Annotated in this window: 112 protein-coding genes (1 of these 112 cut by a window edge); 45 read left to right on the forward strand and 67 right to left on the reverse strand. The window is 54.8% G+C overall.

The window, feature by feature from the left end; genetic code table 11:
• Positions 1-99: 99 nt before the first annotated feature.
• Positions 100-1,518 carry an MFS transporter gene (locus tag IMQ33_RS21040; RefSeq protein ID WP_196067767.1) on the reverse strand — a complete coding sequence of 473 codons (1,419 nt, stop codon included), beginning with the start codon at positions 1,516-1,518 and terminating at the stop codon, positions 100-102.
• Positions 1,519-1,616: 98 nt separating this feature from the next.
• Between IMQ33_RS21040 and IMQ33_RS21045 the strand changes: the two genes are divergently transcribed.
• The gene (locus tag IMQ33_RS21045) at positions 1,617-2,447 is read left to right on the forward strand and encodes a helix-turn-helix transcriptional regulator (RefSeq protein ID WP_065686834.1); all 831 of its coding nucleotides are present in this window, start codon (positions 1,617-1,619) and stop codon (positions 2,445-2,447) included.
• A gap of 3 nt (positions 2,448-2,450) precedes the next feature.
• On the opposite strand, the gene IMQ33_RS21050 is transcribed toward IMQ33_RS21045, so the two are convergent.
• Positions 2,451-3,080: a LysE family translocator gene (locus IMQ33_RS21050; RefSeq protein WP_024527492.1), complete on the reverse strand. Its 630-nt coding sequence runs from the start codon at positions 3,078-3,080 to the stop codon at positions 2,451-2,453.
• Positions 3,081-3,156: 76 nt separating this feature from the next.
• Positions 3,157-5,358, reverse strand: a complete 2,202-nt coding sequence (gene dinG / locus IMQ33_RS21055) for an ATP-dependent DNA helicase DinG (protein WP_196061964.1) — start codon at positions 5,356-5,358, stop codon at positions 3,157-3,159.
• A 491-nt stretch (positions 5,359-5,849) separates the two neighbouring features.
• On the opposite strand from dinG, the gene ompC reads away from it, so the two are divergent.
• Together ompC and IMQ33_RS21065 are read left to right on the forward strand one after the other, a co-directional pair.
• Positions 5,850-6,944: a porin OmpC gene (gene ompC / locus IMQ33_RS21060; RefSeq protein ID WP_196061965.1), complete on the forward strand. Its 1,095-nt coding sequence runs from the start codon at positions 5,850-5,852 to the stop codon at positions 6,942-6,944.
• 191 nt (positions 6,945-7,135) lie between these two features.
• Positions 7,136-7,972, forward strand: coding sequence for a GNAT family N-acetyltransferase (locus IMQ33_RS21065; protein ID WP_196061966.1), 837 nt, complete (start codon positions 7,136-7,138; stop codon positions 7,970-7,972).
• Between the two features lie 45 nt (positions 7,973-8,017).
• On the opposite strand, the gene IMQ33_RS21070 is transcribed toward IMQ33_RS21065, so the two are convergent.
• The 3 genes from IMQ33_RS21070 to IMQ33_RS21080 form a co-directional block, all read right to left on the reverse strand.
• Complete coding sequence (locus tag IMQ33_RS21070) at positions 8,018-8,329, reverse strand: AzlD domain-containing protein (protein ID WP_021805142.1); 312 nt, start codon at positions 8,327-8,329, stop codon at positions 8,018-8,020.
• Positions 8,326-9,033: an AzlC family ABC transporter permease gene (locus IMQ33_RS21075; RefSeq protein ID WP_074028029.1), complete on the reverse strand. Its 708-nt coding sequence runs from the start codon at positions 9,031-9,033 to the stop codon at positions 8,326-8,328. The genes IMQ33_RS21070 and IMQ33_RS21075 overlap by 4 nt, the downstream gene beginning before the upstream one ends.
• Positions 9,034-9,103: 70 nt before the next feature.
• Positions 9,104-9,949 carry an AraC family transcriptional regulator gene (locus IMQ33_RS21080; protein ID WP_065686829.1) on the reverse strand — a complete coding sequence of 282 codons (846 nt, stop codon included), beginning with the start codon at positions 9,947-9,949 and terminating at the stop codon, positions 9,104-9,106.
• 510 nt (positions 9,950-10,459) lie between these two features.
• Here IMQ33_RS21080 and IMQ33_RS21085 point away from each other — a divergent pair.
• The gene (locus IMQ33_RS21085; protein ID WP_196061967.1) at positions 10,460-10,828 is read left to right on the forward strand and encodes a hypothetical protein; all 369 of its coding nucleotides are present in this window, start codon (positions 10,460-10,462) and stop codon (positions 10,826-10,828) included.
• 560 nt (positions 10,829-11,388) lie between these two features.
• On the opposite strand, the gene IMQ33_RS21090 is transcribed toward IMQ33_RS21085, so the two are convergent.
• Positions 11,389-12,834 carry an MFS transporter gene (locus tag IMQ33_RS21090; protein WP_098928085.1) on the reverse strand — a complete coding sequence of 482 codons (1,446 nt, stop codon included), beginning with the start codon at positions 12,832-12,834 and terminating at the stop codon, positions 11,389-11,391.
• A 103-nt stretch (positions 12,835-12,937) separates the two neighbouring features.
• On the opposite strand from IMQ33_RS21090, the gene IMQ33_RS21095 reads away from it, so the two are divergent.
• Positions 12,938-13,591 (forward strand): metalloregulator ArsR/SmtB family transcription factor, encoded by a 654-nt coding sequence (locus IMQ33_RS21095; RefSeq protein WP_196061968.1) that lies wholly within the window; start codon positions 12,938-12,940, stop codon positions 13,589-13,591.
• Positions 13,592-13,731: 140 nt separating this feature from the next.
• Entirely contained in the window at positions 13,732-14,646 is a 915-nt protein-coding gene (yedA, locus tag IMQ33_RS21100; RefSeq protein ID WP_024527478.1) for a drug/metabolite exporter YedA, read from the forward strand.
• 99 nt (positions 14,647-14,745) lie between these two features.
• Here yedA and IMQ33_RS21105 read toward each other — a convergent pair whose 3' ends face one another.
• Positions 14,746-15,669, reverse strand: coding sequence for an Rpn family recombination-promoting nuclease/putative transposase (locus tag IMQ33_RS21105; protein WP_370572117.1), 924 nt, complete (start codon positions 15,667-15,669; stop codon positions 14,746-14,748).
• A 232-nt stretch (positions 15,670-15,901) separates the two neighbouring features.
• Between IMQ33_RS21105 and IMQ33_RS21110 the strand changes: the two genes are divergently transcribed.
• Positions 15,902-16,078: a hypothetical protein gene (locus tag IMQ33_RS21110; RefSeq protein WP_173409588.1), complete on the forward strand. Its 177-nt coding sequence runs from the start codon at positions 15,902-15,904 to the stop codon at positions 16,076-16,078.
• 6 nt (positions 16,079-16,084) lie between these two features.
• Here IMQ33_RS21110 and IMQ33_RS21115 read toward each other — a convergent pair whose 3' ends face one another.
• The 7 genes from IMQ33_RS21115 to IMQ33_RS21145 form a co-directional block, all read right to left on the reverse strand.
• Positions 16,085-16,867, reverse strand: a complete 783-nt coding sequence (locus tag IMQ33_RS21115) for a phosphate/phosphite/phosphonate ABC transporter substrate-binding protein (RefSeq protein WP_161711821.1) — start codon at positions 16,865-16,867, stop codon at positions 16,085-16,087.
• 5 nt (positions 16,868-16,872) lie between these two features.
• The gene (locus IMQ33_RS21120; RefSeq protein WP_065686823.1) at positions 16,873-17,643 is read right to left on the reverse strand and encodes an ABC transporter permease; all 771 of its coding nucleotides are present in this window, start codon (positions 17,641-17,643) and stop codon (positions 16,873-16,875) included.
• Entirely contained in the window at positions 17,640-18,575 is a 936-nt protein-coding gene (locus tag IMQ33_RS21125) for an ABC transporter ATP-binding protein (RefSeq protein ID WP_098928089.1), read from the reverse strand. Before IMQ33_RS21125 ends, IMQ33_RS21120 begins: the two co-directional genes overlap by 4 nt.
• Positions 18,572-19,726, reverse strand: a complete 1,155-nt coding sequence (locus IMQ33_RS21130; RefSeq protein WP_186531807.1) for an ABC transporter permease — start codon at positions 19,724-19,726, stop codon at positions 18,572-18,574. The genes IMQ33_RS21125 and IMQ33_RS21130 overlap by 4 nt, the downstream gene beginning before the upstream one ends.
• A gap of 350 nt (positions 19,727-20,076) precedes the next feature.
• On the reverse strand, positions 20,077-21,006 hold the full coding sequence (locus IMQ33_RS21135; protein ID WP_196061969.1) for an ABC transporter substrate-binding protein: 930 nt from the start codon (positions 21,004-21,006) through the stop codon (positions 20,077-20,079).
• Positions 21,007-21,035: 29 nt separating this feature from the next.
• Complete coding sequence (locus IMQ33_RS21140) at positions 21,036-22,067, reverse strand: fatty acid desaturase (protein ID WP_161711824.1); 1,032 nt, start codon at positions 22,065-22,067, stop codon at positions 21,036-21,038.
• Positions 22,068-22,241: 174 nt separating this feature from the next.
• The gene (locus IMQ33_RS21145; protein WP_196061970.1) at positions 22,242-23,135 is read right to left on the reverse strand and encodes a LysR substrate-binding domain-containing protein; all 894 of its coding nucleotides are present in this window, start codon (positions 23,133-23,135) and stop codon (positions 22,242-22,244) included.
• Positions 23,136-23,274: 139 nt separating this feature from the next.
• Here IMQ33_RS21145 and IMQ33_RS21150 point away from each other — a divergent pair, with 139 nt between their 5' ends.
• The 3 genes from IMQ33_RS21150 to IMQ33_RS21160 all read left to right on the forward strand — a co-directional run bounded on the left by IMQ33_RS21150 (position 23,275) and on the right by IMQ33_RS21160 (position 26,423).
• Positions 23,275-23,919: a hydrolase gene (locus IMQ33_RS21150; protein WP_065686818.1), complete on the forward strand. Its 645-nt coding sequence runs from the start codon at positions 23,275-23,277 to the stop codon at positions 23,917-23,919.
• A gap of 75 nt (positions 23,920-23,994) precedes the next feature.
• A complete protein-coding gene (locus IMQ33_RS21155) occupies positions 23,995-24,540 on the forward strand; it encodes an antibiotic biosynthesis monooxygenase (protein ID WP_065686817.1) in 546 nt (181 codons plus the stop codon).
• An 11-nt stretch (positions 24,541-24,551) separates the two neighbouring features.
• Positions 24,552-26,423, forward strand: a complete 1,872-nt coding sequence (locus tag IMQ33_RS21160) for an amidohydrolase (protein ID WP_196061971.1) — start codon at positions 24,552-24,554, stop codon at positions 26,421-26,423.
• Positions 26,424-26,513: 90 nt separating this feature from the next.
• Here the strand turns inward: IMQ33_RS21160 and IMQ33_RS21165 are convergent, their stop codons facing one another.
• Entirely contained in the window at positions 26,514-27,644 is a 1,131-nt protein-coding gene (locus tag IMQ33_RS21165) for a Gfo/Idh/MocA family protein (protein WP_196061972.1), read from the reverse strand.
• Between the two features lie 256 nt (positions 27,645-27,900).
• On the opposite strand from IMQ33_RS21165, the gene IMQ33_RS21170 reads away from it, so the two are divergent.
• Positions 27,901-28,413 carry a DUF523 domain-containing protein gene (locus IMQ33_RS21170; RefSeq protein ID WP_161711828.1) on the forward strand — a complete coding sequence of 171 codons (513 nt, stop codon included), beginning with the start codon at positions 27,901-27,903 and terminating at the stop codon, positions 28,411-28,413.
• Here IMQ33_RS21170 and IMQ33_RS21175 read toward each other — a convergent pair.
• Positions 28,384-28,806, reverse strand: coding sequence for an NUDIX hydrolase (locus IMQ33_RS21175; protein WP_196061973.1), 423 nt, complete (start codon positions 28,804-28,806; stop codon positions 28,384-28,386). The genes IMQ33_RS21170 and IMQ33_RS21175 overlap by 30 nt on opposite strands.
• A 94-nt stretch (positions 28,807-28,900) precedes the next feature.
• On the opposite strand from IMQ33_RS21175, the gene sseA reads away from it, so the two are divergent.
• Positions 28,901-29,761, forward strand: a complete 861-nt coding sequence (sseA, locus tag IMQ33_RS21180) for a 3-mercaptopyruvate sulfurtransferase (protein ID WP_196061974.1) — start codon at positions 28,901-28,903, stop codon at positions 29,759-29,761.
• Positions 29,762-29,774: 13 nt separating this feature from the next.
• A complete protein-coding gene (locus IMQ33_RS21185) occupies positions 29,775-30,287 on the forward strand; it encodes a GNAT family N-acetyltransferase (protein ID WP_161711830.1) in 513 nt (170 codons plus the stop codon).
• Here the strand turns inward: IMQ33_RS21185 and IMQ33_RS21190 are convergent.
• The 8 genes from IMQ33_RS21190 to IMQ33_RS21225 all read right to left on the reverse strand — a co-directional run bounded on the left by IMQ33_RS21190 (position 30,282) and on the right by IMQ33_RS21225 (position 38,542).
• Positions 30,282-31,220 carry a cation diffusion facilitator family transporter gene (locus tag IMQ33_RS21190; protein ID WP_161711831.1) on the reverse strand — a complete coding sequence of 313 codons (939 nt, stop codon included), beginning with the start codon at positions 31,218-31,220 and terminating at the stop codon, positions 30,282-30,284. The two genes, IMQ33_RS21185 and IMQ33_RS21190, sit on opposite strands and share 6 nt — an antisense overlap.
• A 136-nt stretch (positions 31,221-31,356) precedes the next feature.
• Positions 31,357-31,821 carry a DUF1456 family protein gene (locus IMQ33_RS21195; protein ID WP_021180467.1) on the reverse strand — a complete coding sequence of 155 codons (465 nt, stop codon included), beginning with the start codon at positions 31,819-31,821 and terminating at the stop codon, positions 31,357-31,359.
• A 130-nt stretch (positions 31,822-31,951) separates the two neighbouring features.
• Positions 31,952-32,839 (reverse strand): phosphonate ABC transporter, permease protein PhnE, encoded by an 888-nt coding sequence (phnE, locus tag IMQ33_RS21200; RefSeq protein WP_196061975.1) that lies wholly within the window; start codon positions 32,837-32,839, stop codon positions 31,952-31,954.
• Complete coding sequence (phnE, locus tag IMQ33_RS21205; protein ID WP_024486430.1) at positions 32,839-33,702, reverse strand: phosphonate ABC transporter, permease protein PhnE; 864 nt, start codon at positions 33,700-33,702, stop codon at positions 32,839-32,841. The genes phnE (IMQ33_RS21200) and phnE (IMQ33_RS21205) overlap by 1 nt, the downstream gene beginning before the upstream one ends.
• Before the next feature lie 330 nt (positions 33,703-34,032).
• Positions 34,033-34,965 (reverse strand): phosphonate ABC transporter substrate-binding protein, encoded by a 933-nt coding sequence (gene phnD / locus IMQ33_RS21210; RefSeq protein ID WP_065686808.1) that lies wholly within the window; start codon positions 34,963-34,965, stop codon positions 34,033-34,035.
• Between the two features lie 43 nt (positions 34,966-35,008).
• A complete protein-coding gene (gene phnC, locus IMQ33_RS21215; RefSeq protein WP_186580476.1) occupies positions 35,009-35,842 on the reverse strand; it encodes a phosphonate ABC transporter ATP-binding protein in 834 nt (277 codons plus the stop codon).
• Positions 35,843-35,988: 146 nt separating this feature from the next.
• Complete coding sequence (locus IMQ33_RS21220) at positions 35,989-37,446, reverse strand: tagaturonate reductase (protein ID WP_196061976.1); 1,458 nt, start codon at positions 37,444-37,446, stop codon at positions 35,989-35,991.
• Positions 37,447-37,516: 70 nt separating this feature from the next.
• Positions 37,517-38,542: a zinc-binding alcohol dehydrogenase family protein gene (locus tag IMQ33_RS21225; RefSeq protein WP_065686806.1), complete on the reverse strand. Its 1,026-nt coding sequence runs from the start codon at positions 38,540-38,542 to the stop codon at positions 37,517-37,519.
• Positions 38,543-38,691: 149 nt separating this feature from the next.
• Between IMQ33_RS21225 and IMQ33_RS21230 the strand changes: the two genes are divergently transcribed.
• On the forward strand, positions 38,692-39,597 hold the full coding sequence (locus tag IMQ33_RS21230) for a GntR family transcriptional regulator (RefSeq protein ID WP_021805171.1): 906 nt from the start codon (positions 38,692-38,694) through the stop codon (positions 39,595-39,597).
• Between the two features lie 210 nt (positions 39,598-39,807).
• Complete coding sequence (locus tag IMQ33_RS21235) at positions 39,808-41,166, forward strand: MFS transporter (RefSeq protein WP_024527456.1); 1,359 nt, start codon at positions 39,808-39,810, stop codon at positions 41,164-41,166.
• A gap of 36 nt (positions 41,167-41,202) precedes the next feature.
• On the opposite strand, the gene trpS is transcribed toward IMQ33_RS21235, so the two are convergent.
• From trpS to IMQ33_RS21255, 4 genes are all read right to left on the reverse strand, one after another.
• Positions 41,203-42,210, reverse strand: a complete 1,008-nt coding sequence (gene trpS, locus IMQ33_RS21240; protein WP_046808111.1) for a tryptophan--tRNA ligase — start codon at positions 42,208-42,210, stop codon at positions 41,203-41,205.
• A gap of 204 nt (positions 42,211-42,414) precedes the next feature.
• The gene (locus tag IMQ33_RS21245; protein WP_196061977.1) at positions 42,415-42,942 is read right to left on the reverse strand and encodes a cysteine hydrolase family protein; all 528 of its coding nucleotides are present in this window, start codon (positions 42,940-42,942) and stop codon (positions 42,415-42,417) included.
• 46 nt (positions 42,943-42,988) lie between these two features.
• The gene (locus IMQ33_RS21250; protein WP_196061978.1) at positions 42,989-44,092 is read right to left on the reverse strand and encodes a suppressor of fused domain protein; all 1,104 of its coding nucleotides are present in this window, start codon (positions 44,090-44,092) and stop codon (positions 42,989-42,991) included.
• 126 nt (positions 44,093-44,218) lie between these two features.
• Positions 44,219-45,103 (reverse strand): oxygenase MpaB family protein, encoded by an 885-nt coding sequence (locus tag IMQ33_RS21255; RefSeq protein WP_161711840.1) that lies wholly within the window; start codon positions 45,101-45,103, stop codon positions 44,219-44,221.
• A 107-nt stretch (positions 45,104-45,210) separates the two neighbouring features.
• On the opposite strand from IMQ33_RS21255, the gene IMQ33_RS21260 reads away from it, so the two are divergent.
• On the forward strand, positions 45,211-45,654 hold the full coding sequence (locus tag IMQ33_RS21260; RefSeq protein ID WP_196061979.1) for an acetyltransferase: 444 nt from the start codon (positions 45,211-45,213) through the stop codon (positions 45,652-45,654).
• A 47-nt stretch (positions 45,655-45,701) separates the two neighbouring features.
• Here IMQ33_RS21260 and IMQ33_RS21265 read toward each other — a convergent pair whose 3' ends face one another.
• Complete coding sequence (locus IMQ33_RS21265) at positions 45,702-46,349, reverse strand: TetR/AcrR family transcriptional regulator (RefSeq protein ID WP_098928114.1); 648 nt, start codon at positions 46,347-46,349, stop codon at positions 45,702-45,704.
• Positions 46,350-46,779: 430 nt separating this feature from the next.
• Between IMQ33_RS21265 and IMQ33_RS21270 the strand changes: the two genes are divergently transcribed.
• Positions 46,780-47,037 (forward strand): YdgH/BhsA/McbA-like domain containing protein, encoded by a 258-nt coding sequence (locus tag IMQ33_RS21270; protein ID WP_024527443.1) that lies wholly within the window; start codon positions 46,780-46,782, stop codon positions 47,035-47,037.
• Between the two features lie 50 nt (positions 47,038-47,087).
• Here IMQ33_RS21270 and IMQ33_RS21275 read toward each other — a convergent pair whose 3' ends face one another.
• Positions 47,088-48,386 carry an SLC13 family permease gene (locus IMQ33_RS21275; protein ID WP_186528619.1) on the reverse strand — a complete coding sequence of 433 codons (1,299 nt, stop codon included), beginning with the start codon at positions 48,384-48,386 and terminating at the stop codon, positions 47,088-47,090.
• Positions 48,387-48,633: 247 nt separating this feature from the next.
• Between IMQ33_RS21275 and amyA the strand changes: the two genes are divergently transcribed.
• Entirely contained in the window at positions 48,634-50,124 is a 1,491-nt protein-coding gene (gene amyA, locus IMQ33_RS21280) for an alpha-amylase (RefSeq protein ID WP_173409609.1), read from the forward strand.
• 123 nt (positions 50,125-50,247) lie between these two features.
• Positions 50,248-51,099, forward strand: coding sequence for a PA4780 family RIO1-like protein kinase (locus tag IMQ33_RS21285; RefSeq protein WP_065686797.1), 852 nt, complete (start codon positions 50,248-50,250; stop codon positions 51,097-51,099).
• Between the two features lie 43 nt (positions 51,100-51,142).
• Here the strand turns inward: IMQ33_RS21285 and IMQ33_RS21290 are convergent, their stop codons facing one another.
• Positions 51,143-51,607 carry an isoprenylcysteine carboxylmethyltransferase family protein gene (locus IMQ33_RS21290; RefSeq protein ID WP_196061980.1) on the reverse strand — a complete coding sequence of 155 codons (465 nt, stop codon included), beginning with the start codon at positions 51,605-51,607 and terminating at the stop codon, positions 51,143-51,145.
• A 78-nt stretch (positions 51,608-51,685) separates the two neighbouring features.
• Here IMQ33_RS21290 and IMQ33_RS21295 point away from each other — a divergent pair, with 78 nt between their 5' ends.
• Complete coding sequence (locus IMQ33_RS21295; protein ID WP_196061981.1) at positions 51,686-52,501, forward strand: AraC family transcriptional regulator; 816 nt, start codon at positions 51,686-51,688, stop codon at positions 52,499-52,501.
• On the opposite strand, the gene IMQ33_RS21300 is transcribed toward IMQ33_RS21295, so the two are convergent.
• Both IMQ33_RS21300 and IMQ33_RS21305 read right to left on the reverse strand, forming a co-directional pair.
• Complete coding sequence (locus tag IMQ33_RS21300; RefSeq protein WP_065686795.1) at positions 52,477-53,070, reverse strand: LysE family translocator; 594 nt, start codon at positions 53,068-53,070, stop codon at positions 52,477-52,479. The two genes, IMQ33_RS21295 and IMQ33_RS21300, sit on opposite strands and share 25 nt — an antisense overlap.
• A 200-nt stretch (positions 53,071-53,270) precedes the next feature.
• Positions 53,271-54,548, reverse strand: a complete 1,278-nt coding sequence (locus IMQ33_RS21305; RefSeq protein ID WP_161711848.1) for a PTS ascorbate transporter subunit IIC — start codon at positions 54,546-54,548, stop codon at positions 53,271-53,273.
• 498 nt (positions 54,549-55,046) lie between these two features.
• Between IMQ33_RS21305 and yajD the strand changes: the two genes are divergently transcribed.
• The 3 genes from yajD (at position 55,047) to IMQ33_RS21320 (ending at position 56,662) form a co-directional block, all read left to right on the forward strand.
• Entirely contained in the window at positions 55,047-55,388 is a 342-nt protein-coding gene (yajD, locus tag IMQ33_RS21310) for an HNH nuclease YajD (protein ID WP_021180444.1), read from the forward strand.
• A gap of 336 nt (positions 55,389-55,724) precedes the next feature.
• Positions 55,725-56,360 (forward strand): division plane positioning ATPase MipZ, encoded by a 636-nt coding sequence (locus tag IMQ33_RS21315; RefSeq protein ID WP_024485357.1) that lies wholly within the window; start codon positions 55,725-55,727, stop codon positions 56,358-56,360.
• Entirely contained in the window at positions 56,357-56,662 is a 306-nt protein-coding gene (locus tag IMQ33_RS21320) for a hypothetical protein (RefSeq protein WP_065686793.1), read from the forward strand. Before IMQ33_RS21315 ends, IMQ33_RS21320 begins: the two co-directional genes overlap by 4 nt.
• A 121-nt stretch (positions 56,663-56,783) precedes the next feature.
• Here the strand turns inward: IMQ33_RS21320 and IMQ33_RS21325 are convergent, their stop codons facing one another.
• The 7 genes from IMQ33_RS21325 to IMQ33_RS21355 form a co-directional block, all read right to left on the reverse strand.
• Complete coding sequence (locus tag IMQ33_RS21325; RefSeq protein WP_196061982.1) at positions 56,784-57,515, reverse strand: substrate-binding domain-containing protein; 732 nt, start codon at positions 57,513-57,515, stop codon at positions 56,784-56,786.
• Positions 57,508-58,287: an ABC transporter ATP-binding protein gene (locus tag IMQ33_RS21330; protein ID WP_196061983.1), complete on the reverse strand. Its 780-nt coding sequence runs from the start codon at positions 58,285-58,287 to the stop codon at positions 57,508-57,510. The genes IMQ33_RS21325 and IMQ33_RS21330 overlap by 8 nt, the downstream gene beginning before the upstream one ends.
• Positions 58,280-59,278, reverse strand: coding sequence for an iron ABC transporter permease (locus IMQ33_RS21335; RefSeq protein WP_196061984.1), 999 nt, complete (start codon positions 59,276-59,278; stop codon positions 58,280-58,282). Before IMQ33_RS21335 ends, IMQ33_RS21330 begins: the two co-directional genes overlap by 8 nt.
• Complete coding sequence (locus tag IMQ33_RS21340; RefSeq protein ID WP_196061985.1) at positions 59,275-60,315, reverse strand: ABC transporter substrate-binding protein; 1,041 nt, start codon at positions 60,313-60,315, stop codon at positions 59,275-59,277. The genes IMQ33_RS21335 and IMQ33_RS21340 overlap by 4 nt, the downstream gene beginning before the upstream one ends.
• A gap of 183 nt (positions 60,316-60,498) precedes the next feature.
• Positions 60,499-61,422 (reverse strand): haloacid dehalogenase-like hydrolase, encoded by a 924-nt coding sequence (locus IMQ33_RS21345; RefSeq protein WP_196061986.1) that lies wholly within the window; start codon positions 61,420-61,422, stop codon positions 60,499-60,501.
• A 259-nt stretch (positions 61,423-61,681) separates the two neighbouring features.
• Positions 61,682-63,979, reverse strand: a complete 2,298-nt coding sequence (gene bglX, locus IMQ33_RS21350) for a beta-glucosidase BglX (RefSeq protein WP_065686787.1) — start codon at positions 63,977-63,979, stop codon at positions 61,682-61,684.
• A gap of 96 nt (positions 63,980-64,075) precedes the next feature.
• Positions 64,076-65,002, reverse strand: coding sequence for a LysR substrate-binding domain-containing protein (locus tag IMQ33_RS21355; protein ID WP_196061987.1), 927 nt, complete (start codon positions 65,000-65,002; stop codon positions 64,076-64,078).
• Positions 65,003-65,142: 140 nt separating this feature from the next.
• On the opposite strand from IMQ33_RS21355, the gene IMQ33_RS21360 reads away from it, so the two are divergent.
• The gene (locus tag IMQ33_RS21360) at positions 65,143-66,297 is read left to right on the forward strand and encodes a pyridoxal phosphate-dependent aminotransferase (protein WP_196061988.1); all 1,155 of its coding nucleotides are present in this window, start codon (positions 65,143-65,145) and stop codon (positions 66,295-66,297) included.
• A 33-nt stretch (positions 66,298-66,330) separates the two neighbouring features.
• Positions 66,331-67,113, forward strand: a complete 783-nt coding sequence (locus IMQ33_RS21365) for an ABC transporter substrate-binding protein (RefSeq protein WP_065686784.1) — start codon at positions 66,331-66,333, stop codon at positions 67,111-67,113.
• 51 nt (positions 67,114-67,164) lie between these two features.
• On the opposite strand, the gene ddlA is transcribed toward IMQ33_RS21365, so the two are convergent.
• Positions 67,165-68,271: a D-alanine--D-alanine ligase gene (gene ddlA, locus IMQ33_RS21370; protein WP_196061989.1), complete on the reverse strand. Its 1,107-nt coding sequence runs from the start codon at positions 68,269-68,271 to the stop codon at positions 67,165-67,167.
• Between the two features lie 171 nt (positions 68,272-68,442).
• Here ddlA and IMQ33_RS21375 point away from each other — a divergent pair, with 171 nt between their 5' ends.
• From IMQ33_RS21375 to IMQ33_RS21390, 4 genes are all read left to right on the forward strand, one after another.
• Positions 68,443-68,646, forward strand: a complete 204-nt coding sequence (locus tag IMQ33_RS21375) for a ParD-like family protein (RefSeq protein ID WP_024527427.1) — start codon at positions 68,443-68,445, stop codon at positions 68,644-68,646.
• Positions 68,643-69,437 (forward strand): type I methionyl aminopeptidase, encoded by a 795-nt coding sequence (map, locus tag IMQ33_RS21380; protein ID WP_196061990.1) that lies wholly within the window; start codon positions 68,643-68,645, stop codon positions 69,435-69,437. The genes IMQ33_RS21375 and map overlap by 4 nt, the downstream gene beginning before the upstream one ends.
• A gap of 43 nt (positions 69,438-69,480) precedes the next feature.
• Positions 69,481-71,178: a D-lactate dehydrogenase gene (gene dld / locus IMQ33_RS21385; RefSeq protein WP_370572137.1), complete on the forward strand. Its 1,698-nt coding sequence runs from the start codon at positions 69,481-69,483 to the stop codon at positions 71,176-71,178.
• Positions 71,179-71,411: 233 nt separating this feature from the next.
• Positions 71,412-72,785 (forward strand): NAD-dependent succinate-semialdehyde dehydrogenase, encoded by a 1,374-nt coding sequence (locus tag IMQ33_RS21390; protein WP_196061992.1) that lies wholly within the window; start codon positions 71,412-71,414, stop codon positions 72,783-72,785.
• Between the two features lie 55 nt (positions 72,786-72,840).
• Here IMQ33_RS21390 and IMQ33_RS21395 read toward each other — a convergent pair whose 3' ends face one another.
• The 4 genes from IMQ33_RS21395 to IMQ33_RS21410 all read right to left on the reverse strand — a co-directional run bounded on the left by IMQ33_RS21395 (position 72,841) and on the right by IMQ33_RS21410 (position 77,328).
• A complete protein-coding gene (locus IMQ33_RS21395; RefSeq protein WP_196061993.1) occupies positions 72,841-74,019 on the reverse strand; it encodes a MalY/PatB family protein in 1,179 nt (392 codons plus the stop codon).
• Complete coding sequence (nhaC, locus tag IMQ33_RS21400) at positions 74,006-75,454, reverse strand: Na+/H+ antiporter NhaC (RefSeq protein ID WP_024527422.1); 1,449 nt, start codon at positions 75,452-75,454, stop codon at positions 74,006-74,008. The genes IMQ33_RS21395 and nhaC overlap by 14 nt, the downstream gene beginning before the upstream one ends.
• Before the next feature lie 142 nt (positions 75,455-75,596).
• Positions 75,597-76,601 (reverse strand): LacI family DNA-binding transcriptional regulator, encoded by a 1,005-nt coding sequence (locus IMQ33_RS21405; RefSeq protein ID WP_161711856.1) that lies wholly within the window; start codon positions 76,599-76,601, stop codon positions 75,597-75,599.
• A 136-nt stretch (positions 76,602-76,737) separates the two neighbouring features.
• Complete coding sequence (locus IMQ33_RS21410; RefSeq protein WP_024527420.1) at positions 76,738-77,328, reverse strand: Yip1 family protein; 591 nt, start codon at positions 77,326-77,328, stop codon at positions 76,738-76,740.
• A gap of 207 nt (positions 77,329-77,535) precedes the next feature.
• Here IMQ33_RS21410 and IMQ33_RS21415 point away from each other — a divergent pair, with 207 nt between their 5' ends.
• The 6 genes from IMQ33_RS21415 to IMQ33_RS21440 all read left to right on the forward strand — a co-directional run bounded on the left by IMQ33_RS21415 (position 77,536) and on the right by IMQ33_RS21440 (position 82,502).
• Positions 77,536-78,003 carry an acyltransferase gene (locus tag IMQ33_RS21415; protein ID WP_024527419.1) on the forward strand — a complete coding sequence of 156 codons (468 nt, stop codon included), beginning with the start codon at positions 77,536-77,538 and terminating at the stop codon, positions 78,001-78,003.
• Entirely contained in the window at positions 78,004-78,546 is a 543-nt protein-coding gene (locus IMQ33_RS21420) for a GNAT family N-acetyltransferase (protein WP_065686770.1), read from the forward strand.
• 79 nt (positions 78,547-78,625) lie between these two features.
• Positions 78,626-79,459, forward strand: coding sequence for a DUF1460 domain-containing protein (locus IMQ33_RS21425; protein WP_196067768.1), 834 nt, complete (start codon positions 78,626-78,628; stop codon positions 79,457-79,459).
• A 118-nt stretch (positions 79,460-79,577) separates the two neighbouring features.
• A complete protein-coding gene (locus IMQ33_RS21430; protein ID WP_098928156.1) occupies positions 79,578-80,390 on the forward strand; it encodes a MetQ/NlpA family lipoprotein in 813 nt (270 codons plus the stop codon).
• 132 nt (positions 80,391-80,522) lie between these two features.
• The gene (locus IMQ33_RS21435; protein ID WP_196061995.1) at positions 80,523-81,548 is read left to right on the forward strand and encodes a MerR family transcriptional regulator; all 1,026 of its coding nucleotides are present in this window, start codon (positions 80,523-80,525) and stop codon (positions 81,546-81,548) included.
• A 405-nt stretch (positions 81,549-81,953) separates the two neighbouring features.
• A complete protein-coding gene (locus IMQ33_RS21440; RefSeq protein WP_161739981.1) occupies positions 81,954-82,502 on the forward strand; it encodes a GNAT family N-acetyltransferase in 549 nt (182 codons plus the stop codon).
• Positions 82,503-82,778: 276 nt separating this feature from the next.
• On the opposite strand, the gene IMQ33_RS21445 is transcribed toward IMQ33_RS21440, so the two are convergent.
• The 6 genes from IMQ33_RS21445 to IMQ33_RS21470 all read right to left on the reverse strand — a co-directional run bounded on the left by IMQ33_RS21445 (position 82,779) and on the right by IMQ33_RS21470 (position 88,977).
• Entirely contained in the window at positions 82,779-83,699 is a 921-nt protein-coding gene (locus IMQ33_RS21445; RefSeq protein ID WP_196061996.1) for a DUF808 domain-containing protein, read from the reverse strand.
• A gap of 176 nt (positions 83,700-83,875) precedes the next feature.
• The gene (pbpG, locus tag IMQ33_RS21450; RefSeq protein WP_098928164.1) at positions 83,876-84,805 is read right to left on the reverse strand and encodes a D-alanyl-D-alanine endopeptidase; all 930 of its coding nucleotides are present in this window, start codon (positions 84,803-84,805) and stop codon (positions 83,876-83,878) included.
• 156 nt (positions 84,806-84,961) lie between these two features.
• A complete protein-coding gene (locus IMQ33_RS21455; protein ID WP_024527411.1) occupies positions 84,962-86,065 on the reverse strand; it encodes an adenosylhomocysteinase in 1,104 nt (367 codons plus the stop codon).
• Between the two features lie 227 nt (positions 86,066-86,292).
• Positions 86,293-86,976, reverse strand: coding sequence for an outer membrane protein (locus tag IMQ33_RS21460; protein ID WP_024527409.1), 684 nt, complete (start codon positions 86,974-86,976; stop codon positions 86,293-86,295).
• Positions 86,977-87,085: 109 nt separating this feature from the next.
• Positions 87,086-87,709, reverse strand: a complete 624-nt coding sequence (locus tag IMQ33_RS21465) for a response regulator transcription factor (RefSeq protein ID WP_173409628.1) — start codon at positions 87,707-87,709, stop codon at positions 87,086-87,088.
• Positions 87,709-88,977, reverse strand: a complete 1,269-nt coding sequence (locus tag IMQ33_RS21470) for a sensor histidine kinase (protein ID WP_259526373.1) — start codon at positions 88,975-88,977, stop codon at positions 87,709-87,711. The genes IMQ33_RS21465 and IMQ33_RS21470 overlap by 1 nt, the downstream gene beginning before the upstream one ends.
• Positions 88,978-89,183: 206 nt before the next feature.
• On the opposite strand from IMQ33_RS21470, the gene IMQ33_RS21475 reads away from it, so the two are divergent.
• Complete coding sequence (locus IMQ33_RS21475; RefSeq protein WP_021805212.1) at positions 89,184-89,747, forward strand: DedA family protein; 564 nt, start codon at positions 89,184-89,186, stop codon at positions 89,745-89,747.
• 2 nt (positions 89,748-89,749) lie between these two features.
• On the opposite strand, the gene IMQ33_RS21480 is transcribed toward IMQ33_RS21475, so the two are convergent.
• Both IMQ33_RS21480 and IMQ33_RS21485 read right to left on the reverse strand, forming a co-directional pair.
• Entirely contained in the window at positions 89,750-90,376 is a 627-nt protein-coding gene (locus IMQ33_RS21480; RefSeq protein WP_029710842.1) for a LysE family translocator, read from the reverse strand.
• A gap of 144 nt (positions 90,377-90,520) precedes the next feature.
• Positions 90,521-91,408 carry a LysR family transcriptional regulator gene (locus IMQ33_RS21485; protein ID WP_196061997.1) on the reverse strand — a complete coding sequence of 296 codons (888 nt, stop codon included), beginning with the start codon at positions 91,406-91,408 and terminating at the stop codon, positions 90,521-90,523.
• A 119-nt stretch (positions 91,409-91,527) separates the two neighbouring features.
• On the opposite strand from IMQ33_RS21485, the gene IMQ33_RS21490 reads away from it, so the two are divergent.
• On the forward strand, positions 91,528-91,965 hold the full coding sequence (locus IMQ33_RS21490) for a PACE efflux transporter (protein ID WP_065686760.1): 438 nt from the start codon (positions 91,528-91,530) through the stop codon (positions 91,963-91,965).
• Between the two features lie 357 nt (positions 91,966-92,322).
• Positions 92,323-93,789, forward strand: coding sequence for an L-asparagine permease (ansP, locus tag IMQ33_RS21495; RefSeq protein ID WP_186581168.1), 1,467 nt, complete (start codon positions 92,323-92,325; stop codon positions 93,787-93,789).
• Between the two features lie 84 nt (positions 93,790-93,873).
• On the opposite strand, the gene IMQ33_RS21500 is transcribed toward ansP, so the two are convergent.
• From IMQ33_RS21500 to IMQ33_RS21510, 3 genes are all read right to left on the reverse strand, one after another.
• A complete protein-coding gene (locus tag IMQ33_RS21500) occupies positions 93,874-96,975 on the reverse strand; it encodes an efflux RND transporter permease subunit (protein WP_196061998.1) in 3,102 nt (1,033 codons plus the stop codon).
• Between the two features lie 10 nt (positions 96,976-96,985).
• The gene (locus IMQ33_RS21505; RefSeq protein ID WP_196061999.1) at positions 96,986-98,101 is read right to left on the reverse strand and encodes an efflux RND transporter periplasmic adaptor subunit; all 1,116 of its coding nucleotides are present in this window, start codon (positions 98,099-98,101) and stop codon (positions 96,986-96,988) included.
• A 148-nt stretch (positions 98,102-98,249) separates the two neighbouring features.
• Positions 98,250-99,002, reverse strand: a complete 753-nt coding sequence (locus IMQ33_RS21510; protein ID WP_196062000.1) for an SDR family NAD(P)-dependent oxidoreductase — start codon at positions 99,000-99,002, stop codon at positions 98,250-98,252.
• Positions 99,003-99,976: 974 nt separating this feature from the next.
• Here IMQ33_RS21510 and IMQ33_RS21515 point away from each other — a divergent pair.
• A complete protein-coding gene (locus IMQ33_RS21515; RefSeq protein WP_196062001.1) occupies positions 99,977-100,738 on the forward strand; it encodes an arylamine N-acetyltransferase in 762 nt (253 codons plus the stop codon).
• On the opposite strand, the gene dusC is transcribed toward IMQ33_RS21515, so the two are convergent.
• The 3 genes from dusC to rhlE all read right to left on the reverse strand — a co-directional run bounded on the left by dusC (position 100,735) and on the right by rhlE (position 104,143).
• Complete coding sequence (gene dusC, locus IMQ33_RS21520; RefSeq protein ID WP_024527396.1) at positions 100,735-101,664, reverse strand: tRNA dihydrouridine(16) synthase DusC; 930 nt, start codon at positions 101,662-101,664, stop codon at positions 100,735-100,737. The genes IMQ33_RS21515 and dusC overlap by 4 nt on opposite strands.
• Positions 101,665-101,738: 74 nt before the next feature.
• Positions 101,739-102,698, reverse strand: coding sequence for a D-2-hydroxyacid dehydrogenase family protein (locus IMQ33_RS21525; protein WP_186581165.1), 960 nt, complete (start codon positions 102,696-102,698; stop codon positions 101,739-101,741).
• A 71-nt stretch (positions 102,699-102,769) separates the two neighbouring features.
• Positions 102,770-104,143, reverse strand: a complete 1,374-nt coding sequence (gene rhlE, locus IMQ33_RS21530; RefSeq protein ID WP_024530562.1) for an ATP-dependent RNA helicase RhlE — start codon at positions 104,141-104,143, stop codon at positions 102,770-102,772.
• A 323-nt stretch (positions 104,144-104,466) separates the two neighbouring features.
• On the opposite strand from rhlE, the gene cecR reads away from it, so the two are divergent.
• From cecR to IMQ33_RS21560, 6 genes are all read left to right on the forward strand, one after another.
• Entirely contained in the window at positions 104,467-105,165 is a 699-nt protein-coding gene (cecR, locus tag IMQ33_RS21535; protein ID WP_065686755.1) for a transcriptional regulator CecR, read from the forward strand.
• Between the two features lie 27 nt (positions 105,166-105,192).
• Entirely contained in the window at positions 105,193-106,179 is a 987-nt protein-coding gene (gene hlyD, locus IMQ33_RS21540) for a secretion protein HlyD (protein ID WP_065686754.1), read from the forward strand.
• A gap of 9 nt (positions 106,180-106,188) precedes the next feature.
• Positions 106,189-107,925 carry an ATP-binding cassette domain-containing protein gene (locus IMQ33_RS21545; protein ID WP_098928177.1) on the forward strand — a complete coding sequence of 579 codons (1,737 nt, stop codon included), beginning with the start codon at positions 106,189-106,191 and terminating at the stop codon, positions 107,923-107,925.
• Positions 107,922-109,058, forward strand: a complete 1,137-nt coding sequence (locus tag IMQ33_RS21550; protein WP_021805222.1) for an ABC transporter permease — start codon at positions 107,922-107,924, stop codon at positions 109,056-109,058. The genes IMQ33_RS21545 and IMQ33_RS21550 overlap by 4 nt, the downstream gene beginning before the upstream one ends.
• 9 nt (positions 109,059-109,067) lie before the next feature.
• Positions 109,068-110,174: an ABC transporter permease gene (locus IMQ33_RS21555; RefSeq protein ID WP_024530557.1), complete on the forward strand. Its 1,107-nt coding sequence runs from the start codon at positions 109,068-109,070 to the stop codon at positions 110,172-110,174.
• Positions 110,175-110,383: 209 nt separating this feature from the next.
• Complete coding sequence (locus IMQ33_RS21560; RefSeq protein ID WP_065686751.1) at positions 110,384-110,710, forward strand: hypothetical protein; 327 nt, start codon at positions 110,384-110,386, stop codon at positions 110,708-110,710.
• 53 nt (positions 110,711-110,763) lie between these two features.
• Here the strand turns inward: IMQ33_RS21560 and IMQ33_RS21565 are convergent, their stop codons facing one another.
• From IMQ33_RS21565 to moaA, 7 genes are all read right to left on the reverse strand, one after another.
• Positions 110,764-111,195 (reverse strand): DUF2628 domain-containing protein, encoded by a 432-nt coding sequence (locus IMQ33_RS21565; RefSeq protein ID WP_196062002.1) that lies wholly within the window; start codon positions 111,193-111,195, stop codon positions 110,764-110,766.
• A 197-nt stretch (positions 111,196-111,392) separates the two neighbouring features.
• On the reverse strand, positions 111,393-112,100 hold the full coding sequence (locus IMQ33_RS21570; RefSeq protein ID WP_021180400.1) for a Bax inhibitor-1/YccA family protein: 708 nt from the start codon (positions 112,098-112,100) through the stop codon (positions 111,393-111,395).
• A gap of 125 nt (positions 112,101-112,225) precedes the next feature.
• On the reverse strand, positions 112,226-112,678 hold the full coding sequence (moaE, locus tag IMQ33_RS21575) for a molybdopterin synthase catalytic subunit MoaE (RefSeq protein WP_024530556.1): 453 nt from the start codon (positions 112,676-112,678) through the stop codon (positions 112,226-112,228).
• Positions 112,679-112,680: 2 nt separating this feature from the next.
• Positions 112,681-112,926 carry a molybdopterin synthase sulfur carrier subunit gene (gene moaD, locus IMQ33_RS21580; protein WP_024530555.1) on the reverse strand — a complete coding sequence of 82 codons (246 nt, stop codon included), beginning with the start codon at positions 112,924-112,926 and terminating at the stop codon, positions 112,681-112,683.
• The gene (gene moaC / locus IMQ33_RS21585) at positions 112,923-113,402 is read right to left on the reverse strand and encodes a cyclic pyranopterin monophosphate synthase MoaC (protein ID WP_024530554.1); all 480 of its coding nucleotides are present in this window, start codon (positions 113,400-113,402) and stop codon (positions 112,923-112,925) included. The genes moaD and moaC overlap by 4 nt, the downstream gene beginning before the upstream one ends.
• A 3-nt stretch (positions 113,403-113,405) precedes the next feature.
• Complete coding sequence (moaB, locus tag IMQ33_RS21590) at positions 113,406-113,918, reverse strand: molybdenum cofactor biosynthesis protein B (protein WP_065686748.1); 513 nt, start codon at positions 113,916-113,918, stop codon at positions 113,406-113,408.
• Positions 113,919-114,031: 113 nt separating this feature from the next.
• A protein-coding gene (gene moaA / locus IMQ33_RS21595; protein ID WP_196062003.1) for a GTP 3',8-cyclase MoaA crosses the window boundary here: on the reverse strand, positions 114,032-114,691 show its 3' portion. It continues 324 nt past the right edge of the window; the window shows 660 of its 984 coding nt (coding positions 325-984); the start codon falls outside the window, past its right edge; it ends in the stop codon at positions 114,032-114,034.

The raw sequence follows: 114,691 nt of genomic DNA on the forward strand, positions 1-114,691 counted from the left end.
TCGTCCGGTGGTGGCTCATCGGGTGGGGGTTCCGGCGGCGGCGGCGGTGGGGGTTGGTAATTAGCATTATTGCGCCGGACAAACCGACGCAATAATGCGTTAACCGCCCCTACCTAACTGCCGGTGGGTAAAGAGCAGCAGGACCAAAGCAACCAGCATCGCCAGCAGGTTGTAGCCCATAGCACCAGCAAAGGCTCTGGCATAGTGCTGTGGCTCTGCACCCCCGGCCAGCAGCGGAACAAAGAACATGCCGCTGGCCGCTATCCCCAGAGCACCGCCTACCTGCTGCACCGTAGACACCAAGCCTGCTGCCATACCCGCCTGATGCTCCTTCGCCAGCCCAAGCACCCAATTAAGCAATGGCGTCATGCTCAATGCCTGACCAAAGCCCAAAATCATCAGGCCGGGTAACAGTTGTAACGGATGGCTGAACGCGCGTCCCCATAGCACCTGCACCACCAGCAATACCATGCCACTGGCGTAGACCACCACCCCGCCAGCCAACACAATATTCCCCCAGCGTTGCACCCAGCCCGGAGCCAAAAAGGAGGCCAGCATAAAGGCGGCGCTGGCCGGAGCGAACAGGCAACCCGCCTGGAACGGCGTCAGCCCTATTCCGGCCTGTAACAGTAGGGCAAAACAGAGGAAGAATGAGGATGCGGTGGAGTAAATCGCCAGCACAATTACCGTGCCGCGGGCAAAGTGACCTTGGCGAAATAGCGTCAGATCGAGCACCGCATCACCGGAGTGACGGGCAAGTTGCCGTTCCCAACGCACAAACCAAGCTAACAGCCCCACTGCCAGCACCATCATCGGCGCAATCCACCAAGGCCAGTGACGCGATGGGCCTTCCAGTAACGGGAACAGTAACAGCAGCAAACCGCCAGCGGCCAGCAGCAGACCTTTAGCATCGAGCCGCTGGGCCTGCGCCAGTCTGGACTCAGGAATGCGTCGCGCCGCAAATGCCGCCAGCACGCCAATCGGCAGGTTGATCAGAAAGATCATGCGCCAACTGCTGCCCAGAATATTGGCCTCGATAATAAAACCGCCCAACACCTGGCCACAAATCGCCGCCAACCCTAGCGTCATCCCCAAACGAGCAAAGGCTCGCCGCCGCTGCTCTTCGCCATATAACACTCGCAATAAGGCATAAATTTGCGGAAACAGCAGCGCTGCCGCTGCACCTTGCAAAAAGCGGGCAACAATCAGGACCCACAGCGAACCCGCCAGACCGCAAAGCATCGAGGTCAACGCAAAAGCCAACATACCGTAGCTAAACATACGCCGCCGACCGAAACGATCCCCCAATCGCCCACCGGCAATCAGTAAAATACCAAAAGCCAGTTCATAACCGGCGATAATCAACCCAACCCCGGCAAAGCTGGCGTTGAACTGCTGCTGGATCACCGGCACCGCCACGTTAACCACAAACAAATCGAACATGGTGACGAACCCACCGAGTAGCAACACCGGTAGCCCAGGTAATCCGGCCTTTCTGTCAGACAAGGTATGCTCCATAACGCCTCCTGATAACATGATGGCGGCAGTATGGAACATGCTTTAAACTGTTACTATATAGCCAGTTATACTATTACTGAAAGTAACAGGACCCGCCGATGCCACCACGTACCCTAAATAGAACCCGCCAAGAGTTGGCAGACTTTCTGCGTATGAAGCGTGAAAAACTCTCTCCCCAGGCCGTTGGCCTGCCGAGCGGTACGCGGCGGCGTACGCCTGGGCTAAGACGCGAAGAGGTTGCTGCATTAGCTGGCGTGGGCCTGACCTGGTACACCTGGCTGGAACAGGGGCGGGAAATCAACGCTTCGGTGGAGTTTTTGGAGGATCTGGCACGGGTTCTGAAGCTGGATGCCACCGAACGCTATCATCTGTTTTTACTGGCGCATCAGCGGCCACCGGTGGTAGCAGGCCATCAATGGTGCCAAGTTACCCCCTTGGTACGCCGCTTGCTGGACGATCTCACCCTACGCCCGGCCTATGTAATGAACCTGAGTTGGGATATTATCGCCTGGAACCCGGCGGCGGACCGCCTGTTTACCCTCGCTGAGCGTCAGCCAGAACAGCGCAATATGCTGTGGATGCTGTTTGCCGATCCCGAACTCAATCAGCGGTTGATAGGATGGCTGGAGCAGGCCCCACAAATTCTGGCCAGCTTTCGCCGTGATTACGCCCGCGCCCCGCAAGATGCCACCATGTTGCAACGCGTTCAGGCTCTGAGCGATGTGTCCCCCCAATTTCGCCAGCTGTGGCAACAGCACGATATTCATGGCCGCTGCCAGGGGCAACGCACTTTCCTGGTTGCAGGGGTAGGCGAAGTGACGTTTGAACACGCCTCGTTTATTGTCGATGAAGACAACCACCTGCGGTTGGTCATGTACAGCGCACAGCCTGATTGCCCAGCCAGTGCTGCCTTTGAGGCAATGCTCTGAAGCTTATTTCCGACTGTCGAAAATAAGCTTGCAAGCCAACCCGGCAAATACTCCTGCCAACAAATAATTCGGCCAACGAGCGCTGAATTGGCGGCCAGTAAAGCGGCTTTTTAAACGGTTTACCACCAGGATCACGGCACCGTTAATCACCAGACCAATAGCATTCAAGATAGTGGCCAGAATCAGCATCTGAGCCACCACGGAACCACTCTGCGGATTGATAAACTGCGGGAATAGCGCCAGCACAAACAGCGCCATTTTCGGATTGAGAATATTGGTCAACAAGCCCTGCTGAAAAATTCGCCTCACTGAAACGGCCTGTAACCCGGCAGAGGCCTGCAAACTACTGCCTGAACGCAGCGTTTTCCATGCCAGATACAGTAAATAGGCCGCCCCTAACAAACGTACTGCATCATAGGCCAGCGGCAGCGCGACAAACAGCTGTGAAAGGCCCAGCGCCGCCGCCAAGGCGTGGCAATAGGTTCCCAGCTGTATCCCGGCCAACGAAGCGAAGCCAGCACTTTTCCCCTGGCTTAGGCTTCGGGAAGCTATCAACAACATGTCCGGGCCAGGAGTCACCGTCAGTGCCAGACAGGCACCAGCGAATAACAACAACGTAGATATTTCCACCATAATTCACCTGAGCAACGGGGTTGAAGAGCAAGCCTCAATAGTAGTTAGAAAGTTGTTTTTTGCCAGAATACATTTGTTAGCGGGTACGGCGGCGAGCAAACGGATTCTTGCGCTTTTTCTCTTTCTTGGCGGCCTCTGCCGCAGATTTTAACGCCGCTTTATGGGCTTTGTCCGCTTCCGGCACCTCACGCTGTTCGATCGGGAACACCGGCAGTGCTGCCAACAGGCGTGAACCGTAGCTCTTGGTCAACAGGCGGCGGTCATAAATCACGATCTCACCATGGCACTCGTTGCTGCGGATCAGACGACCCACCTGTTGGATCAGGTTAAACGACGCGCTTGGCAAACTCTGCACCTCAAACGGGTAACGATTGAGAGATTTAAGCCATTCACCCTCGGTGAGGATCACCGGGCTGTCGATCGGCGGGAAGGCAATCTTGTGGATATGCACCTGGGTCAGCAGTTCACCTTTCAGATCCAAACCTTCGGCAAATGACTGTAGCCCGACCAACACGCTGGCAGTGCCCTTCTCTACCCGCTTACGGTGTTCTTCCACCAGCCGGTAGCGTGGCTGATCGCCCTGCACCAGCAACATCAGACGCAGATCGGTGACATAGCTGAGGAAGGTCTGCATCGCACGGTGGCTGCTAAACAGGATCAGCATCCCTTTATGCTGACCGCTAGCCTGCTCGCCACGGAAAAAGCGCGCCATCTCTTCCAGATGCTCGGCCTCGTTGGCCATCGCCGGTTCAAAACGCATCTTGGGAATGACGATTTTACCCTGTTCGACGTGATTAAACGGCGAAGACAGCGTTTCGAAGCGATCGCCCGCCTTTTCGCTCAGCCCGCTCATCTCTTGCAGCCGTGAAAAGCTATTCAATGAACGTAACGTTGCCGAGGTGATCACCACATGCGGCACCTTGCGCCACAGCAGTTTTTCCAACTGATCGCTGACGCGGATGCCCACGCAATGCAGGTAAAGATGGGTAACGTTATCGCGTAGTTCACGCGCAATCCATTTGGAGATCGGCGCATTGGAGGATTTATCCATTGCCGCCAACCGCCACAGTTTGCTCATCGCCTCCAGATAGCCCAGCGTGCGGCTCATCTGGATGATGGAACGATGCAGTCGCACAATGTCGTGCTTGCCGGTCTGCTCTGTGAGGTCGTTAAGAATAAACTCAGCCAGGCCGCGCAGGCCGTCCGTCAGTTTGAACAGACGCGCGCAGATCTCGACCATCTCCGCAGGCAGTTCGCCCATTTCGAAGCGATATTCGGCGTTGCCGCTGTCTGGCGGCAGATAGGCGTTAGCCTGGTGCTCAATAATCTGGATCAGCTCACGCAATTCTTCGCAGTGGTTTTTTAGCCGTTCGCTATTGGCCAACCCCGGTGGGTTCTTTGGCCGGTATTGCGTCATGCACTGTTCTACCTGGCGCACGATCATATCGAGCTGGAGGTTGGTTGACAGCGCGGTGATCTCACCGTCAATCTCCAGCGCATCCCGTGCCACCTCCGGTAGATGATGGCCTTCGTCCAGCACCAGCAGCAGCTCTTTCGGGTTCGGCAATACCGACTCGGTTTCCAGCGCCGCCATCACCAACGCATGGTTGGCTACCACCACATCGGCGGTTTCAATTTCTTTGCGGGCGATATAGAACGGGCATTCACGAATATAGTGGCAGTTGCGCCCCAGGCAGTTGGCCTTGTCGGTACTCAGCTTGCCCCATAGGGGGTCATCAATCGATAACTGGTAGTGATCGCGCAGGCCATCCCATTCATGGCGCGCCAGGGCTTTCGCCAGCTTTTGGCACAGCGCCTGCTCTTCACCATTGGATGGCGCCAGTTCGTCTTCGTCCAGGTACAGCATCAGATCGCCCTGCTCGACCACGTCGGTGCTCATCGCCGCCAGATTGCGCGGGCAAACATAGCGCCCACGGCCAAACGCACCGGTGAATTTCAGATCGGGAATGATCTTTTTCAACAGCGGTAAATCTTTGCTGTAGATCTGATCCTGCAGCGCCACGTTGGCGGTACTGACCACCAGCGGTTTGCTTTCGGCACGGCCAACGGCAATACCCGGTATCAGGTACGAGAGCGTTTTACCCACGCCGGTGGGCGCTTCGATCGCCAGATGGCGCGGGTAATCCCCGGCCAGGGTCTTCGCTACTTCGGCAATCATCTGCCGCTGAGGGGCACGCGAAATAAAATCCGGTATTTGCTGCTGCAGGGCTTTGTACCATTGGCCGATCTGATCTTTAACTGCGGGGGAAAGCGCCATTCAACTCTTATCTAAACGAAATGATGGCGCTATTGTCCCACAGACCGCCCGCGGCGTCAGCCCGAGTTACGGTTGGTTTGCCAACATTGCGAAACACGCCTCAAGGAAGCCCCTTCTCCCACTGTGGGACATTGAATTTTTGCGCATAACTTCGCATGTTTGCACAACAGACTCCCGCCCATCTGCAACAAAAAACGCACCTCCTGGGTTATTTTTCACCATTCGATATCCATTCACCTGATCTGTCATAAATACATCACACAACTGCGGTAAAAAATCTGCGCTGCGCTAACTCTGGCAGCAAAGTAAAACAACGAGACAACTGATGATAAGCGTCTTTCAATCGTATCCCCGTCATCTTTCAAACTGCCGCGTTGTTCCCGGCACTATCTCACCCCGGTCACTTACTATAAGTAAGCTCCTGAGGATGAGAAAGTTTGGCGCCTAGCCGCAGTTTGAAATTTATAGGGTATATTAAATAAGGGAACACCATGAAACCTAATCTTCTTGCCGTTATTGCGGCACTTTTCATTGCCCAGACTACACAGGCAGCAGAGATCTACAATAAAGATGGCAATAAGCTTGATTTTTATGGTCGGGTAAAAGCACTGCACTATTTCTCTGACGACACCAGCAATGATGGTGATAAAACCTACGTGCGTATCGGCTTTAAAGGGGCAACCCAGATTAACGATATGCTCACCGGCTATGGCCAGTGGGAATATCAGATCGCCGCCAACCATAGCGAATCGGATGGCACTAAAGACACTAAAACTCGTCTTGGTTTTGCTGGCCTGAAAGTGAAAAACTTTGGTTCATTCGACTATGGCCGTAACTACGGTGTTATTTACGACGTTGCAGCCTGGACGGATATGCTGCCGGAATTCGGCGATGACACTTATATCAAAACCGACAACTTTATGACCGGCCGTGCCAACGGTGTGGCCACCTATCGTAACAACGACTTCTTCGGCCTGGTCGACGGCCTGAAGTTTGCGTTGCAGTACCAGGGCAAGAACGAAAACGATGCACGCGCCAACAGCAAAGCTAACGGCGACGGCTTCGGTCTGTCTTCCAGCTACGAAATCATCGATGGCGTCAGCGTTACGGCCGCCTATGCCTCTTCTAACCGGACTACCGGCCAGAAACAGAGCAGCTATGGCAAAGGTGATAAAGCCGACGTGTGGGCAACAGGCCTGAAATACGACGCCAACAGCGTGTATCTGGCGGCTACCTATGCCGAAACCCATAACCTGACGCCAATTTCCGGCACCGCGACCATTAATAATGCCCCTGCCTCCGTAAGCGGATTTGCCAATAAAACCCAGAACGTGGAAGTGGTTGCGCAATATCAGTTCGACTTTGGCCTACGCCCGTCACTGGCTTATGTCCAGTCTAAGGCTAAAGACATTGAAAATATCGGTGACACCGACCTGGTAAAATATATTGACGTGGGCACCTACTATTACTTCAACAAAAACATGTCCACCTATGTGGATTATAAAATCAACCAGCTTGATGACAACAATAAGCTGGGTCTGAAAACCGACAACGTGATTGCCGTGGCTCTGACCTACCAGTTCTGATTTACGCTTAACACATAACCACTACTGCAATTTATAGCTACGGCTATTTTTGAAGTGACTTTGCCGGGCGAATTCGCCCGGCTTTTTCATCACGATTGTTGCTTACAAATCCGGCACAAACAGCTTAATACTTGCCTGATTGGCCGATCGCAGCTAGATATAGTGGTCTCATCGCTGCCTTTGGAACCGCCATGCCTATCGATATCCAGTTCGAGTTTCACACCGCCTTGCCCTACAGCAGTATGCAGTTGGCGCAAATACTCAGCCACTGTTTTGAGAACTACATTGTTCCCTTTGTGATCGACGGCGAAACCTTTAGCAGCCGCTTTGCCGCCGAAGACCTCAGCCTGAATCACAGTATCATCGTCACCCACCAGCAGCACCCGGTGGCGCTGGCCCTGATCGCGCGCCGGGGCCAACATAGCCGTGTAGCGGCCTTATCTATCCGCCCGGAAATGCGTGGCAGAGGGTTAGGTAGGACGTTGATGCAACGGATTATCGCGGATGCCCATACGCGAGGCGATCGCCGGCTTTCGCTGGAGGTGATCGCCGGTAATCAAGCGGCACTGGCGCTGTATCAACAGGCTGGCTTGGCCATCACCCGCACGCTATTGGGATTTCACGCCCCGTTGGCAAGCCCGGAATCCCCAGCAGCCTTGCAACAGATCGACCCGTTGGCACTTGCCCAACGGATGACCGCCGACGGCCAATATGGCTTGCCGTGGTTGATCGCTCCAGAATCGCTGTACAAGCTGCCCGGCACCCCGCGCGCCTTCACGCTGGACCAGCAGGCTTTTGCTTTGGTGATACCGGGCGCACAGCAGTGTCATCTGCGCATGATTTATGTGCCGCCAGCGCTTCGCGGCCAGGGCCAGGCGCGCCGTCTGTTGCAAGCGCTGCAAGCACAGTTTGCCCCACTGGCGCTGTCGGCCAACGTGTTTGTTCCGGACGACGTCGCGCCCTTCTTCCAGCACCTTGGCTGGCGTGAAGATCCGTTGCGTCAGTTTGAAATGACAATGGCAATGTGATGCTCTCCCCCTGAATGATTCAGGGGGAATATTGTGGGGCGTGGGTTACAGCAGTGTACGTAGCAGAATAAACATCAGCATACTCAACACCACGACCGCCAGCGTATTGCGCAGGAAAACGGCCAGAACAATAGCGAACACGGCTCCCCATAGATAAGGGTTTTCTGGCAGTGCGCGCCACTCATCCCCGTTGAAAGCGATGATTGGCCCACAGATGGCAGTCAGTACCGCAGGTACAGAGAAGCTCAACAGGGTCCTCATCCGTTGCGATAAGCGCACCGGCAGTCCAGGTGCCAGGAAACAGTAGCGGTTGAAGAAGACGATCACGCCCATCAACACAATGGTCAGCCAGATCATTCTTTCCCCCTGCTGCACAGCAGCCCAACCAACATCGCCACCACGGTGGTAATAATCAAAGCGCCCGGCACCTGATAATGGTGCAAACCAATCGACAGCACCAATGATGTCAACACGCATGCCAGCACCGGCAGGTTGCGTACCAACGGCACAATGATGGCGATAAAGGTCGCGGCGATCGAGAAATCAAGCCCGTAGCTATCCAGATCAATGCTGCTGGCTGCTACTACGCCGAGCAAGGTGGCAAAGAACCAGCTCAAATAAAACGCCAGACCAGCCCCCAGAGCATACCAACGGTTAAAGCGCGCCGGGCCATGATCGCCGGTCAGAGCAAACAGCTCATCGGTCAGCAAAAACGCCAGTGCGACACGCCACCTCAGCGGTAGCGGAGCAATACATTCCCGCAGGCGCAGGCCGTAGAGGAAGTGCTGGGCGGTGACAAAAAAGGTGGAGATCAGGATCGCCAGCATACCGGCACCGGTCTTGATCATCCCCATCGCCACCAGTTGGGAGGCCCCGGCAAACACAATCGCCGACATCCCCAGCCCCTCTGCCGCCGTCAGGCCACTCTGGATCGCCATTGACCCAGCCAGGATCCCCCAGGGCAATACCGCCAGGCACAGCGGCAGGATCGCCACCGCACCCTGCAAGGCCGGGCGTAGGCGCAACGTTGGCGGCTCCGTGAGTGTTGATTGGTAAGTCATTCTTTTCTCCTTAGAACGAAGGAGTAGAATAGCGCAGGAAAGAGGGCGAGTATTGTATTCGCTTGCGTATTTATCTCAGCGTTTTGACATAGTCACCGGGCGTCACGCCGACGGACTTGCGAAAATGGCGGTGGAAATGGCTCTGATCGTGAAAACCGCAGGCCAGTGCCGTTTCCAGCACGCTATTGCCCGCCTTTAACAGCTGGCGCCCTTTACGTAAACGCGCCTGGATCTGATAGGCATGGGGCGGCAAACCGGTCGCCTGTTGAAACTGACGCAGCAAATAATAAGGACTCAGCCCGGCTTTCTCTGCCAATTCCAGCAGGGAGATATTGGCCTCGGGGAAATCATCCAGGAAGGCTTTGATCCGCGCGATCTGGCTTTGTGCCTTACTTTGCGTGGCAGGCTCTATGCGGCTTTGGCCGTGGCGAAGCATTAACCAGGTCAGCGCCGAAAACACCAATGTCTCTTTCACCAGGCGGTTTTCGTTACTGCGCATCATGCCGAAGGCTAACCGCAATTGCCCGGCTAGCCCGGCATCCTGTACCACTGGATTTGGGAAATAGGGCGTGGCCCCGGCGACGGTTTTCAGGTCGCGCGATAAGAACGCCAACAGCTCCGGTTTGGGGTACATGGCCTGATAGGACCAGCCGTCTTCGCTGGCGGAACTGCCGGTATGGATATCATCGGCATTGACCAGGATCACACTGCCCAACGGCGCGACATGCTCGCCGCCAGTACGGTAAAAACGCTGGGCACCCTCGTCAATCACGCCAACGCAGAACCCCTCGTGACTGTGGCGGGAGAAGGTCTGGCGGCGATAGGTGGCCTGCAACACTTCCAGCCCGCCGAGATCGTCGACGTGCATGAAATTAGCCTGTTCCTGACGCCCTTTCCGGCTCACACTCTCTGCCATACCTACCTTCCACGCGGATCGAAACTCATTCTAGCACTCGGTGAGATCGGGCGTTTGTACAAAATTGCCCATATCCCCCTCAGCTAAATAGCTTTACATAATGGTGCGACAGATAGGAAGCATGTAGAACACCGACACGCCGTGGAACCGTTCATAAAGACTCGAATTGCGCATCCATGCGCTCAACGGTCCTCTAACCTGCCCAGTCCCCACCTGTTTCACACTTGAATGAGTATTAAACGGCTAAATGATATAATTAAAATATTTATTTTAGGCCATTCAGTTAAACTTATGATTAATATTAACAACCTTATCGGTAGCCTAATAAGCCCTTAGATTACCCACGGGAATTAAAAACATATTACATATTAAACTTACGACAACCATTAAAAATAAAAATATCACGATCACTTCTTCAAAAAACCATTGATATACCATTACGGATGAGTTAATAATAACTTGCATTTAGAAAAATACACTCAAAAAACACCTCATCAAAAGGAGTTTCCTATGGAAGTTATTGACTTATCGTTATTAGGCTATGTAGCTGGCGGACGAGGTAATAATGGTGGCGATCGTTCGGATAACGGCGGAGGAAAGCGCAACAACCGTGGCAATAATAGTGCCGGAAATAGCTCCGGTGGTTTCTATAACAAGTATGGCAATACCGATTGTATCGAAGGTATGCTGGCAAACATGGCTAAAGGCACTGTTGGTGGTCCGGGAGGTATGGCTGCTGGCCTGGCTTATGGCGCTGCAACCGGCGGCTGTTTCAAAGATGGTGGCCGAGGAGGTGGTAATGTCGGCACTGGCCCTGGCGGAAATAAAAGCTCAGGCAGCTGCAGTGGTAAAAATGGCAGCGGCGGTTGTAGCTGGTAAGAAAAAAACATGAATAAACTCTATTGGATCGTCTCTGTCGTCATCGGGCTGATTTTATCCTCAATTTTTTTGTCCGGTGCCGGAATTGAGGCTAATCATTTCTACTCGGCCCCAGAGAGAATATCCAAACTTGTCGTCTCAATGGTTTTTTCAATTTACTTTATCATGGTGCTTCATAAAGTTATTTGTGCCATCTTTAAAAAAACCAAATCCTAAAACCCTCCATCCATCGGCAACCGTATGGATGGAGGTTAAACTAAATAACGGTGATGAATACTGTACCACTTAAGCCAGAGGTCGTTGCCAAGGAAAACATGAAAAAACCTATTGGGCCCTTTCCGTCATCATCGGCTTGGTTTTGTCTTCATTTTTTACGGCCGGTGCCGGGATCGGCGCTAACTCTCTCTACTCTGCACCCGCGGGAATATCCAAACTTATCGTCTCGGTATTTTTTTCAATTACCGTGATCATCGTTATACATAAGATTCTTTGCGCCATCTTGAAAAAACCGCCATCCAGGGATGGCGGCTGATTTATTTAGTTCGCTCACCGTTTCGTTATCAGGAAGTCGATGTGCTCGGAGAATGGCCAGACTCCTCGGCTGGCTGGCCAATGGCCGCACTGCGCCAGGCACTGTAGATCGCCAACAGCGGGGCCAAGGCAAACAGCAAGAACAGCCAATGGGCAGCGGAGGCCGCGCCCTCGATGCCACCCGGCGTGGTAAATCCGGCCAGGTTGGTGACCATCCCCGCCAACGCCGCGCCAAACGCCGTGGCGAACAGCTGCACCGTGGTAATGGAAGCCCCGGCGATATCTTTATCGGCCTGAGGAGCCACCTGCAAAATGCGCGTCAGCAAGTGCGGCCAACCAAAACCGATCCCGAAACCGACCAACGTCAAAGCCAGCACGATCGGCCACAGCGCCTGCCAGTGGCCATTAGAGGGAATAGGCATCAGTACCGCCAACCCCAGCAAACCAAGCAGCACCAAAATCGGCCCGCTGATGATCGCCAAACGGATCCCCACGCCGCGCCAACCGGAGCTAAGGATTTCTGACAGAGTCCAACCCGCCGCCATAGTGGCCGCAATATAGCCGGAAATCAGCGGTGACTGACCATGCAGAGTTTGCAGGAAGTAAGGCACAAAGATCTCGCTGGTCATGCCGATCACCAACAGAGTTACCGTAGCGTACAGCGAAGCCAGCGCCGAACCACGACGCAGTGCCTGATGTGGCAGCAGGCGAGCGCGGGAATGTCCCTCACGCCGGATTAACCCAATCAACAACAGCAACGCCAGCACGATGCCGCCCACATTTAGCCAACCGCTATCTGCCAGGCTGCCAGCCGACACCACCAATACCGCGCCAGCCAGCAGCAGCAACTGTATCAGCGGTAACGGCGTTGGCCGCTGCTGTGGTTTACCTTTGGGCAGGATACGGAACGTAAAGGCAGCGTACAGCACCATGATCGGCAACAGAATACCGAACGCCCAGCGCCAGGCGTTCAACTCGGCAAAAATCCCGCCGACGGCAGGCCCCACCAATGTAGCAATCCCCCACATTGCTGAGATCAACGCCATGGCGCGTGGCCAGAGTTTCTGTTCAAACACCAGGTTAATCATCGCGTAGGACAGTGCAAAGATCAGGCCACCACCAAACCCCTGTACCGTGCGGCCAATCAACATCACCGGCATGGAAGGGGCCAGCGCACACAGCATCGCGCCCACAATAAAGAACAGCGACGCCACCAGATAAGCGCTACGCGCCCCGTAGCCACTCAGCAAACGTGCCGACAGCGCCGAGCCTAATATCGAGGCCACCACAAACAGAGTGGTGTTCCAGGCATAGAGATCCAACCCACCGATGTCCTGTACCACCGAAGGTAGAATGGTGGTTGCCACCAGAATATTGATCGCATGCAAAGCGACGCCGAGTGACAGTGCGATGGCACTGGCGGCATTTTTGCCGGAAAAGAGATCGCTCCAACGGCTGTTCTCATCGGTTATCACGGTTATCGTCCTGTTTTCAGAGGAATGGCATTGAGTTGATCTTGCTATTAGGCTAAATTTAACAAGCAATATCTTGGAATAATTAAGGGCGAGGCGCTGTAATATGTCAAGAATTAACTTGGAAAATGGCGAATGCACCGCACATTCGGTCAGTGATCGCTTGCTGAAGCTGTTGAAAACCCACGGTCCGCAGCAAGCCTCAGAAGCAGGAAAAGTACTCGGCACCACCGGTGAAGCGGCTCGTCAGCAATTCGTCAAGCTGGCAAAAGAAGGTCTGGTGGAAGCCAAGGCCGAAACCCGTGGCGTTGGCCGCCCGGTACAGCTCTGGCAGTTGACCGCCGCAGGTAACGCCCACTTTCCCGACGCCCATGCCGAATTGACCGCCCAACTGTTGCGCACGGTGCGTGACAAACTGGGTGAACAGGCGATGGAGCTGCTGATCGACAGCCGAGAGCAGGAGACCCGAATTAATTATAAACAGGCGATGATCGGTGCAGCCGATTTACGTGAACGTGTTGCTCGTCTGGCAGCCATCCGTTGCCGTGAAGGTTATATGGCCGAGTGGAGTGAAGATAAAGACGGCGAGTTTCTGCTAGTGGAGAATCACTGCCCCATCTGCAGCGCCGCAGCGGTTTGCCAAGGATTTTGCCGCGCCGAGCTGAACGTATTTACCGAGGTGCTGCAAGCCAAGGTTGAGCGCAGCGAACATATTCTTACCGGTGCCCGCCGCTGCGCCTACCAGATCTCCCAATCATAATCCCTTGATTTAGGCCAGGGACTGGCGGCCTCCCCCGGTACCACGACAGCACTCAACGGGCAAAAAAGCATTGCTTATCGGCCATGCCTTAAGGTTTACTGAGTGTCCTAACGATTTTTCACCCTACCGAATAATAACCCATGCTGAGCCAACAAAATCGTCATCTCCTGCCGTTAATCGGGGCGCTGTTTACGTTATATATTGTCTGGGGATCGACCTACTTCGCTATCCGAGTGGGAGTGGCAAGCTGGCCTCCCTTGATGATGGCGGGCATTCGTTTTCTGATTGCCGGTATCATCCTGTTCGTTTTCCTGTTGCTGCGGGGCCATGCCCTGCCCACCCTGAAACAGTGGGTCGCCGCTGGCACCATTGGCATTCTGTTGCTGGCCGTGGGTAACGGCCTGGTCACGGTAGCCGAGCATCAGGATGTGCCTTCCGGCATTGCCGCGGTGATGGTCGCTACGGTTCCGCTGTTCACCCTGTGCTTCAGCATGTTTTGGGGCATCCGCAATACCAAACTGGAGTGGACCGGCATCGCCCTTGGCCTGGTGGGCATTGTGTTGCTCAATACCGGCAATAACCTGGTGGGTAACCCGACCGGCGCGCTGTTGATCCTGTTGGCTTCCGCCAGTTGGGCTTTTGGTTCGGTACTCGGCTCACGTATTTCGCTCCCTGCCGGGCCGATGGCCGGTGCCGCAGAAATGCTGGTGGCCGGCGTGGTGCTGACCATCGCCAGCCAACTGAGCGGTGAGCATTTGGATAAAATGCCCACCTTCAGCGGCTTTATGGCGCTCGGTTATCTGATTGTTTTCGGCTCGATGCTGGCGATCAGCGCCTATATGTTCCTGCTGAAAAACGTACGCCCGGCGGTAGCGACCAGCTATGCCTACGTCAATCCGGTGGTAGCGGTACTGCTCGGCGTCGGTTTTGCTGGCGAATCCCTGGGCCCGCGCGAGTGGCTGGCGTTGGTGATTATCGTCTCGGCGGTGGTGTTGGTGACGCTGGGTAAATATCTGTTTGCCCGCCCGGCCAAGGTGCAACCGGCCGTGAAGTAAGGCATTTGTACCACACAAGGAAAGGGAAGCAGGCATTCTTCCCTTAGCCTGTCTGCTGGGGAATAAAAAACTGGTGTCACTATGTCACCAGCCCGGCCGTCAATGTGAGTGGTGAATTTGTGCCAAATCGTTTTCCGAAAGACCGGTCAACTTCATCACCATGGCACGTTCAAAGCCTTCAGCCAGCATAGAACTCGCTATTTCCAACACGGTTTCCCGCCCTTTTTCCATGCCTTGCTTTATCCCTTTCTCGAAACCTTTTTGCTCAAGATATTCTGCAATAGTCATCAATTCCTCCTCATGCCGCGGTGCGCGTCTGGCCAACTCACGGAGCAACGTCTCCGGCTCGGTTGCCTTCCCCACCAACAGCATATAGTTCACCAATGATATGAGTTGCTCTTTGGTAGTGTATCCGGCCAACAACAATGTGACCAGTTGTTCTAACAGCTCAACCAGGTCACGCTGGCGTACATGCTTTTGCAACAACTCAAGAATGGCCATGCGGCGGTGCTGCATGATTTCATCGTCCGGAATGACGGTAACGTCAACCAACGGAAAATGCCCCGCATAGAGCTGCCTGGCTAGTTCAGGCTCACTGAATTCCTCTAACCAACTCATTGAGTAAGGATAAGGCGCCACCTGGCCGTGATAAAAGAGCACAGGAATAACCAGAGGAAGCTGGTCGTGTCCTGCCTCAAGGTGGCGTTGCATTGCCGCAATGGCATAGCGTATTAAACGAAATGCCATATGTTTGTCGGGCGAGCTTTGATGTTCGATCAAAACGTACACATAACCATCCCCTCTCTCGGTTCGCAACGAGTAAAGTACGTCAGAGTAATGGGCACGCAGGTCGCTCTCGATAAAACTACCGGGTTCCAGCTTTAGCGTGTTCAGATCGCAATACTGCAGTAAGGCAGGCGGCACATGTAATTCCAGGAAATCACGGGCCGTGTCTGGATGGGTGAGGAACTGCTTAAATACCGCATCATGCGGGGTGGAGGTGGCTTTTTTCATGTCGGTCATCCTTGGACTTAACATAAAAAAACCTACCATAGGCTGTCATCGGCGCACATTATGAACGAATGGGTTCTGAATCCGCCTCGCAAAACCTTTGAACATCAATTGTGAACCAGATCCCACCCAAAAAGACGAGAGGATCGGTGCAGCCCGCATACCCCCAATTAAACGAGTGTTGTTTCACCCGGTGAAGGGGCTATAATTCCCGCTGTTCTGGACAACCTGCGAAATCATCATTATGCGGAAAAAAGCGTTCCTCATCGTCATCGCCTTATGCGCCTTCGGCTCTCTGAGCGGCGTCTTTCTGGCCGGGCTGAATATGTACACCCGTTCCACCACGCCACAAGAAGAGACCACAACCACCAACGATGCCGCAGCCGATAGCGCCCCAACGGCCACTATCCAAGCGAAATAACCTGCTTTATAACGCCGTTACGCCAGCGTTGGCCGCCAGCCTTTCAAGCTCGGCCACCCGCTGATAAGCGGCACGCGGCACCAGACTAAAATCGCCGATCAGCAGGCTTTCACTGGCCGTATGGTTGACCATTGCACTGGCCGCAGTGCGCAGGATAGCCAATTGTGAGTCTGGGGTTCCGGCCGCCGTGATCAACGGCAAGCCCGGTACCGCTGCGGTACGGCCAATAATCTTCAGCCCAGCAACGGCCTGTGGCCGCGCCCGTTTTAACAGGGCAAAGCTGATACAGTCGATGGCCGCAATATCCGCTTTCCCCTCCAGGATCATCTCCAGTGATTGATAGTGGCTGCCAGAGGCGATCGCCTGGCGGAAAAAACGCCCTTCTCGCGCCAACGGGGCAATCAAGGCTCGCAGGCTGTTATACCCCGACTGCGAATCCCGGCTGTTATACGCCACCACGCGATCGCGAAAATCTTCTAGCCGTTCAGCCGGTTCATCCTCACGCACTACCAGCCAACTGCTGTAGTTCGCTCCGCTGCAACCTTCCACGCGGTAATGGTAAGTGCCCACCAGCTGTACCTGTGGTAGCACCGTCACCAATGGATAACCGCAGGTCTGGCTAAGTAGCAGATCCGGCCGCTGCCAGTGTTGCGGCAAATCCTGCGGCCAACTCAGCGTCTGGGGAACCTCCGCCATACCCAGTTGCCGCAGCTTATCGCGTAGCGCCTGCCAGAACGGTTCCACCTGTTGGTGGCTAACGCCGTACATCGGTAAAGAGACTATCGCCATGGAAGTTACCCCGCAGAAGATGAGACAGTCAGCCGTTGCTGACGCCAGGCGGTGAGGTAGCATACCCAGCGTTCGAACAGCATGTCGGTAATGATTGCCAACAACGCCACTACCACCGCTCCCTGGATCACATACGCCGTATTGAAGCCACTCAGGCCAATAATGATCGGCGTTCCCAACGTTTTGGTGCCCACCGTCGAGGCTATCGCCGCCGTGCCGATATTGATAATCACCGAAGTACGGATCCCCGCGACGATCACCGGGGCCGCCAACGGCAACTCAACGCGCCACAAAACTTGCCAGCGGTTCATCCCAACCCCTTGAGCTACTTCACGTGTCCCCGCCGGAACCGACTCTATCCCGGTCAAGGTGCCTTGCAGGATCGGTAATAACCCATACAGCACCAGCGCAATAATCGCTGGCTGCTCACTAAAGCCCATTACCGGTACCGCCACCGCCAATACCGCGACCGGTGGAAAAGTCTGCCCAACGGCAACCACGGTTTCCACCAATGAGCGAAACTCCCGCCCGGCACCGCGCGTCACCGCAATGCCAGCGGTTACGCCAATCATTACCGCAATCAGGCTCGACACGGCTACTAGCGATAAATGCGCAACAACCAGCGAGAAGAAGCTGTCCTGCTGATACACCGGCCTATCCAACTGTGGGAACCAAGCAGCAAACAGGCCGTGCAGATGGTTCATGCCGAAGACCAACGCCACTAGCAGAGTAAATGTCCACGGCAGCGGATCGCGCCACCAGCGCGTGATATTCATGATAGCGCCTTGTGTGTAATCAAATCGCTGAAATGCAAAACGCCAAGCGCTTGCCCCAGTTCGTCAACCACCGGTAAACGTTCGCTGCCTCGGGCAACAAACACCGACAGCGCCTCACGCAGGCTCATCATGGCCTGGATGGGTTCCCCTTCCGCCTCGCCCGGCCGCACCCTTTCGGCTACCGTGCCCAACGCCAACAGCTTGATCCCCCGATCGCTGCGGCCAAAGAAGTCACGCACAAAATCATTCACCGGGTTGGTTAACAGCTCCAACGGAGTGCCCTGCTGCACCACTCGCCCCTGATCGAGCAGCACGATCCGATCGGCCAGCCCCAGCGCCTCATCGATATCGTGCGTCACCAGTACGATGGTGCGGCCAGAAAGTTGATGAATGCGGGCAATCTCAGCCTGCAATGAGGCCCGGGTCACCGGATCGAGCGCACCAAAGGGTTCGTCCATCAGCAACACCTCAGGATCGGCGGCCAGCGCCCGTGCCACCCCAACCCGCTGTTGCTGTCCACCGGAGAGCTGATGTGGATAGCGGCGGCGGAACTGTTCCGGCTCCAGTTGCAGCAGCTCCATCAGCTCAGTCACCCGATCGCGGATCCGTGCCCGTGGCCACTTCAGCAACTGCGGCACCGTGGCGATATTCTCTTCTACCGTCCAATGGGGGAACAGGCCGATCGACTGGATGGCGTAGCCCATTCGGCGGCGCAAATCCTGCGGCTTGAACTTATGGATCTCCTCACCGGCAAACCTGATCTTGCCTTTATCATGCTCGATCAGGCGGTTGATCATCTTCAAAGTGGTGGATTTGCCAGAGCCGGAAGTGCCGATCAGCACGGTAAACTCCCCTTCCGCCATGCTCAACGAGAGATCGTCCACCGCCGGTTTCCCCTGAAAAATCTTGCTTACCCGGTCAAAGTTAATCATCTGGCAGTCACTTCCAACATTGAAATTATGAATTTAAACAGCGAATCGACGATCACCGCCATGGCAATCACCGGGATCACCCCGAGCAGCACCAGATCCAGCGCACTGCTGAGTAATCCTTGAAACACGATCGCACCAAAACCCCCGGCACCGATCAGCGCGGCCACCACCGCCATTCCCACAGTTTGAACCGCCAGGATCCGCACGCCGGTCAGGAACAGTGGCAATGCCAGTGGCAGCTGTACGCCAAAGAAAATCTGCCCACGCGTCATTCCCATGCCGCTGGCGGACTCAATCACGCTGGCGGACACGCTTTGCAAACCAGCGACCACGCTGCGCACCAGCGGCAACAGGGCATAGAGCACCAATGCCACAATCGCCGGGGCCATGCCGATACCGCTGATACCCAAGTTAGCCAGCCAAGGTAGCGCCGCCGCCAGCCCGGCCAACGGGGCGATTAACAGGCCAAACAGCGCAATGGAAGGGATGGTCTGGATGATATTCAGCGTAGAGAAGATGGGACCCTGCCAGCGGGTTGAACGAAAACACAACACACCCAACGGCACGCCAATCAGCAGAGCCGGTACCAAGGTAGCCAGCAAAATGGTCAAATGCTGTAGTAACGCGGCATCAAATACCTCTTGCCGGTTGTAATACTCCTTCAGCAGGGAAAGCTGGTCCAACTGATGGGTAAACAGCAACAGCGCAGCAGGTAGCAGCACCAGGGCGTTACCTAGAATGCGCCACAGGTGCGAGGGGGTGATCCGCGTCATGGCATCTGCAGCGATCAGGCCGCTTAATGCTGCCATTAGCGCACAGCCGCTGCTCCAGGAAGTGCGTGCCAACGGCGAGCCCTGCAATGCCAGTTGCTGAGCGGTGTAGCCGCTCAACCAAAAGATCATCGCCAATAGAACAGCGGCAACGCAGGCGGTCAGCCGCGCCCGATTGCGCGTGGGGGTCAACAGGCTGAGTACGGCTAACGCCAGTAATGGCAGCAGCAACCACAGCGCCGGGCCATGCAACAGTGAAATCAGAGAGATACTCTTGCCAGACAGCAGGCGATTAGGGGCATAACTGAGGAACGGCAGGCCAAAGGCCGCAAGCAGCAGCAAAATAAACAAGGTCAGTAATACGCGGTTTTTCAAGACAATAATCAAAATCACTCCCAGGGTCTAATCAGCCAGTTAAGCGCAGAATGCATAGCTACGCGTAAGCTGACGTCCCCTCACCCTAACCCTCTCCCACAGGGAGAGGGGACTGAACGTGCCACAAATAGGCTCCAGCACCTAACCCCAATGCCGCATCCGTTCCATCTCCTGCGGGGAGGGGATTAAACGTTCTAAAGATTGAATCCTGCTCCGTATCAGTTCCCAAAGGAAGAGAGGATTACTCATGCCACAGATTGAATCCTGCCCTTAATGGCTGCTCCGTACCAGCTCCCTCTCCCTGTGGGAGAGGGTTGGGGTGAGGAGCAATATCAGATTCAGTCGTCAAATCAAGGTTACTTAATCAACCCTTTCTGTTTCAGATAATTGACCGCAACCTGTTTGGCATCCTGGCCTTCTACGGCGATCTGCGCATTCAACTGCTGCAAGGTTGGGCCGTCGAGCGTAGCGAATACCGGTTTGAGCAGTTCGGCGATATTGGCGTATTGCTGCAGCGTTGCTTCACGAATAATCGGAGCCGGGGCGTAAATTGGCTGTACGCCCTGTGGGTCTTCCAACGTTTGCAACCCCAGCGCAGCTACCGGGCCATCGGTCCCATACGCCATCGCCGCATTCACCCCAGAGGTTTGTTCCGCCGCTGCCTTGATGGTCACCGCCGTATCGCCGCCAGCCAGTGACAGCAACTGATCCTGATTAAGCTTGAAGCCATAAGCATTCTGGAAGGCCGGTAGCGCGTCCGGGCGTTCGATAAACTCTGCCGATGCCGCCAGTTTGAACTTACCGCCGTCGTTGATCCACTTGGCCAGATCTGCCAGGGTTTTCAGATGGTTGGCCTGCGCCACGTCCTGGCGAACGGCGATCGTCCAGGTGTTGTTTGCCGGGGCGGCATCCAGCCAGACGATTTTGTTCTGGTCATAGTCGAGCTTTTTCACCTTCTCGAACCCGGCCTGAGCGTTTTTCCACGCCGGATCTTTTTCATCGGAGAAGAAGAAGGCACCGTTACCGGTGTATTCCGGATAGATATCAATTTCGCCGGAGGTGATCGCACCACGCAGTACCTTGGTGGTGCCTAGCTGCAGTTTGTTGGTGGTTTTGATGCCGTTGGCCTCCAGCACCTGCACAATGATGTTGCCAAGCAACGAACCTTCGGTATCAATTTTAGAACCCACGCGTACCGTATCAGCCGCCTGTGCAACACCGCTGGCTCCCGCCAGAACGGTCAAAGCCAATGCCAAAAAACGTGCGCGTAATGGGGTAATAGCCATGCTTTATCCTCTTTGATGGTGCTTTCCGGCTATTTCGCCAGATCGATTGGAAAATCCTGCGCGGTATGGGTCCAGCGTATCACATGCTGTTTCCCGACACTCTCCTGTTCAAACGGGTGTACTTCAACAGCAATTGGCGTTACGGCATGGTCGACAAACCAGTTGCCATAGCCCTGCACCACAAACCCCTGGCTGCGTTGCCGGTAGGCCTGTTGCTCTGCCAGATAGACTTTTCGCAGGCCATACCAAGGCAAACCGGGTAAATCATGATGCACTAAATGATAGTTCAAATTGAGAAACAGCAGCCGCCAAGGCCAAGAGGCCTCATTAATAATAGAACGTGCCTGCGGAGCGTCCACCGCGCGATGCTCATAGAACGAGCGTATTTTGGTCAACCCCAGCGCCGGGTAGCTCACCGCCAGCAGATAAAAGGCGGCAGAAATGCCCTGTGTTTGCAGCCAGGCGAGCAGAGCCACCAACAGAATGCCGTGTACCAGCCACATCGCCAAGGTACGCAGTTCCCCTGCCAATATGGCTTTCAGGGCATTCGCCAGCGTGGCGGCAATATCCCATGCTGGGCCAAGCGTGACTCGCCCAATCAGGGTGTTACGCACCTTGGCCAACAGAGGCAGCAAAACAGGAAACCGTTGCCACTGCGCCCGGCTGAAATAGTAACTTTCCGGATCTTCGGCAGGTTGGGTCAGATGATCGTCACGGTGATGCTGAATATGGCTGTCGCGGTACAGCCCGTAGGGATACCACACCGCCAGGGGAAGCAGGCCGAACAGTTGGTTGAGCCGTGGCCAGCGGGTAGGATGGCCGTGGATCAGCTCATGCTGCAACGAGAGATACCAGGTAGTCGCCAGCGTCAGCAGCGGTGCGCCCAGCCAGGGGCCAAGCTGCTGCCAGTAATGCACCACACCGAACCAACTGCCGTAAACCAGCAGCATAATGCCCCAGGTCGGCAGCTCCAGCCGCCAGACCCATTGCCGGTTAAGCTGTTGGATCCAGGCACGTTGTTCGTCGTGCAGATAGTGGCTATGGGGTTTGGCTGAGGGCATTTTCCGGCTCGCTGAGGCTATTTTTCTCAGTATCAGCGAAGCGGATCGGCGCTCAAAATAACAAAAGTGGTAAAGCAAAGTTAAAAATCAGCATCATGACGTTTCGTTCATGGATGCCGCCCCTGGAAGGCAAGAACAGACCACGTGTTAGCCTGCTCTGCTAACCTGACAGAATCATTCCCCCATCACGGCATAAGCTTGCAATCGCTCACGCCACCAGAGGCTGGCCAAGCCGGTAGCACTTTCTCGCCAGCCGAAGTAGGCAGTGTCGCTATCACGCTCTGCTTCCACGCTTTTCGCCACCAACTGGCCGGTTTTCAGATGAGGTTCTGCCAGATAATAAGGCAGATAGCCGCAGCCCAACCCGGCCAGCTGCGCCTGCAATTTGGCCTCAAAACTGAATACCGTCAGTTGATCCTGCTCATCCAGCACGTGCAGACTTTGCGGTGAATTCACCCGCGATGAGTCATGAACCACCACTGCCCGATGCTGGCGGATGGTGCTTTTCTGCAACGGTTCTGGCTGGGCGGCCAACGGATGGTGCGGGGCTACCGCAAACACATACTCCAACTGCCCTAGCGGGCTAAAAGCATAGCCAGCGCGCGAAGGTGGCTCACAAATCGCACCGATAATAATATCGGCACAGCCGTGTATCAGCGCCTCCCAGGAGCCAGCCAGCACTTCATGACTGAAACGCAGCCGGGTGTGGTGGTGATTACGGTAAAACTCATCAATCAGCGGTAACAGCCGGGCAAAAGGGAACGATGCATCCACCGCCAGGGTGAGATCGCTCTCCCAGCCACTTTCTACATAGCGCGCCTGCTGCTCCAGATCTTGCGCAGCACGCAGCAATATCCGCCCCTTTTCCAGCATTAGCTTGCCGGTAGCGGTGAATTTTGCCCGGTGGCCGGAGCGATCGAGCAGCGTAATCGCCAGATCGCTCTCCAGTTTCTGCACCATGTAGCTCAGGGCAGAAGGCGTTTTAAACAGCGCGGCGGCCGCGGCGGCAAATGATCCATGACGATCCAGCGCGTCCAGGATCAATAGCGCTTCCAGGTTTAGTCTCACCCCTTTCTCCCATAGATAAAAAAACTTAACAAGAAGGTAAAAATTCTACGCTATCTTTGAAAACGGCACCTACCTACCATTCATTCCATTGATACAGCGCATCCGTCTTATTCACGGTAATACAATTGGAAGGTACATTATGTCGAAGTTTGAACTGCTTGATCCAAAAAATTCCGCACTCATCTTTATCGATCATCAACCGCAAATGGCTTTTGGCGTGGCCAATATCGATCGCCAACAGCTGAAAAACAACGTGGTAGCGCTGGCCAAAGCCGGCAGCATCTTTAATGTCCCCACTATTTTTACCTCGGTCGAAAGCGAAAGTTTCAGCGGCTATATCTGGCCGGAACTGCTGGCGGTGCATCCAGAACTCACCCCGATTGAACGTACTTCGATGAATTCCTGGGAAGATGCGGCATTCGTTAAAGCCGTGGAGGCCACTGGCCGTAAAAAACTGGTGATCTCCGCCCTGTGGACCGAGGTCTGCCTGACCTTTCCGGCATTGATGGCACTGGAAGCCGGGTATGAGGTTTATGTGGTCACAGACACCTCTGGCGGCACCTCGGTGGATGCCCATGAGCGCGCTATCGATCGCATGGTGCAGGCTGGGGCCATTCCGGTGACCTGGCAACAGGTGCTGCTCGAGTACCAACGCGATTGGGCACGTAAAGAAACCTACGATGCGGTGATGGATCTGGTACGTGAACACAGCGGTGCCTACGGGATGGGCGTTGACTATGCTTACACTCTGGTGCATCACGCCCCGGCTCGCAGCGGCAAGTAAAACCGCGCAGGGCTCACCTTGACTGACCGCATTACCCTCCCGGCCGCGCGCCGGGGTTTTTCAGGAGCTGGATCCATGTCCCATCAGCAACACGTTACGCTGGTGATCACTCACCATCTGGCTCCAGGCCAGGAACCAGCCTATGAAGCCTGGTTAAAACGCATCATGCCCGATGCCGCCCAGTTTGACGGCCATCTAGGCGTTAACGTCATCCGCCCCTCCGGTAATCAGCAGGCTTATACAGTGCTGGTACGCTTCGATAATCTGGACAATTTATACCGCTGGATCCACTCGCCACAGCGACTGAAATATATCGAAGAAGTTACACCACTGCTGCAGGGGAGCGATCATATTGAGATCCGCCCCGGAGCCGAGTTCTGGTTCACACCTGCCAGCGCCAACGTGCGGCCACCGGCCAAGTGGAAACAGTTTTTAATCACCCTGCTGGTGATTTTCCCTTCGACCAATCTGGTGCCTTGGTTTTGGGGCAAGCTGCTGCCGGAACTGAGCGGCACGCTGGCTGGGCATTTACTCAATGATGCCAGCGTTGTCGCCCTGGTGGTATTCCTGTGGATGCCGTTGGTTACCCGTCTGTTTCATCAATGGCTCACCCGCCATTAAAGGAAAACGTTATGAGTCACACCGCTTCATTGATCATCAGCAACGGTAAATTCCATACCGTCGATCGCGAAAATCCCACCGCTCAGGCCGTGGCGATCAAGGACGGTAAGTTTCTGGCCGTCGGTAGTGAGAGCGACGTCATGCAACACGCCGGGCCGGAAACCCAGATCATCGACCTGCAAGGCCATACGGCGGTGCCAGGCCTGAATGATTCACACCTGCACCTGATCCGGGGTGGTTTGAATTACAACCTGGAACTACGCTGGGAAGGCGTGCCTTCGCTGGCCGATGCTTTACGTATGCTCAAGGAACAGGCACTGCGTACACCCAGCCCACAGTGGGTCAGAGTGGTCGGTGGTTGGACCGAGTTCCAGTTCGCCGAGCGCCGTATGCCTACGTTGGATGAAATCAACGCCGCCGCCCCAGACACGCCGGTATTTATTTTGCATCTGTACGATCGCGCCCTGCTTAACCGCGCTGCGCTGAAAGTGGTGGGCTACACCAAGGACACACCAAACCCGCCAGGGGGCGAAATCCAGCGTGACGGCAACGGCAACCCAACCGGGATGTTGATCGCCAAGCCCAATGCCATGATCCTCTACGCCACCTTAGCCAAGGGGCCGAAGCTGCCGCTGGAACAACAGGTGAACTCCACCCGCCAGTTTATGCGCGAACTCAACCGCCTGGGCCTGACCAGCGCGATTGACGCAGGCGGCGGTTTCCAGAACTATCCCGAGGACTATCAGGTCATCGCGGAACTGCACGAAAAACAACAGCTGACACTGCGTATCGCCTACAACCTGTTTACCCAACGGCCAAAGCAGGAGTTGGAAGACTTCCAGCTGTGGACCGATATGCTCAAACCCGGCCAGGGAACGGACTTTTACCGCCATAACGGCGCGGGTGAAATGCTGGTGTTCTCGGCGGCCGACTTCGAAGACTTTCTGCAACCTCGCCCGGACTTGCCTGAAGGCACCGAGGATGAGCTGGAACGCGTGGTACGCCATCTGGTGGAACACCGCTGGCCGTTCCGTTTGCATGCCACTTATGATGAATCTATCAGCCGAATGCTGAACGTGTTTGAGAAGGTCAACCGCGAAATCCCCTTTGCTGGTCTGCACTGGATTTTTGACCATGCGGAAACCATTTCTGAGCGTAATATCGAGCGAGTGAAAGCCCTCGGGGGCGGTATCGCCGTACAACACCGCATGGCGTTTCAAGGGGAATACTTTGCCGAACGCTATGGCATCGAAGCCACCAAACAGACTCCACCGGTCGCCAAAATGTTGGCGGCAGAACTGCCGGTTGGACTAGGCACCGACGCCACCCGCGTCGCCAGTTACAACCCTTGGACAGCGCTGTACTGGCTGGTTTCTGGCCGTACGGTCGGCGGTATGGCAATGTATGACGATCAGGCTCGTTTGGATCGTGAAACGGCATTAATGCTTTGGACACAGGGCAGTGCCTGGTTCTCTACCGAACAAGGGAAAAAGGGCCAGATCAAGGTGGGACAACTGGCGGATATGGCCGTGCTGTCACAGGATTACTTCAGCGTACCGGAAGAGCAGATCAAGGGAATTGAGTCGGTCATGACCGTGGTGGATGGCAAAGTTGTCTATGCTGCGGGCAGTTTCTCTCCGTTCTCTCCGCCGCCGTTACCGGTACTGCCTGAATGGTCACCGGTGGTCAATGTACCGGGGCATTATCGCTCAGCACCGCCCGCAACCCCCAGCAAGGTAGGTACATTAAGCCAGGCACACCAGTGTTGCGGTCCTTGTGGCGTTCATGCTCACCAGCATGATATTGCCCGCCGCTCCAGCATTCCCATCTCTAACGAGAATGCCTTCTGGGGCGCATTCGGCTGTTCTTGCTTTGCGTTTTAACCATCCAAGTGCCTTGCATGCTGCCAAATGGGCGCTGCATGCAAGGCCCTACGGGATAGCACAGTTAGCCGCCTCCACAAGTCACCAGAGTCAATCGCGGTTGATATCCAGCCAGCGGCGCTGTTCGGCAGAGGCGGCAATCGCATCCAGTACACAGGATACCTTCCAGCCTTCCTCGAAATCCGGCCACATCCGATCGCCCGCGGCAATGCCATTGACCAGATCGCGGATCTCCACCGTTTTCTGATCGTTAAAGCCAATGCCATGCCCGGCGCTGATGCAAAACGCGGCGTAATCCGGGTGCTTTGGCCCTACCATGATGGTTTTGAAGCCCTGCCGCTCAGCCGGTTCGTCATGACGATACAGCTTCAGTTCGGCCATGCGTTCCTGAGTGAAACTCAAGGTGCCCTTGGTGCCGGTCACCACATAAGTCAGGCCCATTTTGCGCCCGCAGGCAATGCGTGAGGTTTCGAGGGTGCCCATCGCGCCATTGGCAAAGCGCACCAGCGCGCTGGCCTGATCTTCGTTTTCGACTTGGCACACCTTGGCCGGGTTGCTCGGATCGGGCCGCTGTTTGATCAGGGTTTGCATATCGCCCGACACCGCGACGATATCCCCCACCAGATAATGCGCCATATTCACGATGTGCGCCGCCAGATCGCCCAACGCCCCAAGCCCGGCGCTGGCTTTGCGGCAGTGCCAGTCGATCGGCGTACGCGGGTCGGCCAGATAATCCTCATTATGCGTACCGTAAAAATGCACCACCTCGCCAATTTCACCGTTGGCAATGATTTCCCGCGCCAGCTGGCTGGTCGGGTTTTTCATATAGTTGAACCCCACCAGGGTTTTGACCCCTTTGGCCCGCGCGGCCTGCACCATCTCGGCGGCGTCTTGCGCATTCAGCGCCAGCGGCTTCTCGGAATAAACATGCTTGCCCTGTGCAATAGCCGCCAGGGCCATCTCTTTATGCAGGAAGTTCGGGGCACAGATATCCACCACGTCTATGGCGGGATCGGCCACCAGTTCGCGCCAGTCACCGGTTGAACGTACGAAGCCAAACTCCGCCGCACGCTGGGCTGCCAGCTCGGGTGTGACTTCCGCCAGCATCTCCAACACCAGCTCCCCTTTCAGCGGGAACACAGTGCCTACCTGTGCATAGGCGATAGCATGACAGCGGCCAATATAGCCAGTACCGATTAATCCAACGCGCACCTGTTTCATCGTTTTCTCCCTTGCCTATTTTTGGAAAATAAAAATCATTATGTATTTATATGAAATTTAAATTTCATTAACAAGCCGATAATCAACTTTGCCACGGATCCGTGACTGCCCTCATAAAACGCGGTGGATAAAGAACACAGGGTTAGCAAAATAGTGGGGAGGTACGGCTGGTATTAAGCTAAACCGCGCTGCTATTATAAAGCCGCGCGTGTGGGCCTTGATGCCACACTTTCGCCCCCTCAACAGAAGACACCTCATGCCGCCGAAAATCTTGCTCAGTGCCTGCCTGGCCGGTTTCAACGTACGTTATAACGCCTCCAGCAAAACCATTATCGATTCCACCTTACAGCAGTGGCAAAAAGAGGGTCGATTGGTGGTGTGCTGCCCCGAATTGGCCGCCGGTTTCTCCACGCCGCGCCCACCGGCAGAGATTGCTGCCGCTTCCGATGGCGCTGAAGTGATAGCCAACCGGGCCAGAGTGATCGACGTGCAAGGGAACGACGTCACCGACCAGTATCTGTTGGGTGCCCATCTGGCGCTGGATACCGCTCGCCTGCATGGCTGCCGCTTTGCCCTGCTGAGCGATCGCAGCCCTTCCTGCGGGAGCCAGACCATTTACAACGGCGCATTCAACGGTCAAACCCAACCCGGCAGTGGTGTCACCGCTGAACTACTACGCCAACATGGCATCGAAGTATTTTCCGAGCACCAGCTCGAGGCGTTGATCGAGCGTGTCCGGCTAGCCGAGCTGGGCCAAGCGATCCGCTAGCCGCTGACGCAGATGGGCAATGCCCTGCGGGTGCCGCACAAATTCATCCGCAGGCATCATTTGCCAGCACTGCCCTTCATTACCGAAACGGATCGCCGCAATCTGTGCCAAGGTGATTTCCCCCACCATAAACCAGGTGTGCGGCGAGCCAGGCGTGATCCCGGCGTAACGCTGCTGCCAGACAATTTGCCGTGTAGGCAATAGAATACCGAACTCCTCCTCGGTTTCCCGTTGCACACATTGCACCGGAGTTTCGTCCCCTTCACGTCCGCCGCCGGGCAAGTCCCAGCAACCGGGCCAGGGGATCGCCGGGTTGTCATCACGCAGGTAAACCAGCACCTGGCCGCCGTACAGCAAGGCGATTTTCGCCCCGCCAAAGTCTTCGTCAATCATCTGTCCCGCTCCCTTTCAAACCGCAGCATACCAATATGCGAGATCGTTGAGGTATAGTGAAAACCTTCTTTGTCCTGACAGGCGAACAATAACCATGAACTCTGCTTTTTTAGTGACCGCGCAATGGCTTGAGCAACATATCAACGATGAAAATCTGACGCTGGTTGACGTGCGTATGGCGCCTGTCGGTCAGGTGCCGAAGCAAGACATGTTGGCCGAATTTGAACGGGGCCATATACCCGGTGCGGTGTATTTCGATATTGATGATGTCGCAGATAAAAATACGACGCTGCCGCATATGCTACCCACGGCAGAAGCCTTTGCCGCCGCCGCAGGTAAACTGGGCATCAATGACCAACAGACCATTGTTTTCTATGATGGAGGCAATCAGTTCTCTGCCCCACGCGGTTGGTGGACGTTCCGTAATTTTGGCGCACAGCACGTATTCGTGCTCGATGAAGGTTTGCAGGGTTGGACATCGCGCGGTAACGCCTTGGAAACCGGCCCTGCAAACCCTACCCCCGCGACCTTCCGCGCGCACTTTAATGCCGAAGCGGTGGTGGATATGCAGCAGGTTGAACAGGCGATGAACGACCAGCGGCAGATCCTCGACGCCCGTGCCGCACCACGATTCTATGCCCAAGCCCCGGAACCGCGCCCAGGCCTGCACCGTGGCCATATTCCTGGCAGCATCAATATTCCGTATGGCGATCTGCTGGAGAACGGACGTTTCAAATCACTCGAGGCGCTGAAAAGAACCTTCGAAGAAAAAGGGGTCGATATCGATGCGCCCACCATCGTCAGCTGTGGTTCTGGCGTCACCGCCGCGGTGCTGGCCTTTGGCCTGCAATCACTGGGTGCCAGGCAGGTGAAACTCTATGACGGTGCCTGGAGCGAATGGGGTGCCCTGAGCGGCAAGCAGCCGATCGCCCAAGATGAGTCAACTAACCACTAACAAAGAGGCTATCGTGTTCACGATCCGTCAAGCGTTGCCCGCTGATTTAGCGACCGTGCGGGAAATCGGAATTGCCAGCTACCTCGCTCACTTTGCTGCACTTTGGCAAAACCAGCAGGAGTTGCAGGCGTTTCTGACCAAGGATTTTGCCGAACAAGCGTTGGAGCCTTCATTGCGAGACCGCGATACTTGCTGGCTGCTTGCCTATGAGGGAGAGACGCCGGTAGGCTTTGCCAAGCTTAATTTCGACAGCCTGCAGGCAGCGACCGCAACCCTCGGGGCCGAGCTGCAGAAGATTTATTTTCTGCCACAATTTGCCGGGCGCGGCTATGGTGAACGGCTATATGCCGAAGTACAGCGACGTGCCATCGAGAGACAGCAACCAATCCTGTGGCTGGACGTGCTGAAAAGTAACGTGGCTGGCCAACGCTTTTATCAACGCCAAGGTATGGCGATCGTGGGCGAGGAGAGCTATACCAGCGTCAGCCAATCCGTGGCCATGTGGGTGATGGCGAAAAACCTATAGCCACTTGGCATTATGGGTAAAGGAGATGGTCAGCCAGCGGTGCGGGCTATCTTCACCAATAGCGTCGGCTATCTGGTCACGGATTTTATCCAGCTTGTGAACGCCGCTGTGTTCCATCTCTGGCGGGATCACGATGTGGATCTCAATAAACAGCCCACGGCCAACGCGGGTGGCGTAATTGGAATAATCCAGGAAGCCATACTCCAGCGTCAGCTGCGCCATAATGGCTTCCACCTTGGCATCCAGGCTGTCCGGCGTCATCTGCAGCACCTCCTGAATGGCAGATTTTACCGTTTTGATCGGCACCGGGATCAAGACCAGCGTCAACAGTGCCAGCGCGACAGGGTCGGCATAGACGTTGAGGTGCTCATAACGGGTTCCTTCCATTAGCCAGGAAAGAATAAAAGCCACCAATAACGCCGAACTGATGCAGGCCGACATCAGCCAGCTTTTGTTATCCAGCGCGATCAGTTCCGATTTAACCTGCTTATTCAGCCGGGTTTGCTTAACATAGAGGGTAAAGCAGAAAAGGCTGACGGTAACGGCATAGACAATCGCCCAGCCCAGCTCAAGCTCGCGCCCTCCGTCGGCAATGCCTTTGACGGCGTTCACAAAGGCATACAGACACAGCAACGTCAATAAACTGCCGTTAAATGCCAGCACCAGCGGTTCGACATGCCAGAACCCATACTGAAAACGGCGGCTATGGGGTTGCCCCAGCAGGCGGGATACCAGCAGGGATAATGAACACATGCCTGCATCCAACGCCGAGAACATGCCGTCAAACACGATCGACATGGAACCGCAGACAATCCCAAACACGATCCCGGCACTGGCAATAAACAGCGTGCAGAAGATCGACCTGCGCAGGATTTTTTGTTCTATTGCCGTGCTGGTTAACACCGGTGGCAACGTGGTGGGTGCTGTCGTCATAATTCCCTTATTTCAGTCGGAAAGTTCGGACATTTTCTACCGCCAGGCGGCATCGTACTGAGTATGATCGACAAATGCAGGGTGCACAAAAAAAAAGCGCCCTCGATGAGGACGCCTGATGTCGTGATACGCAGGATTAGGCGCCGCGTATGCGCTGGGTCAGCCCTTTCAGGAAGTAGCGCAGCATCTGATCGCCACATGGGCGATAGTTTTTGGTGCCCTCTTTGCGGAACAGCGCGCTCAGCTCAGGCTTGGAGATACGGAATTCCACCGCGGTAAAAATCTGGTGCAGATCGACATCTTTCAGTTCAAACGCCACACGCAGCTTTTTCAGCACCAGGTTGTTGGTGATCGGCAGCTCTACCGCCGGTGCCGGGAATTTATCGTCTTTGCCACGCTTGAAGAACACCAGACCATTGAGGAAATGGGCCATCACTTCGTCGGGGCAGTTGGCAAAACCCGGCTCGCCTTCCTTGATCATATAGGTCCCCATGGCTGCGACATCGACGTCAAAACCGTCCAGCTTGACGATCTCTACCATCTTCGCGTCATTAATAGCCAGCATGTAGCGCACGCTGCGCAGCACATCATTGTTAATCATGGAATAGCCTTTCGCTTGTCAATCAGGAGAGGCGTGCAGCGCTGCACACCTTGCATGGCGGCAGTATAGGGATCCGGCGGGGGTTTCTCAATGGAATTTCCACGGGCAAACCAGGGTTTACCCGCAGAGATTAATGATTTTTCTGGTAAAGCGGAATTTCTTCGCCAACGATATATTTATTACGCAGGATGGCGGAGATCTTGTCCATCAGCATCACGACCACCACCAGGATCAGAGTGATAAACATCACCACGTCCCAGTTCCACAGCCGCATGTTCTCGGCATAGACCAGGCCGATCCCCCCTGCCCCGACAAAGCCGAGCACCGCCGCCGAACGGGTGTTGGACTCAATCTGGTACAGGCTCAGCGCCAGGAAGGTCGGGAAGGATTGGGTGAAAATGCCATAACGGTGTTTTTGCAGCCCATTGGCCCCCACTGCCGTCAGCCCACGGCTGGGGGATTTATCCACCGCTTCGTGACCTTCGGCATACAGTTTGCCAAGCAGGCCGATATCCTGCATCACGATGGCCAACACCCCGGCCAGCGGCCCCATGCCCACGGCACGCACGAAAATCAGGCCCCAGATAGCCATATCAATCCCCCGCAGAATATCCAGCAGGCGGCGTACCAGCGTCGCAATTGGCCGTAGCACAGGCGAGGACATCACGTTGCGCGCGGCAAGAAACGACAGCGGTAAAGCGAGCAGCGTTGCCGTGATGGTGCCGGCAAACACGATCGCCAGAGTGATAAAGATCTGTTGGAAATAATAGCCAAACGGCCAGTTGGCAAAGTCATGCCAGACAAACATGCGCATAAAGTAGCGGCTAATCTGTTGGCAACCGTTGGCAAACTGCGGCCAGGAAATGCCAAACACCAGGAAGAAGAAGACGTAATACAACACAATCGCCACGGTAATCATGCCGAGGGTACGCAGATAGCGCCCTTGGCGTGAGAAGATTTCCGGGTTCTGCTGCTTGAGTTGCTGCAGATTGGTGGCAGAGATCGGCTGAACGGACATTAGGCTTTCCCCTCGACAACGCGTTTACGTAATTCACCGGAGGCGTAATCCAGCAGCGAAACCACCACGATAATCAGCAACAACGTCATACTGACCTGATCGTAACGGTCGAGTTTGATATTGGTCATCAGTTCCTGACCAATTCCGCCTGCACCTACCAGGCCGAGGATGGTCGACTGGCGGAAGTTGATTTCCAGCCGCATAAAGCTGTAGGACAGGAAGATCGGTTTGACCTGCGGCCACAGGCCGAAACGCATGCGCTGTAACGGCGTGGCCCCACAGGCGGCCAGCCCGCGCACCGGCTTGTTGGAGGCGGTTTCGATCGATTCATAGAACAGCTTGGTCAGACTGCCGATGGTGTGTAGCGCCAACGCCATAAAACCGGGAATGGCGCCGATGCCAAACGCCATCACAAACATCACCGCCCAGGCCAGCTCCGGCATGGTGCGCAAGAACGCCACCAGCGTGCGGATGGCAAAGCGCAGCGTCGCCGGGCTGTGGGTGTTATTGGCCGCCAAAAAGGCCAGCCCGCCTGCCACCAGCACGGAAAGGATGGTCGCCGCCAGCGCCAGCTGTAAGGTTTCCCAAATCAGCGGTAATTGGATATGCAGCCGGTAGCCCCAATAGGCGAAGGAGCCTTCGGTATGGCCGTCGGCGAACAGCAGCGGCCAGTGCAGTACCGGGATGGTTTCTGCCAGATAGTCAAAGAAATGGGGGATCGACACCCAGACGGTATGCAGGTTGAACTCGGCAATATTGCCTGCGCCAAGATAAAGCGCTACCAGCCCGAGCGACCAGAGCAGGGTTTCACGCTTCTGCTTACTGCGGATCCGTTGGTAGTAGTGTGCAAAGTCGGTATTCAAAATCGCTTTCCATCTTCTTGTAGTGGAGAGTATTGTCCCCTCACCCCTACCCTCTCCCACAGGGAGAGGGAGCTAGATCGGTGTTATGGGTAAGGACATGAAGCCAATCTGTAGCACGTCCAAGGTACAGGTTGAATACAGTCATTAATTTGTGACTCAGTCAGTCCCCTCACCCCTACCCTCTCCCACAGGGAGAGGGAGCTAGATCGGTGTTATGGGCAAGGACATGAAGCCAATCTGTAGCACGTCCAAGGTACAAATTTGTGACTCGGTCAGTCCCCTCTCCCTGTGGGAGAGGGTTAGGGTGAGGGGCCGAGAACGTAGCCAGCCTTAGCGATCGCCCTTGGTCAGCTCACGCTTCATATCGATAATGGTCTGGTATTCCGCCAGCTTGACGTCGCCAATGTGCTGCTTGCCGCCCATCGCCTTGATAAAGCACTGATGGTTGTCGGTATCCAGCTTCTTGATGGCGGTAACCACCTTGGCTTTGAACTCCGCAGGCAGGGAGTTGCTCACCAGGATCGGGCCATTCGGGATCAGCGGCGACTGCCAGATAATGCGGATCTGCTTCATCAAATCTGGATGATCCATACGGATCATGCGGTTGAAGGCTCCGCTGGTATAGCCGGTGTTGTAATCGCCAATCATCGAGGCCCAGGTGACCGCACCTTCAAACTGGCCGTTCAACACGCCGAGTACGTCCTGCTCATGGCCACCAGAGAAGGTGACGCTGGAGAAGAAGTTGTTGTATTTGTTATCCGGCGTGCCGCCAAACTGCTTCTTGAACACCTGGTTTGGCACCAGGAAACCGGAGGTCGAATCCGGATCCGCAAAGCCGAAGGATTTGCCTTTCAGGTCTTCCAGCTTTTTGTAAGGGCTGTCGGCTTTCACCACCACCACCGAGTGATAGCCGCGCGACTGATCGGTATCATCCACCGCGATCCCCACCAGATCGACCGCCTTGGGATCCTTGATATACACCGAAGCAAATGACGAAGGCGACATGCTCAACACCAGATCGATCTTGCCCCCGAGCAGGCCCTGGATCACGCCAGAGTAGTCGGAAGAGTTACGCAGCTTGGTGTCTACGTTCAGCTCTTTATCGAGAAAATCTTTCACACACTGGTTATCGCCAATCTGTTGGGTAGCGTTCTGCCCCCCCAGGATCCCCAGGTTCAACTCTTTCGGCGCTTCCGCTGCACCTGCATTAAATACCATCATTACGCCGGCCATCATGGTGGTCAGTGTGAATACTTTTTTCATTGCGCATGCCCTGTGTGAAAAGGTAAAGGTGACGTTCAAGTGATTAATGGATCTGAGTGGCTTCTTCGCCATACAGCTGCTGCAAAATACGTTCGTTAAGCTGCGACGGGTGGCCGTCGAAAATGATTTTGCCCTGGGCGATGCCAATCACCCGGGTGCAGTATTCCCTCACCAGTTCGACCGAGTGCAAGTTCACCATCACCGCGATATCGTTCTCGCTGACTTTCTGTAGCGCATCCATAATGCGGCGGGTGTTTTTCGGATCGAGCGAGGCAACCGGCTCATCGGCCAGCAGAATTTTGGGGTTTTGCATCAGGGCACGGCAGATAGCGACGCGCTGCATTTGGCCGCCGGACAGGTTCTCTGCACGTTGCAGTGCATGCGGCAGCATATTCAGCCATTGCAACAACTCGATGGCCCGTGCGCGGTCAGCATCGTCGAACACTTTGAAGAAGGATTTCAGCGTCGAGGTGTGGCTGAGGCGGCCAAGCAGCACGTTGGTGATCACATCCAACCGGGGGACCAGGCAAAAATCCTGGAAGATCATGCCACAGCGGGCGCGCCACTGGCGCATCTGGCGGGCTGAGAGCTGCGCGATATCCTGTGCAACTCCATCGTCCTCAAAATGCAGCATCTCGCCACAGCTGGAAGGAATGGTGCCGTTCAGCGTATGTAGCAGGGTTGACTTGCCGGCCCCGGAGCGGCCGATAACCGCCACAAACTCCCCGGCGTGCAGATCAAAATTGATGTCGTCGAGGACGCGTTGCTGAGATTGATAAGCCTTACCTAGCCCTTTTACCGCTAATACCTTGCGTAACGGGATCGGTTGCTGGCCTGGATAGTCGGTCGGTGCCAGTTTTAACAGTGCCTGCGCCATATGATTTCTCTGATTTCAGTGGCTAATCTTATGGGCACCTATTAACGAATAACTGTATGACACGCAGATGATGGTTTTATGGCCGGGAAATGACGTTCAACGCCATTTCCCGTGATTGGCAGGATTAAAATATGCGGATGGAGGTTTTATCGGCGTTCCATTTCACTCAATGCCGCACGCATTCCGTGGTCAAGAATAGCTTGCAGATCGGTGGTCACGGCAGCGGTAAGCCCAGTAACGGCATTGAGATCTTGCCCCCAGTGCGCCTCATCGGCCAGCACGCTTTCTACCAGCGCCGCGAGCGTCAGGTCACGATGTTCCACTCCGGCCCACAACGTTGCAAACCTCGTCAGCCAATGAGCATCATCCTGTAACGCATAGCTACCCGCCTGCCGTTCGCCACGGTAGAAAGCCAGCAACGCCGCCAAAGCAAAGGTCAGCCGTTTCGGCAGCGCGGCATTTTTCTGTTGGCCTGCCAGTAACTGCGGCAAAATACGCGTGCGGAATTTGGTCATGCCGTTCAGCGCAATCGACAGCAGCTGGTGCTGAATAAACGGGTTACGGAAACGGTTCTGTACCGCTTCGGCAAATGGCCGTAATTCTTCCTGTGGCAGATCGAGCACCGGCATAATCTCTTCGGCAATGGTGCGTGCCACATAGCCGCCGATCTGCTCGTCGCTCATGGCCTCGCCCACGGTATTCAAACCGGCCAGGAACGCCACCGGCACCAGCGCCGTATGCGCCCCGTTGAGGATCGCTACCTTGCGTTCTTTATAAGGTTTGATGTCATCGACGATGTGGACGTTCAGATCCAACTTATCCAGATGCAGCTCTTTCGCCAGCCACTGCGGGCCCTGGATCACAAACAGATAGAAATGTTCCGCCGTGTCGAGGAAGCTATCTTGATACCCCAACTGCTGCTGCCACTGCTCTACTTCATCGCGTGGGTAGCCAGTGACGATACGATCGACCAGCGTTGAGCAGAAGGTGTTGCAATCGTTTAGCCAATCGGTGAACGCCTGCGGTAACTGCCACTGCTGCGCATAGCGCAACACGTACTCTTTCAGCGCTTCGCCGTTGTAATCGATCAGCTCACACGGCAGCAGCACCCAGCCCTTGTCTGCAGCACCGTCAAAATGGCTGAAACGCTCAAACAGCAGCCGCGTCAGCTTGGCCGGGAAGCTGGCCGCCGGAGCGTCGGTGAACTTATCGTCCGGTAAATAACTGATCCCCGCTTCGGTGGTGTTGGAGAACACGAAGCGGATCGCCGGATCCCGAGCCAATGCCAGATAGCTGTCGTACTGGTGGTAAACGTTGATTTCCCGGTTGACCGAACGGATCAGGCGTGGCTCGCAAACCGCTTCCCCCTGCTCATTCAGCCCACGGATAATTGTGGTATACAAGCCATCCTGAGTATTGAGCGAAGGCGGCTGCTGGCTGTCAATTGGCCGCACCACCACCACGCCGGCATTCAGCCCGGTATGCTGGTTTAGCAGGTCGATTTGCCAATCGACAAAGGCGCGCAAGAAATTACCTTCACCGAATTGGATAATGCGATCGGGATATTGCGCGCCAGGAAATTCACTACGATTAAGTTGTTTCATTATTGATCCTTGCATCCGGTGATCCCCCAGGCCGTAAATTACTCTCGGCAAGACCTGGGGAGTAATCAAGTTAATTAAAATGAATCACGCCTTTAATCAGCTGTTTATTATTAATCACTTCTGCTTCATAAATATCTGCCAGCGTGGAGAACTCGAATTGATGAGAAAGCATCATCCCGGCAGTTATTTTTCCGGCGGCCATTAATCGGCCAACCTTGATAAAGTCTTCTTTGGTCGCATTGCGGCTCCCCATCATGGTGGTTTCCTTTTTATGGAATTCCGGATCGGAGAACTGCAGATCGCCCTTGAACAGGCCGACAAACGTAATGCTGCCACCATGGCGGATCAGGTTGACGCTATGGTTCATCGCATGCTGATTGCCGGTGGCATCAATGATTTTTGCCGCCAGCATGCCGGAAAACTGGGCTCTTAAGGCCGCGTCAAAACCGGTATCCGACGGATCTAGCGTGGTCAGCCCAAGCATTTTTTCTACATGGGCACGGCGCTCTGCGCTGGTATCGGCCACGATCACGGTTGCCCCGTCCGCCTTGGCGATAGCCGCAACCCCCAGACCAATCGGCCCTGCTCCTACCACCAATAGATGATCGCCCTGCTCGATGGCCGCTCGGCGTACGGCGTGGGCACTGATAGAGAATGGTTCAATCAGCGCCGCCGCTTGGGGCTCCACATCATCCACGGCCAGCAGGTTGCTCACCGGCACGCTTAAAAACTCGCTAAAACCGCCGTCTTGATGCACGCCAATCACCGAGATATTTTCACAGCAATTGGGCCTGCCGCTGGTGCATGCTCCGCAGTGATGACAGGAGACATAAGGGATCACCGCCACACGTTGCCCGACGCGCAATTCACTCACCTGGCCACCGACGCTGACAATCTCGCCGCATATTTCATGCCCCAGCACCCGCGGGTAGCTGAAGAACGGTTGCTGACCAGACCAGGCGTGGATGTCGGTACCGCAAATGCCTACCGTCAGTATTTTTAGCACCGCTTCGTCAGGCGCAGGCTGCGGTACCGGCCTTTGTTGGTAAACCAGCCGGGTCGGCTCCAGACAAACTAGCGTATTCATTGTGGTCATGATCCCTCCTCATGTGATGTGGCGCTGTTATCCCGCAAAAAGAACAGGCGTATTGTGCTGATGAGGAGAATTTGTGAGTCAGCACAAATTAAACCGGTTTAAATGGGTTTTAAATGTTTAAAAAACACCTTAGCCCACAGAGGGATCTCATGAGCAGAACGCAAAACCTCCGCCAGAACGTGGTTAATCAGATGATCGACGGCATCATCAAGGGCCATATCCGCTCACCGCTGCCTTCCCAGGCTGGGCTGGCAGAAATGTATAACATCAGTCGCACCACGGTGCGCCACACGCTAACGCATTTGCATCAACGTGGGGTTCTGGAGAAGGTCAAGGATGATTATGTGATCCTGCGCATGCCGCTGGCAGAAGACGGCTTTGAATGCATGAGCCACTCGCTGGACGAGCAAGGCAAGCTGTTTGAGAAAGCGTTCTATCAGATGATTAACCAAAAGCAGCTGCGCGCGGGGGATTCATTCACCGAATTGCAGCTTTCACGCGCGGTTAACGTCAGCCCGGTAGTGGTGAGGGAATTCCTGCTGCGCTTCAGCCGCTTTGACCTTATCGACAACGTACGCCGCGGCCAATGGAGCATGAAAAAATTTGATCAGAACTATGCCGAGCAGTTGTTTGAACTCCGTCAAATGCTGGAAACCCACGCACTATCACGCTTTATCAACCTGCCCGCACAGGACAGCCGCTGGTTGCAGGCCAAAGAGCTGTTGAACCGCCATCGCGAGTTGCGCGACACCATCAGCGACAATTATCGGCTGTTCTCTCAGCTGGATCGTGACTTCCACACCCTGATCCTGTCGGCCGCCAACAATCCGTTTTTCAATCAGTCGCTGGAAATCATTTCGGTGATTTTTCACTTCCACTATCAATGGGATGAAACCGACCTGAAGCAAAGAAATATTATTGCGATTGAAGAGCATATGGCCATTTTAAGCGCCCTGATCTGCCGCAGCGATCAGGAGGCCGCCCGTGAGCTTCACCGCCATCTTGATACTGCAAAACAGTCGATGATCCGTTCCATCAAACAGGATGCCTGCTGATTTTTATTGATAAAAAACAGAGTGAAACGGGATTTAAAACCGATTAAAAACAGCAAAATCGTAACCGCCGCACGGAACCGGTTAAAAAAAGCACCATGAAACATTTTCGCCGCCTAGGCTCACTGCCGAAAGACATACCGTTGTTAACACCGAACCAGGGCCATGCCCCGGAAGAATAACTATTATTAATACGGAATATAGAGGCGAGTGATGGAAAAGATAACCACCGTGAGCACTGGTAAAGAACCGGCGGACAGTTATTCAGATAGCATTAATCCTATACCCAAAGGCGGCATAGCGGAGCGCTCTGCAAAAATTAAAAAAATCCAGACTACGGCAATGATCCTGTTATTTTTTGCTGCCGTGATTAATTTTCTCGATCGCAGTTCGCTGTCCGTCGCCAACTCCACCATTCGTGAAGAAATGGGGTTGAGCGGTACCGAGATCGGCCTGCTACTTTCCGCCTTTTCGCTGGCCTATGGGATTGCTCAATTACCCTGTGGACCGCTGCTGGATCGCAAAGGCCCGCGTATTATGCTGGGTCTGGGGATGTTTGTCTGGTCTGCGTTCCAGACGATGTCAGGCATGATCCACAACTTTACCCAGTTTATCTGGGTGCGTATCGGCCTGGGGATCGGCGAAGCCCCCATGAACCCTTGCGGCGTGAAAGTCATCAACGATTGGTTCAACATCAAAGATCGCGGTATGCCGATGGGGATCTTTAACTCGGCCTCCACCATCGGGTTAGCCATTAGCCCACCAATCCTCACCGCCATGATGCTGCTGTTAGGCTGGCGCGGGATGTTCATCACCATTGGTTTACTGGGCATTGCGTTGTCCATTGGTTGGTACATGCTGTATCGCAACCGTGAAGACATCAAACTCACCGAGCAGGAGCAAAGCTATCTCAACGCCGGTAGCGTGAGCGCACGCCGTGAACCGATGAACTTCAAGGAATGGCGATCGCTGTTCAAAAACCGCACCATGTGGGGGATGATGATCGGCTTTAGCGGCATCAACTACACCGCCTGGCTGTATCTGGCCTGGCTGCCGGGCTACCTGCAGACCACCTACCATCTGGATTTGAAAAGTACCGGTATGTTGGCGGCAATCCCGTTCCTGTTTGGTGCGGCGGGCATGCTGTCAAACGGCTTTGTCACCGACTTTCTGGTGCGTCGGGGCATGGCTCCGCTCAAGAGCCGTAAAATCTGTATCGTCGCTGGTATGCTGCTGTCCGCTGGTTTTACCTCCGTCGTGGCACAGGCTACCACCACCACCAGCGCGGTGGCATTAATCAGTATGGCGCTGTTCTGTATCCACTTTGCCGGTACTTCCTGCTGGGGGCTGATCCACGTGGCGGTCACATCCCGTATGACCGCCTCGGTGGGCAGCATTCAAAACTTTGCCAGCTTTGTGTTCGCTTCGTTTGCCCCGGTGATCACCGGCTGGATCCTGGATACCACCAACTCATTCAGCCTGGCACTGACCATTTGTTCCTGCGTTACCCTGATCGGGGCGCTGTCCTACGTGTTTATCGTCAAACACCCGATCACCGACAGCGCGGCCTGATCGCCAGATTTTCCCTCTCCAGCCGGAGAGGGAACCTCAATCCAGGGCAAAAAAATCCAGACCCAGCGCGGACTTGACCTGTGCCAAGGTGCCCTGAGTCACCTGATTGGCCCGCTGGCTGCCCTCTCTCAGGATACGCATCAGTTCGCCCTTATCGGCGCTGTACTCGGCACGCCGGGTGCGGATAGGCTCCAGCAGGGTTTGCAGACAATCCTCCAACAACCGTTTAATCTTCACGTCACCCAAACCGCCCTGACGATAGTGATCCTTCAACTGTGCCACCAGCGCCGCGTCCTCGCAAAACGCGTCCAGATAGGTGAATACCATATTGCCTTCCACCTGGCCGGGATCGCTGACGTTTAGGTGGTTGGGATCGGTAAACATGCTCATCACCGCCTTATGCACTTCGTCGGCGCTGGCCCCCAGCATGATGGTATTGCCGCGTGACTTGGACATCTTGCCCTGCCCATCTAGCCCCGGCAGCCGACCAACGCGGCTCAGCAACGGCTGGCACTCCACCAGCACCTCGCGATCGACGATGCGGTTAAAGCGCCGGACAATTTCATTGGTTTGCTCCAGCATCGGTAACTGATCTTCCCCAACCGGCACGTGAGTCGCCCCAAAAGCGGTGATATCCGCCGCCTGGCTGACCGGGTAAATCAGGAATCCGGCAGGCAGGCTGCGTGAAAAGTCTTTTTCGATGATTTCGCTTTTCACCGTAGGGTTACGTTCCAGGCGGGCAACGGTGACCAGATTGAGGTAATACATCGTCAATTCTGCCAGCGCCGGAAGCGCAGATTGCAGGCACAGCGTGGTCTTGGCAGGATCGATCCCCACCGCCAGATAGTCGGCCACCACGTTAAGCACGTTGGCACTGATTTTTTGTGGGTTGCTGCCGTTATCGGTCAGCCCTTGCAGATCGGCCACCATCACCGTTTGCTGATGATGATGCTGTAGCTCAACGCGCTGGCGCAGTGAACCGACGTAATGACCCAAATGCAGTGAACCGGTGGCGCGATCGCCAGTCAGAATGGTGTAACTCATAGCCTTGCTCCTGGAAGTATACAGACCGCCGGATCAACGCATATAAAAATGCCGCCAAAACCGGCGGCATTAAAAATGAGGGATGAATACCCGTGCCGCCCTTAGAAAAGGCGCCACCAGCTAAAACAAGATGTGAACTGCGGGAAGATATTCATTCAGCTACGTTACACTCCGCTCAGAACCGCGTCAAGAGCGACATCCGGCTCAGAAACTCACTTCGGCTGTAGGCACGGCGCGGATCGCTACACCAAAACTTTCGATACTCGACAAGGTGGCATTATGGTGAGTACGGATCTGTAGCCCACTGGCGTGGGGTTTGTCATGGCTGGTATGTGCATCTGCCGCCAGCACCACCGGGTAACCCAGGCCAGCGGCCCGGCGGGTGGTGGTATCGACGCAGTATTCCGTGGAATAGCCGCAGATCACCAGTTGTGTGACCCCTTCGGCAATCAGCAGCTTGCCCAGATTGGTGCGTAAAAAGGAATCCGGCGTGGTTTTATCAACCCGATGATCCCCTGCCTGCACCTGCAGCTCCGAATGGATCTGCCAGGCTGCACTGCCTGCTGGCAGCTCTTCATGAGCCGTCTGATGCTGAATAAAAATCACCGGTGCACCAGCCTGCCGGGCGCGTTCACTCAGTTGATTAATCCGCGTAAGCACATGCTCGGCCTCTGCCGGTGGGGGATTAAACAGGCCCTGCTGCACATCGATAACTAACAACGCTGACTTCATAGCTGGCTCCAAAAGCGATCGTTAAATAGACAGTACCTCGCCCTCGTTAAACGAGAGGCTGACGCGGGCGGAAGATATGATCGACACCCTGTTCACGAAGCATTTTAACCAAATCGTGACCACCGTTGGGCGTGGCCTGAGCCAATTCCCGCTCGGTGGCAAACACCGGGCTGGCCCAGAAAATATTCACCGTATCACCGTATTGTTTAGGCAATACCAAGTGCTCACTGTAGGGATAAAATGACGAAGAGAGTACATAGCCTTCATAGCCCTGCGGAGCCACCGCCGACGCCAGAGTATGCCCTTCGCCAAACCAGGTGATGTTCGCCCAAGGCACATGGGCAAATCCCGCTAACGCGCTGGCCATCTGCACCGCATTCTCTTCGGTCATATACTGGCCATCGATGGCGATTGCCATCTCCATCCGGCGGAACCTGGCGGCATCGTCGTTGAACAGAATCTCGACCCACGGCATTGGCCGGATGCTGGCCCCCATGGTCAGGAAATAGTAAACCCCGTCGCGCTCATGCTGGGTGATGGCCATCGGCGGCCATTTGCCCTGATCGATAGCGTAATACTTCACCGAAGGGCCAAAGTGTTGTTCGTACTGTGCCTGGTAATCGCTCTGCATTTTTGGCCAGGGATTACCCTCTTCCCGCTGCCAGCTACGCCAGAACTGCCGGGTATTTTCCGCCAGCGCATATTGCGTATTGGTGGATGCGGAGCCCAGCGGATAGGCCAATGGATTCTCTTTGATGCAGCTTGCCGAATAGCAGACCGAGTGATCGATGTATAAACTCCAGCCGGGGATCACTGCTAGCAGTTGCCCGTGATACCACAGGGCAGCCCCGTCGTCGCTTTCCGTCCAGATCACCATCAGCCCTGCGGGATCCAATGGCGCTTCGCCTTCCAGATTACGGCAATACTCGGCCGCCAACATTGGGGGAAGACCGGCTTCCATAGCGGCGCGATCTTCCTGCTGCGGAGCCGTAGCCAGGTTGCGCAGCCAACAGGCACGCACCTGAAAACGTTCACTGTACTCTTCCGTTGGGTAGATATAAAAATAGGCGGCCCGGCTATCTTGCTGAACCACCGCGACCAGCGTTTGATTCTCGTTATTCACTTCAGCAAGTACGTTTGACTCGTTCATATCACCTCAAGGGGTTGCTGGCGCACAAATAGGCTGTACGCTAAAAATAGAATATTTCTCTGGGCCAGTGTAGAACGCATCATCAATCGGGATCACGGGCAATAGTCTCAAAAGTGGCCGCGCTGGCTAACATTGCGCTGATGCGCTCTTATTCATGCGCCGCATCGCCCGATGGTAGGAGCCATTGCGTACCGAAGCGCGCAGCACTCTTCCAACGCCGCCAACGCCAATACGCACGCACCGCCGCCGGGTCGCTCCTGGGGTGAATCCCAACTGTTGCTGCGCCCAGTCCGGCAACAGATCGATCCCTGCCTGCATCACCAATGCGCCGAACGGCCGCGCCAGCGTGCTGGGAGCCGGGGCCGCCAGCAGAATGCGCGCCACTTCCAGCGTGCGTTCATCGCAGACCAACTGCGGGCGCATCTGTTGCAGATAATCGTCAACCGCCGCACAGGATTTTGGAACATCGCGCGCGCCCAAGGCTTCCGCGACGCGAGCCACTTCACGATAATAGGTATCTTGTTGAGCAAGGGACAGATGCGGATTACGGTAACGCAGGTGCGAGGCCAGGAAACGGCTGCTTTCGGCGACATGGACCCAGGTGAGCAGATGCGGATCGCTGGCGGCATAAGGCTGGCCGTTATTGTCGGTGCCGTTGACCTGTAAATGGATAGCTTTGACTTTGGCGATTAGGCGTTGCGCCTCTGCACTGGGGCCAAACGTGGTGACGGAGATAAACTGGCTGGTACGACGCAGGCGGCCCAGCATATCCTCGCGGAAGTTGGAATGATCCCACACGCCCGCCAAGGCCAACGGGTGCAGCATCTGCAACAGCAGCGCACTGACGCCGCCGCAAAGCATGGAGGTGAAGTCACCATGCACTTGCCAAGTGACAGACTGTGGGCCAAACAGCCCCGGATCGCCAGCCGGATTTTCAAAATCAATCCCGCCGAGTGCCAGCCCGGTCAGGCTGAGTACCTGTTTCTCTATCGCTGCGCGTATCACTTCCATCCCCCTGTCCACAACCTATGGCGCAGTTTATCATAGTGAGGGGCTGAGTCTGAGACTGCTCAACTCGCTATGTGGATAGCTAAAATGACAATAAATTGAGAATTTCGATGATAACGATAAGAACGCGTGTGGCTGCGGATAACGAGCAGCTAGTCGCAATCTGGCAGCGCTCGGTGCGCGCCACCCATCACTTCCTGGCCGAAGAGGATATTTCGCGCCTGTATCCGCTGATCCTCAACGACTATCTCCCGGCGGTCAGCGTCTGGGTTGCCGAAGATGCTGCGGGGCAGCTATGCGGTTTTATCGGCCTGGATGGCAACAAAGTGGAAATGCTGTTTATTGATGCCGATCGGCGTGGCGAAGGCATTGGCAAAGCCCTGCTGGCCGAGGTTGCGCCCATGCATCAAGAACTGCTGCTGGACGTCAACGAGCAGAATCCGCAGGCATTGGCGTTTTATCAGCATTACGGTTTTGTGGTGACGGGCCGCAGCGAGCTGGATGGCCAAGGCAAGCCTTTCCCATTACTGCATATGATGCTGACAGCGCGGTAAAAACTGGCCCCTTTCCCGCAATGAGAGAGGGGTTGTCTAGCGGCGGATCAAACTTTGTTGCCCACCTGGCTCAAACGCGGCCACACCATCATGGTGGTATCCAGCAGCCGCAGCAGATCTTCACGGCTGGCCCCTTCACGCGCCTGGGCGGACATGCCTTCAATCAGGCAAATAATGTATTTCGCCAACAACGCGGTATCGGTTCGCGCCAGCAACTCCCCTTGCTGCACCTTACGGTCAAAGCAGTCTTTCAGGCTGGTTTCCTGCGCAAAATGCTTGTTGCGCAACATCTCGGCCAGATCGTTTGAAGAGGAGGACAAGGCGGCGTTGGCACAAACCATAAAACAGCCGCTAGGGTTTTCCGGATCGGTAAATACCTCTGCCGAGGTGCGCAAATAAGCCTCGACGATATCGGCTATCGGTAACTCCTGGGCCAGCAGGCGGTTGTAACATTCCACGTAGCGGCTCAGATAGCGCTCAACTGCGGCGCGAAACAGCCCCTCTTTGTTGCCAAACTCCGCATACAACGTAGGTGCTTTAGCCCCGGTCGCTTCCACCAGATCGGCCAACGAGGTGGAGTCATAGCCATGGCGCCAGAACAGTTCAAGCGCCTGCTCAACGGCCTGATCGCGATCAAACTGCTTCGGCCTGCCGCGTGATTTCTTCGCGCATGCGTCTTCATTATTGATACTCATAGACCCCTCACTTTCCCGGTGGCCCAACGCGGGCACAATCATTAAATTATCGATCGGTACAAAAAATAGTACGCCGCCGATGATAAGCGAGCAACTTTTAATTAGCGATCGGTAAGCAATGCGGCCAATGGCGCCCCTGCCGGGCAGAAAATGGCGTTCAGTCCGGGTTGCGTCATGCTACAAGGTGACGACAAACTCGAGAAAATATGAGTAAATAAATTAAATAACAATAAGTTAATTAAAAAAACCACCCTGACAGTCCCTCTCCAGATCCCGTAGCTTGAGCGGAATAACACGAATTAATTAACGACCACTAAAAAAACATTTGCAATCGTTCGGGCAGAGGCCTAACATTAACTTATCGACCGTTAAGTAATTAAACGGGATAACACAAAAACTTTTATTGCTCATGTAGAGATAGGAAACCATTATGAAAAACCTGAAAATGACCCTCGCCGCCATCGCACTAGCTTCTGTATCTTTCGGTAGCTTCGCCGCAGATTTGGTCAGCAGCCAACCGGCCGATCTGCAACAATCAGGCGTGATCACCGTGAGTGGCGCTTCTGACCTGACATCGCTGGAAAATAAACTGGCGGCTAAAGCGGATGCAGCCGGCGCCAAATCCTTCCAGATCATCGCAACAACCGGCAGCAACAAACTGCACGGCACCGCGATTATCTATAACTAATCGTTAAACAGTTTTTGCAAAGAGGCGGCCTTGGTGCCGCCTTTTGCTTGTCAGCCAAACCAGCCCAATAACCCGAACCACAGATAATCCAACGGCACCAACAGCCCAAAGGTTAACAGGGCCAGCAGCAGACACAGTTTCAGTCCTTCACGCGGTGGAACTTTCCCCATCCCCATTGCCACCACAATCGGTGATGCCTGATACGGCAGCAGCGGCGTAGCATAGCCAATCACCTGCGTCATTAATACCGTGGTTAGCGGCAAGCCACTCCCCTCTGACAGAACCTGTGCCAGCGGCGTGAACAGCGCGGGTACGCCATTGGCCGTCACGACAAAATTCAACAGCGTCGTAATACCGATCACCATGCCAAAAGCGGTAAATGGCCGGTCCTGGGTTTGCGGTATGACGTTCAGCAACGCGCTGCCTAACCAGTCCCCCAACCCGGAATGGCTCACCAAAGCCGTCAACCCAAGGATCCCGGCCACATAGAGACAGGTGCGAATGTTGGCACCGGCAGCAAACTGCTCCCCCGTCAGGAAACCAATGCGCGGCAACAGGCAAACGCAGGCAGCAGTCAGCCCTACCCAGGCGGGAGCGATGCCGTGCCAGCTATCGGTGATCCACAACAGCACCGTGATCAGCAACAGCGCGATCAACCGCCATTCCGCCACGCTAAGTGGACTCTGCTCGGTGGTTTTTTCCACCGGCTGTGGTTTGGCACGGAATAGCCAGCAGATGCATAACGTCAGCAACGCGCCTTTCGCCAGGCCCAGGATCGGTGCATGCAGCAGCAGGTAAGCCAGATAGGTAAAGTGAATGCCATAGGCGCTTTCTGCCGCCCCGCTCATGACCAGATTAGGTACGTTGGCAGGCAGAATGCTGGCCGAAAGTTGGAAGGTGCCAAACCCCACCGCTAGCGCCAGGCCGTAGCGGCCACGTGATCCTTCCGCCAACCCGGCACGTTCGGCCAATGCCATGATGATCGGCATCAGCAGGGTAATACGCCCCATATTCGACGGCATGACAAAGGCCAGCGCATAGCTGATGGCTACCACACCGCCCACCAGCCGTGGCCAGGAACCGGCCAGTAGCGGCAGAATGCGGTTGGCCAGCCGATCGGCCAGCCCCGTAGAACGAATGGCCGTTCCCAGCACAAAGCCGCTCAATACCAGCCAGAATGCCGATGAGGCAAACCCGGAAAACACCACGGCCGTCGGCGCTAGCTGTAACACCATCACCGCAGCAAAAAACAGCAGCGCAACCAGATACTCCGGCAAACGCGACGTTGCCCATAAGGCGATCACCACCAAAGTCACCAGCGCGGAAATGCCCATCGGGTAATCCATCATCCCTACTCCCTGCTATAGTTAGTATTTTGTTATCAATTGGTTATATCTTCACATAACGGAAACGCCCGAACGGTGAAACGGCTCACAGTTCACGGGCGGCGGGCAAATCGGCCATACTCTCTCCGCGCCAAGAGGCTACTCTGCTTGCAGGCTAACGCTAGCTATTTTCCCTTTTGCCAAAAGTGGCCCATGCTTAGAGGGGTCTAGCATTTGGCACACGTTTACTGACGAATCGGGGTACTGACTGATGACGAAAAAGACCACGCTGTTACAGTTTTTCCATTGGTACTACCCGGATGGTGGCAGGCTATGGCAGGAGGTCACCGAACGTGCCCCCGCCCTGGCCGAGCTAGGTGTGACCGATCTATGGCTGCCACCAGCCTATAAAGGGGCTGCGGGTGGCTATTCGGTGGGGTATGACAGCTACGATCTGTTCGATCTGGGGGAGTTTGATCAAAAAGGCACCCGCGCCACCAAATATGGCGACAAAGAGGCGTTGACGCAGGCCGTTAATAGCCTGCGCGAGCATCAGATCCGGGTGATCTATGACGTGGTGTTCAACCACAAGATCGGCGCCGATGAAAAAGAGCAGGTGCACGTCTATAAGGTCGATGAAGATAACCGTAACGATATCGCAGAGGTTGGCCTTGACGCACTGGCCTACACTCGCTTTACCTTCCCAGGGCGGCAAGGGACCTATTCCGAATTTATCTGGGACTACACCTGCTTTAGCGGCGTCGATTATATCGAGCAACCGGATGACAAAGGCATCTTCAAAATTGCCAATGACTACGGCGAAGAGGGTTGGAACGATCAGGTTGACGACGAAAACGGCAACTTTGACTATTTGATGGGTGCCAACGTGGAGTTCCGTAACCAAGCCGTCGTTGAGGAGCTAAAATACTGGGCACGCTGGTTGATGGAAATCCTGCCTTGTGACGGGTTCCGGCTGGATGCCACCAAACATATCCCAGCCTGGTTCTTTAAAGACTGGGCAGATCACGTGCGCGATGCGGCACAGCGCGATCTGTTTATCGTGGCCGAATACTGGTCACACGATCTGGCGGCATTACAACAGTATTTAGCACTGGTCGATGGTAAGGTGATGCTGTTCGACGTACCGCTACAGCTGAAATTCCATCTGGCGTCAAAACAGGGCGATGGTTACGATATGTCACAGCTGTTTACCGATACGCTGGTCGCCGTCGATCCTGCCCATGCGGTAACCCTGGTGGCAAACCATGACACTCAGCCGTTGCAATCGCTCGAAGCGCCGGTCGAACCCTGGTTCAAACCGCTGGCCTACGCCCTGATCCTGCTGCGTGAACAAGGCGTTCCTTGCCTGTTTTACCCGGATCTGTACGGTGCCAGTTATAGCGATCAAGGCGATGATGGCCAGGAATACCAGATTGAAATGCCGGTGATTGCCGAACTGGAGAAACTGATCCAGGCGCGTCAACGCTTTGCCAACGGCGAACAACACGACTATTTTGACGACCCGCACTGCATCGCCTTCAGCCGCAGTGGCACTGCAGAGCAGCCGGGTTGCGTGGTGGTGATGACCAACGGGGCCGAAAGCAGTAAAACCGTCGCACTAGGCGAAAATTTTGCGCATAAATCCTGGCGTGACTTTCTCGGCAACCGCGAGGACGATATCATGACGGATGAGCACGGTAGCGCAGCCTTCCCGGTCAACGGCGGCAGCGTTAGCGTCTGGGTCATGGCCGAAGCAGAGTAAGGTCCTCCGGGGAGGCAATGTACCACCCCGGCGGCAAAACCCATTTTTGCCTTTTTGGTCTGATTTTTCATTAAGACCATAAGCAAATATTCACAGCGGAGCCTAAATAGGGTACAAGGCTGCATGAAAATTCCAAAACGACTCCAGCCATTGGTAGATGATGGTTTAATCGACGACGTCATCCGCCGTTTGAAAAGTGGCAAAGAAGCCGACGTATTTATCGTGCGTTGCGGTAAAGAGATCCGCTGCGCCAAAGTGTACAAAGAAGCCGATAAACGCAACTTCAAGCAGGCCGTGAACTACCAGGAAGGCCGCAAGGTGCGCAATAGCCGCGATGCACGCGCCATGAGTAAAGGTTCCAAATTTGGCCGCCAACAGCAGGAAGAGGCCTGGCAGAATACCGAAGTGGACGCGCTATACCTGCTGGCCAAGGCTGGCGTACGTGTGCCACAGCCGGATATCTGCCTGGACGGTGTATTGCTGATGGAGCTGATCACCGATGAAGAAGGTCTGGTAGCCCCACGCCTGAGTGACGTCACGTTAACACCGGAACAGGCGTTGAACGATCACGCCTTGATGATGAACTATGCCGTGCGCATGCTCTGTGTTGGGCTGGTTCACGGCGATTTGTCAGAGTTCAACGTGCTGATGGATAAAGACGGGCCGGTGATAATCGATCTGCCGCAGGTGGTAGATGCCGCCGCCAACAACCACGCCAAAAGCATGTTTGAACGCGATATCAACAATATGACTCACTACTACGGCCAGTATGCGCCGCAGCTGCTGGGCAGCAAGTATGCCAAAGAGATTTGGGCGCTGTACCAGGAAGGCAACCTGACCCCGGAGACAGAGCTGACCGGTAAGTTTGTTGAAACCAGCAAGCGGGCCGACGTTGACTCGGTGCTGGAGGAGATCCAGGCGGCCAGTGATGAGCACCAGCGGCAAATGATGGCGCGTAACGAAGAAGAAGATTGATATTCAGCATCAAAATTCCCCCTCACCCACAGGGTGAGGGGCCTCAAAGCCAACGCCTTACCTGGTCGCAAAACACCCGATAGTCTTGCCCAAAGTTGTCTCGTAGGAACGCCTCTTCACGCGGGATCTGCACGCGATCCAGGTAGGCAAAAAACAGCCCCCACCATATCCAGACGCCGATCCCTCCCAGAAATAGCCCCCAAGCCGCCAACAGCAGGATCTGCCCCAGATACACCGGATTACGGCTGAAACGGAAAACTCCGTTAACCAACAACGCGCTGACCCGCTGAAATTTTTGTGGATGTAGCGTGGTACCCGCCCGGTGAAAAGCATAACTGGCACTAAACATGATCGCCACGGAAGCCACCGCCAATACGCCAGCGGCCAAGAGAATAAGCAGGTTATCTTGCCAGCCCCCCTCGGTGAGCCAGCAGGTTGCCGCCATCCCAGCAGCACAAACTGCCATCACCACCGGCGGCAAAGCCAATCGTTGCAACCACGCTACCATTTTCCTGTTCCCTCTCGACCACACGATACTATTTGCGCTATAACAAACTCTCCCCGTAACAACGCGAGAGAAGAGACGATGAGCCAATATGCCCCACAATTCTGGCGCGATGAACGCCTGCCGTTCGTTGAGGCCCGCGCCGTCGAAGATGGCCGCAAGCTCTGTTATGCGCTGCACAGCCACGAGTTCTTCTGTATTGGCACCATCACCGCCGGTACCAGTACCTATGTTAACGGCGAACAGCACCTCCAGGTGAAAACCGGTGATGTGGTGATCATCAACCCACAACAGGCTCACGGCTGCAACCCCATTGGCGACCAGCGTTGGGCCTATACCATGTTTTATATCGACCAGCACTGGTTGGCAACGCTTCAGCAGGACCCTACCGCGGGCTTTATTCCGTTCAAGCAGATTATCAGCCAGGATAAGGCGCTGTTTAGCGGCCTGAATCAGCTGTATGGGGTACTGACCGATCCGCTCTGTTGCCATCTGGAAAAACAGATCGCCTTGGTGGATTACTTCAGTAACCTGCCGCAGTTACTCGGAGAGTCTCCGGTTCCGCAGCAGGATATGACCCCTAAATTGGAAATGGCTGCGGCGTTTATCCGTACTCATTGCACCCAGTCACTGACGTTAGAGTCGATCTGCCAAGCATCCGGACTCTCCCCTTCTTACCTGATCCGCGCATTCAAGAAACGCTACGGCATGACGCCTCATGCCTATCTGGTCAATCAGCGCGTCCAGCACGGCCAGCGGCTACTGAAACAGGGCTTCTCCATTGCAGCTGCCGCCAACGAAAGCGGGTTTGCCGATCAGGCGCACTTTCAGCGCACCTTCAAACAGCTGCTGGCAGCCACCCCCGGCCAGTATCAGATCCCCTCTGCCAGCAAGTAACAGGCGCTGAACGCCAGCAGCAGCGCCATCAAGCGGTTAAAGCGCCGCAGATTGTGCGCCCGCTGCAACAGGCCGCTAAGCATCGCCCCAGCGTAGGCCCAACAGGCTATCGACAGGTAGCAAATCACAAAATAGAGCCCGGCAAATTGCCACAGCAACCGCATCTCCCCATCACCGACAAAGGCCCCCATACTGGCAACTGAAGCTAACCAGGCCTTGGGGTTCAGCAATTGCAGCAAGGCACCATACCAATAAGAGGGGGTTTGTTGCCGATTACCCTGGCTCAGTTTCCCGTCATCCGCAGCAAGCTGATAGGCCATATAGAGCAGAAAAGCCACGCCGCCCCAGAGAATAACGGTGGTCAGCCCCGGCCATAAGGTAAGCACTTCATGCATTCCCAAGCCAACCGATACCAGTAATAACGTAAAGCCCAAGGTCGCGCCGGTCACGTGCCGCAGGCTGGTCGTGAAGCCAAACTGCGCGCCACAGCTAAGTGCCACGATGTTTACCGGACCGGGAGTAATAGAGGAGGCCAACGCAAAAGCGGCCATAGAAAGATAAAGCGTCATAGTCAGCACCTGTAAAAGAGAGTTACAGGTGCCAGCGTGCCGGGTTACAGCGGGAGTGTATTGAAGGAAATTGCCCTGATGCGCTTAATGTTTCCGCCTTCGGAATAACGTTAGGAAGGACAACAGAAGCCACCCCTTAAGGGGTGGCAAACTGAAGAGAGCAGAGTTGATGAGAAGCGGTCGCCGCTGACGGTGAAATATTACTTAAACCACCCAAACACGGTGTTGATCAGCAGCGATGAAATGGTGAAGTCCGGATCGGCAAAGGTTACGCCATTGGCCCCCAGGCCAGCGAACAGATGCAGCGTCAGCGCCGGGAACACACACAGCAGCAGGCCGTTGATGGTGCTGGCAATGATAGCCCCACGGAACCCGCCGGTCGCGTTACCAAATATCGCCGCCGCACCGCCGGTAATAAAGCTGGCCATAATGCCGGGCACAATAATCGGCAAACCGATAAACGGGAAAATCAGGATACAGACTAATTCCACCAGGAAACTGACCAGGAAACCGATCAGGGTGGCATTAGGCGCCTTGGTAAACAGCACCATCACATCCACTGCTGGCACAGCGCCTGGGGCGAACACTTTGGCAAACCCTTTGAACGCTGGCACGATCTCTGCGGTAAACATGTTGACCCCAGCCTTGGCCATATACAGTCCACAGGCAAAAATCGCCGACTGTTCCAACACAAAGATCAGCACGTTTTTATCGGCAGCCCCGGCACCATAAACCATGACCATGGCGTCCTTAACCTGCGGTTGTGTGGCGAAAATGCTGGAAATGACCAGCAGGATTAACATCGTTAACAGCGTAGCGACGTTAGGCTCACGAATAAAGTCAAACTTGTTGCTGATCACCACGTGTTCGGTGTCGTGCTTTTTATTACCGAACCATTTTCCCATATAAGAACCAATAATATACGAGGAAATAGCCGCATGAGAAATGGCATAATCATTTGAGCCAATAATATCCCGGCTGAACTTGCTCAATATATACGGTGATATTGCCATGTAACAGCCAATGAAGATTGAAGCGATAGTCACGATAGCAACATGGCTGTAACCCAGTTCGGCCAGCACTGCCGTCAGCGCAAAAGCCATAAACAGCACCAGATGCAGGGAAAGATAGATATTTTTAAAGCGGGTAAATCGCGCCAGCAAAATATTCAGCAACATGGAGAACAGCAGGATCACCGCAGCTGTCGCCCCCAGTTTATCGATGGTCGCCGCCATAATGGCTTCGTTGCTCGGCACCACCCCGACAATATTAAATGCGTTAGAAAACAGTGAGCTGAACGCAGTTAACACCTTCATCAAAATGCTGCCACCCACCTTGATCATGGTGAAACCGATGAAGGAGAGTAAGGTCCCGGTGATAATCCTTGAAATCGGTGCTCGTTGGAAAATCAGCCCCAGGAAGGCGACGATCGCAATGATAACCGATGGTGTTTTTACCAAACTCAACAATATGTCCACGATATCCCTCATTATTTACATTATTTATGTAGGAAGGACGGATTTCTTGTTACCCAATAGATCCCAAGCCGCAGTTTGCTTGGGCAAAAGATCCCCTAGCCTACGGTGCTGTAGCTTGAAAGGTGAAGGGAGCAATGTGCCTTCGATGGGCACAGTGATACCATGCTGGATTTTGTTTTACTCCCGGTACGTGATTGATTCGAGATCTTAATCACGAAAAATGAAACATTGTTTTATTTATGTAAAACACCTTTTCATTTTTAGTTCTTGCCGATGGGAAGCCTTGTGACAGATTTGGCCATGATGCGTCAGACAGGCAATCAGGCCAGTGCTCCATGCCCTAGCTCATTTATTTTGCCCCGTCATTTACCCAACGCCATCTCAGTGCCACACTGCGGGTCTTTATCGACTGGGCGGTAGAACGATTCCACTAGCTTGTCCGCATGGGGTTTGTGGTAATATTGGGCGCAATATTATTCTGATCCTGTAGGTGCCCACATGGCATACATTCCAAAAAACTACGCGCGACTGGAAACCGGTTACCGCGAAAAAGCACTGAAAATCTTCCCGTGGGTCTGCGGGCGCTGTTCACGCGAATTTGTTTACTCCAACCTGCGTGAACTGACGGTGCATCACATCGATCATGACCACAGCAACAACCCGGAAGACGGTAGCAACTGGGAGATGCTGTGCCTGTACTGCCACGATCATGAACACTCAAAATACACCGAAGCCGATCAGTATGGCTCCACGGTGGTCGCTGGTGAAGATGCACAGAAAGACGTAGGGTTAGCCACACATAACCCCTTCGCCAATCTGAAAAACATGATGAAAAAGTAGCGTATCCCCCCAAGCGGGACCGCATCCGACATGCGGTTCCGCCAGACTCCTACCTTAATCATTTCACAAAATACCAACCTGTTAAGGTATTAACTTAGTTAAATCCAACGCCTATTTTAGTCCTTTTTCTCAACTAATTACTTACCAAGTTAGTAAGTTGATAAACAAGTAAACCCACAAGTTAAGACTTTCACTACTTGGCAAGCCGCTGCCAATGGGGCATATTGTCGTCATACGCACTTGTTAACTCATTTAATTACCAACCTAGCAAGCGCATTAACTTATTAAGTTAGTTGATTAGTAAGTTATCTGCTTGGCAACTTGAGAGATGGCAACATGATTGTTTTGATTGGTTCGCAGAAAGGCGGTGTCGGCAAATCGACCATGGCGGTAAACATCGCCGGATATCTGATCCTGCAGCAGAAGAAAACGGCCATTATCGTCGATGCCGACGACCAGAAATCCATCATGACCTGGTTCAACGACCGTCAGAATGTTGAAGGGCTTCCACAGATCCCAGTGGTGGCCGCCTCAGGCAAGATCAAAGAAACCCTGCTGGAACTGAATCGTCACTACGATTATGTGATTGTCGATACCGCTGGCCGCGACAGCGCAGAATTACGCTCCGGACTGCTGGCCGCCGATCTGTTTATCTCGCCGTTGCGCCCTTCGCAGATGGACCTGGATACCATCGGCTACCTGTCCGAGATGTTCTCCACCGCCCAGGAATACAATGAAAAGGTAAAAGGCCACATTGTGCTCAACCTGTGCCCAACCAATATCTTCATTAACGAAGCCAACGAAGCGGCCGAAGTGCTGAGTGAATACCCGGAACTGAAGTTGGTGAACAATCGCCTGTGCGATCGCAAAATTTATCGCGATGCCTGGGGCGAAGCACTAACCGTGCATGAAGCGCACAATGAAAAAGCCCAGCACGAAATCGAAAGCCTGGTAACCGAGGTGATCCTGTGAAAAAACGTACGCCAACCCACCGCATGTCGGAAGATGAATTTATCAACAGCGCTACGTCGCATACGTTGATTGTTCCTGCCCCCGCAGCACCTGCCGAAAAGCCCCAGGGCCGTAAGCGCATTTATAAAGCGCTGTCCGTCAGCCTGACGGATAACCACGTGGAGATGATCGACGAAGTGATCGGTCATGCGGCGCGTAACGGCATCGTGCGCATTACCCGTTCCGATGTGATCAAGTTGGCCATCGACACTTTGGCCGACAAGAGCGAGGCGCAATTGCTGGCCCTGTTAAAGAAGATCTGAGTAACTCAACAACTTGCCAGCTTAACAAGTTAATAAACAAGTGAGCTGGCAAACCTAATAAACAAGTTACCAAGCCGATAAATTATTAAGCTAATAACTTAATGTTGTTGATAGTAAAGCATTAGTCTAACACCAGCATGCCCATGCGCTGTAAAATCCTCTGCCCTCTAACGCCTAGAATAAAGGCCACCAACGCCTGCGCGGCCACACTACCTTCGTTCAGTAGACACAGTCCATAGGTCACTTTGAAGTCGAGCACGGTAGGCAATCTAGGCACTTTTACCTGCACGCAGGCGGCTAAGGCATTGGCATAGCTGGCGTAGCCAAAAAAGATATCCGCCAGACCTTCCGCAAGCAGGTATTCTGCAGCCAACCGGCCCGCCGGTATGGGCGCAGAATCTGGCCCACCCACCAGCGCCACTGCCCTGCTACGCAATGCACTCCCCTGCCCCGGCAAGCACTGCTCCAGGCGCTCGAACAACTGTTGCGCATAGTCACCGGAAGGATCGGCTACCGGTGTCGAGGTGCCAACACGCCATTGTGGGTCGCATAGCAACGTCAGCAAATCCGGTTGCGTTAACTCCGGGATATTACGCACCGTGGCGCATAGGCGATTACGGGTAAACGGCTGTACCGCCTGCGCAAAATCGAGGGCCACCAGCCGCTGTGGATGTTCAAGATTGGCAGAGGCAAACACCTGCGGCCTTTCTCCTTGTTCAATCCGTTCCCGCAGCATCCCCGCCGGGCCAAAGGTGGCCTCGACCCGGTAACCGCTCTCCTGCTCAAACGCCGCCAATAGCGGAGTGAACGCCAACCTCAGGCTTCCTGCGGCAAAAAGAGTAATGCTATTCACGGTTGCGCTCCCGTTGGCTGTGGAAGATGGGCACTAACGTTTCCAGTTGGCTGCCTGCAAAGGGAACGGATACCCGTTCAATCGGCAAATGGAACAGCGGCGCAAGATTGTCTGCCGTCAGCACCTGCTGGCAACAGCCCAACTGATGGCGCCCTTCAGCCCCCAGCAAGAGTGCGCGGTCTGCCACGGCATAAGCATGATTAGGTTGGTGAGTCGAGAATATCACCGCCATCTGCCGTTCTCGTGCCAGTTGGTCGATCATGGTCAGCACCCGGTCCTGATGGTGTAAATCCAGTGCCGAGGTCGGCTCGTCGAGGATCAGCACTTCACAAGCCATCGCCAACGCCCGGGCTATCAGCACTAATTGGCGCTGGCCGCCGGAAAGGCTGCCAAACTCGCGATCGGCAAATGCCAGCATATCCAGCGAATAAAGGGCCTGTTTGGCTAACTGATGATCCTCAGCCGAAGGCGAACGGAACAGTCCGACATGCCGAGCCCGGCCCATCAACACAATATCCAGCACCTTGTAGGCAAACGACGGCGTGAAATATTGCGGCACAAACCCTAATCCGCAATGAGCGACAACGCTCCCTTGCTGTAACGGCAAAGCGCCCAACAAGAGTTGCATCAAGGTGCTTTTGCCACGCCCGTTGGGGCCAAGCACTGCCAGCACTTCGCCGCGTTGCAGATGCAAATCGAGTTGTTGGAACAACTTGGGTTGACCTGGCCAGCCAAAGCTCAGGTTGCTGACCTGTAGCAGCGTTTCAGCCATTCCAGCCCCTTACCTGCGCACGCCGTAGCAGCAAGGCAAACAAAGGAGCGCCGATCAGAGCGGTGAGAATACCCAAAGGAATTTCACTGCTGCTTAAGGTGCGCGCCAAATCGTCGATCAGCACCATATACAACGCCCCAAGGCACATCGCGGCAGGTAATAAACGCCGATGGTCTGGCCCCACCAGCAGGCGCGCCAAATGCGGGATCAGCAACCCTACCCAGCCAATGCTGCCGCTGACTGCCACCTGTGCAGCCACGATCGCCGCACACAGCGTCAGGATCAACCAACGGGTGCGTTCAACGTTAATCCCTAACGCAACCGCATCCTCATCCCCCAAAGAAAGCAGGTTAATACGCCAACGCAGTGCCAATAACAGGCCACCGGCCAGCAGTAGCGGCAGGAACAACATCAGCAATTTATGGCTATCCGCCGTGGCAAAGCTGCCAAGTAACCAGAATACGATGCTAGGCAGCTTCTCTTCGCTATCGGCCAGGTATTGCACCAGGCTGACGCAGGCGGAAAAGAAGCCACTAAGGATCACCCCAGCCAGCACCAAAGAAAGAATATTACGCCGGGCGATGGCGCTGGTGATGACAAAAATCAGCAACAGCGCCAACATGCCAAAGACGAAGGCACTCAGCAACAGCATCAATACCGGCAGACCAAGCAGGATCGCCAAGGTGCCGCCAAAAGCAGCGCCAGAAGAGACGCCGATAATATGTGGATCGACCAACGGGTTACGAAAGACCCCTTGCAAGGCCGCCCCACACAGCGCCAAGGCCGCACCCGCCCCCATCGCCAACAGCACGCGCGGTACACGCACGCCAAGGATCACCTGCCGTTCGATCGCCGTGATATCTGCATGCTGACCGATAACCGGCTCCAACAAAATCATCAGGCTATGGCCAGCCGTGACCGGATAGCGGCCAATACCCAGGGAGAGCAGTGCGCAGCAGGCCGTGAGCAGTAGCAACAACCCCAGCTTCATTTGCCGCTCTGGCAGCAAGTGGCACGGTAATAGCGTTGATAGTAAGCGTCTACATGCTGTTGCAGATCAACGTCGGTGAAACGCTGTGGGTAGAGCGTTTTTGCCATCCACAGTTCCCCAAGCGCCAATGCTTCCGGCATTGGGTAGCCCCAGGCTTTGGCATATTCTGGCATCAGGTAAACCCGTTGGTGTTTCACCGCGTCAATCGCCTGCCACTGTGGCGAAGTCAGGATCTGCTGCACCACGTCGGGATAACGCTCTTGCACAAAGATCACCGCCGGGTTCCACTTCAGCACGTCTTCGATAGAAACCTGCTTAAAGCCCTGAATGTCTTTGGCCGCTACGTTGACGGCACCGGCATGTTGCATCATCAGGCCGGTGTATTTACCCGAACCGTAAGTGGTGAGATCCGGGTTGGCCATATAGACCCGCACCCGTTGATCCTCTGGGATATCCTGCAGACGCTTGGCCACCAACGCGCGCTGTTGGAAAACATCTTTCACCATCGTATCCGCCTGCGCTTCGCGGCCCATCACCTTGCCAATCAGGCGAATACCATCCTGCAAGCCAAGGTTATAAACCCGATCTTCATTTTCTAACACAGGGTTGATTTTCCCAGCCTGAGCCACCGGTTCACGGCGCAGCGAGATCGCCACCACCGGAATACAGGCACGTTCGATTTGGGCGATCATATCTGCCGGGGCATAGTTGGCCACAAACACTACCTGCGGGTGCAGAGCCAGCAGGCTTTCAATATTGACCGCCGTAAGATCGCCCGGCATGGGCATCTTGGCCAAGCTCGGAGCCAGCCGTAAATAGTTGGGCCCCAGCTGTTTCTGCCAACTGTTGAGCACGCCAACCACCTGCGGCATGGCGTCTAGCTGTACCAGCAAGTTTAATGTCTGATGTTGTAGCACCACGGCTCGGGTAATGTGGTCCGGCAGCGTCACGGTGCGGTTGAGTTGATCGGTGACCTGGCGATCCGCCAAAGCGGCGGATGAGAAGAGAATGGCAAGCAGTAATAGGCGTTTGAACATGGGAGTTTCCGGTGGATTATCGTTATATACAAAATGATATAGCGATAGCGAGAACTAAACAATCAACCGGATCAAACAAGGCGAGAAAAGAAAGAGAATGAGTTCGGTGATGCCTCTCATCCCAACAGAGGGCTGGGATGAGGGAACTTAACGCTCCACAAATTGAGTGTGGAACCTGAAACGCTAGCGGTTAACGGAGCGAGCTATGCGTGTATAGGTGTGGCGTACACCACGGATCGCCACGCTGTAGGCAAAGATATTCTCCGGCAACGCCAAGCCAAGATAGCCGGTATCGCCAATATGGTGCAGATCTGCTCCGGCCATTTTGCTCATCAGGGCAATCTGGCGAAGGGTTTGCACATCGGCCCCCTCCTGAGAAGTGCCGATGGCGGTCATCGCCAGCGCGCCCTGTTGCTGAGTAAATGCAATCAGCGCAGCGACCTTTTCCTGCGACATGCCAGGGATAGTGCCCGGTGCAGGTAATAGAACAATGTCAGCCCCGTTTTCAATGAATAGTGCAATATCTTGCTCGGTGATCAACTGACTGCCGCTTTCACGCACAATCCCGGCACCGTGCATTTTGCCGGTCACCAGCACCAACTTATCGCCCACTTCATCACGAATGTGCTTCAGCGCCTCGGCAATCGCCTGGTTGCTGACGCCGTTATTCGGGTTACCGGTCAAGACCACCATGCGAGCGCCAAGCTCATACAATTTTCGGGCGTTTTCCGCCGTGGCTGCGCGCCCCGCCGTCATCTGCCAGAACTCATTATGCGTGGTGGCAAACGCCGGATCGACGGCTTCCAGATTGACCCCAATGACGCGCCCGGTCAGCCGTTGTAGCTCACGTATGGCTTCTTCTGGTGGCACATCGCCAGGTAGCCCGGCAATGTGCGGCTGATTGACATCAAACAGGTTCAGCAACAGGATGTCGGCCCCCTGGCTGGCAGCCAGTTCAGCATTAGTGACGTTATTGAGCAGCGGCTGAGTGACCGCGATGGTCTCACTGACCAGAATGCGCCCTTCGCTGGCACGGATGGCGTAGATCAGATCGTCTTTGCTGATGTTGGCCAGATCGCTGGCGCTACAGTCCAGATATCTTTTCATGATGGGATCTCCGATGATGGGTACTCATAGAAAAGGGAGAGCAGATCTTTGAGCTGGTAAAGACCCCCTCACCCTAACCCTCTCCCCCAGGAGAGGGGATTGAACGTGCCACAACGTAACTCTAGTATTTGATCTTCGCTCTAGATTTAAAGTGCCAAAAATTGACTCCGGCACCTGACAACGGCTCCATACCTGCTCCCTCTCCCTGTGGGAGAGGGTTGGGGTGAGGGGTCAGTAACAAAAGTAAACGCTCACAAACTTATTTCAGGATAAAGCTCTGCTGTTGCAGATTGTCCGAGTCCAGGCCAACAAACACGTTGAATTTACCCGGCTCCGCGCCCCATTTCAGGCTGGCGTTATAAAACTTCAGATCGTCCTCGGTGATAGGTAGTTCCACCCGCTGTTCCTGCCCGGCACGCAACGTCACCTTCTTGAAGTTACGCAGCTCCTTGATCGGGCGGCTGACCGAGGCGGTCACATCCTGCACATACAGCTGTACCACGGTGGCACCGTTATATTTACCGGTGTTTTTCAACATCACGCTGGCGGTAATTTTGCCGTCGCGCGCCATCTCGGGGCTGGAGAGTTTGAAATCGGACAGGGCAAACTGGCTATAACTCAGACCATAACCAAACGGATACAGTGGGCCATTTGGCGAATCAAAGTAGCGCGAAGTGTACTTGCCCGGGTTTTCCTTGCCGAACGGTCGGCCAGTGTTGAGATGGTTGTAGTAAATCGGGATCTGCCCCACCGAACGTGGGAAAGTCATTGGCAGCTTACCGGAAGGGTTGTAGTCACCAAACAGCACGTCGGCGATGGCGTTACCGCCTTCGGTGCCGCTGTACCAGGTTTCCAGCATCGCATCAGCCTGTTCACTTTCCCAGCTCAATGCCAACGGACGGCCATTCATCAGCACCAGAACCAGCGGTTTACCAGTGGCTTTCAACGCTGCGATCAGGTCACGCTGGCTTTGCGGAATGGTGATGTCTGCCCGGCTAGAGGCTTCATGAGCCATTCCCTGCGCTTCCCCTACTACCGCCACCACCACGTCGGCCTGTTTGGCGATCTTTACCGCTTCATCAATCATCTGTTGTGGCGGGCGTGTATCAAAGGCGACCGCAGTTTCATACTCGTTCAGATAATCAACAATGCTCTTGTCCTGAGTGATATTGGCCCCTTTGGCGTACAAGATGCTGGCCTTATCACCCACCGCATTCTGCAGACCTTCACGCACGGTGATCGACTGCTTCACCACGCCTGCCGCCGACCAGCTTCCCATGATATCGCGCTGGCTGTCGGCCATCGGCCCGATCAGCGCAATAGTGCCCTGCTTTTGCAATGGCAGCGTCTGCTTGTCATTTTTCAGCAGCACCATCGTTTTACGGGCAATCACGCGGGCTTCCGCACGGTGCAGACGGCTTTCGGCATTGGTATCCTGCGGGTCGGACCCTACCGGACCAAGGTGGTTATACGGATCTTTAAACAGGCCCATATCATATTTGGTGTTCAGCACATCGCGGCAGGCACGGTCGATCTCGCTTTCAGAAACCAGGCCATCCTTCACCAAACCCGGCAAGTATTGGTCGTAATACTCGTCGCTCATGCTCATGTCGACCCCTGAGGTGATCGCCAAGCGCACCGCGTCACGCGCATCCGCGGCCACGCCATGCTTAATCAACTCTTTAATCGCACCGTGATCGCTGATGGTGATGCCTTTAAAACCCCACTGATCACGTAGCAGATCTTTCAGCAGCCACGGATTGGCCGTTGCCGGTACGCCGTTGATCGAGTTAAGCGAAACCATCACACCACCGCTACCAGCATCTACCGCCGCCTTATATGGCGGCAGGTAATCCTGATGCATACGCAACGGGCTCATATCGACGGTGTTGTAGTCACGGCCCCCTTCAACTGCGCCATACAGGGCAAAATGCTTCACGCTGGCCATCACCGAACCCGGCTTGGACGGATCGCCATTCTGGTAGGCATCCACCATCACCTTGGCAATCTTCGATACCAGCCAGGTATCCTCTCCGAACCCTTCAGATACCCGGCCCCAACGCGGATCGCGGGTAATATCGACCATCGGTGAGAAGGTCATGTTCAGGCCGTCATCACTGGCTTCCTGGGCTGAAACACGTCCGCTCAGGGCGATAGCCTCCAGATCAAAGCTCGCCGCCAGCCCCAGGCTGATCGGGAATACGGTACGCTGGCCATGGACCACGTCATAAGCAAAAAACAGGGGGATCTTTAGACGGCTGAGCTGCATGGCCTGATCCTGCATCACGCGGATATCCGGACGGGTCACGGTGTTAAAGATCGCCCCGATCTGGCCTTTGCTGATGCCGTCACGAATGGCCTCTTTCGGGTTATCTGGCCCAACGCTGATCAAACGTAGCTGGCCGATTTTCTCTTCCAGCGTCATCTGCTTCATCAGGTTAGAGACAAAGGCATCACGCTCCTGAGCATAAATCCCTTGGGTCGCACTGCTTTCCTGCGCAAAAACCGGGCTGATAGCCAGGCCGGACAACATACTCACCACACAAAGCCATTTCATAATTTGATTCTCAGGCACGTCCCCGCCGGCAATGTCGGCCAGGAGGCATTAATAGATGTGAGCACGCAGTTTGCCATACTCTTTTTGTTTGCAGAATCAATTCGTCTGCGTTGTTGTTAGCAGATGATGCAGTCTGCTCCGGCTGGCTTGCGCCTCTGCCCCCAGCCACTCCACCAGCCGGGTTAAGGCCACAGGCACCACCGCATGTTCGGGGTAAACCAGATAATAGGCGGCACCACTGACCACGCTGATCGGGAACGGCGTAATAATGCGATTGGCTTGAATATCCTCCTCCAGCAGGCACAAATCGCCAATGGCGATACCACAGCCCTGTAAAGCGGCGCTCATCGCCAGATCGAGCGTATCAAAATGCTGTGACTTGGCTGAGGGCAAAGCCGTCTGCCCCGCCGCTTTCAACCATAGCAACCAATCACGGCGATCGCGCGTAGGATGCAGCAAGGTTGTCTCCGCCAGCTCGGCAGGTTCTGGTGGCCGAACCAGGTCAGGCAGATAGTTTGGCGTGCAGACTGGCGTCAGGATCTCATCAAACAGGTGGTGCACCACCAGCCGTTTGCCCTGAGGTTTGCCAAACACCACCGCCGCATCAAAATGTTCGCTGCCAAAATCCAGCCCGTGCGACACCGACGCGGTCAGTTCGATATGCATCTCTGGCCGTTCATTCTGCAGGCGAATAATACGCGGCAATACCCAGCGCATCGCACAGGTTGGGCATTTGACGCGGAGCGTACCCGGCTGTTCCCCGGCCTTGGCCAGCGCTTGCGCCAATTGCTCTAACGCCAGCTGCACCGGCGCCAACAGCAGCGCGCCCTGTGGCGTTAGCGTCAGCCCACGCGCGCGGCGGCTAAACAGCGGGTAACCCAGCTGCTGTTCCAATCCCAGGATCTGGCGGCTGACCGCGCCCTGCGTTAGATGCAGTGCCTGGGCCGCATGGGTGAAATTGAGCCGCTCAGCGACCACCACAAAGGTCTTCAGCACGTCGAGCGACGGCAGCGATGTTTGCATAATAAATCCCGATACCTGCATTTATTTTCACTGTCAGCCATGATCTGGCTGCATGGCAAGCATGACGAATTTTCTCTTGTTAGCCCATCCTAACTGATGCTTAATCATTCGACACTCGATTCTTTTGCCAGGAGCCCACCATGCACAGCGCCTGCTCGCAACGTTCGAAACTGCCGGACGTTGGCACTACCATTTTCACCGTGATTGGCCAACTGAGCGCCGAACATCAAGCCCTGAATCTGTCACAGGGCGCACCCAATTTTGCCTGTGATGTGCAACTGGTTGAGGGCGTCGCCCAAGCCATGCGTGCAGGTCATAACCAGTACGCCCCAATGAGCGGTGTAGCAGCATTACGTCATGCACTGGCGGAAAAAGTTGAGCGGCTGTATGGCGCCCGCTATGACGCCGACGACGAAATCACGGTGATCGCCAGCGCCAGCGAAGGGTTGTACTCCGCCATCAGCGCGCTGGTGCATCCCGGCGATGAGGTGATCTATTTCGAACCCGCCTTCGACAGCTACGCCCCGATTGTGCGCCTGCAAGGGGCAACTCCGGTTGCCATCAAGCTTTCGCTGCAAGATTTAACCATCGATTGGAATGAGGTGGCGGCGGCAATCAACAGCAAAACGCGAATGATCATCGTCAACAGCCCGCATAACCCTACCGGCAGCGTATTCGATGAACACGATATCGAGCGCCTGACCGCCCTGACCCGCCATACCGATATCGTCATTCTTTCCGATGAAGTGTATGAACACGTGGTCTTCGACGGCGGCATTCACCACAGCATGGCCTGCCATCCTGCTCTGGCAGAACGCAGCGTGATCGTCTCTTCCTTTGGCAAGACCTATCACGTCACCGGTTGGCGCGTCGGTTACTGCATGGCACCGGCAGCGCTGATGGACGAAATCCGCAAGGTGCACCAATTTATGGTGTTCTCTGCCGATACGCCGATGCAATATGCCTTTGCCGCCGCCCTGAATAATCCACAAAGCTACTTGGGGTTGGCGGAGTTCTATCAGCAAAAGCGCGATCTGCTGGCAGCCGCGTTGCAAAAGTCACGCTTTGAGTTACTGCCTAGCCGTGGCAGCTTCTTTATGTTGGCCCGCTTTAGCGGTTTCAGTAATGAAAGCGACAACGACTTTGCGGTGCGCTTGATCCGCGAAGCCAAGGTGGCCACCATCCCGCTGTCGGCGTTCTACAGCGACGGTACCGATACCGGCATTATCCGGCTTAGTTTCTCGAAAGATAATGACACCCTGCTGGAAGGCGCTCGCCGTCTGTGCCAGGTGTGATCCATTGATTTTTACCATGGGGAAGCAACAACAATGAAAAAAACACTGAAAACGCTGATCGCGGCGGGATGTTTACTGGCAGCCGGTTCCACACTAGCGGCTGAGAATAGCCTGCGTTTTGGGCTTGAAGCCCTGTATCCGCCTTTCGAGTCCAAATCCGCCAGCGGCCAGTTGGAAGGGTTTGATATCGATCTGGGTAACGCCGTGTGCGCCGCCGCACAGGTCAAATGCAGCTGGGTAGAAACCTCATTCGACAGTCTAATCCCGGCGCTACAGGCCCGCAAATTTGACGTAATTAACTCGGCGATGAACGTCACCGAGCAGCGCAGACAGGCGATTGCGTTTACCGATTCGATCTACCAGGTGCCAAACCGCCTGATTGCCAAGGCCGACAGCGGCCTGAAGCCCGATGCCAAATCGCTGGCGGGTAAGCACGTCGGCGTGTTGCAGGGTTCCATTCAGGAAAACTATGCCAAGGCACACTGGGCACCGGAAGGGGTTGATGTGGTGTCCTATCAGGATCAAAACCAGGTTTATCTGGATCTGACCGCTGGCCGCCTGGATGCCACACTGATCATGGCTCCTGCCGGGCAGAGCGGTTTCCTGGCGCATCCGGATGGTAAAGGCTTTGCGTTTGTGGGCGAGGCGGTACAGGACGACAAGATCCTCGGCGAAGGCATCGCCTTCGGCCTGCGCAAAGACGACACCGCGACGCTGAAAAAGCTCAACGACGCCATTGCTAAGGTGAAGCAGCAAGGCACCATTGGCGAACTGTCCAAGAAGTACTTTGGCGATATCGACGTAACGGTGAAATAAACCGTTGTTCTCTGGCACTCTTCAACTCGGAGAGTGCCAGGAAAACGCCATTTACTTGCTGTCAAACACCGAACTGTTCAGCCCGCGATCCTGCTGATGCCGCTCCAGCGCCAGCTCAATCAAAATGGTGATCAGTTGACTATAGCTCACCCCGCTGGCTCCCCACAGTTTTGGATACATGCTGATATTAGTGAAACCAGGCAACGTATTAATTTCGTTGATAATCACGCTATTGTCCGGCGTCAGGAACACGTCGACACGTGCCATACCCAAGCAATCCAGCGCCTTGAAGGCTTGCAATGCCACCTCGCGGATTTTATCGCTGACATCCTGATCGATCGCCGCCGGTACCACCACCTGCGCGCCTTGCTCATTAATGTACTTGGTGTCGTAAGAGTAGAACTCATCGGTCAAGACGATTTCACCACAGACGCTGGCCTGCGGATTATCATTGCCCAATACCGCGCATTCGATCTCACGGCCAACAATAGCCGATTCCACCAGCACTTTATGGTCGAAACTGAATGCCAGGGCGATAGCCTGTTCGAATTCAGCCTGGTCATGCACCTTGCTGACCCCAACAGAGGACCCCTGATTCGCCGGTTTAACAAACAGCGGTAGCCCCAGGCTTTCACTTAAGTGAGCAAAGCTGTAGTTGTTGCGGTTGGAACGCGTCAGCGTGACGAACGGAGCTACTGATAGCCCGGCATCTCGCAGCAGACGTTTGGTAACGTCTTTGTCCATGCTGACCGCCGAACCCAACACGCCCGCCCCCACGAACGGCATATTCGCCATGCGCAGCAGCCCTTGCAGCGAACCATCCTCCCCCAAGGTGCCGTGGACAATGGGGAATACCACATCAAGCTGCCCCAACGCACCAGCACCATCGGCTTCAATCAGTTGCTGTTTCTCATACCCAGGGACCAGCGCCACGTTTTTATTCGAGTGGTTCAGCGCGATCAACGCCGGGTTTTCCGCATTCAGCAGGAAGTTGGAGGCATCGTTAAGGTGCCATTGCCCCTGCTTATCAATGCCCAGCAGCGTGACGTCAAACTTCTCTTTGTCGATGGCATCCAGAATATTTTTTGCCGACTGCAGCGAAACCTCATGCTCCGCTGATTTGCCCCCAAAGATCACCCCAACACGTAGTTTAGTCACGCCCTAAATCCTTCTTTAAAATGTCATGGCAACAAAGCCGACGATCACAATAAACGCATTGTGCGACCCCGGCAATGACCATTGAGCCTAAAATGCCTGCGCCACAGAATGCCTAACCCAGAGCATCCAAAACGTATACACTCCGTATATTGTTCACTGACGGAGTCGGCTATGGGGATTGTAAAAATCTCGGAGACGCTACATGACGATCTCAGGCTCGCCAGCCTGACCATGTCGCGTTCTATCAACGCACAGGCGGAACACTGGATCAGGATCGGCATGCTGGCAGAGCTGAACCCGGAGCTGACCTATCCGCAACTGGTAAAGAAGATGATGAAAGATAACGCGCTGACGCTGAAGGAGATTGTTGGGTGAAAGATATTGTGATTAAAACGCCGCAGGAAATTGCCATCATGCGCCACTCCGGCGCGCTGCTAGCCAAGGTGTTTGCCATGCTCGATAAAGTGATCCGCGAAGGCATCACCACCATGGAGATCAATGACCGTGCCGAAGCCTTTATCGTCAATGAGCTGAAATCACGCCCTGCCAGCAAGGGCCAGTATGATTTCCCCTACGTGCTCAATACCTCGATCGACGAAGTGATCTGCCACGGCATCCCATCGGCCAGCAAAATTCTGCGTTCCGGGATGATCGTCAATGTCGATATCACCTTGGAAAATAATGGCTTTATTGCCGACTCCAGCAAAATGTACTGCATCGGTCAAACCACCCCGCTCGCCAAGCGCCTGGTCAACAATGTCTACGAGTCAATGTGGCAAGGCATCCGGGCAGTGAAACCCGGTGCTACGCTGGGTGACATCGGCCACGCCATACAGCAACATGCAGAACAGGCAGGTTACAGCGTAGTACGGGAATATTGTGGGCATGGCATTGGCCGTGAGATGCACGAAGGCCCAGCGGTGCTACACTTCGGCCTACCCGGCACCGGCACGGTGTTGCAGGAAGGGATGGTGTTTACCATCGAACCGATGATTAACCAGGGCGACCACCGCATCAAGCAGAAGAAAGATGGCTGGACCGTGGTCACACGCGATAAAAAGCTTTCCGCCCAATGGGAGCACACCGTAGCGGTTACTGCTGACGGCGTGGAGATCCTGACGTTGCGTGCAGAAGAACGTGAGGCGGGATATCAGGAACGCTATTAAACATTAAACCCCGTTGCAGCCAGGCGGGGACATGGAGATGGGCATGACGCAGGCATTTATCACTCAGTTGAAGAATATCGTCGGCAACGCGCAAGTGCTGACCGGCGAGCGTAGCACCGAACGTTATCGCAAAGGTTTCCGCTCCGGCGGTGGCAAGGCATTGGCCGTCGTGTTCCCTACCCGTCTGCTGCAACTGTGGCAGATCCTGCAAGCCTGCGTCGCCGCCGATAAGATTGTCATTATGCAGGCGGCCAACACCGGCTTGACCGAAGGCTCTACCCCCAGCGGCCAGGATTATGACCGTGAGATTGTCATTGTCAGCACCCTGCGGCTCGATCATATTCAGGTATTGGATAACGGCAAGCAGGTGGTAGGCTTCCCCGGCAGCACGCTCAATAAGCTGGAAAGGCTGTTGAAACCTTATGGCCGTGAACCGCACTCGGTAATCGGCTCTTCCTGTATCGGCGCTTCGGTGATCGGGGGGATATGCAACAACTCCGGGGGGGCGCTGGTCAAGCGCGGCCCGGCCTATACTGAAATGGCGTTGTACGCCAAGCTGGACGCCGATGGCCAGTTACGGTTGGTCAATCATCTGGGGATTAACCTGGGCGACACGCCGGAAGAGATCCTCACGCGGTTGGAAAAGGGCGATTACCGGCCAACCGATGTTGAACATGGCGAACTGCGCGCTTCGGATAACGAATACGCCAGCCGGGTGCGCGATGTGGATGCCGATACCCCTTCCCGCTTTAATGCCGATAAACGCCGCCTGTTCGAGGCTTCCGGCTGTGCCGGGAAGCTGGCGGTATTTGCGGTACGTCTGGACACCTTCGCCAAAGAAGATAAAGAGCAGGTGTTCTATATCGGCACCAACGATACCGCGGTATTGACCGAGCTGCGCCGCCATATGCTGAGCCAGTTTGAAAATCTGCCGGTGGCCGGGGAATATATGCACCGCGATATTTTCGATATCGCCGAGGTGTATGGCAAAGACACCTTTATGATGATCGACAAGCTGGGCACCGATCAAATGCCGCGCTTCTTCACCCTGAAGGGCCGAGTGGATGCCACGCTGAACAAACTGCCGCTGTTACCGCATAACCTCACCGATAACCTGATGCAGAAGCTGAGCAAGCTGGCACCTAACCATCTGCCAACGCGCATGAAAGCGTATCGCCAACGCTTTGAACACCATCTGCTGCTGAAAATGGCTGGCCCAGGCGTGGAGGAAGCCCAGCAGTATCTGCAAAGCTATTTTGCCCGGGCCGACGGTGACTTTTTCGTCTGCACGCCTGAAGAAGGCAAGAAAGCGTTCCTGCACCGCTTTGCCGCAGCGGGCGCCGCCGTGCGCTATCACGCGGTACATGCCGATCAGGTCGAGGATATTCTGGCGCTGGATATCGCCCTGCGCCGCAACGATACCGAGTGGTTTGAAACCCTGCCGCCGGAGATCGACAACCAACTGGTGCACAAGCTGTATTACGGCCACTTTATGTGCCATGTGTTCCATCAGGATTACGTGGTGAAAAAAGGCGCGGACAGCCATGCGCTGAAAGAACAGATGTTGGAGATCCTCAATCAGCGTGGTGCGGAGTATCCGGCCGAGCACAACGTTGGCCATCTGTATCATGCCAAACCGGATTTACAGGCCTTCTATCAGGATGCCGATCCTACCAACAGTTTTAATCCCGGCATTGGCAAAACCAGTAAGCAAAAACACTGGGGTAACAACATCCAGTAACATTTTATCTTACCCCTCACCAGCCACCCTCTTCCACAGGGAGAAGGGGCTGGTAGAGCTTGCCCTTTTGGGAGCAAAGGAACATTTCAGCACACTCGTAATAAGCCTCTGCATGCGGGGCACTGGCGCACGATCGCCCTTTATGCCCCTCCTTCGCAGCCCTATCGTCTAGACTTAACGTTCTGAATAAGGCGTCTGTCAGGCGTCAACATGAGCGACGAAAGGAGCACTTCATGCCATACCAGACAGTAAACCCCTTTAACAATCAGCTAATTAAAGAATATACCCCGCATAATGACGATCAGGTGGAACTGGCGCTTGCCCAGGCCGATGCGCTGTATCATTCCGACTGGGCCAAGGGCGAAATCATCCAGCGCCTACCCGTGTTGCATAAGCTGGCCGAGCTGATGGAGAGCAGGGTGGAGGAACTGGCGAACATTGCCAGCGTTGAGATGGGCAAGCTGATCGAGCAAAGCCGTGGTGAAGTGAAGCTGTGTGCCCAGATTGCCCGTTACTACGCCAACAATGCGCAAAAATTCCTGGCACCGGTGAGCTATGAGTCCAGCCTGGGTGAGGCCTGGGTCGAGCATCATCCCATCGGGGTGTTGATGGCGGTCGAGCCTTGGAACTTCCCCTTTTACCAACTGATGCGCGTGCTCGCCCCTAACCTGGCAGCCGGGAATCCGGTAGTGGTCAAGCATGCCAGCATCGTGCCGCACTGCGCCGAAGCGTTCGAGAAGCTGGTGCATGAGGCCGGAGCGCCCAAAGGGGCCTATACCAACCTGTATATTTCCCAGGATCAGGTGGCCAGCATCATCGCCGATGATCGGGTGCAAGGCGTGGCGTTGACCGGTTCGGAAAAAGCGGGCAGCATCGTGGCGGCTCAGGCGGCCAAGAAGCTGAAAAAGGCCACGCTGGAACTGGGAGGTAACGACGTTTTTGTCGTGCTCGACGATTGCGATCTCGAGAAGGCCGTCAAAGTGGGTGCAGAGGCACGGCTCAACAATGCCGGGCAGGTCTGTACCGCCGCCAAGCGTTTTATCGTGCAGGAGAAAGTGGCGAAAGCCTTCCTGCAACAGCTCACCGAGCATTTCAAGAATGTGAAAATGGGCGATCCGCTGGATGAAACCACCACCTTAGGGCCGCTATCCTCCAAGTCTGCCTTGGAAGGGCTGACCGAGCAGGTCAATGAGGCAGTGAAGCAAGGGGCCAAACTGCACCTGGGCGGCAAGGCGTTACAGCACGAAGGTAACTTCTTTGAACCCACCATCCTCACGCATATCAGCCGCGATAACCCGGCCTATTTCACCGAGTTCTTCGGCCCGGTGGCGCAGGTCTATGTGGTGAGCGATGACGAGGAGATCGTCAAGCTGGCCAACGACTCCCACTACGGGCTTGGTGGGGCCATTTTCAGCACCGATATTGAACGAGCCAAAAAGCTGGCCTCACGCATTGAAACCGGCATGGTGTATATCAACTCCTTGACCGATACCGCACCTGAGCTGCCGTTTGGCGGTATTAAACATTCCGGCTTTGGCCGCGAGCTGTCAGATCTGGGGATTAAGGAGTTTGTGAACCAGAAACTGGTGGTGGTTAGCCATAGCTGAGGCTTTATACTGGAGGGGCGCTAAGTGGGCGCAGCATGCTGCGCCCACTATAAAATCAATCGGTTAGTTTAGCCAACCCTGCGACGGCCATTTCAAGATAGGCGCGCGGACAACCGAGATTGATGCGGATAAACCCCTCCCCCTGCTCGCCAAATCCATAGCCCATCGAAGGCGCAATCTTGGCCTGTTGACGCATGGCCAGCTGCAAAGCTTCATCATTCAACCCCAGCGCACGGCAATCCAGCCAGGCCAGATAAGTGCCTTGTGCTGACATCATCCGGCACCAGGGAGCCGCCTGCTCCAACGCCTGTGCAAACCAGCGCCGGTTCTCGGCCAAATAAGCCAACAAAGCATCTAGCCACGGGCCACCCTGCTGGTAAGCCGCCGTCGCTGCCGTCATGGCAAGCGCGTTGAAAACGTCTAGCCCGTGCGCATTGAGCCGTTCGACAAATTGCTCACGCAGCGCCGCATTCGGGATCAGGAAATTGGAGATGCGTAGCGAGGACAGACCAAAGGTTTTACTGGCAGAGGTTGCCACAATCACCCTATCGTGCCACTGCGACCCCAGGTGTAAAACCGAGGTAAAGCGCTCTTCCGGCAGGATCAAATCCGCCCAGATCTCATCAGAGATCACCGTCACCCCGTGTTGCTGGCACAGCGTCAGCAATTGCGTCAGCTCCTGCTGGTTCCAGCAGCGGCCGGTTGGGTTATGCGGATTGCACAACACCAGCAACGGCGGCTTCTCCCGCTGCAACAGCTCGGCCAACTGGGTAAAGTCAAAGTGATACTCCCCTTCCCGCTCCTGCAGTGGGTTCTCGAGAACCCGACGACCATTGAGGGTGATCACCTTCTTAAAGGAGCCGTAATAAGGCCCCTGCACCACGACGCCATCACCGGGTTGGCTGAGCATCTGGATCAGCAGCGCAATCCCCGGCACAACCCCTTCGATCGAGGTAAACCATTGCCGTTGCAGCGGTAGTTGGTGACGTTGGGCAAACCACTCAATAGCCGCCCGGTAGTAATCTTCATCACGTTCGCTATAGCCAAATACGCCATGATCGACACGCGCATGCAAAGCCTGCTGCACTGCTGGCGGGCAAGGAAAGTCAAAGTCTGATACCCACATCGGCAGCAGGTCGGTTTCGTTCAATTGCAGGTAATGCCCCATGAAATCCCATTTTACCGAGCTGGTATGGTGGCGATCGACCACCTGGTTGAAATCAGGCTGTTTCATTTGGCATCTCCTGTTGTTGAGCCTCTGGCGTCACTCTGGCGATGCCAAAACCGGTAAAACCGTAAATCAAAGCGAAGAAGACTGCCGCGTAACACTGCACCGCCCAAGGCAGCAGATCCAGCGTGTTCACTCCCAACGTGGTCGCCATATAAACACCGGCCGCCGTCCAGGGAATGAGGGGTTCAATCACCGTACCGGCATCTTCGATGGTGCGTGACAGGTTGGTGTTGTCCAATCCCATGCGGCGATAGGCGTCCTTATACAGCTCTGCCGGAATGAGCAGCGCCAGCTTGCCATCGCTGGTCGCGCCGGTGACCAGAATGGTGGTACCCACCGTAGCGGCAATCAGTTGGCCTGTGGTGCGTACCACTTTCAGCAACCGGTTGATAATCACCGTCAGCGCACCGGTCAAGGTCAGCGCACCAGCAAACGAGAAGGCACACAGTACCAGCAGGATGGTGCTCATCATTGAGAACATGCCACCCCGGTTAAGCAAGCGCGGAACATCGGCGATCACGCCGCTGATGTCATGCCCGCGTTCAGCAAACATCGATAGGTTGAAGCCGTCCATCAGCGCGTTCAGACCCTGTTTCAGGCTAAAGCCCTGCATCACCACGGCGAGGCCGATCGCTAGCACACAGGCAGCCAGCATGACTGGGATCACCGGCCGTTTGGTCACTGCTCCCCACAGCACCAGCACCGGCGGCAGGATCAGCAGCAGGTTGAAGTGGTATAGGCTTTCCAACCCAACGATGATGTCAGTGACCCGCTGTGGCGTGGCAACCGTTCCCACCATGCTGCTATGACCGGCGATCAGGTAAACGGTGGCTGCCAGCACAAAGCTGGGCAGTGTGGTGTACATCAGGTGTTTGATATGCGCATACAGATCGGTTTCGGCCACGATAGCGGCAAAGTTGGTCGAATCCGACAGCGGAGAGATTTTATCGCCGAAATAGGCACCGGAAACCACCGCGCCCGCTGCTGCTGCCAACGGCACATCCAGCCCTGCCGCAACGCCCATCAGCGCAACACCAACTGTACCCGCAGACCCCCATGAGGTGCCGGTACAGACGGAAATCACGCTGGTGAGGAAGAAGGCCGCGATCAGAATATATTGCGGGCTGATCACTTTCAGCCCCCAGTACACCATGTAAGGAATGGTGCCGCTGATCATCCAGGTACCAATCAGCCCGCCGACACAGATCAGGATCATGATCACCGGCATGGCCTTCGCCAGCTTGCTGACGATCGAGTTGATGATGTCATCCCAGCTGTAGCCCTGCCACAGTGCCAATCCGGCAGCAACGGCAGCCGAAAGCAGTAACAGCGGTTCAATACGTAATTCCCACACCCCATAGCCGACGATCAACAGCGTCAGCATGGCAACGATCGGCAGCAAAGCCAGCCAAAGGTTGAGCGTTTTCTTACCATCCATAGGTCACCCCGAGTTGTTATTGATGTGCCGCTAGCGTAGTGAATCCTGGTTTACCGGGGTGTGAGCTAGCGCCTCAAGCCATGTAACCGCTTTCATGACGGACAACTTTGTGATGCAGCTCTCAGAACAATCTATGGACAAGCTATCCCTGCCAGCGAGTGACCGAGTCACGCAGCACCAGTTCAGCGCTAAACATGTTATTTTGCGGCGGCAACCCTTGCTGTTGCTGGCTCAACAGCGCCAGCTTGGCCGCTCGTTTGGCCATACGCTCGATGGGATAATGCATGGTGCTTAACGCGGGGTACAGATAGCGCGCCAGCACCACATCATCAAAACCGATAATCGACAGTTGCTGCGGCAAGGGGATTTGGCGCTGGTGCAAGGCTCGCATCATGCCGGCGGCCATCACGTCATTAAACGTCACTGCGGCCGTAAAGTGATGACGGCTGGAAAGTATCTGCTCTGCGGCCAATTCTCCCCCCTCTTCATCAAAGGGCACGCTGATCACCCATTCACCCGGAACGTCGATCCCCGCCTGTGCCATCGCATTGCGATAGCCCTGCAAACGCAGCTTGCGGTCATCGATGGGCAAATCGGCGGTCACACAGGCAATGCGCCGATGCCCCTGTTGCAGCAAATGTTCGGTCGAGGCCTGAGCCGCACTGACGTTATCCAACCACACGCAGCGGTTGGCAATGGCAGGAAAGTAGCGATTGATGATCACCAAACCGGGGGAGTGAGCGGCATAGCGCAGCACATCGGCATCGCTCATACGGGTGATGTGAGCGACAATCGCCTCACAACCCTGATTGATCAGAAAATCCAACCCGGCCTTTTCGCGCTCCGCCTGGTGCCCTCCGCTGCACACCATAAGCTTCGCCCCTTCTTTGCGGGTTACCTCTTCCACCCCACGCGCCAGGCGCGAGAAAAAGGGATCGGCCAGATTGCCGGTCAGCAGCCCCAGCATGTTGCCACTACGTTTGGCTAACGCCAGCGCCGCCGCATTGCGGTGGTAATTGAACTCGCGCATCGCTTTTTCGACACGCTCGCGGGTCACTGGCTCAACATAGGCGGTATTGTTAATCACCCGAGAGACCGTCGCAGCGGAAACCCCGGCTCGCTGCGCCACCTCTTTCATTGTCGCCATCAATTATTCCAGTCGGTATCATTTAATGAGTTGATAATAAGCAGGCGGGAGTAACAAATCCAGAGGGTCGAGTACAGCTTATTTAAGCAAAAGCCCCCCATACCACAAGGTATGAGGGGCAACGATCACGCTAACTTCAGAATAACCAGAAACCATACCCCCACAGCAATACAGTCAGTCCAAGTAGCAATTCAAGTAACAGGATGCCGATCGCCAAGGTTGAGCTGGAGAAGATAAATCCCTCTTTGCGATCGATATTCAGGAAGTGTGGAATGCCGAGATACAGCAGATAGCCCGAATACGCCAGGCCGATAATGCCGACAAACAGACACAGCCAGACCAACGGGTAGAGCGCCACTAATCCGCTGAGAAACATCGGGGTCGCAACATAGCCCGCAAAGACCATACACAGGTGCAGGCTTGGCCGGGATTCATAACGCCGCGCCATCCAGTGGATCACCTTGCCCATGATCGCCACGCCAGCCAGCATCAACAGATAAAACGCGACGGCGGTGTAGAAAGCAGTGAACATATCCAGGCGGATTGCCTGCCCTTGACCAGAGAGCCAGCCTAGCCGCGTGGTACCGATAAACGCGCTGACCACCGGTATCAATGCCATTAGCAGCACGTGGTGGGTATACAAGTGCGAGACGGATTCATTCTCGCTTTTGATCTGTTTGAATTCGGCGTTGGGATGCGCCAGCAGACCCCAGACATGATTGACCATGAGACACCTCCTCATTTCGCCGCCAACCGCGATCGGCGAACGGAAAACACACCACTGGCGGTTCAGACACCGCGCAAGGGTTGCGGCTATCAGGCTCTCGGCCCTGCATCAATTATAGTCTTTGGTTGAAAAAACGTACGCTGTCAGCGGCCTGTGGGTTACTCTGCACTATAATCAATATGTTGCGTTACTTGATGGAGGGAGACCATGACAACCAAGATCCGCACCCGCCAAAGCGGGATTAATAACGTGCAGGCCGGACAGAACGTGATGGTGATCGAACCCAGCAACCTGTATGGCTGCCAGTTGGGGGACGATGTGTTTGTCGGCCCGTTTGTCGAGATCCAGAAGAACGTCTGCGTGGGCGCGCGCAGCAAGATCCAGTCGCATAGCTTTATCTGTGAATACGTAACCTTGGGCGAAGATTGCTTTATTGGCCACGGCGTGATGTTTGCCAACGATCTGTTCAAAGGGGGCGCCCCTAACGCCGACCCGGCAAGCTGGGGGCACACGCGGCTCGGCAACCGGGTTTCTGTAGGTTCTGGTGCCACCATACTGGCCGTGGAAATCTGCGATGACGTGGTGATTGGTGCCGGTGCGGTAGTCAGCAAAAGCATTACCCGCAAAGGCATTTATGCGGGCAACCCCGCCAGGCTGCTAAGGGAGCTGGAATAATTGCATCAGGCGATCGGCATTGAAATTATCAGCGAACTCCCCTTTGGTTACCTGGAATACGGTGATTTCTCCTTTGCCGTCGCCTGTTATGCTCAACCCTGTTTTGATAAGCCGGTCGAGCAGTGGCCAACCCAGCCAGTGGTTCCTTTCAATAAAGTCTATCCGCTGGCCCCGTTCCTCAATGACGATGGGGAGACCTTCCTCGCTCGTTACCAAGGGGAAGCCGTGGGGCATATCACTCTCAGCAAAAACTGGAACGATTATACGCTGATCGAGGAGATTGCCGTTAGCCGCCCCGCTCGCCGCCAAGGCGTAGCCACAGCGCTATTGGATGCCGCACGTCATTGGGCACGAGAGCAGGACACCGCGGGGCTGATGCTGGAAACCCAGAACAATAATCTGACTGCCTGCCGCTGCTATCAGCGCTATGGCTTTGTGCTGGGTGGCATCGATCATTTACTCTATCGTGGGCAACCGGACATTGCCGATCATGAGATCGCACTGTTCTGGTATCTGCCGTTCAATAATGAAGTGGGCTATTGATTTACCGCTTTTTGGGTGATGCTGGGTTTACCTTGCGCACGCCATACTGGCCAAACCAATGATCGCTTGGGAGAGAGGGATGCGTGGCTTGGCCCTGATAATATTGAGTACGACGCTGATGGGTTGCAGCGGTAAACAACCGGCCAAAATCCCGGTAGAATCCCTACCGCAACAGGTGAAACCTCTGACAATGGCGACAGTAATGGACGATTACACAGTAAACAAACTGCATGCAGCGCTGGCTCTGCATGCGGCGGTACCGGAAATCGATAAAGGGCGGGCCATCGAGCTGCTCTCGCAGACTTTCCTGGAAACCCCTTACCTAGCCAACCGGCTGATCGGTTCCGCTACCGCTGCAGAACAATTGGTGATCGATTTCCGTGGGGTAGATTGCTTTACCTATCTGGATTACGTGCAGGCGCTCAGAACCGCCACCAGCGAAAACGACTTCGTCGAAAATGTGATTCAGACGCGCTATATCAATGGAGATGTCAGTTTCACGCAGCGCAAGCATTTCTTCACCGACTGGGCGCACACCCACCAGATCCTTGCCGATGACGTCACCGCGCAGCTCAACCCGCATGCCGTCACCGTGGTCAAACAGCTCAACCGCAAAGCGGATGGCGAGCTCTATCTGCCTGGCATCGCTGTCACCGAGCGCAACATCACCTATATCCCTAGCGAATTTATTGATGAGCAGGTGATTAGCCAATTACAGACCGGCGACTATATCGGTATCTATACCAAGCTGGCTGGGCTGGACGTTACCCATACCGGCTTCTTTATCATGACCCAAAATGGGCCGGTGCTGCGCCATGCTTCCTCACGCCCGGAAAACCACAAAGTGATGGACTCGGCGTTTGCCAACTATGTACTGAATACGCCGGGTATCGTGGTGTTACGGCCACGCTGATCGCCGTGTTATGAGCTATAAGAAATTGTGCTTAACCCGGATTTGACTTGGCTACGTCCATAGGTTTAGCTGTTGGCACAACACTGACCGATCTTATTGTTTTTACAGGGAGTCACTCATGGCAATTGTTTGGCGCTGCACCGCCTTGGCCGCAGCATTAGCAGCAACGTTGTTATTACAAGGGTGCGATCAGAAGGCCGATCAAAACCATATCAAGGTTGGCGTCATTAACGGTGCCGAGCAGGACGTGGCGGAAGTCGCCAAACGGGTGGCCAAAGAGAAATATGGCCTGGACGTTGAACTGATTGGTTTTAGCGGTTCGTTGCTACCCAATGATGCCACCGACAAAGGCGAACTGGATGCCAACGTATTCCAGCACCGCCCCTTCCTGGAACAGCAAAATAAAGATCACGGCTACAAACTGGTGGTGGTAGGCAACACCTTTGTGTTCCCAATGGCTGGCTATTCGAAAAAGATCAAATCGCTGTCAGAGTTGCAGGATGGCGCAGTAATTGCCATCCCGAACGATCCCACCAACCTGGGCCGCGCCCTGTTGCTGTTGAAAAAGGTTGGGCTGATCGAGCTTAAGCAGGGCAAAGGCTTGCTGCCAACCTCGCTGGATATCAGTGCCAACCCGCACAACTACCAGATTATGGAGCTGGAGGGTGCGCAACTGCCCCAGGTATTGGACGATCCTAAAGTCGCGGTGGCGGTGATCAGCACCACCTATATCAACCAGATAGGCCTGACGCCGACCAAGGACGGGATTTTTATCGAGGATAAAGATTCGCCGTACACCAATATCGTGGTGGCACGCGAAGATAATAAAGATGCGCAGAACGTGCAGAATTTCGTGAAAGCCTACGAGTCCGATGAAGTCGCCAAAGCGGCAGAAAAGATCTTCAACGGCGGTGCCGTCAAAGGCTGGTAACTTCCCCCGCGATCGGTTGCAGGTGCCGGTTGTTGGTGCCTGCAATGCTTCACAAAAATTCCCCCCTCCCTGCTTGACCCTCACGTAACGTCAGGCTGTAGTATCTCAGCTCACACCAGGGAGATAATCAGCATGTTACTGAAAGTCGGCGAACTTGCCCGCCGTTCGGGAATAACCGTAAGAACCTTGCATCATTATCACAGCATTGGGCTGCTGATCCCCTCTGCACGTTCTGATGCCGGATATCGCCTTTACAATCGGGAAGATATTACTCGCCTGCACCATATTCAAGCCTTGCGGCGAATGGGAGTCGCACTGGCAGAAATCGACTCGATTCTGGCGCACTCGGGGCTGGCGTTACCCGCGGTTATTGAACAGCAAATTGCCATGCTCGATCGGCAACTGACGCAGATAACCACGCTGCGCAGCCGCTTACAGCATATGCACACCCAATTGACCCAAGGCAGTGAACCCGAATTGAATGATTGGCTGATCACGTTGGAGATGATGACCATGTACGATAAATACTTTACCGCCGACGAACTGGCACAGCTGCCGTTCTATCAGGCCGACGAAGCGCGTAATCGTGAATGGCAGGAGATGGTGAGCACGGTGCAAGAACTGATGGACGGTGGGGCAAGCGCCGAAGATCCGCGTGCTCAGGCTATTGCGCGCCGCTGGATGTGCACGCTGGAGCGTGATACCGCAGGCAATCCGGCATTTCTGAGCCGCCTCAACGCCATGCACGCCGATGAGCCTTCGATGCGCGAACAAACGGGGATCACACCGGCAATGACCGATTATATCACCCGTGCCTTTGCCGAAACCAAACTGGCGATCTATCAAAAATACCTGTCTGATACCGAATATGCCTATGTCCGCACGCACTATTTTGATCGCATTCAGGAATGGCCAGCGCTGATTGCTCAATTCCAGCAAGCGATGCAGCAGGAGGTTGCGCCTGCATCGACACAGGCTAAACAGTTGGCGGCCCTTTGGCTGGAGCTATTCCAGTCCTATGCCAGTGACAATCCGGCCACCCAGATGAAGATCCGCCAGGCGATGGAGCAAGAGCCGACATTGACCGAGGGCACCTGGCTCACGCCGGCGCTGTTGGACTATCTACGCCAGTGCGTCACGCAACTGATGCGGCGGTAACCCGTGTCCCCTCACCCCAACCCTCTCCCACAGGGAGAGGGAGCTAGAGCAGAGCCGTCGTCAGGTGTGGGAGATGGTCTGTAACTTCACCTAACAAGGCATGATTTGAGTCAGATGCGGACGTTAACCTGTAGCACGTAAGTTGCCATTCGCTAATAGGAAGCCGAAGTTAGGCACGGAAACAGATTTGTGGCACGTTCGGTCCCCTCTCCCTGTGGGAGAGGGTTAGGGTGAGGGGCAACACCTAACGCAATAACATACCTTTCTTCACTGAACACATTTCTCTGCATGAAAAATACCATCATTTTTTCTTATCCCCGCCAGACAAAAAGCCAATTTATCTTGTCGCCAGGCGCGGTGCATAATGCCTTGGTACTCTGATTTATCATCATAAAAGGGAGCACTATGTCACTTGCAACCCCACCGCTGGCAACGCTAAGCGTCTCCGATGCCAGCACTGAGGATATGGCGGCCATTCAACAGATTTATGCTCATCACGTGCTTTACGGGCCAGCCTCGTTCGAAGAAACGCCCCCAACGCTGGAAGAGATGCACCAGCGCCGCCATAACGTCTTGGCTGCGGGGTTACCATGGCTGGTGGCGAAGATGGAAGACCGCGTCGTGGGCTATTGCTATGCCACGCCGTATCGGCCGCGGCCTGCTTATCGCTACACCATCGAGAATTCGGTCTATGTCGCCGAAGGCCTGCAAGGGCACGGTATTGGCAAGACATTACTCGGCGCATTGATTGCTCGCTGTGAACACGGCCCGTGGCGGCAAATGCTGGCAACGATTGGCGATGCTGCTGGCAATGCAGGCTCCCTTGCCCTGCACCGCAAGCTGGGCTTCACCAGCATCGGCACCCTAAGCGGCGTCGGGTTTAAATTTGGCGGTTGGCTGGATACCCACATTATGCAGCGGCCACTGAATGGCGGCAGCCATACGCTGCCTTAGACCCTTTCCGGGCAAGCTGCTGATTTTCATCTATAGTTAATCTTGTCGTGGCTTAGCGATCTCAGCGTGCATTCACGCATTCACTAAACATAAACAGTCGGGAGAGACGGATGAAAATTTTTCTGTGGATTATTGCGATTATCTTTATTGTTGGCCTACTGACCATTACCGGTGTGTTCAAACTGATCTTCTAGTTCTCACCACCATTGGGCGCTTCAATGCGCCCTATGGTGGATAGAGAGTTGATTGAGAAGGGTCTGCCGTATCTTCTTTGCATCAAGCCTTAAAACGAGCCCGCACCGAACTAATCCCAGAGACCACCAGCATCACAACGCCACCGGCGATCAGGCCGAACACTGCATTCAGCAGCGTAGGGGTCAGCCCCCCCAGGATCGCACCTACGCCAGGTACCACCATAGAATAACTCGCCCAGTCGGTGAACAGATGATGCACAGGCGGTAGCCCGTGGGTCAAAATCCCGCCACCCACCATAAACATGGCCAGGGTACCCACCACCGACAGCGTTTTCATCAGATAAGGTGCCGCACTGACAATACCTCGCCCTAACGATTGCGCCAGCGCGCTACGCTTACAGGCCAGGTAGAACCCCAGATCGTCCAGCTTGACGATGCCCGCCACGATGCCGTACACCCCTACCGTCATCACAATGGCGATACCACACAGCACAATCACCTGCTGGCTAAAGGTGGCTCCGGCTACGGTCCCCAGCGTGATGGCAATAATCTCGGCGGAGAGTACAAAGTCGGTACGAATGGCGCCTTTGATTTTGCGCTGTTCATAGACTGCAACGTCCTCACTGGTATCCAGTTCCGCTTTCTCTTCTGCCTCTGCGCCCTTGCGGTGCATCAGGCTGTGGTAAACCTTTTCAAACCCTTCATAGCAGAGGTAAGCCCCACCGATCATCAGCAGCGGCGTAATCGCCCAAGGGGCAAAAGCGCTGATCAGCAATGCCAGCGGTACCAGGATCGCCTTGTTGATAAACGAGCCCTTGGCCACCTTCCACACCACGGGGATTTCACGATCGGCCTTAACACCACTGACCTGTTGGGCGTTGAGCGCCAGATCGTCTCCCAGCACCCCGGCGGTCTTTTTGGCCGCCATTTTCGTCATCAGTGAAACATCATCCAGTAACGAAGCAATGTCATCGATCAGGGTTAATAAGCTACTGCCTGCCAAAATGCACTTTCCTTATCAAAGGGTGGGATAGCCATACCGGTTTAGCATAGCGGGTTGAAAACATGAAGAGGGAAAATCTTAATGATTTTACTGTAGGTGCGGGTTTAAGTCGTTAATTTTGCAGAATGGGAAAGTGATAGCCTGCCGCGACAGGCGGCAGGCTAATAAGTCACGTTTTATTCCGTGTCGTTCTTCGCCAGGGCGGCATCTTTCTGGCGGCGATAATCGCGCGCCGCCGCTGGGATCGGCGTTACTTTGCCGGTTTCAATCCAGGTGCGCAGACGGCTGGCGTCCGCAAAATGGGTATATTTGCCAAAGGCGTCCAACACCACCAGCGAAACGGAGCGGTTACCAATCACAGTACGCATCGCCAGGCAGTGTCCGGCCTGATTGGTAAAACCGGTTTTGGTCAGCTGGATATTCCATTTCTGGTTGTAGACCAGATGGTTGGTATTGCGAAACGGCAGCGTATAGTTGGGATCCTTGAAGGTCGCCATCCGTTCGGTAGTGGTGCTCAACTGGCCGATCAGCGGGTACTGCTTGGTCGCCAACATCAGCTTGGTCAGGTCACGCGCGGTAGACACGTTATGAATCGATAGCCCGGTCGGCTCAACGTAATGCGTATTGGTCATGCCTAGCGCTCTCGCCTTGGCATTCATCGCCTTGATAAAGGCGTTATAGCCCCCTGGATAATGATGCGCCAAGCTGGCCGCGGCCCGGTTTTCCGACGACATCAGCGCCAACAGCAACATATCCTTGCGGCTGATTTCGCTGTTCAAGCGCACCCGGGAGTAGACCCCTTTCATTTCTGGCGTCTGGCTGATATCAACCGACAGCATTTCGTCCAGCGGCAGGCGGGCATCCAGCGTCACCATCGCCGTCATCAGCTTGGTGATCGAGGCTATAGGGACCACTTCATCGGGGTTACGTGAATAAATCACCCGATGCGTTTGCATATCCAGCACCATGGCACTGCCAGAAGCCAGCTCAGGCTGGGTGGCCTGCACTGCGGCGGTTTTATTGCTGGCTAATGCACTCGGCACCAGTCCAGAACCGGCTTGCAACGCGAGCAGGGTTAGAACCAAAACACGGATTTTCACATGTATTACTCTGTAACGGAGGAGAGAACCGACTGCGTTGAATTATAAGTGAGGGATATAGAATTGCACTGTGATTGTGAGTAGCTATTTGTGACAAAATCTATCGGCGCAAAATTTATGCAACCCGCGAGCGTACTGGGTTGTACGCCCGCAAGGTAAAAGTTACAGCGCTGGCTGCCAGGCAGATTGCGGCAATAGGTACAATCCGGCAGCATGCTGCTCACCGGCCCCCACGATATGCCCGATACCGGCGGCCATCACGGCCAGAGTCACATCAAAGGCATTCAGGCTGTCGCCGTAGCCTGCCGTCAGGTTGAACATAGACCCGTTGGCCAGCAGATACAGCGTTTTGTCTGCCAGTTGGTAAGCATTCACAAACGGCATTGGCTCGCTGTGCGGCAGGGCTTGCAGGAAACCGACGTCGATCTCTTCCGCCACGTGTCCAACGTTGAGGATAAACACCCCATCCTTGGCCCGCTCCAGGTGCCGTGCAGACAGCACGTTCTTGGCTCCGGTGGCCGTGGCAATCACGTCCGCCTGCTCTACGGCAGTGGCTAAATCGACTACCGCCCAACCATCGTAGCGCGCTTGCAAAGCACGAGCCGGATCGATTTCCGCCACGATAACTTGCCCGCCATAAGCCTTGGCAGAAGCGGCTACGCCCTGGCCTACCAGCCCATAGCCAATCACCACCACACATTTTTCATGCAGCGTCAGATGCGTGGTCTGGAAGAAGGTATGCCAGGCGGTCAGCCCAACCATGTGGCGGTTATGCAGCCCTTCTTTTACCGGCAGGTCATCCCAGTTAAAGATCGGGTAACGTGGCGCAATGCCCCCCAAGCGGCTGATGCCTGAACCGGTCGCTTCCAGCCCAGCCTTGATCTGCGGGCCATTGGCAGATTGATGCAGGCGAGTGGTCAGATCGGCTCCCATCTCACACAGATGAGTCGGCCCCCAGGCCAGCGCGCGGTCGAACGATTCAGACCAGTCGGCATCGCTCATATCACGCCAGGCGTGCGCTTGGGCACCGTGACGCTCCAGCCAGGCCACTACGTCATCCTGTACCGTCGTCGGGTTACAGGTGGTGAGATAAATGGCCGCGCCCTTATCCAGCAGCCCAGCTACCAACGGGGCCATTTTCAGATCCAGGTGCATGTTGCACGCCAGGCGCACGCCGTGCAGATCCGGTAACGCCGCTACTGCCGCGCGGGTACGTGGCATATGGCGCATGGCCCACTTCAACTCACTGTCAAAATCCTGATACATCGGTTACTCCTCTACTACGCCACGCCGCCAGGGCATGGCAGAATGATCAATCTGCATCGCATGGCGGCTATTATCACTTATCTCACAGCAAAAAACCGAGGTGACTATCATGGCAGCAGCATGAGTGATGGTTTTTCCGATCGATCAGGGGGAGGAACCTCCGAACGGATTGTTCAGCAGGTATAGGCCGCGATGACGCAACTCACGGCCCGGTATCAATGATAAGGCTAGAACAGGTAACGCACGCCTAAAGCAAACTCACTGGAAACCAAGCGTGCTTTCATTTGCTCATCTTTCAACCCACGGGCATTGGTGAAGTTATTGTAGCCACTTTCAATCTTGCCCATATCCACGTAACGGTAGCCCAAATCTAGATTGAGCCTTTCCATCGCCGCATAGCTGATCCCTGCGCCGATGGAGTAAGCCAGATTATTTTGCGTGCTTGCCGCGTATTGGCGCGAGGTATTACCCTGCCAGCCGTCGGATTTCACTTTGGCGATACCCAGGCCGACCGTGCCATAAAGCGAGAAGTCATACCCTAGCGCGTAGTCACGATAGGCATTGAGCATTAGGCGCTCAGCGTCCACTTTATGGTGATTGTAGCTACTGGCAAAGGTGGTGGAGCCGCTGGTGTATTCGCTTTTCTTTTTGAACACATACTCCGCCTCACTGCGCCAGCCATTGCCAAATTGATAGCCTGCAGCGATAGCCCCGTTATAGAAATTATGTTTTTCGTCACCGCTGACAAAATCACCCACGCCTGGACGGCTGCTGGTATCCATATCTTCTGCTGATTGTCTGGCGTGCAATAGTTTTATTGCCCCGTAGTACCCCTCTAAATAATCATCGGCTAAAACATTACCGGAAACAACGGAGAGGGAAACCAGCAGTACCAGAGGTTTAATATTCATGCGATCCTCGCTTGAAAGGTTATTTATGATGAACAATGAAGGTTCAGCTAAAATAACCAGCGCGCAGCGGTGTCGCAATTCGGTTGAATACCTAAGGCTCTAGGTATTTTTACTTAACTCTTGCTGGAGAAAACAGCTCACCATAGACTTTCATTAACTTCACCGACGAATTGATCGCCAATTTGGCAAATAAATTGGCACGATGGGCCTCTACCGTGCGCGGCGAAAGCTCCAGCTCCTGAGCAATTTCCTTGCTGGATTTTCCTTGCATAATCAACCCAGTGACCTCCAGTTCCCGTGCTGACAGCGCATTGAGCCTCTCTTGTAGTTCGGCTGTTGCTTGCCTCTGTTGTTGCAACATTCGCTGATGTTCCAATGCCCCCGCGACAGTTTCGATCAACAGATCGGCATCAATGGGCTTGGTCAAGAATTCAAAAGCCCCGTTTTTGAAGGCCCGCCGGCATAAATCAATATTCCCGTGGCCGGTCATGATGATAACGGGGATCTCCAGGCCCTGTTGTTGCCACTCTTCCAGTAGCGTGATGCCGCTTTTGCCCGGCATGCGGATATCCAGCAGCAAACAACCGCACAGCGCCTGCGGTTCTCCCATCCGCTGTTGAAAATCCAGACCATTTTCATAAGCCAGCGTTTGCCAGCCCATGGTTGCCAATAGTGAAGTTAGCGAACTACGGATGGCCCGATCGTCATCAATCAGATAAATAAACTGTTCCATCACTCCTCCTGAGTGTTTAACGGAAACCACAGGGTAAAACGCGCTCCCTGACCGGCCATATTTTCCACCGTAATAGTGCCGTTCAGGCGCTGAACCAGAGTTTCTGTCAGCGCCATGCCCAGCCCCAATCCCTCCTGGCGAGTCGTGAAGAAGGGAATAAAGACCTGTTGTAATGCTGGTTCAGAAAGCCCTGGCCCACCATCGGTGATCATCAGCTGGATCCCTTGATCCGAGTATTCAGCATCGATTGCCACCCAACCTGGCTTCGGCTGATTGGGCTGTTGTGCCTGAATGGCGTTGGTCACTATGTTATGGAAGATTTGTTCAACCCAGAGAGGATCGGCTTGCAGAGGGGGTAACGCATCGGGCATCCGGTTAACGATCCTGACCTTGCCCTTGTTGATCTCATCTTCCAGCAGCATAGTGACGCGCAACCAGACCTTATGCAGATCGACCTCTTGCAATATCACCTGCTCATGCGCCAATTTTTGCCGAAATTGCAGCAGCAACGTACTGATGCGTTTGATTTGTATCACAGCCGCATCAAGCAGCGGCATAGCTTTATCCTGCTGCTGTTGGTCTAACAGGCGCAGGGCGGCCTGGTTATAACTTAACACCGCAGTCAGCGGTTGGTTGAGTTCGTGAACCATGCTGGCCGTGATTTCCCCCATGGCGTTAAGCCGCGTCAATTGCGAGAAGTGTTCACGCAAAACGGCAATATTGCGTTGGCGTTTTTGAATACGGTATTGGGCGATAAAATAGACGACACCAGCCCAGAAAACCGGCAGCAGCAATAACAGCAACCAAGGCATACGTGCCCAATCAGGGTCGTTTCGAGCGGATAATTCAAAGGGCTGTAAGGTGTTGTTGATCCCCTTGTCCCATTGCCAATACGCCGGTTCAGCATGATCCCCCTGCTCAAATAAAGGCTTATTTTGCCAACTCAGGCCGATCTGCCGGAAATCATGACGCTGGGGAATGTCCGCAAATAACAGCGCAGGATCGATCAACAGCGCAAAATGTTGGTGTGCCAGCCAGTAAGTTCCCTCTCCCGTTGGCGTTAAAGTCGGGATTGGCTGTGCCTGTGGCATACGTTTCCATGCCACAATCTGCGGGAATTTTTGCTGGACGATGGCGGGATCGCTGGACACCGACAGTAAGGAAAGCACCGTCTCAAGCTGGGATAATTTAACCGTCACCTCACGATATAAAATACGATAGGTAACTGATTGCTCTTCATATTGCTGTTGCAAAGCATAAATTATCACCCCGCTCCCTGAAAACAGAGATAGCACCAACCAGAGAGCCACCTTGAGCATAATATCTCCATGTCATTGGCAGACGAGTTTATTAATAGCGGATTAAACACTATGCGAATGCAAGAATCTATAATTAACAGCGGGCCGTTTCAATTCACCTCCCGCTGTGGAAACAGGGTGTTATAATCCTATTTCATCGCAATGAAGGAACAACAATGACGGATTTGGCCCACTACATTACCCAATATGGCTACTGGGCGCTGCTGATTGGCTGCCTGCTCGAAGGGGAAACCATCACCCTGCTGGGAGGAATTGCGGCACACAACGGATTGCTGCGCCTGCCGCTGGTGATTGCGGTGGTCGCCATTGGCGGCGCCTTGGGCGATCAGGTGCTCTATTTTGCCGGGCGGCATTTTGGTGGGCGAGTGCTTGCCCGTATCGAGAGCCAACAAGCCCGCATTGAACGCGCCCAAAAGCTGATTGCCAGCCACCCGATTTTATTTGTGATTGGCGTACGTTTTATGTACGGATTCCGGCTTATCGGCCCGGTGTTGATCGGTGCCAGTAAGCTGCCCCCCTCGCGCTTTATCCCGCTGAATATTCTAGGGGCTATCCTGTGGGCCACGCTATTTGTACTGCTCGGCTATTTTGGTGGCCAGGCCATCAGCAGTTTTGTCAGTGGTAGTGACAAAAAGCTGTATAGCCTGCTGTTCTGCGTGGTGGTGATCGCCGCTATTCTGCTGCTTCGCTACTGGTGGCGGCGGCGTCACGCCCAATAAGACTATTTGTTGAGCATCAGCTTCAGGCCCAGTAAGGCCAGCACGCTGCCGCCCAGGCGATCGAACCAGGCTTTGAAACGCAGGTAGACGCGGCGCGGGCGCGGTGATGACAGCACAAACGCCACAAAGGCATACCACAACAGATCGACGGCCAGAGCAATCAGCGGCAACACGATATACAGCACCATGGGGATCTTATGGCTAAGCAACGCCGCAAACACGCTGCCGAATACGATAGCGGTGTTCGGGTTACCCAACTGGGTTAGCAGGCCGGTGGTGAACGCCCGGCGAAAGCCTAGCTGCTGGCCGCCAACCGCTTCGATCATCAACGGCTGATTAGCTCCGCGCAGCATTTTGAACGCCAGATAGATCAGATAGGCACCCCCCAGCATTTTCAGCGTGGTATACAGCCAAGGCAGCGCAAGCAGCAGCGATTGCAGCCCCAACAAGGCAATGAGCGCGAAGATAAAACAGCCGATCCCCATCCCCAATGCTACCGCCATCCCATCGCGCCGTGACGAAGCCACCGCCGTTCGCGCTACCAGAATAAAGCTTTGCCCTGGGCTCATCGCGCCAAGCGTAATAGCCCCGGTAATGCTGAGTACCGATAATAGCGTTTCGTTGATCATGCTCTTTTCCCTTGCCTGGTTCCGTTAATCAAATTAACGCGCTGGCCAAAATAAAAGCAATAGAAACGTAAGGATACGTGAGTAAAACTTCGGCGGGTGCGCAACAATGTCCCCTCACCCTAACCCTCTCCCTGTGGGAGAGGGTTAGGGTGAGGGGCCAGTCATCAACGCCACCAACTCCCTGGCCGCCTTCTGTTGCGGCTGGTGCTTCAGCCAAATCAGGTGCACCGGCAGGCGCAGTTCGTTTTTGGTATTTTTAAATTTCAGGCGGATCAACCGGCCCTGTTCCAGCAATGGCGCAGTTAACGACAGCGGAAAGTTGCCCCACCCCAGCCCGGCTTCCACCATGCTTAGCGCCATCGGCAAACTGTCAGTACGCCAGAAGGATTCCGCTACCTGTGGGCGTTTATCGGCCATAGGCAAATCCCGGCTGGCCACCATGATCTGCCGCACATTGACCAGTTCCTCCAGAAACAACTCGGCACCGCCAGCACCCAGGGCTGAATGCTGCGCCGCAATGGTTGCCACCAACGACTCGCTACCCACATAGTGAAAATGTTCCTGGCTGTTAACGTCCAGCCCGCCGAATGCCAGGCACAGGCTGACCCGCTGTTGATGAAGCATATGCAAAACATCATCCTGCGGGGCGGTCAATACCTCGATATCCAACAACGGGTAGCGTTCCGCCAGCGCTTTCACCGCCGCCAATAGACCGCTGCTGTTGATATCAGATGCCACACCGATCGACAGCCTGCTTTCCAGCCCCTGAGAAAGCTCAATGGCGTGGTTCTGCAGCTGCTTGAGCTGTTCGGCGATCAAGCGCGCGTGGGGAGCCAATGCCAATGCCAGCGCGGTGGGCACCGGTTCGCGATGCGAGCGGTCAAACAACTGAAAGCCCAGCTCTGCTTCCATATTGGCGACCCCCATACTGACCGCCGAAGGCACGCGTCGCAATGCTCTGGCTGCCGCCGAGAATGAGCCGCGATCCAACACGGCCAAAAACAGTTCGATATTGTCACTGGAAAAATTCATCGCCTCATCTATCAGTAAAACTGATAGCTCCTGACTTTTTCTATCAATAGCATTGACGTTATCTTACGCATCGGGTTGCCGGACGTCATCAGGCACGAAAAATAAAGCAGGAGAAAAGCATGCAAGGCGTGAAACGCAAACTGGTCTATGTGACCGCTTATGAAGTTATCGGTATGGTCATTTCGGCCCTTGGTTTGGCACTACTGTCCGGCTCAGCCCCCAGCAGCACCGGGCCTTTGGCGGTGATCATCACCACCATTGCCGTAAGTTGGAACCTGATTTACAACTACTTGTACGAATTCTGGGAAAGCCGCCAGGCTTCACGCACCCGCACGCTAAAACGCCGCATTCTGCACGCAGTGGGCTTCCAACTGACGCTGGTGGTTTATCTGATCCCGTTGATCGCCTGGTGGATGGAGATTTCCCTGGTACAGGCCTTGCTGCTGGATATGGCGCTGATCGTGATTATTCCCTGCTATACCTTTGTGTTTAACTGGGCCTTCGACAAAATATTCGGGCTGCCGACCTCCGCCCTGCCTGCCGCCGAATCGGCCTGAGTGAAACCCTCTCCTTCTACCTGGATAAAATATTCGTTGGGCAGGGGGAGATCATATTGTTCTGATTACTACCACGCAGTTCATCAGATAAAAACCACTTATAATTCAATAGCTAATAACTCTCCCTTCGTCCCCCATCCAACTATGTCAAGCCTATCCAACTAAATGATGTTGTTTCATCTGAGCAAAAAGCAGACTGGGTAAATCGCCAATGGAACCGCAGTTTTTTTGCCTCGATTACACAGAACGGGTAGCATGCTTCGCCGTTATTTAACGGCGCTGGTATCAACCATAAACTGCGGAATGTTGCTATGACCTCATTCCCATGATGCAAACAGACAGGAAACAGGACGAATAATGCACTCAGACAAAACGACTGCACATGACAAGCAGGCGGCGAGAAAACGTTGGTTGGACTCACATGAGTCCGGTTATCACAAAAGCATGGGTAAACGGCAGATACAGATGATCGCCATTGGTGGCTCAATCGGCACTGGCCTATTCCTTGGCACCGGCGCACGTCTTCAGATGGCTGGTCCGGCACTGGCGCTGGTGTATCTGGTGTGTGGCGTGTTTTCTTTTTTCATCCTACGCGCCTTGGGCGAACTGGTATTACACCGCCCATCCAGCGGCAGTTTCGTTTCCTATGCGCGCGAATTTCTCGGTGAAAAAGCCTCCTACGTTGCAGGATGGATGTACTTTCTTAATTGGGCAATGACCGGCATTGTCGATATCACCGCCGTAGCGCTGTATATGCATTATTGGGGTACCTTCGCCGAGGTTCCCCAGTGGCTGTTTGCCTTGGGTGCGCTTGGGATTGTGGCTACCATGAATATGATCGGCGTGAAATGGTTCGCCGAAATGGAGTTCTGGTTTGCGCTGATCAAGGTCGCCGCCATCTCTCTGTTCCTGGTCGTGGGGGTCATCTTCCTTGGCGTCGGCACACCGGTAGCGGGTAATACAACCGGTATCCACCTGATCACCGATAACGGCGGCATGTTCCCACACGGTCTGTTGCCTGCTTTGGTATTGGTACAAGGGGTGATCTTCGCCTTTGCCGGTATCGAGCTGATAGGCACCGCCGCTGGCGAGTGTAAAGATCCGGAAAAAATGATGCCAAAAGCGATCAACAGCGTGATCTGGCGTATCGGTTTGTTCTATGTCGGCTCGGTGGTACTGCTGGTTCTGCTGTTACCCTGGAATGCCTATCAGGCTGGGCAAAGCCCGTTTGTCACCTTCTTTTCCAAGCTTGGCGTACCCTACATCGGTACCATCATGAATATCGTGGTGCTGACCGCCGCCCTTTCCAGCCTCAACTCTGGTCTGTACTCAACAGGCCGTATCCTGCGCTCACTTTCTATGGGGGGGTCAGCACCGAAGCTGATGGCTAAAATGAGCAGCCAGCAGGTCCCTTATGCCGGTATTCTGGTGACCTGCGGTATCTATGTGATTGGCGTGGTGCTGAATTATCTGGTGCCATCGCAGGTGTTCGAGATCGTGCTGAACATCGCTTCACTGGGCATCATCTGCTCTTGGGCATTTATTATCGTTTGTCAGATGCAACTGCGTAAGGCGATCAAGGCAGGGAGAGCCAAACCGGTGGCGTTTAAAATGCCAGGAGCACCGGTCACCTCGTGGCTGACGCTGTTGTTCCTGTTAGCGGTGGTGATCATGATGGCCTTTGATTATCCGAACGGCACCTGGACTATTGCCACCATCCCAGTGCTGGCCGTGCTACTGCTACTTGGCTGGTTTGGCCTGCGCAAGCGTGCCGCACAGGTGAAGCTGGAACAACAGGCTCACGAGCAACAGATCGGCCAATAAGGGTTAACTTATCGGGTTTACCCAGCACTTTCGCTGGGTAAACCTGACGACGACACGTCACAGACCTACCAGTAGCATCGTTATTTAGGCAAAGCGTGATTTCATCCATTCGCGCAGCCGTTGAATATGCAGGTACAGCGCAGGAATAAAGAAGATCCCGACCAGCGTTGCCAGTAACATCCCGCCAAACACGGTAATACCGATGATTTGGCGGCTCATCGCCCCGGCTCCGGTGGCAAACACCAGCGGCATCACCCCGAGAATAAACGAAATGGCCGTCATCATCACCGCCCGGAAACGTTGCCGGGCACCGTCCTGCGCGGCTTCGCGAATGCTGGCCCCCTCTTCACGCCGCGCCTTGGAGAACTCAACGATCAGGATGGCATTCTTGGCCGCCAGGCCGATCAACAGGACCAGCCCGATTTGGGCGTAAACGTCGTTGGCGAACCCCATCATGCGTAACCCCGCGACCGCCCCCGCCACCGCGAATATCACCGATAGCATCACCACCAGCGGGACGCTCCAGCTTTCATACTGAGCCACCAGGAACAGATAGGCGAACACCAGCGCCGCCAGATAGATCAGCAAGGCTTGGTCACCGGTTTGTTGTTCCTGCCAGGACAGGCCGCTCCAACTGTAGCCGTACCCCTTTGGCAACTGCTCGGCCAATAAAGACTCCATGGTTTTCATCGCCTGCCCAGAGCTAACCCCCTCGGCAGCAGAACCGTTCACTGATACCGCCGGAAACTGGTTGAACTGGCTGATAAAAGGCGCGCCGATAGAAGGCGTAAGCCGCACCAGATTGGCAAGGCTCACCAAAGCACCGGTGTCGCTGCGCACGTTCAGGCGATTAATTTGTTCGGTGCGTTGCCGGAAATCCATATCGTTTTGCAACTGCACCCGGAACATGCGGTTATTAACCGAAAAATCCCCCACGTTCAGACCGCCAAGCGAAACTTGCAGCGTATTGAAGATCCGGCTGACCGGCACCTGCAACAGCGCGGCCCGTTCACGATCGACCGCCAGGTCGATATCCGGCACCACGGCGCTGAAAGTAGTAAATACCCGGCTCAGCTCTGGCCGCTGGTTAGCCGCGAAAATAATCCCCTGGGCCACCTGAGCCATCTGCTGCGGCGTTTGCCCCTCCAGCGCCAGCAGGCGTAAATCAAAACCGGCGGCGTTGCCTAGCCCGGCGATGGCCGGTGGATTAACCACCATGATCATCGCCGAGGGGATCGCCGCCAGCCTGCCCTGAAGATCGGCTAACACCCGGTCAACATGCTCGCGTTGGCCCCAGGGTTTGAGCATCACGATGGCGAACCCCGCATTGGGTGAATTCCCCCCGCTCAGTAGGCTGAAGCCGGTAATTTTGATCACATCTTCCACCGCCGGGTTTTGTATCACCTGCTGATGCATCTGATCCATCACCGCCTGGGTACGTTCAAGGGAAGCCCCATCCGGCAGCTGTACGTTGACGAAGAAGTAGCCCTGATCCTCCTCCGGCAGGAAAGAGGTTGGCAGACGGCTGTAGCCATACCAGGTGGCCAAGCCAACGACGAATAGCGCAATCACCGTGGTTAGTGCCCGCTTGCTAGCCAATGCGGTCAAGCGAACATAACCATCACGCATCCGGTCCATACCCCGGTTGAAACCACCAAAAAAACCGGTTTGCGCCAGCTCACGCCGCCGGATCAGCGTGGCACAAAGCGCCGGGGACAGCGTCAGCGCGTTGATGCTCGACAGGATCACCGCCGCCGATAGGGTCACGGCAAACTGACGATACAGCTCACCGGTAATGCCCGGCAGCACCGCAATCGGCACAAACACCGCCATCAGCACTAACGTCGTGGCGACGATCGGCCCGGCAATCTGGCTAATCGCCTTGCGGGTCGCTTCTGGCGGGCTAAGAGAGGGATCTTGAGCCAGCAGACGCTCTACGTTTTCCACCACCACGATGGCGTCGTCCACCACAATGGTCAGCGCCAGGATAATGGCGAACAGGCTCAAGGTGTTGGCGGAGTAGCCGAAAGCGTACAGCACGGCGAAGGTACCGAGCAGCGATACTGGAATGGTCAGCGCCACAATAAAGGTGGCCCGCAGGCTCTGTAAGAACAGATAAACCACCAGCAACACCACCGCCAAGGTTAACGCCAGCGAGAGGGCAATTTCATGCAGCGTTGCCGTTACCGGGCGGGTGGAGTCATATTTGATGTCATAGCTCATATCGCTGGGGAAGGATTGCGACAGGCGTGCCATCTCCTGGCGTACCGCATTGGCAACATTCAGCGCGTTAGCTCCCGGCGTGGGGTAAACCACCAAAAATGCCGATTCCTGTTGGTTCATCGAAGCATTGACCTGGTAGTTTTGCGCTCCCAACTCGACCCGCGCCACGTCGCCCACCCGCACCGTGCCCCCATTGGCACCGCTACGGATAATCACTCTGGCGAACTCCTGCGGATCGGTTAAACGCCCCTGCCCGCTGATGGTCAAGGTTTGCTGCTGCCGGGAGGGCGAAGGCGCGGAACCGATCTGGCCTGCTGCGGCCTGCACGTTCTGCTGCTGCAACGCCTGCACGATGTCCTGCACGCTGATATTGAGCGACTCCATACGCTGCGGATCGAGCCAGACACGCATGCTGTAATCGCGGGCACCAAACACCTGCACATCCCCCACACCGCTGATGCGGGCCAAGGCATCACGCAGTTGGATACTGGTGTAATTGCTCAGAAACAGCGTGTCACGGCTGCCCTTGGGAGAGAACACGCTTACGCCCAACAGCAGATTCGAGGCCCGCTTGCGCACCGAAACCCCGTTGTTATTCACCTCCGCCGGTAGCTGCGCGCTAACCTGTGAAATACGGTTTTGCACCTCCACGGCGGCCATATCCGGATCGGTGCCGCTGGCAAAGGTAATGCTCAGTTGATAACCGCCGTTGTTGGCGCTGGTCGATTCCATGTACAGCATGTTGCTGACGCCGTTGACCTGAGCCTCGATGGGCGATGCCACCGCCTGAGCCACGTCGCGGGCGCTGGCTCCAGGGTAGAGCGCGCTGACGGAAACCACCGGTGGTGTGATATCGGGGTACTGTTCCACCGGGATCACCTTGAGGGAAACGATCCCCACCAGAGTGATCACCAGAGCAATCACGATGGCGAATTTTGGCCGCCGGATAAAGAAATGCAGCATCAACGTCCCCTTATGGTTGCGCGTTGGCGCTGGAGAGAATGGCGTTCACCTGCATACCGGGCCTGACGTGCTGTACACCGGCGATAATCACCCTTTCACCTGGGCTGAGCCCGGCGTTCACCTGATAATATTGTTGATGTTGTTCACCCAGCGTCACCGGCCGAACTTCCACAATATTCTCAGGCGTGACCACCAGCACAAAGTGGCCCTGCTGGTTTTGCTGAAGCGCAGCAATGGGCACCAGCGTGACCGTCTGCGGTTGCTCGGCGGTCAGGATCACGTTCACCACGCCCCCGGGCAGCAGCAGATGATTTGGATTGGCAAAACGGGTGCGCAACGTAACGGTACCAGTATGGGCATCAATCTGGTTATCTACCGATTCAAAACTGCCCAGCTCTGGGTAGGACTTGCCGTTGGCCAGTTCAAGACGGGCGGAAAACTGCCCTTCGGCGAGCTTCCCCTCCCCACGCTGACGCTGATAGGCGGCGGTAATATAGTCCCGCTCATTGATAGAGATCGCCACGCGGATCGGATCGAGCTGAATAATGTTGACCAGTGCACCACTTGCCGCGTTGACCAGGCTACCCACATGAAAGCGACTGTGGCCGATGCGCCCAGCAATCGGCGCATAAATACGGGTATAGCTGAGCTGTAGCTGCTGCGTATTTAGCGCTGCCCGAGCTTGGGCCACTGCTGCCCGGGTGGTATCCCGTTCGGCTGCCGCAGCGTCAATATCCGCTCTGCTGACCGCACGGTTATTACCTAGCTGTTGCAGACGCGTCAGGTTTACCTGCGCCAGATTTGCCGCTGCAGTGGCGCTATCCAGCTGCGCCTGAGCCTGTGCCACGGCAGAATGGTGCAAGGACGGCTCAATCTCGTACAGTAAATCCCCTGCCTTGACCATCTGCCCTTCGGTAAACGGCCGTTTGGCGATAAACCCTTCGGTACGGGTTTTCACCTCCACGGTTTGTATCGCCTCGATGCGGCCAAGATAGTGCAATGCGCGTTCGGGTTGGCTTTGTTCAATCAGCGCCACGGTCACCGCAGGCAGCGGTGCAGCAACGCTCGGAGTGGCTATGGCCAGCAGCCACAGTGCCATAAAACGGGAGAACAGAGATTTAGTCATCGGCAGCAAGATCACTCATCAATTAATTACCAACCTAACTTGATGAAAATTATAGTTCACCCATAGCAAGTCAGAATGAGCTCTGCTGACGATTTCTGGTCCAGCCGCCTCGGGCCAGAGGGCGCAGCATGCAGCGCCCAGTAGCTGATTACTGTGCCGTATACCCCCCATCAATGCTGTAAAAGGCCCCGGTGGTGAAACTGCTGTCTGTAGAAAGCAAAAAAACCACCGTTTTCGCTACTTCTTCACGCGTAGCCATACGCCCCATCGGATGAGAGGTAGCCATTTTCTCCCGCATCTGGGTGGGTAATCTGGCCATCGAAGGCGTATCGACATAGCCAGGCCCGACAGCGTTGATGCGTATCCCTTGATTGGCAAACTCCAGAGCTGCGGCCCTCGTCAAACCGATAATGCCGTGCTTGGCCGCGGTATAAGGCGCAATACCGGCAATGCCGACTATGCCATTGGCGGAAGAGAGGTTCACTACCGCGCCCCCGCCTGCTGCCACAATAGCGGGCAACCCGTACTTCATCCCATAGAAAGTGCCGCTGAGATCGGTTTCAATCACCGCGTGCCAATCATCAATGGAATATTCATTCAGCGGTACATCGTGTGGCCCGGTAATACCGGCATTGTTGACCAGCAGATGCAATTGCCCGCCAAGGGCCAGCGTCTGCGCTACCGCACTGCGCACCGATTCAGGATCGCGAGCATCCATAACCAACGGAAATACCGATTTGCCTGTCGGATCGATACGTTGCGCCGTTGCTGCCAGCCTTGCGCGATTTCTGGCGGTGATCGCTACCTTCGCCCCTCGTTCGATCAACTCTTGAGCAATAGCTTCACCAATACCGGTGGAAGCACCGGTCACCAATGCCACTTTACCCGTAAAATCTTGCATAACGCCTCCCGATCGCTTTGAGTTAGGCGTTCAGGCTAAGGCTTCGGCATGACAGTTTCTGGCAGTGGCTATCCTCCAAAAATGCTGAAGCATCACCCCAATGGCAAAAGGATAAAACGAAAAAGCCCTGACAATATTTGCCAGGGCTTTTAGGTTACTGCATATTTAAAATTCAACATTAATCAACTTACTAACTGGGTACTACTTTCGATACTGCTTAAAATGTACTTGTTTATCACAGATAATATTGGGTATTAAAAAGCTAACTACATCCTCCCCTATACTGACTGATTTACAAATTCTGACTCACCTACCTCATAATAATTAGCCAAGGTAAAGCAAGCTAAACTGGTACATTCCCCCTCGCGATATAAACTATTGACGCATGGCTTTACTTTCATTGCAACAAACTTACAGGATAAAATTAACAAGTTGCAACATTAACACTTGAGAAACAGAGCCTTACATCATCGCGTATGGTACACACCCTGCGATCGTCGGTACTGACTACGTGGCCTTAAAGCATTGTCCTTGAGTCCAAACTGGCTCCTCAACGACGACTTCCCCATACAACAGAACTTCGTGGCCTTTATCGCAATATCGCTAAACAACTTATTAAAGATAACCTTTCAATCTGTTATTTAGCTAAGCAGCTAACTATCAATTTCCTGCTGCTGGATACTAATTTACGACTTTTTCAAACTATGTCAATACTGTTTTTAACAACATACGTTTATTGGCTAAATCGCTAATTTTAAACGGACTGAAATCGATACGCATTTGCCTTTCTGGTTAATTACAGACGGCTTTCACATGCTTGCAAGCTCGGTGGCCACGACCCGTCAGGAAGACGAGTGTAATGCATTTGCACAAGCGGCTTTACGCCAGCGATTTTCAGCACCGCACATATTGCTTCCCCGACGGCCACAATTCCCGCTAATTTATGCAAAATTTCCCGTATAGCGAGAATTCTGGTGGACATACCACGCTATCTGCAACACATCGGCTTCACAGGCACGCCACAGGCCGATCTGCAAACGCTGCAACAGCTGCATCGCTGCCATATGCTGGCGGTGCCCTTCGAGAATTTAAGCATTATCTATCATCAGAGGATCGATCTTAGCGAGGGCGGGCTGTTCAGCAAAATCGTCGAGCATAATCGCGGGGGGTTTTGTTATGAATTGAACCGGATATTTGCCCTGCTGTTGCAGCAGATCGGCTTTAAGGTGGCGTTTATATCCGGGGAAGTCCACGCCAGAGACGGCTCTTTTGGCCCGCCGTTTGACCATATGGCGCTGATGGTGACCCTGGATCAGCCGTATCTGGTCGATGTAGGGTTTGGTGATTCTTTCCTCGCCCCGCTGAAAATCACTACCACCGAGCAACAACCACAGGCCAGCGGCACCTTTCATCTTGAGCAAGATGGCGAGTGGTATCATCTGGAGCGCCGCAACGGCGATCGGACCTCCCACGCCAAGACGCTGTATCGCTTTACCCTACAACCCCGGCAGCCGGAAGAATTTAACCACATGTGCCACTATCACAGCACTTCGCCACTGTCGCACTTTACCCAAAAGCTGGTGTGCTCCCGCCCCACAGAGGATGGGCGCATCACCCTCAGCGAGTTAAAGCTGATCGTGACCCAGGACCATCACCGTAAGGAGTCTACGCTGCATTCGGAGGAAGAACGATTGGAGGCGCTGCGCCACTATTTTTCCATTGAACTAAGGGGTTAGCGGCAAATCACCCGCGCAATATCCTTGGAATTGTTTAACGTGCGGATCTCGGTAAACAGTTCCGTGGCTTCCTGATACTCTTTGCGCAGGTAACTGAGCCACTGTTTGATGCGGGCGACGTGGTATAAACCGGTATCGCCCTGCTTTTCCAGATGCACGTACTTTTGCAATAGCTGCACCACCTGCGGCCAAGGCATACGCGGTTCGTTATATTTCACCACCCGGCTCAGGTTGGGAATGTTCAACGCGCCACGCCCCAGCATTACCGCGTCACAGCCGGTGGCCTGCATACACGCCTGCGCACTTTGATAGTCCCAAATTTCCCCGTTGGCGATCACCGGGATGCTCAAACGTTGGCGGATCTCACCGATCGCCTGCCAGTTGATGCGATCGGCTTTATAACCGTCCTCTTTGGTACGGCCATGGATGGTGATTTCGGTCGCGCCCGCTTGCTGCACCGCATCGGCAATTTCAAAGCTGCGGGAATCTGAATCCCAACCCAAGCGCACTTTTACCGTCACTGGCAGATGCGCTGGCACCGCGGCGCGCATCGCTTTGGCACCCTGATAAATCAGTTCGGGATCTTTGAGCAAGGTAGCCCCGCCGCCGCTGCCGTTGACATGTTTGGACGGGCAGCCGCAGTTCAGATCGACGCCGTAAGAACCCAGTTCGACCGCCTGAGCGGCGTTTTCCGCCAGCCATTCGGGATACTGGCCAAGCAGTTGCACCCGCACCTGGGTGCCAGATGGCGTTTTGCTGGCATGGTGCAGTTCCGGGCACAGCCGGTAGAAGGATTTGGCCGGCAGCCGTTGATCGACGACCCGCAGGAATTCGGTGATGCAGAGATCGTAATCGTTCACCTCGGTGAGCAATTCCCGCACCAGAGAGTCGAGTACCCCCTCCATTGGAGCCAATAATACGCGCATGCCTACCCCTGCAATCAAAGAGGGCGCAATGATACGGGCGAAAGGCGGTGCCAACAAGCCTCCCGCCGATAAAATTACCCTAGCTTACGCACCGGCTCACCGGCAATAAACGCCTGGATATCGGCAATCGCTTCCCGGAAATAGGTGCGGTAGTTATCATCCGCGACGTAACCCACATGCGGCGTAGCCAGCACGTTGGGCAAGCGGCGCAATGGGTGATCGGCGGGCAGTGGCTCTACTTCAAACACGTCCAGCCCAGCACCGGCGATCTGCCCGGTTTGCAGCGCTTCAACCAAAGCTTGCTGATCGACAATCGCTGCACGCGAGGTGTTAATCAGGAAGGCGCTGTTTTTCATCTGCGCCAACGCCTGGCGGTCGATCAGCCCACGGCTGCGATCGCTTAACACCAGATGCACCGAAACAACGTCACTCGCTGCCAACAGCGCCTGTTTTGACTCGGCAAGTTGCACACCGAATTCCTGTGCCCTTTCAGCCGTCAGATTTTGGCTCCAGGCCACGACGTTCATGCCAAATGCCTGAGCCACCTTCGCCATCTGGCCGCCGATCTTGCCCAACCCCAGTAGGCCTAACGTTTTGCCATGCAAGGTGATACCAACATGTTGCTGCCAAGGCCCGTTTGCACGTAATCCGCTGCTTTCAGCCACCAGATGCTTGGCCAAACCGAGGATGAGCGCCCAGGTCAGTTCCATTGGCGCTTCGGAACCGCTGGCTGTGCCGCAAACGATGACGCCTTGCCGGGTTGCCGCTGGCAAGTCGATTGAAGCGTTACGCATGCCTGAGGTGATCAGCAGTTGCAGTTTCGGCAAACGAGCAAGCAATGCGGCGGTGAACGGCGTGCGCTCTCGCATAATCACCACGATCTCGCAGTCTTTGATGCGGCTCACCAGTTGGTCTTCATCGTCAATATGATCACGCAGGGAGAAGACCTCAACCTGCTCGCCAAGGACGGACCAATCCGCCATCTTCAGCGCTACACCTTGGTAATCATCAAGAATTGCACACTTCAATTTCATCTGGATCTCCTGAAACAGGCGAAAAAAAACCGCCAATAAATGGCGGTTCAGTATAGATCATCAATCGAGGATCACTCAGACGGTTTACGGCTATGCGGACGGCGCGATGGAGCACCTGAACGTGGTTTGCCTTCACCCTGTGGGCGAGCACTACCGCCGCCGCGATTTTCACGCTGACCGCCACCATTGCCACTACGCTGGCCGCCACCGTTACCGGTACGCGGAGCGCCGCCGCCGTTGCCACGTGGAGCACCACGGCCACCACCAGCCTGACGACCATTGATGATCGGTTCGGCTTTGATGCTTGGGTCCGGCTCATAGCCTGGCAGGGCAATGCGTGGAATCTCACGCTTAAGCAGGCGCTCAATATCACGCAGCAGTTTGTGTTCATCCACACAGACCAACGAGATCGCCTCGCCGGTACGTTCGGCACGGCCGGTACGGCCAATGCGGTGGACGTAATCTTCCGGTACGTTTGGCAGTTCGTAGTTCACTACGTGTGGCAACTGATCGATATCCAGGCCACGTGCAGCGATATCAGTAGCTACCAGCACACGGATTTTGCCGTCTTTAAAGTCTGCCAATGCGCGGGTACGTGCGCCCTGGCTTTTGTTGCCGTGGATAGCCGCAGCGGTGATGCCATCTTTATTCAGCTGTTCGGCCAAATGGTTGGCACCGTGCTTGGTACGGTTAAATACCAGCACCTGCTTCCAGTCACCTTCGCCGATCATCTGGGAAAGCAGTTCACGCTTGCGCTTCTTATCGACAAAGTGAACGCTCTGTTCAATCTGCTCGGAAGCGGTGTTGCGGCGAGCCACTTCTACCGAGGCCGGGTTGGTCAGCAGTTTACTGGCCAGCCCTTTGATCTCATCGGAGAAGGTCGCGGAGAACAGGAGGTTCTGACGCTTGGCAGGCAGCTTGGACAACACGCGGCGGATATCATGGATAAAGCCCATATCCAGCATGCGGTCGGCTTCGTCCAGCACCAGAATTTCAATTTTGGACAGATCAACCGCGTTCTGATGTTCCAGATCCAGCAGACGGCCCGGCGTTGCCACCAGGATATCGACGCCGCCGCGCAGCTTCATCATCTGCGGGTTGATGCTCACACCACCAAACACCACCAGCGAACGCAGGCGCAGGTGTTTGCTGTAAGCCTCAACGTTTTCACCGATCTGTGCAGCCAGTTCACGGGTTGGCGTCAGGATCAACGCGCGCACCGGGCGGCGGCCTTTGATTGGGTGATCGTGTTTGCTCAGCAGCTGTAATAGCGGCAAGGTAAAACCAGCTGTTTTACCGGTGCCGGTCTGGGCGCTGGCCATCAGGTCGCGGCCTGCCAATACCACCGGGATTGCCTGGCGTTGAATTGGCGTAGGTTCGCGATAGCCCTGTTCTTCAACAGCGCGCAGAATTTCAGCACTTAAGCCGAGGGTTTCAAATGACATAGTAGAGAAAAACTCCAGATCCCCCCTAACCTAAACAAATGTTCGGTGCAGTTTCCGGGAGGATTATCAGACGGGGCATAAGGAGGTACTCGCACTTTTTTGCGGCACATCCTCGGCATGACCTCGAGGGATTGGCACAAACTGCAGTGCACCAAGCGCGAGAGTGTAGCAGAAATCGAACAAGAAAAGGCAATTTTACGTGTTCACAGCACTTTTCGCCGAGCAAGCTCACGGAAAAGCAAAATGTTCTGGCCTGTAGTTTACATTTTAGCCCGCCCGGCCTAAAGTTAATCATATGATTGATTAACTTTTTGGGTCAACCTATGTCCTCTGCAGAAAACCCGCCGCTAAGCCCTCTCAAACGGGGTGAGCAAGCGCGCCAACAACTGCTCACCGCCGCGATCGAAGTGTTCGGCGAATATGGCCTTTCGGGTGCCACCACGCGGCAAATCGCCCAGCGCGCGGGGCAAAACATTGCTGCCATCACCTATTATTTCAACTCGAAAGAGGGGTTATATCTGGCGGTAGCCCAGTGGATTGCCGACTTTATCCAACAAAGCTTCCGCCCACTGAGCGAAGAAATCGAACGTTTCTATCAACTGCCGGCAGAGCAACGCCAGCCGGAACACTACCTGTACCATCTCAAAAGCGGGTTGCTGGCCTTCAGCCAACTGATGACCGAGCCCCATACGCTCAACCTGAGCAAGATCATGTCTCGCGAACAGCTTTCGCCAACCGATGCCTACCCGCTGATCCACCAGCAGGTGATAGCCCCGCTGCATCACTTACTGTGTCGCCTGTTGGCGGGCTATACCGGCATCGATGCGCACTCCACCAAAATCATCTTGCATACCCATGCGCTGATCGGTGAGGTGCTGGCATTCCGCGTTGGCCGGGAAACCCTGCTACGCCAGGCAGGCTGGCATCAGATCGCGGCAGATGAAGCCGAGCAGATTAGCGAGGTGCTGGCCGAACATATCGACATTCTGGTTAACGGGCTACGCCAGCGTTATGCCGTCTAACTTTCCGTCTTGCAGTCAAGGAATATTATGAACAAGAAAAGAGTTGCCATTGTGGGTGTAGCGATCGTGCTGATCGCCGCTGCGACCTATGGTTTCTGGTCTTACCAACGCCAGCAGGACAAGCCTTTGACGCTGTATGGCAATGTGGATATCCGCACGGTAAACCTGGGCTTCCGCGTTAATGGCCGGTTGGCCTCGCTGGCGGTAGACGAAGGGGACAGCGTGCAACAGGGGCAGTTGCTGGGCAAACTGGACGATGCGCCTTACCAGAACGCGTTGCTACAGGCACAGGCCAACGTTGCCAGCGCCAAAGCCAAGCTGGATTTATTGCAGGCAGGCTACCGCAACGAGGAGATTGCCCAGGTGCGATCCGAAGTTGCGCAGCGCCAGTCGGCCTTCAGTTATGCCGACAGCTTCTTCCAACGCCAGCAGGGGTTATGGGCGAAAAAGGCCACCTCAGCCGACGCCCTGGAAGATGCCCGCACCGCACGTAATCAGGCGCAGGCAAATTTGCAGGCGTCGAAAGACAAACTGTCGCAATACCTGACCGGTAACCGCCCGCAGGAAATCGAAGAGGCCAACGCCAATCTGGCACTAGCCGAGGCGGCACTGGCGCAAGCCCAGTTGGATCTACATGACACCACCCTGCTCTCTCCGTCCGTTGGTACGGTAATGACGCGAGCCGTGGAGCCAGGCACCATGCTCAGCGCTGGCAGCACAGTGTTTACCCTATCGTTGACCCGGCCGGTATGGGTTCGTGCCTACATCAATGAAACCAGTTTGGGTAGCGCTACGCCAGGTACCGAAGTCTTGATCGAGACCGACAGCCGCCCTGGCAAGCCTTATCACGGCAAGATCGGCTTTGTTTCCCCCACCGCGGAGTTCACCCCCAAAAGCGTAGAAACGCCGGATCTGCGTACCGATCTGGTCTACCGCTTGCGGATCATCGTCAACGATGCCGATGACGCCTTGCGTCAGGGGATGCCGGTAACCGTCCATTTCACACAACCGTAAGGAACCGTGATGGCACAGGCACATACGATTGAACTGGTGGCGTTGGAAAAACGCTTTCCATCACTCGATAAACCGGCGGTGGCCAGCTTAACGACCACGTTGCGCAGTGGCGCGGTGACTGGGCTGGTTGGCCCCGATGGCGCGGGTAAAACTACCCTGCTGCGCATGTTGGCAGGTTTGCTGCTCCCCAGCAGCGGCAAGCTGACCGTCGCCGGGTTGGATCCGATAGCACAGGATCGCCAGTTGCACGCCATTCTCGGTTACATGCCGCAAAAGTTCGGGCTGTATGAAGATCTGACGGTGATGGAAAATCTCACGCTGTATGCCGATCTGCGCGGAGTCACCGGCGATCTGCGTAAGCAAACCTTTGAGCGGTTGCTGACGTTTACCGATCTGACCCGCTTTACCAAACGGCTGGCGGGCAAGCTTTCCGGCGGGATGAAGCAAAAGCTCGGGCTGGCCTGTACGCTGCTTGGCCAACCTCAGGTGTTGCTGCTGGATGAGCCCGGCGTCGGCGTCGATCCCATTTCACGTCGTGAACTCTGGCGAATGGTGCATGAGCTTGCCAACGACGGCATGCTGATCCTGTGGAGTACCTCCTATCTCGACGAAGCCGAGCAGTGCCGCGAAGTACTGCTGATGAACGAAGGTGAGTTACTGTTCAGCGGCGCGCCACAGGATCTTACCCAGCGCATGGCTGGCCGTACCATTTTGATCGATACCCCAGCCGGTAGCCACCGATCGCTGTTGCAACGGGCGATCTGCCTGCCTGCGGTTAGCGACGGTGTGATCCAGGGGAAATATCTGCGGCTGATCCTCAAGCCGGGTGAAGATCATCAGCAAGTATTGCAGGATCTGGATCTGCCTCAGGCCGAATTAACCGAGGCCGAACCGCGTTTTGAGGATGCGTTTATCGATCTGTTAGGCGGCGGCCCGAACAGTAAATCTGCCTTGGCCGAGATCATGCCCACGGTAACGGGAGACAGCTCGGAAACGGTGATCGAAGCTCAGGGGTTGACCAAAAAATTCGGCGACTTTGCGGCCACCGACCATGTGGATTTCAAAGTGCAGCGCGGCGAGATCTTTGGCCTGCTTGGCCCCAACGGCGCAGGTAAATCCACCACTTTCAAGATGATGTGTGGCCTGCTGGTGCCTAGCGATGGCAAAGCGCTGGTGCTAGGTATGGATCTAAAAACCAGCTCGGGCAAGGCGCGCCAGCACCTGGGCTATATGGCACAGAAATTTTCGCTGTATGGCAACCTGACGGTGGCGCAGAACCTGAAGTTTTTCTCCGGCGTTTATGGGCTGAGTGGCAAGAGCCAGCGCGATAAAATTGACGAGATGTCTCGCGCCTTCAACTTCGCCCCGATCCTCAACCAAACGCCGGATTCGCTACCGCTCGGTTTCAAACAGCGATTGGCGCTGGCCTGCGCGCTGATGCATGAGCCAGATATTCTGTTTCTTGATGAGCCCACTTCGGGCGTCGATCCCCTGACCCGGCGCGAGTTCTGGCTGCACATCAACGGCATGGTGGATAAAGGCGTGACGGTGATGGTCACCACCCACTTTATGGATGAAGCGGAATACTGCGATCGCATCGGCCTGGTATATCGCGGCAAAATTATCGCCGCTGGCACACCAGACGATCTCAAACAGCAGATAGCCAGCGAGCAAAACCCCAACCCTTCGATGGAAGAGGCGTTTATCGAGCTGGTGCAGGGCTACGATCGGGAGGAGACAGCATGAGCAGCGACAACGGCTTTTCCTGGCGGCGACTGCGGGCGTTATGCCTGAAAGAAACCCGGCAGATATTGCGAGATCCCAGCAGCGGACTGATTGCCTTCGTCATTCCGCTGATGCTGCTGTTTATCTTTGGTTACGGCATCAACCTGGATTCCAGCAAGCTGCGGCTGGGGATCCTGATGGAACAGCAAAGCGAAGAGGCACGCGATCTGGCCAATGCCTTTATCGGTTCACCCTATATTGAACCGACTGTCAGCGATAACCGCCAGCAGTTGATCCAAATGATGCAGGCTGGCAGCATTCGCGGCCTGGTGGTGATCCCTAGCGATTTTGCCGAGCATTTGGCAAGGCCCAACGACCGCGCTCCTTTACAGGTGATTACCGACGGCAGCGAGCCCAATACCGCCAACTTTGTGCAAGGCTATACCCAAGGGATCTGGCAAATCTGGCAGCAGCAGCGTGCCACCGATCTCGGGCGTGATGACAAGCCGCTGATTGAAGTCCAGATGCGCTACTGGTTTAACCCGGCGGCCATCAGCCAGCACTTTATTATTCCAGGAGCCATCACCATTATCATGACGGTGATCGGTGCCATTCTGACCTCGTTGGTGATCGCCCGCGAATGGGAGCGTGGCACCATGGAGGCGCTGCTTTCCACCCAGGTCACGCGCAGCGAGCTGCTGCTGTCCAAACTGGTGCCGTACTATTTCCTGGGCATGATCGCCATGGTGCTGTGTATGGTGGTTTCGGTATTTGTACTCGGCGTGCCCTACCGTGGCTCCTTGCTGCTGCTGTTCGTGATCAGCAGTCTGTTCCTGGCCAGCACGCTCGGCATGGGGCTGTTAATCTCGACCATTACCCGCAACCAGTTTAACGCGGCAATGGTGGCCCTGAACGCCGCCTTTTTACCTTCAATTATGCTGTCTGGATTTATCTTCCAGATCGACAGTATGCCCGCCGTGGTACGTGCGGTGACCTATATCATTCCGGCGCGCTACTTTGTCAGTACGCTGCAAACGCTGTTCCTGGCAGGCAACATCGGCACCGTGCTGGTGATTAACCTGCTGTTTTTGATCGCTTCGGCGGTGGTGTTTATCGGCCTGACGGCCTGGAAAACCCAGCGGCGGCTGGATTAAGGGGAAGCCATGTTTCACCGTCTCTGGACGTTGATCGTTAAAGAAATGCAGTCTCTACTGCGCGATCCGCAGACCCGCGCGATCCTGATTATGCCGGTGTTGTTGCAAGTGGTGCTGTTCCCGTTCGCCGCTACGCTGGAAGTCACCAACGCCACCATCGCGGTGTACAGTGAGGACAGCGGCCAGCACTCCATTGAACTGACTCAACGCCTTGCCAAAGCCAAAGCCTTTTCTCACGTGCTGTTGTTGCGCAGCCCGCAGGAGATAAGAACCACTATTGATAATCAGAAGGCGCTGCTGCTGGTCCGCTTCCCGGCCAACTTCTCACGGGATATCGCCAGTGGTAATACCGCACCGTTGCAGTTGATCCTCGATGGCCGTAACTCCAACAGCGCGCAGATCGCCGCCAACTATGTGCAGCAGATCGTGCAGGACTACCAGAATGAGCTGATTGGGCAGCGTACCAAGCCCAACAACAGCGAACTGGTGGTACGCAACTGGTATAACCCGAATCTGGATTACAAATGGTTCGTGGTGCCTTCGCTGATCGCGATGATCACCACCATCGGCGTGTTGATCGTTACCTCGCTTTCCGTCGCACGTGAACGTGAGCAAGGCACGTTGGAGCAGTTGTTGGTTTCGCCTTTAACCACCTGGCAGATTTTTATCGGCAAGGCGGTACCGGCCCTGATCATTGCCACCTTCCAGGCTTCGATCGTGCTGTTTATCGGTATCTTTGCCTACCAGATCCCGTTTGCCGGTTCGTTGCTGCTGTTCTACGGCACCATGCTGGTTTACGGGCTGTCTTTGGTGGGCTTCGGGCTGCTGATTTCTTCGCTGTGCGCGACGCAGCAGCAGGCGTTTATCGGGGTGTTTGTGTTTATGATGCCGGCGATACTGCTTTCCGGCTATGTCTCGCCGGTGGAGAATATGCCGGTTTGGCTTCAGCATCTCACCTGGGCCAACCCTATCCGCCACTTCACCGATATCACCAAGCAGATCTACCTCAAGGATGCCGGTTTCAGCATCATCTGGCACAGCCTATGGCCACTGTTGGTGATTACCGCCACCACCGGTAGCGCGGCCTATGCCATGTTCAGACGGAAGATTGCCTGAATAGCAGACGCAAAAAAACCGACGGGTGAGGTCGGCTGAGACTGCTAAAGAATTTCCACAGACTCGGCATGTGGGGGGCGCAGCATGCAGCGCCCGCCTTTAATATTTATCGATGTTCGGTGAAGTGAAGCGCTATGGAAGTGATGTTAAACCGTAAACAGAATGCGTAGAATATGCGTACTGTAATTTAATTGCTTATGGAGGGCGATTTGACAGAAATAGCAGCAGTAAAGGAAAACTCTTTTAACAGCATGGTCCGTTTTGGACTTAACCTGGCTTGGTTCAACCTGTTAGGCATGGTTATCCTGCTTATCATACTGTTTTCTTTGCCGGAAGAAACTGCCGAATGGGTCAATACCACGGCGAGCGTATTCTGCTACATCAATTTAATGGCAAACCTGCTGGTTTTATGCTTTGCATTGGTTGGATTATTTAAATCTACATTGAAATGGTCAGCATTCCTAACTATGTGCATTAGCGCGGTGATCTTTTTCATCTATCTGATTGCAATAGCGGTAAGTATGAACGGCAGCTAAGATTACATTATCATGTTAAGGGCAATACAGTTTATTGCCCTTAAATATTCCACTTACATTGCTGCGATCTTTGCCGACGATTTCTTGGTAAAACCTTCTAACGGGTTCCAACTATCCAACCCTTTGACTTCTTTGAGGTAATAAGCATAGTTGGCAATCGTGGCACAAGAACCTGCATAACCTATATTCACACCACGGGCCAGCGCATCTAGATCCATTCCGGTCGCGGATTCAACAATTATAATGATCACGTTGAACGCCAAAATCGCGCCGAACATCACTAACCCTTTTTTCCATAAGCCAAGTATGCAGAAATAAATAATGCCAAAGAAAAAAGCATAAAAATTAAATACATATTTAATGCGGCCTAAGAACTTCATGTTTTTAATCGCGCTTTTATATTGCGGAGAGTTAATATCCCCACCGGCGCTGTCAAACAGAGCAAAACGATCCTTCCATTTTTGACTTAAATCGGTCTTATCCATGATAGTTTTTCACAATCCATATTATTATCATCCTAAGTAAAAGACATATATGACTTTTACCCTCCCTATCCATCGGATATTAAACAAAAAAAACCTTATAGATGTCAAGGTGATAATTTTCAACCAGAAGACAGAAAAATCCTATAAAAAAGCCCCGTGTTAAAACGGGGCCAGATATTTATTGCTGAGCTAGCGTATTAGCGACGGTTGCCGAAGATACGCAACAGCATCAGGAACAGGTTGATAAAGTCGAGATACAGCGTTAATGCGCCAACGATGGCGTATTTGCGGAAGCTGTCTTTATCATCGGCATTCAGCTGTTCACCCATTGCTTTCAGTTTCTGGGTGTCATACGCCGTCAGGCCCACAAATACCAGCACGCCGATATAGGTGATTGCCCACATCAGCGCCGGGCTTTTCAGCCAGATGTTCACCAGTGACGCCAGCACAATACCAATCAGCCCCATAAACAGCATGCTGCCGAAACCGCTCAAATCGCGTTTGGTGGTGTAGCCGTACAGGCTCATCGCACCGAACATCCCCGCAGTAACCACGAAGGTGCTGGCGATCGAGCTATAGGTGTAGGCAATGAAGATGCTCGATAGCGTTAACCCGGTCAGCGCCGAGTAGAGCATAAATAGCCCAGTGGCCATGGTGCCGCTCAGGCGGTTAACCATACCGGAAATCACAAACACCAGGCCCAACTGCAGGATAATCAGCCCAAAGAAGGTGATCTGGCTAGAGAAAATAAAGTTGATGATCGCAGGCGTATGCGCTGCATACCAGGAAACAAATGCGGTCAACAGCAAGCCACAGGTCATCCAGCCATACACCTGCGCCATATAAGCCTGAATGCCGCTGTTGGCACGTTCAACGATCGAACCATTACGTGGATATCGGTCCATGACGGTTACCTTTTACATGTGAGCCAAGTTTCGGGGAACTTCCCCTGCCAATAATAAGCGTACCACAGAAAACACCGCGCGAAACGGACAAAGGTATTGATTTATTTCCGCTGTTGAGGCGCGATTTACCACCGCTTGGCGGCTTGTTTATCCGTATCGCGGGCCTCTACCCAACGCTCCCCCTGCCCGGTCGCCTCACGTTTCCAGAAGGGCGCTCGGGTTTTCAGGTAATCCATAATAAATTGTGCCGCCTCGAAGGCCATGCTGCGATGAGCGCTGGTCACGCCGACAAACACAATTTCATCACCAGGGAAAAGATCACCGATGCGATGGATCACCGTTGCCCGCTGCAATGGCCAACGGGCCCGCGCTTGTGCAACGATCTCTTCAAGGGCTTTTTCAGTCATGCCAGGGTAATGCTCCAACGACAGCGCGCTGACGTCATCCCCCAGATTGTGATTGCGTACCTTGCCGGTAAAAGTCACCACTGCGCCGTCATCATCACACTGTGCCAGCCACTGGTATTCTTCACCTACGCTAAAGGTTGCCTGGCCAACGCGGATACGAGTATTTTCCACTGTTAACCTCCGGTTACCGGTGGAAAGAAAGCCACTTCATCACCTGCTTGCAGCGGATGCTCTGCGGCCACCAGGGATTGATTGACCGCCGTCAGCAATTTACCAGGCTCCAGCGCCAGCGCCCAACGATCGCCACGCTCGCACAGCGATTTACGCAGCTCTTCAACCGTAAGGTACTGCGCCGGCAGGCTCAGCATATTGGTACCGACCAGTTCACGCACCTGCGCGAAAAACAGAATAGTGATCATGATTCCACCTTAAAATCACCGGACTTGCCGCCGCTTTTTGCCAGCAGCCGCACCGGGCCAATTACCATATCTTTCTGCACCGCTTTGCACATGTCGTAGATGGTGAGCGCTGCCACCGAAGCGGCAGTCAACGCCTCCATTTCAACCCCGGTTTTACCGGTCAAACGGCAGCAGGTTTCGATACGCACGCGGTTAAATTCCGGTTGCGCTTCGAGCTGTACTTCCACCTTGCTTAACATCAACGGATGGCAAAGAGGGATCAGTTCCCAAGTGCGCTTCGCCGCTTGAATTCCGGCAATACGTGCCGTGGCGAATACGTCGCCTTTATGGTGGCTGCCGTCGATAATCATCGCCAGCGTTGCCGCCTGCATTTCAACAAAAGCCTCGGCACGGGCTTCACGTACCGTCTCCGCTTTGGCAGAGACATCGACCATATGGGCCTCGCCAGCGGCGTTAATGTGGGTTAGCTGCGTCATAGATTACTTCTTTAAATGGGGTAAGAAGTTGCACGGGCGATGGCGCGCGTCCAACTGCTCTTCAATAATACGTTCCCAGGCGGTACGACAGGCGCGGGTGGAGCCCGGCATGGCGAAGATCACCGTCTGATTGGCAATACCGGCCAAAGCGCGGGACTGGATGGTCGCGGTACCGATCTCTTCGTATGACACCATGCGGAACAGTTCGCCGAACCCTTCCACTTCGCGGTCAAACAGCGGCAATAGCGCTTCTGGCGTATTGTCCCCGGAGGTAAAGCCGGTGCCGCCGTTAATCAACACGGCCTGCACGTCATCGCTGGCAATCCATGCGGAAACCTGCGCACGGATCTGATAAATATTGTCTTTGACCAAGGCGCGCGCCACCACCTGATGGCCGGTTTCCTGCACGGCTTCTTGAAGATATTGTCCGGAGGTATCGTCCGCTTCAGTGCGGCGATCCGAAACGGTCAGAATGGCAATCTTGGCCGCAATAAATTCACTGCTGGTTTGGCTCATTGTGTGTTGTGCTCCTGATTGTCGATGGCCTCTCACCCTCTCCTTTAGTGAGAGGGGGACCGTTCGAGCTCGTATTCATCATCTGACGTTCCCCATTGCTACAGGAAATCGTATCAACCGCCGATAAACGATAGGTTCTGCGTGAGACCGCTATTGCCCTGATGCAGGAAGTGGGTTTGCTTTTTGGTTTGCAGCCCGCTTTGAATGCGCATTTTCAGCTGTTCCAACTGGCTGTCATCCGCCAGCAGATCGCGCAGGGTAATCCCTTGCTCACCAAACAGGCACAGATGCAGATTGCCAATGGCGGAAACCCGTAGGCGGTTGCAACTGGCACAGAAATCTTTTTCGTACGGCATGATCAGCCCTATCTCGCCCTGATAATCCGGGTGGCTGAATACCTGTGCCGGGCCATCACTGCGGCCACGGACTTGGCGCTGCCAACCCTGCTGTTCCAACTGCAGGCGGATCACTTCGCCAGACACATGGTGCTTGCGGAACAGATCGCTGCCATCACCGGTTTCCATCAGTTCGATAAACCGCAGTTGGATTGGCCGATCCTTGATCCAGTTAAGGAAGCTGCCCAATTGCTGGTGATTGACATCACGCATCAGCACTGCATTCACCTTCACCTTGCTGTAACCGGCGGTAAAGGCGGCATCGATGCCCTCCATCACCTGGCGGAACTTGTCCTGGCCGGTGATGGCATGAAACTGGCGTGCGTCAAGGCTGTCTACGCTGACGTTAATCGCCGTAAGGCCCGCATCACGCCAACT

The organism is Serratia sp. Res13-Sevr-LER1-36-b (assembly GCF_015673035.1).
GTDB lineage: Bacteria > Pseudomonadota > Gammaproteobacteria > Enterobacterales > Enterobacteriaceae > Chania > Chania fonticola_C.

Bases quoted from the DNA above. Each gene is read 5' to 3' on its own strand.
- IMQ33_RS21040 (WP_196067767.1), bottom strand. From the start codon at position 1,518: ATGGAGCATACCTTGTCTGACAGAAAGGCCGGATTACCTGGGCTACCG.
- IMQ33_RS21045 (WP_065686834.1), top strand. From the start codon at position 1,617: ATGCCACCACGTACCCTAAATAGAACCCGCCAAGAGTTGGCAGACTTT.
- IMQ33_RS21050 (WP_024527492.1), bottom strand. From the start codon at position 3,080: ATGGTGGAAATATCTACGTTGTTGTTATTCGCTGGTGCCTGTCTGGCA.
- dinG (WP_196061964.1), bottom strand. From the start codon at position 5,358: ATGGCGCTTTCCCCCGCAGTTAAAGATCAGATCGGCCAATGGTACAAA.
- ompC (WP_196061965.1), top strand. From the start codon at position 5,850: ATGAAACCTAATCTTCTTGCCGTTATTGCGGCACTTTTCATTGCCCAG.
- IMQ33_RS21065 (WP_196061966.1), top strand. From the start codon at position 7,136: ATGCCTATCGATATCCAGTTCGAGTTTCACACCGCCTTGCCCTACAGC.
- IMQ33_RS21070 (WP_021805142.1), bottom strand. From the start codon at position 8,329: ATGATCTGGCTGACCATTGTGTTGATGGGCGTGATCGTCTTCTTCAAC.
- IMQ33_RS21075 (WP_074028029.1), bottom strand. From the start codon at position 9,033: ATGACTTACCAATCAACACTCACGGAGCCGCCAACGTTGCGCCTACGC.
- IMQ33_RS21080 (WP_065686829.1), bottom strand. From the start codon at position 9,949: ATGGCAGAGAGTGTGAGCCGGAAAGGGCGTCAGGAACAGGCTAATTTC.
- IMQ33_RS21085 (WP_196061967.1), top strand. From the start codon at position 10,460: ATGGAAGTTATTGACTTATCGTTATTAGGCTATGTAGCTGGCGGACGA.
- IMQ33_RS21095 (WP_196061968.1), top strand. From the start codon at position 12,938: ATGTCAAGAATTAACTTGGAAAATGGCGAATGCACCGCACATTCGGTC.
- yedA (WP_024527478.1), top strand. From the start codon at position 13,732: ATGCTGAGCCAACAAAATCGTCATCTCCTGCCGTTAATCGGGGCGCTG.
- IMQ33_RS21105 (WP_370572117.1), bottom strand. From the start codon at position 15,669: ATGACCGACATGAAAAAAGCCACCTCCACCCCGCATGATGCGGTATTT.
- IMQ33_RS21110 (WP_173409588.1), top strand. From the start codon at position 15,902: ATGCGGAAAAAAGCGTTCCTCATCGTCATCGCCTTATGCGCCTTCGGC.
- IMQ33_RS21115 (WP_161711821.1), bottom strand. From the start codon at position 16,867: ATGGCGATAGTCTCTTTACCGATGTACGGCGTTAGCCACCAACAGGTG.
- IMQ33_RS21120 (WP_065686823.1), bottom strand. From the start codon at position 17,643: ATGAATATCACGCGCTGGTGGCGCGATCCGCTGCCGTGGACATTTACT.
- IMQ33_RS21125 (WP_098928089.1), bottom strand. From the start codon at position 18,575: ATGATTAACTTTGACCGGGTAAGCAAGATTTTTCAGGGGAAACCGGCG.
- IMQ33_RS21135 (WP_196061969.1), bottom strand. From the start codon at position 21,006: ATGGCTATTACCCCATTACGCGCACGTTTTTTGGCATTGGCTTTGACC.
- IMQ33_RS21140 (WP_161711824.1), bottom strand. From the start codon at position 22,067: ATGCCCTCAGCCAAACCCCATAGCCACTATCTGCACGACGAACAACGT.
- IMQ33_RS21150 (WP_065686818.1), top strand. From the start codon at position 23,275: ATGTCGAAGTTTGAACTGCTTGATCCAAAAAATTCCGCACTCATCTTT.
- IMQ33_RS21155 (WP_065686817.1), top strand. From the start codon at position 23,995: ATGTCCCATCAGCAACACGTTACGCTGGTGATCACTCACCATCTGGCT.
- IMQ33_RS21160 (WP_196061971.1), top strand. From the start codon at position 24,552: ATGAGTCACACCGCTTCATTGATCATCAGCAACGGTAAATTCCATACC.
- IMQ33_RS21165 (WP_196061972.1), bottom strand. From the start codon at position 27,644: ATGAAACAGGTGCGCGTTGGATTAATCGGTACTGGCTATATTGGCCGC.
- IMQ33_RS21170 (WP_161711828.1), top strand. From the start codon at position 27,901: ATGCCGCCGAAAATCTTGCTCAGTGCCTGCCTGGCCGGTTTCAACGTA.
- IMQ33_RS21175 (WP_196061973.1), bottom strand. From the start codon at position 28,806: ATGATTGACGAAGACTTTGGCGGGGCGAAAATCGCCTTGCTGTACGGC.
- sseA (WP_196061974.1), top strand. From the start codon at position 28,901: ATGAACTCTGCTTTTTTAGTGACCGCGCAATGGCTTGAGCAACATATC.
- IMQ33_RS21190 (WP_161711831.1), bottom strand. From the start codon at position 31,220: ATGACGACAGCACCCACCACGTTGCCACCGGTGTTAACCAGCACGGCA.
- IMQ33_RS21195 (WP_021180467.1), bottom strand. From the start codon at position 31,821: ATGATTAACAATGATGTGCTGCGCAGCGTGCGCTACATGCTGGCTATT.
- phnE (WP_196061975.1), bottom strand. From the start codon at position 32,839: ATGTCCGTTCAGCCGATCTCTGCCACCAATCTGCAGCAACTCAAGCAG.
- phnD (WP_065686808.1), bottom strand. From the start codon at position 34,965: ATGAAAAAAGTATTCACACTGACCACCATGATGGCCGGCGTAATGATG.
- phnC (WP_186580476.1), bottom strand. From the start codon at position 35,842: ATGGCGCAGGCACTGTTAAAACTGGCACCGACCGACTATCCAGGCCAG.
- IMQ33_RS21220 (WP_196061976.1), bottom strand. From the start codon at position 37,446: ATGAAACAACTTAATCGTAGTGAATTTCCTGGCGCGCAATATCCCGAT.
- IMQ33_RS21225 (WP_065686806.1), bottom strand. From the start codon at position 38,542: ATGACCACAATGAATACGCTAGTTTGTCTGGAGCCGACCCGGCTGGTT.
- IMQ33_RS21230 (WP_021805171.1), top strand. From the start codon at position 38,692: ATGAGCAGAACGCAAAACCTCCGCCAGAACGTGGTTAATCAGATGATC.
- IMQ33_RS21235 (WP_024527456.1), top strand. From the start codon at position 39,808: ATGGAAAAGATAACCACCGTGAGCACTGGTAAAGAACCGGCGGACAGT.
- trpS (WP_046808111.1), bottom strand. From the start codon at position 42,210: ATGAGTTACACCATTCTGACTGGCGATCGCGCCACCGGTTCACTGCAT.
- IMQ33_RS21245 (WP_196061977.1), bottom strand. From the start codon at position 42,942: ATGAAGTCAGCGTTGTTAGTTATCGATGTGCAGCAGGGCCTGTTTAAT.
- IMQ33_RS21250 (WP_196061978.1), bottom strand. From the start codon at position 44,092: ATGAACGAGTCAAACGTACTTGCTGAAGTGAATAACGAGAATCAAACG.
- IMQ33_RS21255 (WP_161711840.1), bottom strand. From the start codon at position 45,103: ATGGAAGTGATACGCGCAGCGATAGAGAAACAGGTACTCAGCCTGACC.
- IMQ33_RS21260 (WP_196061979.1), top strand. From the start codon at position 45,211: ATGATAACGATAAGAACGCGTGTGGCTGCGGATAACGAGCAGCTAGTC.
- IMQ33_RS21265 (WP_098928114.1), bottom strand. From the start codon at position 46,349: ATGAGTATCAATAATGAAGACGCATGCGCGAAGAAATCACGCGGCAGG.
- IMQ33_RS21270 (WP_024527443.1), top strand. From the start codon at position 46,780: ATGAAAAACCTGAAAATGACCCTCGCCGCCATCGCACTAGCTTCTGTA.
- IMQ33_RS21275 (WP_186528619.1), bottom strand. From the start codon at position 48,386: ATGATGGATTACCCGATGGGCATTTCCGCGCTGGTGACTTTGGTGGTG.
- amyA (WP_173409609.1), top strand. From the start codon at position 48,634: ATGACGAAAAAGACCACGCTGTTACAGTTTTTCCATTGGTACTACCCG.
- IMQ33_RS21285 (WP_065686797.1), top strand. From the start codon at position 50,248: ATGAAAATTCCAAAACGACTCCAGCCATTGGTAGATGATGGTTTAATC.
- IMQ33_RS21290 (WP_196061980.1), bottom strand. From the start codon at position 51,607: ATGGTAGCGTGGTTGCAACGATTGGCTTTGCCGCCGGTGGTGATGGCA.
- IMQ33_RS21295 (WP_196061981.1), top strand. From the start codon at position 51,686: ATGAGCCAATATGCCCCACAATTCTGGCGCGATGAACGCCTGCCGTTC.
- IMQ33_RS21300 (WP_065686795.1), bottom strand. From the start codon at position 53,070: ATGACGCTTTATCTTTCTATGGCCGCTTTTGCGTTGGCCTCCTCTATT.
- yajD (WP_021180444.1), top strand. From the start codon at position 55,047: ATGGCATACATTCCAAAAAACTACGCGCGACTGGAAACCGGTTACCGC.
- IMQ33_RS21315 (WP_024485357.1), top strand. From the start codon at position 55,725: ATGATTGTTTTGATTGGTTCGCAGAAAGGCGGTGTCGGCAAATCGACC.
- IMQ33_RS21330 (WP_196061983.1), bottom strand. From the start codon at position 58,287: ATGGCTGAAACGCTGCTACAGGTCAGCAACCTGAGCTTTGGCTGGCCA.
- IMQ33_RS21335 (WP_196061984.1), bottom strand. From the start codon at position 59,278: ATGAAGCTGGGGTTGTTGCTACTGCTCACGGCCTGCTGCGCACTGCTC.
- IMQ33_RS21340 (WP_196061985.1), bottom strand. From the start codon at position 60,315: ATGTTCAAACGCCTATTACTGCTTGCCATTCTCTTCTCATCCGCCGCT.
- IMQ33_RS21345 (WP_196061986.1), bottom strand. From the start codon at position 61,422: ATGAAAAGATATCTGGACTGTAGCGCCAGCGATCTGGCCAACATCAGC.
- bglX (WP_065686787.1), bottom strand. From the start codon at position 63,979: ATGAAATGGCTTTGTGTGGTGAGTATGTTGTCCGGCCTGGCTATCAGC.
- IMQ33_RS21355 (WP_196061987.1), bottom strand. From the start codon at position 65,002: ATGCAAACATCGCTGCCGTCGCTCGACGTGCTGAAGACCTTTGTGGTG.
- IMQ33_RS21360 (WP_196061988.1), top strand. From the start codon at position 65,143: ATGCACAGCGCCTGCTCGCAACGTTCGAAACTGCCGGACGTTGGCACT.
- IMQ33_RS21365 (WP_065686784.1), top strand. From the start codon at position 66,331: ATGAAAAAAACACTGAAAACGCTGATCGCGGCGGGATGTTTACTGGCA.
- IMQ33_RS21375 (WP_024527427.1), top strand. From the start codon at position 68,443: ATGGGGATTGTAAAAATCTCGGAGACGCTACATGACGATCTCAGGCTC.
- dld (WP_370572137.1), top strand. From the start codon at position 69,481: ATGACGCAGGCATTTATCACTCAGTTGAAGAATATCGTCGGCAACGCG.
- IMQ33_RS21390 (WP_196061992.1), top strand. From the start codon at position 71,412: ATGCCATACCAGACAGTAAACCCCTTTAACAATCAGCTAATTAAAGAA.
- IMQ33_RS21395 (WP_196061993.1), bottom strand. From the start codon at position 74,019: ATGAAACAGCCTGATTTCAACCAGGTGGTCGATCGCCACCATACCAGC.
- nhaC (WP_024527422.1), bottom strand. From the start codon at position 75,454: ATGGATGGTAAGAAAACGCTCAACCTTTGGCTGGCTTTGCTGCCGATC.
- IMQ33_RS21405 (WP_161711856.1), bottom strand. From the start codon at position 76,601: ATGGCGACAATGAAAGAGGTGGCGCAGCGAGCCGGGGTTTCCGCTGCG.
- IMQ33_RS21410 (WP_024527420.1), bottom strand. From the start codon at position 77,328: ATGGTCAATCATGTCTGGGGTCTGCTGGCGCATCCCAACGCCGAATTC.
- IMQ33_RS21415 (WP_024527419.1), top strand. From the start codon at position 77,536: ATGACAACCAAGATCCGCACCCGCCAAAGCGGGATTAATAACGTGCAG.
- IMQ33_RS21425 (WP_196067768.1), top strand. From the start codon at position 78,626: ATGCGTGGCTTGGCCCTGATAATATTGAGTACGACGCTGATGGGTTGC.
- IMQ33_RS21430 (WP_098928156.1), top strand. From the start codon at position 79,578: ATGGCAATTGTTTGGCGCTGCACCGCCTTGGCCGCAGCATTAGCAGCA.
- IMQ33_RS21435 (WP_196061995.1), top strand. From the start codon at position 80,523: ATGTTACTGAAAGTCGGCGAACTTGCCCGCCGTTCGGGAATAACCGTA.
- IMQ33_RS21440 (WP_161739981.1), top strand. From the start codon at position 81,954: ATGTCACTTGCAACCCCACCGCTGGCAACGCTAAGCGTCTCCGATGCC.
- IMQ33_RS21455 (WP_024527411.1), bottom strand. From the start codon at position 86,065: ATGTATCAGGATTTTGACAGTGAGTTGAAGTGGGCCATGCGCCATATG.
- IMQ33_RS21460 (WP_024527409.1), bottom strand. From the start codon at position 86,976: ATGAATATTAAACCTCTGGTACTGCTGGTTTCCCTCTCCGTTGTTTCC.
- IMQ33_RS21465 (WP_173409628.1), bottom strand. From the start codon at position 87,709: ATGGAACAGTTTATTTATCTGATTGATGACGATCGGGCCATCCGTAGT.
- IMQ33_RS21475 (WP_021805212.1), top strand. From the start codon at position 89,184: ATGACGGATTTGGCCCACTACATTACCCAATATGGCTACTGGGCGCTG.
- IMQ33_RS21480 (WP_029710842.1), bottom strand. From the start codon at position 90,376: ATGATCAACGAAACGCTATTATCGGTACTCAGCATTACCGGGGCTATT.
- IMQ33_RS21485 (WP_196061997.1), bottom strand. From the start codon at position 91,408: ATGAATTTTTCCAGTGACAATATCGAACTGTTTTTGGCCGTGTTGGAT.
- IMQ33_RS21490 (WP_065686760.1), top strand. From the start codon at position 91,528: ATGCAAGGCGTGAAACGCAAACTGGTCTATGTGACCGCTTATGAAGTT.
- ansP (WP_186581168.1), top strand. From the start codon at position 92,323: ATGCACTCAGACAAAACGACTGCACATGACAAGCAGGCGGCGAGAAAA.
- IMQ33_RS21500 (WP_196061998.1), bottom strand. From the start codon at position 96,975: ATGCTGCATTTCTTTATCCGGCGGCCAAAATTCGCCATCGTGATTGCT.
- IMQ33_RS21505 (WP_196061999.1), bottom strand. From the start codon at position 98,101: ATGACTAAATCTCTGTTCTCCCGTTTTATGGCACTGTGGCTGCTGGCC.
- IMQ33_RS21510 (WP_196062000.1), bottom strand. From the start codon at position 99,002: ATGCAAGATTTTACGGGTAAAGTGGCATTGGTGACCGGTGCTTCCACC.
- dusC (WP_024527396.1), bottom strand. From the start codon at position 101,664: ATGCGCGTATTATTGGCTCCAATGGAGGGGGTACTCGACTCTCTGGTG.
- IMQ33_RS21525 (WP_186581165.1), bottom strand. From the start codon at position 102,698: ATGAAATTGAAGTGTGCAATTCTTGATGATTACCAAGGTGTAGCGCTG.
- rhlE (WP_024530562.1), bottom strand. From the start codon at position 104,143: ATGTCATTTGAAACCCTCGGCTTAAGTGCTGAAATTCTGCGCGCTGTT.
- cecR (WP_065686755.1), top strand. From the start codon at position 104,467: ATGTCCTCTGCAGAAAACCCGCCGCTAAGCCCTCTCAAACGGGGTGAG.
- hlyD (WP_065686754.1), top strand. From the start codon at position 105,193: ATGAACAAGAAAAGAGTTGCCATTGTGGGTGTAGCGATCGTGCTGATC.
- IMQ33_RS21545 (WP_098928177.1), top strand. From the start codon at position 106,189: ATGGCACAGGCACATACGATTGAACTGGTGGCGTTGGAAAAACGCTTT.
- IMQ33_RS21550 (WP_021805222.1), top strand. From the start codon at position 107,922: ATGAGCAGCGACAACGGCTTTTCCTGGCGGCGACTGCGGGCGTTATGC.
- IMQ33_RS21555 (WP_024530557.1), top strand. From the start codon at position 109,068: ATGTTTCACCGTCTCTGGACGTTGATCGTTAAAGAAATGCAGTCTCTA.
- IMQ33_RS21565 (WP_196062002.1), bottom strand. From the start codon at position 111,195: ATGGATAAGACCGATTTAAGTCAAAAATGGAAGGATCGTTTTGCTCTG.
- IMQ33_RS21570 (WP_021180400.1), bottom strand. From the start codon at position 112,100: ATGGACCGATATCCACGTAATGGTTCGATCGTTGAACGTGCCAACAGC.
- moaD (WP_024530555.1), bottom strand. From the start codon at position 112,926: ATGATCACTATTCTGTTTTTCGCGCAGGTGCGTGAACTGGTCGGTACC.
- moaC (WP_024530554.1), bottom strand. From the start codon at position 113,402: ATGACGCAGCTAACCCACATTAACGCCGCTGGCGAGGCCCATATGGTC.
- moaB (WP_065686748.1), bottom strand. From the start codon at position 113,918: ATGAGCCAAACCAGCAGTGAATTTATTGCGGCCAAGATTGCCATTCTG.